This window comes from Acinetobacter sp. Brlt_5, assembly GCF_051949055.1.
Lineage (GTDB): Bacteria > Pseudomonadota > Gammaproteobacteria > Pseudomonadales > Moraxellaceae > Acinetobacter > Acinetobacter indicus.
In genome coordinates this window covers 1-115343 of record NZ_JAYJLP010000003.1, presented here as the reverse complement: position 1 = coordinate 115343, position 115343 = coordinate 1, and the positions used below count along the sequence as shown (strand labels likewise).

105 protein-coding genes, 1 other RNA gene and 4 pseudogenes (1 of these 110 running past the window's edge) are annotated in these 115343 nt (G+C 43.1%); 67 read left to right on the top strand and 43 right to left on the bottom strand.

What is annotated here, in order from left to right; translation table 11 throughout:
- The 10 genes from VF685_RS03730 to VF685_RS03685 form a co-directional block, all read left to right on the top strand.
- A protein-coding gene (locus tag VF685_RS03730) for an OmpA family protein (RefSeq protein WP_075168088.1) crosses the window boundary here: on the top strand, positions 1–523 show its 3' portion. The gene continues 128 nt to the left of window position 1, outside the view; 523 of the gene's 651 nt are visible here — the last part of the coding sequence; its start codon lies beyond the left edge, outside the window; it ends in the stop codon at positions 521–523.
- Positions 524–649: 126 nt separating this feature from the next.
- A complete protein-coding gene (locus tag VF685_RS03725; protein WP_005179787.1) occupies positions 650–2689 on the top strand; it encodes a UvrD-helicase domain-containing protein in 2040 nt (679 codons plus the stop codon).
- 30 nt (positions 2690–2719) lie between these two features.
- A complete protein-coding gene (gene dut, locus VF685_RS03720) occupies positions 2720–3172 on the top strand; it encodes a dUTP diphosphatase (protein ID WP_005179786.1) in 453 nt (150 codons plus the stop codon).
- 193 nt (positions 3173–3365) lie between these two features.
- A complete protein-coding gene (locus tag VF685_RS03715) occupies positions 3366–4790 on the top strand; it encodes a phosphomannomutase/phosphoglucomutase (protein WP_127801487.1) in 1425 nt (474 codons plus the stop codon).
- 10 nt (positions 4791–4800) lie between these two features.
- Positions 4801–5703, top strand: a complete 903-nt coding sequence (gene argB / locus VF685_RS03710; protein ID WP_016659457.1) for an acetylglutamate kinase — start codon at positions 4801–4803, stop codon at positions 5701–5703.
- 114 nt (positions 5704–5817) lie between these two features.
- The gene (locus VF685_RS03705) at positions 5818–6630 is read left to right on the top strand and encodes a GNAT family N-acetyltransferase (protein WP_127801488.1); all 813 of its coding nucleotides are present in this window, start codon (positions 5818–5820) and stop codon (positions 6628–6630) included.
- Positions 6631–6716: 86 nt separating this feature from the next.
- Entirely contained in the window at positions 6717–7565 is an 849-nt protein-coding gene (locus VF685_RS03700) for a class II glutamine amidotransferase (protein WP_075168090.1), read from the top strand.
- A gap of 256 nt (positions 7566–7821) precedes the next feature.
- Positions 7822–8277, top strand: coding sequence for a bacteriohemerythrin (locus VF685_RS03695; RefSeq protein ID WP_005179777.1), 456 nt, complete (start codon positions 7822–7824; stop codon positions 8275–8277).
- A gap of 166 nt (positions 8278–8443) precedes the next feature.
- The gene (locus VF685_RS03690; protein ID WP_104488137.1) at positions 8444–9526 is read left to right on the top strand and encodes a hypothetical protein; all 1083 of its coding nucleotides are present in this window, start codon (positions 8444–8446) and stop codon (positions 9524–9526) included.
- Entirely contained in the window at positions 9526–9849 is a 324-nt protein-coding gene (locus tag VF685_RS03685) for an RnfH family protein (protein WP_005179774.1), read from the top strand. The genes VF685_RS03690 and VF685_RS03685 overlap by 1 nt, the downstream gene beginning before the upstream one ends.
- A 42-nt stretch (positions 9850–9891) precedes the next feature.
- On the opposite strand, the gene VF685_RS03680 is transcribed toward VF685_RS03685, so the two are convergent.
- Entirely contained in the window at positions 9892–10290 is a 399-nt protein-coding gene (locus VF685_RS03680) for an outer membrane protein assembly factor BamE (protein ID WP_005179773.1), read from the bottom strand.
- 112 nt (positions 10291–10402) lie between these two features.
- Between VF685_RS03680 and fur the strand changes: the two genes are divergently transcribed.
- Complete coding sequence (fur, locus tag VF685_RS03675; RefSeq protein ID WP_005179771.1) at positions 10403–10840, top strand: ferric iron uptake transcriptional regulator; 438 nt, start codon at positions 10403–10405, stop codon at positions 10838–10840.
- 72 nt (positions 10841–10912) lie between these two features.
- Here the strand turns inward: fur and VF685_RS03670 are convergent, their stop codons facing one another.
- Together VF685_RS03670 and VF685_RS03665 are read right to left on the bottom strand one after the other, a co-directional pair.
- Entirely contained in the window at positions 10913–12031 is a 1119-nt protein-coding gene (locus VF685_RS03670) for a PilT/PilU family type 4a pilus ATPase (RefSeq protein ID WP_005179770.1), read from the bottom strand.
- 27 nt (positions 12032–12058) lie between these two features.
- A complete protein-coding gene (locus VF685_RS03665) occupies positions 12059–13096 on the bottom strand; it encodes a type IV pilus twitching motility protein PilT (RefSeq protein WP_005179768.1) in 1038 nt (345 codons plus the stop codon).
- A gap of 123 nt (positions 13097–13219) precedes the next feature.
- Between VF685_RS03665 and VF685_RS03660 the strand changes: the two genes are divergently transcribed.
- Positions 13220–13906, top strand: coding sequence for a YggS family pyridoxal phosphate-dependent enzyme (locus VF685_RS03660; protein WP_286385460.1), 687 nt, complete (start codon positions 13220–13222; stop codon positions 13904–13906).
- A 45-nt stretch (positions 13907–13951) separates the two neighbouring features.
- Here VF685_RS03660 and VF685_RS03655 read toward each other — a convergent pair whose 3' ends face one another.
- From VF685_RS03655 to VF685_RS03645, 3 genes are read right to left on the bottom strand one after another with little or no spacing between them, the layout of a single operon-like run.
- On the bottom strand, positions 13952–15049 hold the full coding sequence (locus VF685_RS03655; RefSeq protein ID WP_104489467.1) for an acyltransferase family protein: 1098 nt from the start codon (positions 15047–15049) through the stop codon (positions 13952–13954).
- Between the two features lie 3 nt (positions 15050–15052).
- Positions 15053–18658 (bottom strand): AAA family ATPase, encoded by a 3606-nt coding sequence (locus VF685_RS03650; protein ID WP_286385459.1) that lies wholly within the window; start codon positions 18656–18658, stop codon positions 15053–15055.
- A gap of 9 nt (positions 18659–18667) precedes the next feature.
- Complete coding sequence (locus tag VF685_RS03645) at positions 18668–19918, bottom strand: exonuclease SbcCD subunit D C-terminal domain-containing protein (protein ID WP_286385457.1); 1251 nt, start codon at positions 19916–19918, stop codon at positions 18668–18670.
- Positions 19919–20325: 407 nt separating this feature from the next.
- Here VF685_RS03645 and VF685_RS03640 point away from each other — a divergent pair, with 407 nt between their 5' ends.
- Positions 20326–20775 (top strand): ABZJ_00895 family protein, encoded by a 450-nt coding sequence (locus tag VF685_RS03640; RefSeq protein ID WP_034598225.1) that lies wholly within the window; start codon positions 20326–20328, stop codon positions 20773–20775.
- A gap of 67 nt (positions 20776–20842) precedes the next feature.
- On the opposite strand, the gene thiO is transcribed toward VF685_RS03640, so the two are convergent.
- Both thiO and hemB read right to left on the bottom strand, forming a co-directional pair.
- Positions 20843–21967, bottom strand: coding sequence for a glycine oxidase ThiO (thiO, locus tag VF685_RS03635; RefSeq protein ID WP_180192405.1), 1125 nt, complete (start codon positions 21965–21967; stop codon positions 20843–20845).
- A gap of 16 nt (positions 21968–21983) precedes the next feature.
- The gene (gene hemB / locus VF685_RS03630) at positions 21984–22997 is read right to left on the bottom strand and encodes a porphobilinogen synthase (protein ID WP_180192406.1); all 1014 of its coding nucleotides are present in this window, start codon (positions 22995–22997) and stop codon (positions 21984–21986) included.
- 108 nt (positions 22998–23105) lie between these two features.
- Here hemB and VF685_RS03625 point away from each other — a divergent pair, with 108 nt between their 5' ends.
- Positions 23106–23603, top strand: coding sequence for a thioesterase family protein (locus tag VF685_RS03625; protein ID WP_034597877.1), 498 nt, complete (start codon positions 23106–23108; stop codon positions 23601–23603).
- Positions 23604–23726: 123 nt separating this feature from the next.
- Here the strand turns inward: VF685_RS03625 and glpK are convergent, their stop codons facing one another.
- Positions 23727–25211 carry a glycerol kinase GlpK gene (glpK, locus tag VF685_RS03620; protein ID WP_127800529.1) on the bottom strand — a complete coding sequence of 495 codons (1485 nt, stop codon included), beginning with the start codon at positions 25209–25211 and terminating at the stop codon, positions 23727–23729.
- A 132-nt stretch (positions 25212–25343) separates the two neighbouring features.
- Between glpK and ssrA the strand changes: the two genes are divergently transcribed.
- The 16 genes from ssrA to VF685_RS03540 all read left to right on the top strand — a co-directional run bounded on the left by ssrA (position 25344) and on the right by VF685_RS03540 (position 44010).
- Positions 25344–25703: a transfer-messenger RNA gene (gene ssrA / locus VF685_RS03615) on the top strand.
- 184 nt (positions 25704–25887) lie between these two features.
- Positions 25888–27024, top strand: a complete 1137-nt coding sequence (locus tag VF685_RS03610; protein WP_163170358.1) for a tyrosine-type recombinase/integrase — start codon at positions 25888–25890, stop codon at positions 27022–27024.
- Between the two features lie 253 nt (positions 27025–27277).
- Positions 27278–29731 (top strand): hypothetical protein, encoded by a 2454-nt coding sequence (locus VF685_RS03605; RefSeq protein WP_440203553.1) that lies wholly within the window; start codon positions 27278–27280, stop codon positions 29729–29731.
- Positions 29732–30202: 471 nt separating this feature from the next.
- Positions 30203–31072: a YagK/YfjJ domain-containing protein gene (locus VF685_RS03600; RefSeq protein ID WP_163170356.1), complete on the top strand. Its 870-nt coding sequence runs from the start codon at positions 30203–30205 to the stop codon at positions 31070–31072.
- Positions 31073–31176: 104 nt separating this feature from the next.
- Complete coding sequence (locus tag VF685_RS03595) at positions 31177–31455, top strand: hypothetical protein (RefSeq protein ID WP_180048202.1); 279 nt, start codon at positions 31177–31179, stop codon at positions 31453–31455.
- 22 nt (positions 31456–31477) lie between these two features.
- Positions 31478–32509, top strand: coding sequence for a DUF932 domain-containing protein (locus VF685_RS03590; RefSeq protein WP_163170354.1), 1032 nt, complete (start codon positions 31478–31480; stop codon positions 32507–32509).
- A gap of 174 nt (positions 32510–32683) precedes the next feature.
- Positions 32684–33742 (top strand): YqaJ viral recombinase family protein, encoded by a 1059-nt coding sequence (locus VF685_RS03585; RefSeq protein ID WP_440203552.1) that lies wholly within the window; start codon positions 32684–32686, stop codon positions 33740–33742.
- Positions 33743–33937: 195 nt separating this feature from the next.
- Entirely contained in the window at positions 33938–34822 is an 885-nt protein-coding gene (locus tag VF685_RS03580; RefSeq protein ID WP_440203551.1) for a recombination directionality factor, read from the top strand.
- A 79-nt stretch (positions 34823–34901) separates the two neighbouring features.
- Entirely contained in the window at positions 34902–35132 is a 231-nt protein-coding gene (locus tag VF685_RS03575) for a helix-turn-helix transcriptional regulator (RefSeq protein WP_005027433.1), read from the top strand.
- A 72-nt stretch (positions 35133–35204) separates the two neighbouring features.
- On the top strand, positions 35205–35789 hold the full coding sequence (locus VF685_RS03570) for a class I SAM-dependent methyltransferase (RefSeq protein ID WP_180048198.1): 585 nt from the start codon (positions 35205–35207) through the stop codon (positions 35787–35789).
- Positions 35782–36789, top strand: a complete 1008-nt coding sequence (locus VF685_RS03565) for an HNH endonuclease (protein ID WP_440203550.1) — start codon at positions 35782–35784, stop codon at positions 36787–36789. Before VF685_RS03570 ends, VF685_RS03565 begins: the two co-directional genes overlap by 8 nt.
- A gap of 79 nt (positions 36790–36868) precedes the next feature.
- The gene (locus VF685_RS03560; protein WP_440203549.1) at positions 36869–39634 is read left to right on the top strand and encodes a class I SAM-dependent DNA methyltransferase; all 2766 of its coding nucleotides are present in this window, start codon (positions 36869–36871) and stop codon (positions 39632–39634) included.
- On the top strand, positions 39631–41784 hold the full coding sequence (locus VF685_RS03555; RefSeq protein WP_440203548.1) for a DEAD/DEAH box helicase: 2154 nt from the start codon (positions 39631–39633) through the stop codon (positions 41782–41784). The genes VF685_RS03560 and VF685_RS03555 overlap by 4 nt, the downstream gene beginning before the upstream one ends.
- Positions 41785–41799: 15 nt before the next feature.
- Positions 41800–42072 (top strand): hypothetical protein, encoded by a 273-nt coding sequence (locus VF685_RS03550; RefSeq protein ID WP_005027423.1) that lies wholly within the window; start codon positions 41800–41802, stop codon positions 42070–42072.
- Positions 42073–42085: 13 nt separating this feature from the next.
- The gene (locus VF685_RS03545; RefSeq protein ID WP_127801797.1) at positions 42086–43288 is read left to right on the top strand and encodes a GIY-YIG nuclease family protein; all 1203 of its coding nucleotides are present in this window, start codon (positions 42086–42088) and stop codon (positions 43286–43288) included.
- A gap of 401 nt (positions 43289–43689) precedes the next feature.
- On the top strand, positions 43690–44010 hold the full coding sequence (locus VF685_RS03540) for a LysR substrate-binding domain-containing protein (RefSeq protein WP_228278786.1): 321 nt from the start codon (positions 43690–43692) through the stop codon (positions 44008–44010).
- A 117-nt stretch (positions 44011–44127) separates the two neighbouring features.
- Here VF685_RS03540 and VF685_RS03535 read toward each other — a convergent pair whose 3' ends face one another.
- The gene (locus VF685_RS03535; protein ID WP_168370067.1) at positions 44128–44859 is read right to left on the bottom strand and encodes a Fic family protein; all 732 of its coding nucleotides are present in this window, start codon (positions 44857–44859) and stop codon (positions 44128–44130) included.
- 393 nt (positions 44860–45252) lie between these two features.
- Here VF685_RS03535 and VF685_RS03530 point away from each other — a divergent pair, with 393 nt between their 5' ends.
- The 7 genes and pseudogenes from VF685_RS03530 (at position 45253) to VF685_RS03500 (ending at position 54216) form a co-directional block, all read left to right on the top strand.
- Positions 45253–45609, top strand: a complete 357-nt coding sequence (locus tag VF685_RS03530) for a cation efflux protein, CzcI-like (RefSeq protein ID WP_114541535.1) — start codon at positions 45253–45255, stop codon at positions 45607–45609.
- A gap of 48 nt (positions 45610–45657) precedes the next feature.
- The gene (locus VF685_RS03525) at positions 45658–46986 is read left to right on the top strand and encodes a TolC family protein (protein ID WP_163170346.1); all 1329 of its coding nucleotides are present in this window, start codon (positions 45658–45660) and stop codon (positions 46984–46986) included.
- Positions 46970–48220, top strand: a complete 1251-nt coding sequence (locus VF685_RS03520; RefSeq protein ID WP_440203547.1) for an efflux RND transporter periplasmic adaptor subunit — start codon at positions 46970–46972, stop codon at positions 48218–48220. The genes VF685_RS03525 and VF685_RS03520 overlap by 17 nt, the downstream gene beginning before the upstream one ends.
- On the top strand, positions 48210–51374 hold the full coding sequence (locus VF685_RS03515) for an efflux RND transporter permease subunit (RefSeq protein WP_163170344.1): 3165 nt from the start codon (positions 48210–48212) through the stop codon (positions 51372–51374). The genes VF685_RS03520 and VF685_RS03515 overlap by 11 nt, the downstream gene beginning before the upstream one ends.
- Before the next feature lie 63 nt (positions 51375–51437).
- Positions 51438–52340: a cation diffusion facilitator family transporter gene (locus VF685_RS03510; protein WP_114541532.1), complete on the top strand. Its 903-nt coding sequence runs from the start codon at positions 51438–51440 to the stop codon at positions 52338–52340.
- A 138-nt stretch (positions 52341–52478) separates the two neighbouring features.
- Positions 52479–52701: pseudogene (locus VF685_RS03505) on the top strand (Fic family protein); the annotation flags it as partial.
- 543 nt (positions 52702–53244) lie between these two features.
- Positions 53245–54216 (top strand): IS481 family transposase, encoded by a 972-nt coding sequence (locus VF685_RS03500; protein ID WP_127799757.1) that lies wholly within the window; start codon positions 53245–53247, stop codon positions 54214–54216.
- 90 nt (positions 54217–54306) lie between these two features.
- On the opposite strand, the gene VF685_RS03495 is transcribed toward VF685_RS03500, so the two are convergent.
- From VF685_RS03495 to VF685_RS03485, 3 genes are all read right to left on the bottom strand, one after another.
- Entirely contained in the window at positions 54307–55575 is a 1269-nt protein-coding gene (locus VF685_RS03495; RefSeq protein WP_286385327.1) for an OprD family outer membrane porin, read from the bottom strand.
- Between the two features lie 71 nt (positions 55576–55646).
- On the bottom strand, positions 55647–56996 hold the full coding sequence (locus tag VF685_RS03490) for an MFS transporter (protein ID WP_286381407.1): 1350 nt from the start codon (positions 56994–56996) through the stop codon (positions 55647–55649).
- 412 nt (positions 56997–57408) lie between these two features.
- On the bottom strand, positions 57409–58218 hold the full coding sequence (locus tag VF685_RS03485) for an IclR family transcriptional regulator domain-containing protein (protein ID WP_286385329.1): 810 nt from the start codon (positions 58216–58218) through the stop codon (positions 57409–57411).
- Positions 58219–58372: 154 nt separating this feature from the next.
- Between VF685_RS03485 and pobA the strand changes: the two genes are divergently transcribed.
- Positions 58373–59566, top strand: a complete 1194-nt coding sequence (gene pobA, locus VF685_RS03480; protein WP_127801128.1) for a 4-hydroxybenzoate 3-monooxygenase — start codon at positions 58373–58375, stop codon at positions 59564–59566.
- Positions 59567–59701: 135 nt separating this feature from the next.
- Here the strand turns inward: pobA and pcaU are convergent, their stop codons facing one another.
- Positions 59702–60526, bottom strand: a complete 825-nt coding sequence (pcaU, locus tag VF685_RS03475; RefSeq protein WP_127801129.1) for an IclR family transcriptional regulator PcaU — start codon at positions 60524–60526, stop codon at positions 59702–59704.
- Between the two features lie 284 nt (positions 60527–60810).
- On the opposite strand from pcaU, the gene VF685_RS03470 reads away from it, so the two are divergent.
- The 8 genes from VF685_RS03470 (at position 60811) to pcaG (ending at position 67566) form a co-directional block, all read left to right on the top strand.
- Complete coding sequence (locus VF685_RS03470; protein ID WP_075168032.1) at positions 60811–61482, top strand: 3-oxoacid CoA-transferase subunit A; 672 nt, start codon at positions 60811–60813, stop codon at positions 61480–61482.
- A 21-nt stretch (positions 61483–61503) separates the two neighbouring features.
- On the top strand, positions 61504–62157 hold the full coding sequence (locus VF685_RS03465; RefSeq protein WP_075168031.1) for a 3-oxoacid CoA-transferase subunit B: 654 nt from the start codon (positions 61504–61506) through the stop codon (positions 62155–62157).
- Between the two features lie 96 nt (positions 62158–62253).
- Positions 62254–63459, top strand: coding sequence for a 3-oxoadipyl-CoA thiolase (pcaF, locus tag VF685_RS03460; RefSeq protein ID WP_075168030.1), 1206 nt, complete (start codon positions 62254–62256; stop codon positions 63457–63459).
- Between the two features lie 78 nt (positions 63460–63537).
- Positions 63538–64890, top strand: coding sequence for a 3-carboxy-cis,cis-muconate cycloisomerase (locus tag VF685_RS03455; protein WP_127801130.1), 1353 nt, complete (start codon positions 63538–63540; stop codon positions 64888–64890).
- A gap of 5 nt (positions 64891–64895) precedes the next feature.
- Positions 64896–65678 carry an alpha/beta fold hydrolase gene (locus tag VF685_RS03450; protein WP_127801131.1) on the top strand — a complete coding sequence of 261 codons (783 nt, stop codon included), beginning with the start codon at positions 64896–64898 and terminating at the stop codon, positions 65676–65678.
- Positions 65679–65761: 83 nt separating this feature from the next.
- Positions 65762–66160: a 4-carboxymuconolactone decarboxylase gene (pcaC, locus tag VF685_RS03445; protein ID WP_004892353.1), complete on the top strand. Its 399-nt coding sequence runs from the start codon at positions 65762–65764 to the stop codon at positions 66158–66160.
- Positions 66161–66196: 36 nt separating this feature from the next.
- Complete coding sequence (gene pcaH / locus VF685_RS03440; protein WP_119879474.1) at positions 66197–66922, top strand: protocatechuate 3,4-dioxygenase subunit beta; 726 nt, start codon at positions 66197–66199, stop codon at positions 66920–66922.
- 14 nt (positions 66923–66936) lie between these two features.
- Positions 66937–67566: a protocatechuate 3,4-dioxygenase subunit alpha gene (gene pcaG, locus VF685_RS03435; RefSeq protein ID WP_075168027.1), complete on the top strand. Its 630-nt coding sequence runs from the start codon at positions 66937–66939 to the stop codon at positions 67564–67566.
- 125 nt (positions 67567–67691) lie between these two features.
- On the opposite strand, the gene VF685_RS03430 is transcribed toward pcaG, so the two are convergent.
- Positions 67692–68171, bottom strand: coding sequence for a MarR family winged helix-turn-helix transcriptional regulator (locus VF685_RS03430; RefSeq protein WP_075168026.1), 480 nt, complete (start codon positions 68169–68171; stop codon positions 67692–67694).
- Between the two features lie 207 nt (positions 68172–68378).
- Between VF685_RS03430 and VF685_RS03425 the strand changes: the two genes are divergently transcribed.
- The gene (locus VF685_RS03425; RefSeq protein ID WP_075168025.1) at positions 68379–69437 is read left to right on the top strand and encodes an aromatic ring-hydroxylating dioxygenase subunit alpha; all 1059 of its coding nucleotides are present in this window, start codon (positions 68379–68381) and stop codon (positions 69435–69437) included.
- Positions 69438–69578: 141 nt separating this feature from the next.
- Here the strand turns inward: VF685_RS03425 and VF685_RS03420 are convergent, their stop codons facing one another.
- The 7 genes from VF685_RS03420 to VF685_RS03390 all read right to left on the bottom strand — a co-directional run bounded on the left by VF685_RS03420 (position 69579) and on the right by VF685_RS03390 (position 77424).
- The gene (locus tag VF685_RS03420) at positions 69579–69968 is read right to left on the bottom strand and encodes a PaaI family thioesterase (protein ID WP_075168024.1); all 390 of its coding nucleotides are present in this window, start codon (positions 69966–69968) and stop codon (positions 69579–69581) included.
- A gap of 47 nt (positions 69969–70015) precedes the next feature.
- The gene (locus VF685_RS03415; RefSeq protein WP_180192295.1) at positions 70016–70552 is read right to left on the bottom strand and encodes a DUF3237 domain-containing protein; all 537 of its coding nucleotides are present in this window, start codon (positions 70550–70552) and stop codon (positions 70016–70018) included.
- A 52-nt stretch (positions 70553–70604) separates the two neighbouring features.
- Positions 70605–71858: an OprD family porin gene (locus tag VF685_RS03410; protein ID WP_171521976.1), complete on the bottom strand. Its 1254-nt coding sequence runs from the start codon at positions 71856–71858 to the stop codon at positions 70605–70607.
- A 54-nt stretch (positions 71859–71912) separates the two neighbouring features.
- Entirely contained in the window at positions 71913–73052 is a 1140-nt protein-coding gene (locus VF685_RS03405) for an acyl-CoA dehydrogenase family protein (RefSeq protein WP_286385332.1), read from the bottom strand.
- Between the two features lie 73 nt (positions 73053–73125).
- The gene (locus VF685_RS03400) at positions 73126–75012 is read right to left on the bottom strand and encodes a feruloyl-CoA synthase (RefSeq protein WP_127801137.1); all 1887 of its coding nucleotides are present in this window, start codon (positions 75010–75012) and stop codon (positions 73126–73128) included.
- Between the two features lie 76 nt (positions 75013–75088).
- Complete coding sequence (locus tag VF685_RS03395; protein ID WP_163170341.1) at positions 75089–76540, bottom strand: aldehyde dehydrogenase; 1452 nt, start codon at positions 76538–76540, stop codon at positions 75089–75091.
- Between the two features lie 50 nt (positions 76541–76590).
- Entirely contained in the window at positions 76591–77424 is an 834-nt protein-coding gene (locus VF685_RS03390) for a p-hydroxycinnamoyl CoA hydratase/lyase (protein WP_004892382.1), read from the bottom strand.
- A gap of 262 nt (positions 77425–77686) precedes the next feature.
- Here VF685_RS03390 and mhpT point away from each other — a divergent pair, with 262 nt between their 5' ends.
- From mhpT to VF685_RS03375, 3 genes are all read left to right on the top strand, one after another.
- A complete protein-coding gene (gene mhpT, locus VF685_RS03385) occupies positions 77687–78925 on the top strand; it encodes a 3-(3-hydroxy-phenyl)propionate transporter MhpT (protein ID WP_114541911.1) in 1239 nt (412 codons plus the stop codon).
- 71 nt (positions 78926–78996) lie between these two features.
- Complete coding sequence (locus VF685_RS03380) at positions 78997–79443, top strand: MarR family winged helix-turn-helix transcriptional regulator (RefSeq protein ID WP_075168018.1); 447 nt, start codon at positions 78997–78999, stop codon at positions 79441–79443.
- A 164-nt stretch (positions 79444–79607) separates the two neighbouring features.
- On the top strand, positions 79608–80297 hold the full coding sequence (locus VF685_RS03375) for a GntR family transcriptional regulator (RefSeq protein WP_004892390.1): 690 nt from the start codon (positions 79608–79610) through the stop codon (positions 80295–80297).
- 108 nt (positions 80298–80405) lie between these two features.
- Here the strand turns inward: VF685_RS03375 and VF685_RS03370 are convergent, their stop codons facing one another.
- Together VF685_RS03370 and VF685_RS03365 are read right to left on the bottom strand one after the other, a co-directional pair.
- Positions 80406–81347: a PDR/VanB family oxidoreductase gene (locus tag VF685_RS03370; protein ID WP_004892393.1), complete on the bottom strand. Its 942-nt coding sequence runs from the start codon at positions 81345–81347 to the stop codon at positions 80406–80408.
- Between the two features lie 57 nt (positions 81348–81404).
- On the bottom strand, positions 81405–82478 hold the full coding sequence (locus VF685_RS03365) for an aromatic ring-hydroxylating dioxygenase subunit alpha (protein ID WP_075168017.1): 1074 nt from the start codon (positions 82476–82478) through the stop codon (positions 81405–81407).
- Positions 82479–82674: 196 nt separating this feature from the next.
- On the opposite strand from VF685_RS03365, the gene VF685_RS03360 reads away from it, so the two are divergent.
- Both VF685_RS03360 and VF685_RS03355 read left to right on the top strand, forming a co-directional pair.
- Positions 82675–83607 carry an IS5-like element IS17 family transposase gene (locus VF685_RS03360; RefSeq protein WP_152342438.1) on the top strand — a complete coding sequence of 311 codons (933 nt, stop codon included), beginning with the start codon at positions 82675–82677 and terminating at the stop codon, positions 83605–83607.
- A 53-nt stretch (positions 83608–83660) separates the two neighbouring features.
- Positions 83661–83918, top strand: a pseudogene (locus tag VF685_RS03355) (IS982 family transposase); the annotation flags it as partial.
- A gap of 11 nt (positions 83919–83929) precedes the next feature.
- Here the strand turns inward: VF685_RS03355 and VF685_RS03350 are convergent.
- Positions 83930–84127, bottom strand: a pseudogene (locus VF685_RS03350) (transposase); the annotation flags it as partial.
- Between the two features lie 189 nt (positions 84128–84316).
- On the opposite strand from VF685_RS03350, the gene VF685_RS03345 reads away from it, so the two are divergent.
- The gene (locus VF685_RS03345; RefSeq protein ID WP_005179737.1) at positions 84317–84427 is read left to right on the top strand and encodes a hypothetical protein; all 111 of its coding nucleotides are present in this window, start codon (positions 84317–84319) and stop codon (positions 84425–84427) included.
- Positions 84428–84565: 138 nt separating this feature from the next.
- Here VF685_RS03345 and tehB read toward each other — a convergent pair whose 3' ends face one another.
- Positions 84566–85432, bottom strand: a complete 867-nt coding sequence (gene tehB, locus VF685_RS03340) for an SAM-dependent methyltransferase TehB (RefSeq protein WP_127798690.1) — start codon at positions 85430–85432, stop codon at positions 84566–84568.
- Between the two features lie 576 nt (positions 85433–86008).
- On the opposite strand from tehB, the gene pgaB reads away from it, so the two are divergent.
- Genes pgaB through pgaD form a run of 3 tightly spaced genes read left to right on the top strand, consistent with a single transcriptional unit; the run spans position 86009 to position 89681 of the window.
- Positions 86009–87934, top strand: coding sequence for a poly-beta-1,6-N-acetyl-D-glucosamine N-deacetylase PgaB (pgaB, locus tag VF685_RS03335; protein WP_286385336.1), 1926 nt, complete (start codon positions 86009–86011; stop codon positions 87932–87934).
- A gap of 17 nt (positions 87935–87951) precedes the next feature.
- Positions 87952–89211 carry a poly-beta-1,6-N-acetyl-D-glucosamine synthase gene (gene pgaC / locus VF685_RS03330; RefSeq protein ID WP_127798686.1) on the top strand — a complete coding sequence of 420 codons (1260 nt, stop codon included), beginning with the start codon at positions 87952–87954 and terminating at the stop codon, positions 89209–89211.
- A gap of 32 nt (positions 89212–89243) precedes the next feature.
- Positions 89244–89681: a poly-beta-1,6-N-acetyl-D-glucosamine biosynthesis protein PgaD gene (gene pgaD, locus VF685_RS03325; protein WP_127798684.1), complete on the top strand. Its 438-nt coding sequence runs from the start codon at positions 89244–89246 to the stop codon at positions 89679–89681.
- 104 nt (positions 89682–89785) lie between these two features.
- On the opposite strand, the gene VF685_RS03320 is transcribed toward pgaD, so the two are convergent.
- Positions 89786–89983 carry a hypothetical protein gene (locus tag VF685_RS03320; RefSeq protein ID WP_127798682.1) on the bottom strand — a complete coding sequence of 66 codons (198 nt, stop codon included), beginning with the start codon at positions 89981–89983 and terminating at the stop codon, positions 89786–89788.
- A 375-nt stretch (positions 89984–90358) separates the two neighbouring features.
- Between VF685_RS03320 and sbmA the strand changes: the two genes are divergently transcribed.
- The 3 genes from sbmA (at position 90359) to VF685_RS03305 (ending at position 93381) form a co-directional block, all read left to right on the top strand.
- Entirely contained in the window at positions 90359–91555 is a 1197-nt protein-coding gene (gene sbmA / locus VF685_RS03315; RefSeq protein WP_104472676.1) for a peptide antibiotic transporter SbmA, read from the top strand.
- 230 nt (positions 91556–91785) lie between these two features.
- Positions 91786–92751, top strand: a complete 966-nt coding sequence (locus VF685_RS03310; protein WP_104499288.1) for a hypothetical protein — start codon at positions 91786–91788, stop codon at positions 92749–92751.
- A 135-nt stretch (positions 92752–92886) separates the two neighbouring features.
- Positions 92887–93381: a hypothetical protein gene (locus tag VF685_RS03305; protein ID WP_286385339.1), complete on the top strand. Its 495-nt coding sequence runs from the start codon at positions 92887–92889 to the stop codon at positions 93379–93381.
- Positions 93382–93554: 173 nt separating this feature from the next.
- Here VF685_RS03305 and VF685_RS03300 read toward each other — a convergent pair whose 3' ends face one another.
- The 7 genes from VF685_RS03300 to gatC form a co-directional block, all read right to left on the bottom strand.
- A complete protein-coding gene (locus VF685_RS03300) occupies positions 93555–94133 on the bottom strand; it encodes a DJ-1/PfpI family protein (RefSeq protein WP_127798678.1) in 579 nt (192 codons plus the stop codon).
- Positions 94134–94356: 223 nt separating this feature from the next.
- Complete coding sequence (locus VF685_RS03295) at positions 94357–94830, bottom strand: hypothetical protein (protein WP_127798676.1); 474 nt, start codon at positions 94828–94830, stop codon at positions 94357–94359.
- Between the two features lie 228 nt (positions 94831–95058).
- Entirely contained in the window at positions 95059–95643 is a 585-nt protein-coding gene (locus tag VF685_RS03290) for a HEPN domain-containing protein (protein ID WP_164844934.1), read from the bottom strand.
- A gap of 249 nt (positions 95644–95892) precedes the next feature.
- Complete coding sequence (locus VF685_RS03285; RefSeq protein ID WP_286385340.1) at positions 95893–96363, bottom strand: hypothetical protein; 471 nt, start codon at positions 96361–96363, stop codon at positions 95893–95895.
- A 62-nt stretch (positions 96364–96425) separates the two neighbouring features.
- Positions 96426–97901, bottom strand: a complete 1476-nt coding sequence (gatB, locus tag VF685_RS03280; protein WP_163145525.1) for an Asp-tRNA(Asn)/Glu-tRNA(Gln) amidotransferase subunit GatB — start codon at positions 97899–97901, stop codon at positions 96426–96428.
- On the bottom strand, positions 97901–99379 hold the full coding sequence (gatA, locus tag VF685_RS03275; RefSeq protein ID WP_104470939.1) for an Asp-tRNA(Asn)/Glu-tRNA(Gln) amidotransferase subunit GatA: 1479 nt from the start codon (positions 99377–99379) through the stop codon (positions 97901–97903). Before gatA ends, gatB begins: the two co-directional genes overlap by 1 nt.
- Positions 99380–99428: 49 nt before the next feature.
- A complete protein-coding gene (gene gatC, locus VF685_RS03270; RefSeq protein ID WP_045796270.1) occupies positions 99429–99743 on the bottom strand; it encodes an Asp-tRNA(Asn)/Glu-tRNA(Gln) amidotransferase subunit GatC in 315 nt (104 codons plus the stop codon).
- A 132-nt stretch (positions 99744–99875) separates the two neighbouring features.
- Between gatC and VF685_RS03265 the strand changes: the two genes are divergently transcribed.
- The 6 genes from VF685_RS03265 to VF685_RS03240 all read left to right on the top strand — a co-directional run bounded on the left by VF685_RS03265 (position 99876) and on the right by VF685_RS03240 (position 104632).
- Complete coding sequence (locus VF685_RS03265) at positions 99876–100922, top strand: rod shape-determining protein (protein ID WP_005179708.1); 1047 nt, start codon at positions 99876–99878, stop codon at positions 100920–100922.
- Positions 100923–100938: 16 nt separating this feature from the next.
- Positions 100939–101796: a rod shape-determining protein MreC gene (gene mreC / locus VF685_RS03260; protein WP_005179707.1), complete on the top strand. Its 858-nt coding sequence runs from the start codon at positions 100939–100941 to the stop codon at positions 101794–101796.
- Entirely contained in the window at positions 101783–102277 is a 495-nt protein-coding gene (gene mreD, locus VF685_RS03255; protein ID WP_016659382.1) for a rod shape-determining protein MreD, read from the top strand. The genes mreC and mreD overlap by 14 nt, the downstream gene beginning before the upstream one ends.
- The gene (locus VF685_RS03250; RefSeq protein ID WP_286385341.1) at positions 102262–102831 is read left to right on the top strand and encodes a Maf family nucleotide pyrophosphatase; all 570 of its coding nucleotides are present in this window, start codon (positions 102262–102264) and stop codon (positions 102829–102831) included. Before mreD ends, VF685_RS03250 begins: the two co-directional genes overlap by 16 nt.
- Before the next feature lie 40 nt (positions 102832–102871).
- Entirely contained in the window at positions 102872–104326 is a 1455-nt protein-coding gene (gene rng / locus VF685_RS03245) for a ribonuclease G (protein WP_286385342.1), read from the top strand.
- 132 nt (positions 104327–104458) lie between these two features.
- Positions 104459–104632 (top strand): PA1571 family protein, encoded by a 174-nt coding sequence (locus VF685_RS03240; protein WP_005179698.1) that lies wholly within the window; start codon positions 104459–104461, stop codon positions 104630–104632.
- 109 nt (positions 104633–104741) lie between these two features.
- Here the strand turns inward: VF685_RS03240 and VF685_RS03235 are convergent, their stop codons facing one another.
- Together VF685_RS03235 and VF685_RS03230 are read right to left on the bottom strand one after the other, a co-directional pair.
- A complete protein-coding gene (locus VF685_RS03235) occupies positions 104742–106133 on the bottom strand; it encodes a WS/DGAT/MGAT family O-acyltransferase (RefSeq protein ID WP_005179696.1) in 1392 nt (463 codons plus the stop codon).
- A gap of 163 nt (positions 106134–106296) precedes the next feature.
- Positions 106297–107031 (bottom strand): phosphoadenylyl-sulfate reductase, encoded by a 735-nt coding sequence (locus VF685_RS03230; RefSeq protein ID WP_016659380.1) that lies wholly within the window; start codon positions 107029–107031, stop codon positions 106297–106299.
- A gap of 202 nt (positions 107032–107233) precedes the next feature.
- On the opposite strand from VF685_RS03230, the gene thrH reads away from it, so the two are divergent.
- Entirely contained in the window at positions 107234–107851 is a 618-nt protein-coding gene (thrH, locus tag VF685_RS03225; RefSeq protein WP_286385343.1) for a bifunctional phosphoserine phosphatase/homoserine phosphotransferase ThrH, read from the top strand.
- A 62-nt stretch (positions 107852–107913) separates the two neighbouring features.
- On the opposite strand, the gene VF685_RS03220 is transcribed toward thrH, so the two are convergent.
- The 7 genes from VF685_RS03220 to fahA all read right to left on the bottom strand — a co-directional run bounded on the left by VF685_RS03220 (position 107914) and on the right by fahA (position 114929).
- Positions 107914–109050 carry an OmpP1/FadL family transporter gene (locus tag VF685_RS03220; RefSeq protein ID WP_168383534.1) on the bottom strand — a complete coding sequence of 379 codons (1137 nt, stop codon included), beginning with the start codon at positions 109048–109050 and terminating at the stop codon, positions 107914–107916.
- 311 nt (positions 109051–109361) lie between these two features.
- A complete protein-coding gene (locus VF685_RS03215) occupies positions 109362–110570 on the bottom strand; it encodes an OmpP1/FadL family transporter (RefSeq protein WP_163141370.1) in 1209 nt (402 codons plus the stop codon).
- A gap of 451 nt (positions 110571–111021) precedes the next feature.
- Positions 111022–111669 carry a 3-oxoacid CoA-transferase subunit B gene (locus tag VF685_RS03210; protein WP_286385344.1) on the bottom strand — a complete coding sequence of 216 codons (648 nt, stop codon included), beginning with the start codon at positions 111667–111669 and terminating at the stop codon, positions 111022–111024.
- A 3-nt stretch (positions 111670–111672) separates the two neighbouring features.
- On the bottom strand, positions 111673–112374 hold the full coding sequence (locus tag VF685_RS03205; protein WP_104489353.1) for a CoA transferase subunit A: 702 nt from the start codon (positions 112372–112374) through the stop codon (positions 111673–111675).
- A gap of 18 nt (positions 112375–112392) precedes the next feature.
- Complete coding sequence (locus tag VF685_RS03200) at positions 112393–112968, bottom strand: VOC family protein (protein WP_005179677.1); 576 nt, start codon at positions 112966–112968, stop codon at positions 112393–112395.
- Positions 112969–112993: 25 nt separating this feature from the next.
- Positions 112994–113632, bottom strand: coding sequence for a maleylacetoacetate isomerase (gene maiA, locus VF685_RS03195; protein ID WP_163141376.1), 639 nt, complete (start codon positions 113630–113632; stop codon positions 112994–112996).
- Complete coding sequence (gene fahA / locus VF685_RS03190) at positions 113619–114929, bottom strand: fumarylacetoacetase (protein ID WP_180192012.1); 1311 nt, start codon at positions 114927–114929, stop codon at positions 113619–113621. The genes maiA and fahA overlap by 14 nt, the downstream gene beginning before the upstream one ends.
- 294 nt (positions 114930–115223) lie before the next feature.
- On the opposite strand from fahA, the pseudogene VF685_RS03185 reads away from it, so the two are divergent.
- A pseudogene (locus VF685_RS03185) lies at positions 115224–115343 on the top strand (RNA-guided endonuclease TnpB family protein); the annotation flags it as partial.

Genomic DNA, 115343 nt, shown 5'->3' with positions numbered 1-115343 from the left:
AGGTTATGGTATTTCTAAAGGGAATGCCAATACCAGCGCACAAAACAACCGTGCAGCAGCAATTGGTGCAATTGTAGGTGGTGCTGCTGGTGTTTATCTTGACAATAAAGAGAAAAAATTACGTCAGGCTACTGCGGGTACAGGCGTAGACGTTAACCGTAATCCAGATGGTTCAATCAACCTGGTAATGCCTGGTGCGATTACATTTGACACTAACAAGTCAAACATCAAACCAAACTTCTATGCAACATTGAACAAAGTTGCTCAAGTTCTGACTGAAGACAGCCAAAGCGGTATTTTGGTAACTGGTTATACAGATAGCACTGGTAATGACTCAATCAACATTCCATTGTCTCAAGCACGTGCACAATCTGTTGCGAACTACCTTGCTGGTCAAGGCGTAGCACGTACTCGTATTAATGCACAAGGTCTTGGTTCAGCGAACCCGATCGCAGACAACTCAACTGCGGCTGGTAAAGAACAAAACCGTCGTGTTGAAATCGCAGTATATGCCGTTCAGTAATCACTGATTTTGCAGAAAAACCACCTTCGGGTGGTTTTTTTTATGACCAGAAAAGCAGCATTTTAGATTAGGCAACTGTGGTGGAGATGACTATAATCGAGCTCGAACCGAAATAGAGGAAACACTATGTCACTGGCAAGTCAACTCAATGACAAGCAACTTGAAGCCATGAAATATACTCAAGGACCCTTGTTAGTGCTTGCAGGTGCAGGTTCAGGTAAAACCTCGGTGATTACCCGGAAAATTGCCTATCTGGTGCAGCAATGCCGTATTCCGGCACACCGGATTACCGCCATGACCTTTACCAACAAGGCCGCGCGTGAAATGAAAGAGCGGGTTGGTAAACTGCTGTCGCGTGAAGAAGCCAAAGGTCTTTCGGTCTCGACCTTCCATACGTTCGGTTTAAATTTACTGCGTTTAGAGCTGAAACATACCCCGCTTAAAGCCAACTTTTCAATTCTGGATGCCGACGACTGCAAACGCATTCTGATGGATCTGATGCATCGCGACAATTTATCGGGTGCAGAAAGCAAAGAGCTGATTGCGCGGGCCATGAAAATGATTTCGGACTGGAAAAATGACCTGATTCCACCGGAGCAGGCACATACAACCTGTGAAACGCCAGAAGATATCCAGATGGCGCATTTATATCAGCTGTATGAGCGTAATTTACGTGCCTATAACGCAGTCGATTTTGATGACCTGATTGTGATGCCAACCCGGTTATTGCAGGAAAATGCTGAAGTCCGCGATAAATGGCAAAACCGGGTGCGTTATTTGCTAGTCGATGAGTATCAGGACACCAACACCGCGCAGTATATTCTGGTCAAACTTCTGGTCGGGGTAATGGGACAGTTCACCGCCGTAGGGGATGATGACCAGTCCATTTACGCCTGGCGCGGCGCCAAACCGGAAAATATGGCGCTCTTAAAAGAAGATTTCCCAAATTTAAAAGTGATCAAGCTGGAGCAGAACTACCGCTCCACCAGCCGGATTCTAAAAGCGGCCAATACTGTAATTGGCAATAACCCGCATATTTTTGACAAAAAACTCTGGTCGGACAAAGGCCATGGTGAAGTCATCCGGGTGATTACCTGCCGCAATGATGATGATGAAGCAGAGCGCGTGGTCAAAGACCTGATCACGCATAAACTGATGAACGGTAAAAACTGGAAAGATTATGCGATTTTGTATCGCGGTAACTTCCAGGCGCGTATTCTGGAAACCCAGCTGCGCCAGATGCAGATTCCGTACAAGCTGTCAGGAGGTCAGTCTTTCTTCGCCCGGGCAGAAATTAAAGATGTGATGAGCTATTTACGGCTGATTATTAACCCGGAAGATGACAGTGCTTTCCTGCGCATTATCAACACGCCAAAACGTGCCATCGGCCCGGTGACCTTGGAAAAACTGGGCTTATTTGCACAGGAAAACCATCTGTCCTTGCTGGCGGCAGCAGGTGATCAGCGTTTGACCATGGCCATTCCGAAAAAAGCCACGACTCAGCTGGCCGAGTTTGCCGACTTTATCCAGAACTTTACCCGTGAATTGCTGGAAGATGATGAACCGGTGCCAATCATCCGCCAGATGATGAACGAAGCTGGTTATATCGACTACGTCAAAGAAAGCGCCGCCACGCCTGCGCAGGAAAAAACCAAGCTGGACAATATTGAAGTGCTGTACAGCAGTATTCAAAGCCTGATTAACCGCGCTGAAGATGTGGACGAAAAAAATATTGAAAGCGTGATCCGTAAAATGGTGCTGCTGGATATGCTGGAGCAGCAACAGGAGGAAGAAGACACTGACAAGGTCAACTTATTAACCTTGCATGCCTCCAAAGGTCTGGAATTTCCGTATGTCTATTTAATTGGACTGGAAGAGGAAATTCTGCCGCATAAAAACTCGATTGTGGCTGAGACGGTCGAAGAAGAACGCCGTTTGATGTACGTGGGCATTACCCGTGCGCGTCAAGGCCTCACCATTACCCTGGCCGAGCAGCGTAAGGCTGGCGGGCAGATGAAACAGATGACCCCAAGCCGCTTCCTGGATGAAATGCCACAAGATGAGCTGGAATGGCTGGGTCGCAAGAAAAAGCTGGCTGGCGATATCGATCCGAAACTGCAGGCCCAGCATTATCTGGAAAATTTACGTGCGTTAATTAAACGCTAAACCATTCATTGATATAAACAGGAATTACTGATGAAAGTTCAGGTAAAAGTGCTTGATGCACGTTTGGGCCAAGAATGGCCAATGCCAACCTATGCCACCTCTGGTTCGGCAGGTTTGGATTTGCGTGCCTGCGTGCATGAGACCACTGTCATTGAGCCGGGTCAAACCGTATTGGTGAAAACCGGTCTGGCGATTTATATTGAAGATCCGCATTTTGCCGGTTTAATTCTGCCGCGTTCGGGTCTGGGCCATAAACACGGTATTGTGCTCGGCAACCTGGTTGGCCTGATTGATTCTGACTATCAGGGAGAGCTGATGGTGTCGGTATGGAACCGTGGTCAGACTGCATTTAGCCTGGAACCAGGTGAGCGTCTGGCGCAATATGTGCTGGTGCCGGTGGTACAAGCCCAGTTTGATCTGGTTGAGGAATTTGAAGCCACCGAACGTGGTGCTGGCGGTTTTGGCCATACCGGTAAAGCTTAAAATCTGCTTGAATGATAAAGCCTAAACATTAGGCTTTATCACAACACGCTAGAAAGTAACGCAACAAACACTTAAAATTACATTTTGTAGCGTGAATTCTGTTTTCGGCCGCATAGAATCAGTTCTTATATTAACTTATATTAAAAAGCCTAAAACAATCATTCTCCCTATTCATATATAAAGTAGTTCTGCCATGGATATTCAACAGTCCAGTTTCCCTTTTCAGGTTTTCCGTGCTTACGACATTCGTGGCAAGGTGACTTTGCTGACGCCTGAACTGGTGCAAGCGGTGGCGTTGGGTTTGGCCGTACAAATTAAAAACACGGGCAGCACACGTGTGGTGATTGGTTATGATGCCCGTCTCAGCAGTCCGGCCTATGCCGATCTGATCATGCAGGTGCTCCAGCAGCAGGGCTTAAGCCCGACCTTAATGGGCTGCTGTTCCAGTCCGATGCTGTATTACATCGCCCGCCAGTTTGATGGCAATGGCATTATGGTCACGGCCAGTCACAATGCCAAATCTGACAATGGTATTAAATGGATTCTGGGTGGAGAACCACCGACGCCAGACAAAATCCAGCAGGTGGCGGCCCATGCCAGCAACTATTTTCTGGCGCATCGCCAGCAGCCTGTGGCTGAACAGCCGCATCAGATTTATTCGGAATTTTGCCTGCAATATCAGCAGGCGCTACTCGATGATATTCAATTACAGCGCCGTTTTAAGGTGGTGCTCGATGGTCTGCATGGTTCAGCGGGTCGCTGCGCTGCGCTGGTCTTGCAAAAACTGGGCTGCGAGCTGATCACAATCCGCTGTGAGGCCAATGGGCATTTCCCCGATCATGCCCCAGATCCCTCTCAGGAAAAACATTTAAGCAAGCTGAAACAGGCGGTACAGCAGCATCAGGCAGATTTAGGCATTGCACTGGATGGCGATGGCGACCGTCTGGTTCTGGTCGATGAACAGGCCAAAGTGATTGGTGCAGACCGTTTGCTGGCGCTGTTTGCCGAAATGTGTTTACAGCAGCATCCACAGCATGAAGTGGTGTTTGATGTGAAGTGTTCGACCATGGTGCGTAATACGGTACGCGCGCTGGGTGGCCATCCGGTAATGATTCGTACCGGCAGCACCTTCCTGCGTCAGTATCTGGCGCAATCAAAGGGAAACGCGGTGTTTGGCGGTGAATATGCCGGGCACTATGTCTTTAATGACGGGCGTGGCTTTGGTTATGATGATGGCCTGTATGCTGCGCTGCGGGTAATGGAATATTTAAGCCAGCGCCCGGAGCGAAGCCTGTCTGAACTGCTGGCCAAATATCCTGAACGCTGCTGTACTGAAGATACTTATATCAGCACCCACAACATTGCTTCAGCGCATGTTTTACATGAGCTTGAAACCTTAAGTCAGCCATTGGCCGCACAATTAAGTAAAATTGATGGCGTTCGACTTGATTTTGAAGATGGTTTTGGCATTATTCGAGCATCGAATACGGGCGAATATTTTACAGTACGTTTTGATGCCGATAATCCGGCACGATTAGCGGATATTCGTCATACCTTTGTTTCCATGCTGAGCAACCGTTATCCGCAGATTGCTCAAGACATTTTAGATGCTCAATAAGGAGAGGCGCATGCCACAGCAACAGACTGGCATCGACAAAGCACAGATTCTGACAGAAGCTTTGCCGTATATTCAACGTTTTATGGGTAAAACGCTGGTCGTGAAATATGGTGGCAATGCCATGACCGATCCTGAGCTGGAAAGTTCATTTGCACGTGACATTGTGCTGCTTAAAACGGTCGGTTTAAACCCGATTGTGGTGCATGGCGGTGGTCCACAGGTCGATTCCTTCCTGAAACAGCTGGGCCGCGAATCTGACCGTATTGATGGCATGCGCGTGACTGATCCGGCGACCATGGAAGTGGTGGAAATGGTGCTTGGCGGTAGCGTGAATAAATCTATCGTCAATTTAATTAACCAGCATGGCGGCCGTGCCATTGGTTTGACCGGTAAAGATGGCAACCTGATTCGGGCCAAAAAACTGCTGATGGAAAAAACCGCAGAAGATGGTTCAGTACAGAAAATTGACTTAGGCTTGGTCGGCGAAGTGGTCGGCGTGAAAACCGACGTACTGGAAATGTTTACCCAAAGCGATTTTATTCCGGTGATTGCGCCGTTAGGCGTCGACGAAGACGGTAATACCTATAATATTAATGCCGATCTGGTCGCTGGTAAGGTGGCTGAAGCTTTGGGCGCAGAAAAACTGATTCTGTTGACCAACATTACGGGTGTACTGGATGCCAACAAGAATCTGCTGACCGGTTTAACCACTCAGGAAGTCGATCAGTTAATTGAAACCGGCGTAATTTATGGCGGTATGATTCCGAAAGTAGGCTGTGCGCTGGATGCCGTCAAAAATGGCGTGGTCAGTGCGCATATTGTCGATGGCCGTGTGCCACATGCCTCTTTGCTGGAAGTCTTTACTGACCATGGAGTGGGCACTTTAATTACCAACCGTGCCGCCAAACACTAAGAGTTAAAACAACTCAAGGTCTCTAAGGAGGCCTTTTTTTATGGCTGATTTTTGGTCATTGAATTGTCATCTGCATCGCCTAGTGTATAGGCAGAACATTAGGAGTGCTGATCGATGTTAGCCAAACTCAATCAATATCGACAAAATTTGAGTTTTCCTTTAAGCAAAAAAAATCATGCCAAATATGATTTTAAAACCACAACAAAAACAGAATATAGCTTTGAATGGGTTGAAAATTTAAAACAGTTAAAAGAAGTACAGCAATTCCGCGCCGAGCAGTTTGCAAACCAGTTCGGTTTGCAGTTTGAGCATGGACTGGATCAGGATGTTTACGATTTTGGCTGCGAACATGCCGTATTAAGGGATAAGGCCAGTGGGGAAATTGTGGCCTATACCCGATTAAAACTGTTTCAGGGGTATGAACTGGCGCAAAGTTATAGTGCCAGCGAATTTGCCATTGAAGAGCAATTAAAGCATCTCAACAATATTGTGGAAATTGGCCGTACCTGCGTGCATCCACGGCATCGGGCCGGTAAAGCTCTATCCATTTTATGGCTGAATCTGGTGCCCAAAGTACTGTGGAGCATGAAAGCCCGCTATTTGATTGGCTGTGTTAGTGTGCGTTTAGAAGGCAATGAAGCGCGTGCCTATCATACCCATCAGTATATCCAGCAGTTAAGCGAACAGCAGCGCTGTAGCATTGCCTCGAAACAGGCGTATATTCCGCAGGCCTCTGAAATGACTTCGCTGAAACAGGGCCGGATTCCCAAGCTGTTTGATATTTACCTGAAAATGCAGGGCAAGCTGTCCACCGAAGCCTATTATGATCAGGAGTTTAACTGTCTGGATTATTTTGTCTTTGTCGAAATGAACCAGGTGCTAAAAAAGATGGTACTCAAGAAAAATACCCGCCACATTGTGGAATAAATAAAACTTTGCAGCGATTGTGATTTGCATGGCCTGACAGAGTCATGCACAATAAATGCAGTTTTAATCAGATGTTGAAGTCTTGTATGTGCCAGTTACTCGGAATGAATTGTGCAACACCTACTGATATTACCTTTTCATTTCGTGGTTTTTCACAACGTGCTGGCATAACTTCCGACCATAGTGATGGCTTTGGCATCGCCTTTTTTGAAGACAAGGCCTGCCGCTTATTTGTCGATAACCAGTCGGCAGTGGAATCACCGATTGCCGAGCTGGTACGCAACTATCCAATTAAATCACGCAATGTGATTGCGCATATTCGCAAAGCCACGCAAGGCAAAATTACCCTGGAAAATTCCCATCCCTTTATTCGGGAGCTGTGGGGACGCCACTGGATTTTTGCCCATAATGGCGATTTACACCATTTTGATCCAGCCTTAAGCGGTCATTTTACCCCGGTGGGCAATACCGATAGCGAGCGGGCATTCTGTTATTTGCTCGATCAGATGGTACTGAAATTCGGTTTTGTGGAACCGTCTTTAGAGCAGCTCTTTGAACTGCTGACCGAAATTTCCCCGAAAATTGCCGAGCATGGCACCTTTAACTTCTGTCTGTCTAATGGTCAGGCGCTGTTTAGCTATGCCACCACCAAACTGCACTGGCTGGTGCGTGAATACCCGTTTAAACCGGCACAATTAATTGATATTGATGTCGAGGTCGATTTTAGCCAGGTTACCACACCGGAAGATCGGGTGGCGGTGATTACCACTGAACCGTTGACTCAAAATGAAACCTGGCAGGCTTTTAGCCCCGGCGAAATGATTTTATTCCAGCAGGGACAGCCGATCAGAAAACAGCTGACTTATATTGAACGTTTGGAAAAAGAACGTCTGAATCCGGAATTAAAACGGATTACCCGCGCCGATCAATATTAATCTACTGTTGTATATTTTATTTTAAATAGTGCCGTATTTTATTTAAGTCTAAAAATACGGCAGAAAATAATAAAACGGTTAAATAATAACTGACTCTTTTGCTCAGGTTAAAATAATATAAACATTATAAAACAAGGATTTGTGTGAATTTGTTGGCAGAAACAGGAATCCCAAGTAAATCACTTCATTTTTATTTTAAATTAAATATGGCTACTATGCTCAAAGCTTATAAATCATTTGATTCAGGGGTGGTCGTATGAAAATGAAGTGGATTCCAGAATATAATACTGGCATCGATGTGATTGATGACCAACATAAACGTATTCTTGATTATATTAACGAAATTGTCGAGATTGGTGAAAATACCGATCGTGCCCGTATTAAACAGATTCTCGATAATATTATTGACTATACCCAGTCTCATTTTACCTTTGAAGAATCTTTACAAGAAGAAGCCGGTTATAAATACCGCGTACCACATAAACGCGTACATGACTTATTTATTAAAAAAATCGAGTCGTATCGTGAACGCTTTGAAATGGGGCATTCCATTGAAGGAGAACTGCACGAAGTGTTGTCAAAATGGTTAATTAACCATATTCAGCATGATGATGCAGATTATGTTGGCGCTGTAAAAGAAAATATGATGGGTATTATTCAGGAAAAAGAAAAGAAAAAAGGTAAAAACTGGTTTGCCCGTTTCTTCTCATAAACAGAATAAATTACTGCACAATTAATAAAACCAGAGAACAACAATATTGGACTAAAAACTAGCGCAGCAAACCATTGATGGCAATGGTTTGCTTTTTCTTTTTTAGTTTTTGATTTTCCCGGGTGACAAGGGCAAAATAGCGATAGATTTTTATTAGGAAAGCATCATGCAGGACAATGCTATGTCACGATGGTTATCGCCGCTGATGGCATTTTGTTTATCATTTATTCTGATTGCCACACTGGCACCGGTCACTGGCATTCAGCTGGAACGTCAACTGGACTTCTGGCTGCTGTGGTTAGGTACCATGCTGGTGCTGGCCTTGCCATTGACCTATATGGAAATTGCGCTGGCCAAGCGCTCAAAAACTACAGCCTTGCAGGCTCTATCCAGTTTGACCCGTGATGCCGATGCCTCTGCACAGTGGCGTCTGGTGGGCTGGCTGGCCGCGGTGTTTATTCCATTTTTAGCAGGCGCGATGCTGTTTAATGTCAGCCAAATGCTGACCCAGCTGGCACTGCCAACGATTCTACCGTTGTGGATTTTTATTGGCTTGGCACTGGTTGCCATGGCATTGTCTTTTATTTCGCGTCTGCTGCTGCTTGGCCTGACTGCGGTCGGTGTGATTGCTGCCTTTATTCTGGCGCAAGTGATGGGTGCTCCGGTTGCTGAATGGCAAATGACCGCGCTTGAGTTTGGCGAGTGGGGCAATGCTACGGTCTTGGCGTTGGTGGCCAGTGGCCTAGGTCTGGGGCTGTACTGGCAAACCAGTTTGCCGGCGGTACAACAGCAACAGGTGGCGACCAAAACCGTGTTCCCGATCTGGCTGGCGCAATTACTGGCCGTGGTTGCCTTTGCTTTCTTTGCCGCGACTGCTCAGCTACCCGCTTTTGCGCTGGCTTTTGCTGTGGTGATGGCTGCTGCGCTCATCCTGCAACTGGCACGTGAACAGTTGGCACAGCGTCAGATTGCAGTGGCAATTCAATGGATCATTCTGCTGGCAGCCACGTTGATCTGGGCCATTCCAGGTCTGGCCAGTGTGTTAAATCCGCTGCTGATGATCTGGGGCCTGGTGATTTGTCTGATTTATGCGATTTTCGCCGGTTGGATCATGAAAATCAGTCATTTGCGTAAATCCATGAACTTCAGCAGTGAAGCCTTTTATAACCTGTGGCGTATTGCCATCCGTATTGTCTTGCCACTGGCAATTATTGCTGCGCTGCTGGCCGTGATTGGACAAATGTTCTGATGACTGCGCAGTATGTCTGGGTGGCTTTTGCCTCAGCCGAACAGCAGTTTCATCTGGCAGTGCCGTATCAAAATGGCATGACTGCGCTGGATGCGATTCAGCAGAGCGGGATTAGCGAACAGGTCAGTTTGCCTGAACCGCTGCAACTGGGAATTTTTGGTAGCCGTTTAACCGATGCGCAGCAGCCACTGCAACCGGGTGACCGGGTCGAGATTTACCGGCCGCTGACCATTAATCCGAAAGATATCCGCCGCAAACGAGCAGCGAAAAACCCGGTGGGCCGCTATGCCAAAGGCAATCGCTTTAAGCAATTGAGTTCATAAGAAAAACCCCTCACTGAGGGGTTTCTTTTTATCTGAAAGGGGCTATAGTGGGGGCGCGGTTAAAATTGCTTCTTTTGAACCCGGTAAGCCTGGTTGCTGTTCAGGAATGGTTTCTAAACCTTCAATTTTCTGCACAATACCGGTTTGATCGAAGTAGATTTTTAAGTGTTGACCTTGTGCAGCGGGAATCTTGGCTTTTTTAGCATAGGTTCCTGGGATATAATGGTAAATATAGTCCCAACGTAAAGGATTCATTGGATCTGAAATGGTTGGGCTACCAAGCAAAAAGCGGACCTGTTGGTGGCTCATGCCGACCTGAATTTTTGCAGCTTGTGCTTGGGTTAAGGGGGTGCCTTGAGGAATATCTACTTTATAAACGCCCAAGGTCGAACAACCCATGAGCAATGAAGTGACGAATAACGTCAACATGACTTTTTGCATTTTGCTACACTATCCCAATTAATTATTGATGCATTCGATCCAAGCATAGATCATACTGCATCTTAACTTTGTTGCATATTCCAACTTTAATTTTGTTGAGAGACCTTTTTTCATGCCTATTTCAAATCAAGATCTACGCAAAGCTGGCCTTAAAGTTACACTTCCACGAATTAAAATATTGGAATTATTAGAAAATTCAAGACAACATCACTTAAGCGCGGAAGATATTTACAAGACTTTACTCGAACAGGGTGAAGATGTGGGTTTAGCAACTGTGTATCGCGTGTTAACACAGTTTGAAGCCGCGGGGATTATCGAGCGTCATAATTTTGAAAATAATCATTCGGTTTTTGAAATTATGCAGGAAGATCACCACGACCACCTGGTATGCCAGAACTGTAATAAAGTGGTGGAATTTACCAACGACGTGATTGAACACGAACAGCATGAAGTGGCGAAAAAGTTTGGTTTTGAACTGACCGGTCACTCACTGAATTTATATGGCTACTGCGATGCGCCGGAATGCCGCGAAGCGTTCCGTAAAAAATAAGCGCAAAACTGCCCATCAATAAATCAACCCATAAAAACAGGCTGAAGATCAGCCTGTTTTTTTTGCCTAAAATTATTGCCCGTCGAAGGTAATATTCGAAGTGGCATGCATTAAACGCTCGCCGCCTTCTTCCGACAGCTTGATTTGCAGACGCAAATCGTTTGGTGAGTCAGCATGTTTCAGGGCATCTTTGTAGCTGATCTGCTTGGCTTTATACAGGTCATACAGGGCCTGGTCAAAGGTTTGCATACCCAACTCACGTGAACGCTTCATCAGGTCTTTAATTTCGTGCACATCGCCTTTACGGATTAAATCGGACACCAGTGGCGAGTTAATCAGCAGTTCAATCGCGGCACGACGTGAGTTGCCATCAATAGTAGGAATCAGCTGCTGTGCCACAATGGCTTTCAGGTTCAGTGATAAATCCATAAACAGCTGGCCATGACGGTCAGCCTCAAAGAAATGGATAATCCGGTCAATGGCTTGGTTGGCGTTGTTGGCGTGCAGGGTGGCAAATACCAGGTGACCGGTTTCGGCAAAGGCAATTGCATAATCCATGGTTTCACGTGAACGGATCTCACCAATCAGGATCACATCTGGGGCCTGACGCAAGGTGTTTTTCAGTGCCACTTCAAACGAATCGGTATCAATGCCTACTTCACGCTGGGTAATAATACAGCCGGCGTGTTCGTGCACAAATTCAATCGGGTCTTCAATGGTGATGATATGACCTTTGGAATTCTGGTTACGATAACCAATAATTGACGCCAAAGAGGTCGATTTACCGGTACCGGTTGCCCCGACAAAGATGATGATGCCACGTTTGGTCATGGCCAGATCTTTTAAAATTGGCGGCAGTTTCAGTTCTTCCATGGTCGGAATTTTGGTTTCAATCCGACGCAGCACCATGCCCGGTTCATCACGCTGCTGAAAAGCGCTGACACGGAAACGTGCGCTTTTATCACGGTTGGTGATGGCAAAGTTACATTCACGGGTATCGGCAAATTCCTTGCGCTGCTTGTCGGTCATAATCGAGTTGAGCAGCTGGCCGACAATTTCCCCGGTCAGTTTGGATTTGGCCACTGGCACAATCTGGCCGTTAATTTTCATGGAAGGCTCAACATCGGCCGTAATAAACAGGTCCGATGCTTTTTGCTGAATCATTAAATTCAATAAATCATTAAAGTCCATAGCGCTGTCCTGGCTTCCTGCACACGATTAGAGGAACGATTCTGGCTGTTTCGCCACAGTACGCGCGGTCTGTGGACTGATCACGCCACGGCTGACCAGGGCTTTCAGACTCTGGTCCAGCGTACTCATGCCGTAGTTGGCACCGGTTTGAATGGCTGAGTACATCTGCGCAACCTTGTTTTCACGAATCAGGTTACGGATGGCCGGAATCCCGATCATGATTTCATGCGCCGCCACACGGCCACCGCCATTTTTCTTGAGCAGGGTTTGTGAAATGACCGCCTGTAAAGATTCAGACAGCATGGCACGCACCATATCTTTTTCTTCGGCCGGAAAGACGTCAATCACACGGTCAATGGTTTTTGCCGCCGAGGTGGTATGCAGGGTACCAAAGACCAGGTGACCGGTTTCTGCCGCGGTAAGTGCCAAACGGATGGTTTCCAGGTCACGCATCTCACCGACCAGAATAATATCCGGGTCTTCACGCAGCGCCGAACGTAGTGCTTCATTAAAGCCATGAGTATCACGATGTACTTCACGCTGGTTGACCAGACATTTTTTAGACTGATGCACAAATTCAATCGGGTCTTCCACGGTCAAAATGTGGTCATAGCGATTGTCATTGATATAGTCAATCATCGCCGCCAGGGTGGTCGATTTACCCGAACCGGTCGGCCCCGTGACCAGCACTAGACCACGTGGATAGTCACAGATATCTCTAAAGATTTGACCCATTCCCAAATCTTCAATGGTCAGCACTTTAGAGGGAATGGTACGAAACACCGCGCCTGCACCGCGGTTCTGGTTAAATGCGTTAACACGGAAACGCGCCACGCCCGGGACTTCAAACGAGAAGTCGGTTTCCAGGTTATCTTCATAATCACGGCGCTGTTTGTCGTTCATGATGTCATAGACCAGCTTGTGGACTTCTTTATGTTCCAAGGCGGGCAAATTGATGCGGCGTACTTCACCATCCACACGAATCAGTGGCGGCATGCCTGCCGACAGGTGTAAATCCGATGCCCCATTTTTTGCCGAAAAGGCCAATAGTTCTGTAATATCCATAAGTTCCCCGAGATCATATAAATCTTAATTATTTTGTTAGAATAATACGGCTTTCCCTCAGCTTAACCAACACCTAGCACGAGGGCAAAGTAAAAAAGATGAATGAAAATGAGAACCGCATCAATGAATAGCCTGCAAAAATCGCGTCAACATGTGTTAGAACAAATTCAGCATGCCTGTCAGCAGGCGCAGCGTGACCCGGCAGAGGTCCAGCTGCTGGCGGTTTCCAAAACCCATCCGAGTGCTGTGTTGCAGGAAATGTACCAGACCGGACAGCGAGCCTTTGGCGAAAACTATTTGCAGGAAGCGCTGGAAAAAATTGAGGCGCTGCAGGATTTAGAGATTGAGTGGCATTTTATTGGCCATGTGCAGCGCAACAAAACCAAACATCTGGCTGAAAAATTTGCCTGGGTGCATGGGGTAGACCGGCTGATTATTGCTGAGCGCTTGTCCAATCAGCGCAGCGATCAGCAGCCGCCACTGAATATCTGCCTGCAGGTCAATATTGATGGACAGGATAGCAAAGATGGCTGTAGCCCTGGCGAAGTACCGGCGCTGGTCGAGCAGATCAGTCGTTTACCGAATTTACGTTTACGTGGCCTGATGGTAATTCCTGCACCAAATAACACTGCCGCCTTTCAGGAGGCCAAACAACTGTTTGATACGGTCAAAGCACAACATGCACAGCCTGCAGATTGGGATACGTTAAGCATGGGCATGTCCGGTGATTTAAATGCAGCAATTGCCGCAGGTTCGACCATGGTGCGGATTGGTACGGCATTATTTGGTGCGCGTGATTATTCGCAATAACGCTGCATTACAATATTCAGCTTATTGTTTGACATCACAGTCCGCTTAGGATAAGTGCCGTTCAATCCGGCGTGGTGGCTCCAGTTTTTGCGCCACCAGCCAGGCAAAACCAATCAGCACCGCCATTGTGATAATCAGGCTGAGCAGAGCTACTCCTAAACCGTGCTGCAGCGTAAACGGAAAACAGCCCAGGATAAAAATCAGCAACGGGAAATGGGTGATATACAGGGTATAGGAAAACTGCGCGGAAGCCGGCCAGATCACCTGAATCTGCCGTTCACCACGCGCCAGTTGTAGCAGCCAGCAGGCCGCTGCAATCCCGATACACAGGTTAAACAGCCTGAAATTTTCGCCAGTATAGTACTGCGCCAGATAAATGGAGTGAAACTGGTAGGCATCAAACAGGGCAATCAGCACCGCCAAGAGCAGAAAACCGGATTTAAAATAGTGCAGTTGGGCGGCTGGAATCTGTTTGCTCCATGCCGGACTGGCAAAAGCAAAAGCCAACAACCAGACCAGAAAATAAATCAGGAACTGGATATTGAGCAGGCTTAAGCCAAGCAGCAGGGTTAAAAACAGCAGGATGCTCCCAGGTCTGAATGTCACCAGACAACCGGCCAGAACATAAAACCAGACTTCATAACTCAGGCTCCAGAGGGCAGCATTGGCCGATACGGTCGGCGTTACAAAACCATTGACGAAAAACAGTGAACCGAGAAAATCGGCTGCACTAATGTCATAGCTGTGCCGGATCATAAAGCTTTGGCTCGCCTCAATGTTATGGGAGCCGGATGCAAAGAAATAGGGCGCCAGTGCATACAATAACAAGGTCAGCAACATGGCAAATAAAAATGGTCCCAGAATACGCTGGCAGCGTTGCCGGCTATAGGCCAAGCCTGAAAACTGTCGATGGCGATGGATATTGTGACGGATGGAATGTCCAATCAGATAGCCGCTTAGAACAAAGAACATCATCACTGCGGCTTGTCCGAGCAGACGCACACCCGAATAGAGGGTTTGATCCAGTGGACCAATAAAGGCCTGAAAACAGTGGCTGAACAGCACCAGAATGGCACTCCATCCGCGCAGGCTTTCCAGCTGCAGGCTGAGCTGCGGCGAGAGCGGACGATAGTGCCAGAACATGGTCTAGCCTACGATCTGCAGGGTACTGGCCCCAGCACCAATTGGTTTGACCTGAATTTGGACCGGAATCCGTTCGTGAATTTCCTGAATATGGGAAATCAGCACCACTTTACGGCCCTGGCTTTGCAGCCGGTCGAGCGCATTCATGACCATATGTAGCGAGGCCGGATCGAGCGTCCCAAAGCCTTCATCAATAAACAGCGATTCCAGTTTCATGGAGCCGGAGGCCATATTGGCAATGGCCAGTGCCAGCGCCAGTGATACCAGGAAGGTTTCACCCCCCGATAAAGACAGTACCGGCCGGATTTCGCCATTCATGTCATGATCCAGAATCGCGAGGCCCAGACTGTTGGGAATACGTTGTAGCTGATAACGCGGCGCCAGTGGCTGCAGTTGCTGGTTGGCATGTTCCACCAGAATATCCAGATGATGTTCCTGGGCAATTTTCTGGAATTTGGTGCCTTCCTTGCTGCCAATTAAATCGGCAATCCGGCCCCAGCGATATTCTTCAGCCTGAATTTTTTCAATCTGGCTCTGGAATTTGGACAGTTGTGCCTGCGCCTGTTGCTGCATGCGTAACTGGGTTTCCAGCTGGTTAAACTGCTCCTGCAAGCTGTTTTTTTCTTGTTCCAGCTGTTCCAGTTGGGTAGTCACCTCATCATAGCTGGCAGTTGGTTGCTGGGCCTGATGCTGCTGGAATTGCTCCTGCAATACATCCAGCGCACTTTGTGCACTGAGCATGGCTTGCTGCTGTTGCTGGATGGCCTGACGCATGGCCTGCCAGCTGGCCAGATCAATACCCAGACACTGCTCAATCTTCTCGGCAGTGAATTGTGGATGCTGGCTTTGCCACTGCTGAATGTTGTGCTGTAGCTGCTGTACACTTTCCAGAAGCTGCTGCTGGCGTGTATGCAGGTCTTGCTGTTTCAGCTGCGCCTGCTGGAATTGCTGTTCCAGCTGACGGCAGTGCAGGTGTTGCTGTTCTACCTGCTGCTGGAGTTGTTGCTGCTGCTCTCGTAACAGCTGCTGCCAGGCTTTGCCGGTATCCAGCACCTGTCCAGCATGTTGCTGGCTGAGATCACGTACCTGCTGGCGCAACTGGCTGCCTTGAGTTTGTGCATGGGTAAGGTCATTGCTCAGCTGTTGCTGTTGCTGCTGATAGAACTGTAGTTGCTGTTCGCCGTCTTTGATCTGGCGCTGTAATTCCTGCTGCTGTTGCAGGCATTGCTCGCGCTGTTGCAGGTATTGAGTCCGGCTGCTCAGCAGGGCAATAAGAGTCTGACACATCTCGGCCTGGTTCGCCCATTGCGCTTGCTGGGCCGGTTCCAGTGCCTGGGTAACCGGTTCAATCAGTTGTTCCAGCTGCTGGAATTGCTGACAGAGTAACTGCAGGGACTGAATCTGTTGCTGCAAATGTTGCAGCTGCTGGGTCTGGCTTTTCAGCTGTTGCTGGCGAGTTTTTAGCTGCTGTAACTGCTGTTGCTGCTGATTTAGCTTGTGTTGCAGTGTGGTCTGCAAGGCGGTCAGATCGTGTGCTGTATCATCCAGCTGTGTGCTTGGGCTGAGCTTTTGAACCTGCTGCAGTTTCTGTTGCACACTGTCTTGAAGCTGGCTAGAGCGTAGCTGTTTCTGTTCCAGCAGGGTTTGCTGTTTGGAATGTTGCAATTGTAATTGCTGGAGCTGCTGCTGGCACTGCTGTTCCTGCTGCTGGGCCTGTTGTAACTGGGTGTCCTGCACCGACTGCAGTGCAGATTCCAGCAAATCCTGATGACTGACAAATGGATGCTCAGTACTACCGCAGACCATACACGGCTGTTCTGCTTGCAGCTGCTGACGCAACTCCTGCACACTTTGTGCCTGCAATAAACGCTGCTGGGCAAAAATCTGTTCCAGCTGTTCACGTGCCGTCTGGGCATTCCGGTAGTGCTGCTGTGCTTCAGTTTGCGCCTGTTGCAAGCTGCTTAGCTCGGCCTGAAGCTGGGTCATGTGCTGCTGTAATTGCTGCTGTTCCTGCTGCTCGTTCAGCATGTGTTGTAACAGGAACAGGGCTTGTTCCAGCTGTTGGCTGTGTTGCTGGTGCTGTACCTGCTGCTGTTCCAGTTCTGTTGCTTGCTGTTCCAGTTCAGCCAGTGAGCCGGCCTGCTGGAGCGCATCGGCCTGTTGCTGTTTTACATCATCTAGCTGCTGTTGCAGTTGAGCCAGTGAACTGTGTGCATGTACCGGCGCCTGCTGCTGTAGCTGTTGTTGCAGTTTCTGGAATTGCTGCAAGCGTTGCAGAATACTGTGTGGCTCACGGTCAAATACTGCCAGAAAGGCATGCTGGGCCGATTGCTGTTCCAGATGTTCTAATTGCGTATGCAACTGCTGTAAGTGCTGTTGCTGGCCGTGCTGCTGGGTGGTTAGTGGTGTAATTTTTTCATGTTGAATCTGTTTCAGCTGGGCATCGGCTTCTTTATAGCGCTGAATCAGATGCTCAATCTGGCCATCCAGCTGTAGTGCCTGTTCTAACACGGGTTGTAACTGTAGCTGTTCTTTCTGCTGTTGTTGCGCGCTGTGCTGCAATTGTTCCAGCTGCTGCTGTGCCTGCTGATGCTGCTGTTCACAGTGTTGAAATTCCGGCTGGAATTGCTCAAGTTGCTGCGCTAGTTGTTGCTGTTGCAACTGTTGCTGGCGCTGCTGCAGATACTGTTCACGGATTTCCTGAAACTGGTCCAGCTGCGCCAGCAGGTCACGCTGCGGCTGCATTTTCTGGTTGGCATCGACCTGCACCAGATAAAATTCTTTTTTGGCCTGAATTTCACTGTGCAGACGATGTTGCTGCTTGTACCAGCTTAAATCATTCAACAGCAGTTTTTCGCTTTGCAGTTTTTCATGCAGACTCAGTTTGCTCTGGGCATGCTGCTGTTGCACGGTTTGTAGCTGCTCATCACTAAGCAACTCAATATGCCCCATCAGTTGTTGTAACTGTTCTTTTTCGCTGCGAATCTGGCGGATTTTTTCAAAGGCTTTCTGACTGACCAGACTGAAAATATGGGAATTGGTCAGATATTCCAGCAAGTCGGCGCGGTCCTGATCTTTGGCCTTTAAAAACGCACCCACTTCAGACTGGGCCAGCAAGACGGCGCGGGTAAACTGCTCAAAACTCAGGCCAATCAGCTTTTCAACGGTCGGGGTGCATTCCGAAATTTTTTGGGTCAGCACGCGCTGATCTTCCACAGCAGTAATCGCGCGTTCGACTTTTAAATTGCCATCGACCTTGTTACGGGCGCGGCGCACTTCCCAGCGTGCCAGATAACGCTTTTGATCCAGCGCAATAAATTCCAGTTCGGCAAAGCCTTGGGTACAGCCCCGGCGCAGAATATTTTTAGAATCTTTAATCGAGATGCCCTGACCGCTGGCATCTTTAAGCGCCCCGGCAGCGCCGTTTAAGCGCGGAATCTGGTCATACAGCGCCAGACACATGGCATCGAGCAGGGTCGATTTCCCGGCCCCAGTTTTTCCGGTAATCGCAATCAGGCCGGCATGAGCCAGCGGTGCGCTTTCAAAGTTGATGTCCTGGGTGCCGGCAATAGAAGCCAGATTATTCAGACTTAAACGTAAAATTTTCATGTCTGATCCTTATGGCTGTTCTTGTTCAAGGCTATGCTGCGCTTCAATCAGCAGCTGCATAAAATCTCGCTCGACCGAGGCATCCGGCTGATAGCCCATTTTGCTCCACAACTGTTTGAATAAGCTGTCCGGTGTGGGCGGGGCCAGATCAATTTTGGACTGATCTGCGGCCTGATCTTCCTGTGGGGTGTAGACCCGGCAAATGCGTAACAGGCGATAGCGCTGTTCCGGTAAGGTTTGTTCAATCTGCTGGCGTAAATCGACCGGTGGTGGTACATCGGTGCTGTATTCAATTTCCAGATAATCACGCTGGCAGATGCGTTCCACCGTACCTTGCGGGAGGGCTTTCAGTTGCTGAAACACTTCATCCAGACTGCCGCGAATACGGTGCAGCTGTACACTGCGCGGAATCAGCAGTGAGTCCAGTTGCAGGCGCTGTTCGGGCGCAACCTGCGGGTCAATCTTGACCTCGAGCACCTGATGCTTGTACTGGATTTCACTAAAAGACAGCGGAATTGGCGAGCCGCTATAGCGGATATGTGAATGCTGGACTTTTTGTGGTTTATGCAGATGGCCCAGCGCGACGTAGTCAATCACATCATCAAACAGGGCAGTGGAAAGTGCTTCTTCATGACCAATAATGATCGGCCGTTCTGAATCTGAAGTTTCGCCGCCTTGCATATGCGCATGTGACATCAGGATTAATGCCTGATCTTCCGTTTTACGCCGTTTGGCTTCGGCAATCAGCTGCTGATGCAAATAGGCAATCGCATTCTGGGCGTTCTGGGTCTGCTCATTCAGTCCGGTAATTTCTGCGGTGCGCAAAAATGGCAGAGTCAGACACCAGGCAATAACTTTGTTTTCGGCATCATAAATTGGCACCAGTAAACGGTGGAGATCCAGCTGGTTGTCGGCATTGCGCTGAATCACCCCAACCGCCTTGGCCTTAAACTTGGCCAGCAACGGTTCCACCTGTTCAATGCGGTAGCCGGAGTCATGGTTGCCGGCAATCATCAGGGTCTGCATGTGCGGTGCAATGGCGTGGGCATCGGCCAGAAACTGGTACAGCTGGCGCTGCGCGCTGGAGGCCGGGTTAATCACATCAAAAATATCCCCGGCAATAAACAGGGCATTCGGCTGTTTTTCCTGGATTTGTTCTAATAACCAGTCTAAAAACTGTGCATGTTCATATTCACGATCGTGGTTATGGAAAAATTGCCCCAAATGCCAATCTGACGTATGAAAAAAATGCACTGCCATGTCATCAACCTGTTTTGCTTTAGGCAAGCATACTATAGCTGAGGGCGAAATTTAAAATTCTGTACCGATAGAAAACGCTAAGGTTTAATCTTTATTGTCCTGAAGATGAGTGCTGCTCACCAGCAAAGGCCAGACAAATAAAAGCCGACGATTCGAGTGATGATAAATCGTCGGCCAAATAAAAAGTGCGATGAACAAAGCATTTGGCTGCTATACAAAAACTTGATTCACATTCGCTTATTGCTTTAGCAAAGCTTCCCGAAAAATTTGTGGATGCCGTTACAAATTCGCCGGAGATGAAGCTTGTGCCCTATATAACGCCTGTTCGGGCACAACGGTTGACAGGATCATGCAAAAAAAATCAATTTTTTTTATACTAGTTGCTTATGGCTCAGGTAGACAGTTTAATGATTTCTCTAACACGTTATTTTCTCTGGTTTTTATTTTTCTGTCTGATCTTTACCTGTATCTGCGGGGTACTGGCTGCATTGTTACCGGCAGGTGTGGGCGGCATTTTAACCGCAGTGCCTTACTTGGTTGCCATGATCTGGGTGCTGTTTAAATTTTTAAAACAGCAGCAGCGCGCACCGTCTCAGGCCGAGCGTAAAAAGCTGACCTTGGGTTTTAGCCTGATTTTCTGGGGCTATAATCTGGCCTTTTTATTACTCGGCATCTGGATTTTTTCCCGTCAGAATCCAACCATCTGGCAGGATTTTCTGCTGTATTTACAGCAGCCGCAATTTTTAAGCGTGGTGGTGATTATGTGGTTATTAATTGCCATTCCGCTGTATCTGCTGACGTACTGGTTTTATGGCAAACAGGCGCAGCGGATGGCGGCGAAAATGTTTGGTTCATAGCATCAGGGCTAAATCATCTGACGTATTTTCCCTTCGCCTCATCTCGGGTAGGGGAATTGTTCCAATCTTAACTGGCCAGTGCAGCATGCTGTAAACGGGCCGGACTATAAGCCTCAGGAGATACATCCGGAGTCTGGCCCAATAGCAGTTGACGCAGCAAACGCGCAGAGGCTGGTGCCATACATAGACCATTACGGAAATGGCCAAAATTGGCCCACAGATTGTCAAACTCCGGCATTAAGCCAATATAGGGAATACCGCCGTCTGGTGAGCCCGGGCGTAAACCGGCCCATTGCTTGATAATAGGCAGGTCTTTTAAGGCCGGCACCATGGCATAACTGGCCTCCAGAATATGGGCCGTGGTATCGGCATTCAAACGGGTATCAAAGCCCTGTTCTGCCATACTGGAACCACAGACAATATGGCCGTCCTGACGCGGAATCAGATACATGACTTGATTCATGCACATGGTGGGCAGCCAGTTTTCTGGAGTTTTGAATAGCACCATCTGTCCATGCACCGGACGTACCGGAATCTGTACATCAAGCTGCTCGGCCCAGCGCGCTGACCAGGCCCCGGTGGTCAAGACATAGTCATCGGCCTGATAACGCTGTCCGGCCTGATCGACAATAGCGCATACCTGCTGACCGTGCAGCTCTAGGCGTTCAATCGGGCAGTGTTCAAACAGCTGCACCCGTGGATGCTGCTTTAAATAGCACAGAATTGACTGTAATAAACGCGGATTACGCACATTGGCCAGCTGCGGGAAATAGATGGCCTGCTGGAACTGTGCGGAAATATGCGGATTCAGCTGATGCAGTTCGGTACTGTGCAGATGCTCTGCCTGCTGCATCGGTTGCTGAAACAGCTCGGCGAAATTCAGACCGATGTCAAAATCGCTTTCATCAAAAATCAGCATACCGGTTTCATGGATCTGAAAATCAATACCGGTGTCAGGCTGAAGTTTAGCATTCCAGCGCAGATATTCAGTTTTGGCCGATTGCGCCAGCACATTTACCGCAGCCGGATAACGCCACGGATACATTGGAGAGAGAATACCACCACCGGCCCAGGAGGCTGCCTGACCGGATTGCTGCTGATCAAAAATACTGACCGAGCAGCCCTGTTCCAATAGCTCCAGCGCCGACATCAGTCCACTAATGCCGGCGCCAATCATGGCAATGTGCTTCATTGCAGTGGCAATATCCTTATTTCATGTCTTTGAGGTTGAGTGCGGCTTCTTCTGCAAAGTAGGTCCAAATGCCATCGGCACCGGCACGGCGGCAGCTCATCAGCGATTCAATGATCACGCTGTCGGATAACCAGCCATTTTGAATGGCAGCAGCCAGCATCGCGTATTCGCCACTGACCTGATAGACAAAAGTCGGCACAGCGAAGGTATCTTTGACTTCACGGACAATATCCAGATACGGCATACCCGGTTTGACAATCACCATGTCGGCGCCTTCCTGAATATCCAGCGCGATTTCATGCAGCGCTTCTGCACGGTTGCCAATATCCATCTGGTAATTGTATTTATTGCCGCCTTTTAAATTGCTGGCCGAGCCGACGGCATCCCGGAACGGGCCATAAAAGCTGGAAGCATATTTGGCCGAGTAAGCCATGATGTTGGTATAGATATGACCTTGTGCTTCCAGTGCCTGACGGATAGCACCAATACGGCCATCCATCATGTCACTTGGTGCCACCACATCGGCACCGGCTTCGGCATGGCTTAAGCATTGCTTGATTAAGGCTGCTACGGTTTCATCATTTAGCACATAACCGCTGTCATCAATAATGCCGTCTTGACCATGGGTGGTGTATGGATCGAGGGCGCCATCGGTAATCAGCACCATCTCCGGGAGTTCTTTTTTCAGTAAACGGACCGTGCTTTGTACCAGGCCATCTTCACGCCAGGCAGCTTCGGCGGTCAGGCTTTTATCTTCTTGTGGGGTGACCGGGAAAAGCGCCAGTTTAGACACACCCAGTTCCAGCAGGTGTTCGGCTTTTTTCAGCAGCAGATCAGCCGACAGGCGCTGAATATTAGGCATGCTCGGAATATCTTGGGTCTGGTTCTGACCGGGTAAAACAAATACTGGATAAATGAGATGATCAACCGTGAGCTGGGTTTCTCGCACCATGGCACGTAGCTGGTCATTTTTACGGATACGACGCATACGAGTGGCAGGAAATGCGGGACGATTGAACGTATAAGTCATAACAATCTCACTGATCAGTATTAAACTAGGCAATATTGTAGACCCATAAACAGGATTGTGGGGCAAAATACATGCGTTTTTTCTCAATTTAAGGTAATTGGCCAATTTATGAGCGATATGGCAAAAAAGTGGACCGGAGGCATTCATTTGGGTTCGAAAGTAGATATTGATGTCGTCTTACAGCAATTGTGTCAGGCCTTTAACAGTTCACCATTTTTCAAGCATAACGGTATGCAGATGCGCGTGGTGGATCAGCAGATTGAAGCCTATATCGAGATGCAGCCGCAGCTGATTGGCAATGTGGCTTTCCAGATTTTACATGGCGGGGTTGCTGCGACAATTCTGGACAGTGTGGGCGGGATTGTGGCGATGGGCGAGCTGTATAAGCGCACCGAGCCGGAGCAGTTGCCTGATACCATCAAGAAAGTGACCCGATTGGCCACGGTGGATATGCGGGTGGATTATCTGGCGCCGGGGCGAGGCAAATATTTTACGGCCCGTGCTGAAACCCTGCGTTTGGGCCGTAAAGGCTGTACCATGCGCATGACTCTGGTCAATGATGAACATAAAGCCATTGCCACCGCAATTGCGTCTTATGCCTATTAATCCAAATGGATTGATTGGCAGATAAAAAAAACAGGCTCAATCGGGCCTGTTTTTTTTATTTGGATCAGTCGCGGTGAATAGCGTAAAAATCAAGCTTGAGCGATTTCGCAGGGCGTGTGCCGTTTAAAGATCGGAACGGGCACGTTTTAGCGCCTGTTGCCATTTTTGCAAATGTGCCTGACGCTGATCTTCTCCCATGCCGGGTTCAAACGCGCGTTCCAGCTGCCAGTTATCAGCAATATCATTCAGGCTGTTAAACACCCCGGATTTAAGCCCGGCCATTGCCGCTGCGCCCCAGGCGGTGGATTCTCGCATTTGCGGCCTTAACACTGGCACATTGAGCAGATCGGCCTGAAACTGCATTAGCATATCATTACAGCTGGCGCCGCCATCGACCCGTAATTCTTTGAGCGGTTGCTGAATATCTGACTGCATCGCGCTGAGAACATCGGCCACCTGAAAGGCAATTGCTTCAAGCGCTGCCCGGGCGATATGGGCTTTGTGAGTGCCACGCGACATACCGCAGAGCAGGGCACGTGCATCACTGTCCCAATGCGGCGCACCTAGACCGGTAAAAGCCGGTACCAGCACCACGCCATCGGTATCGCGGACCTGACTGGCCAGCTGTTCGACCTCGGCACTCTGTTGAATGATGCCCAAACCATCGCGTAGCCATTGCACAATCGCACCAGCCATAAACACACTGCCTTCAAGCGCATAATGGGTCTGGTTCTGGCATTGCCAGGCCAAGGTGCTGAGCAGTTTATTCTGGCTGTATTGCAGTGTCGAACCGGTATTAAACAGCATAAAGCAGCCGGTGCCATAGGTGTTTTTGGCCATGCCCGGCTCAAAGCAGGACTGGCCGAACAGGGCAGATTGCTGATCGCCCAGAATGCCGCTGATTGGAAGTCGGGCGCCGAGTAAGCCGGCAGCGGTATCGGCCACATAATGGTCGGAACTGATGATTTTTGGTAAGACCGAAGCGGGAATCTGAAAAAGTTGCAGCAGCTCTTCATCCCAGCTTTGGGTCTGTAAATTCATGAGCATGGTGCGTGAGGCATTGCTGACTTCAATTACATGCTCGGCGCCTTGGGTCAGGTTCCAGATTAGCCAGCTATCGACGGTACCAAAGGCAACATGACCTTGCGCTGCCAGTTCGGCCAGACCGGGAATATGCTTAAGCAACCAGACCAGTTTGCCGGCACTAAAATAAGGGTCAATTAATAATCCGGTGGTCTGCTGTATTTTTTGTTGCAGTCCCTGTTGCAGCAGCTGATTACACCAGTCGGCTGCGCGCCGGTCTTGCCAGATGATGGCCGGCGCCAAGGGCTGGCCATTGCGTTTGTCCCAGACGATGGTGGTTTCCCGCTGGTTAGTGAGGCCAATGGCATGAATATCTTTGGCCAGAATCCGTGCGGACGCCAGCGCCTGTTGCACCACAGCCATCTGGCTGCTCCAGATTTCCTGGGCATCCTGTTCCACCCAGCCGGATTGCGGGGTGTTGATTTGGGTTTCGCGTTGCGCGCTAGCCTGAACCTGTCCATGTTCATTAAAAATAATCGCGCGACTTGAGGTCGTGCCCTGATCCAGGGCGAGTAAATAAGTCATAATTTATACTGTTATCTGACTTGAAATTTAAAATATTAGCGCAATTATGTTATTAAGCGCAGATCTTGCGGTGAATAGTTGTGAAATGATCTCGTAATTTTCAACTTTTATGCTATGATGGTGCTGTAGTCTGGGGGTGTTATTGGCTTCGACGCTGATGATGAAACTCATAGATGCATGCCGAGAGCGCATTTTCTCTCGTAAATCAAATTTGCATTTAAATAGTCGCAAACGACGAAACTTACGCTCTAGCTGCCTAAGGGCCGCTTGTCCGCTTCACTGAATACTTGTGGTCAGTGAACCCGACCGAAGCGAACGCACACAAGTCCGTATAGAGCCAAGCCTCGGGGCTTTATACCAAATTTAGAGGATCGCACTTTGAACCCTGTTCGTCGGGTCTTAAAGTGTTAAAACAATAGACGATATCTAAGCATGTAGTATTCTCGAGCGTAGTGTTGGCGGACGCGGGTTCAACTCCCGCCACCTCCACCAAAATTCTTTCCGAAGTAATCCATCGGAATCTAAAAAAGCCTTTAAACTCAATGTTTAAAGGCTTTTTTTATTGGCTATATTGTCCGACCCCGTCCTAAGCTGTTTGACCCTATTTTTGCTTTCTGGGGGTCAAAATTGGGACAATTTGACCCACTAAATAAGTTTAATTATGTGGGACAAAGATATGTCGCTTACTGATGTGCTGTGTAAAAAAGCATTACCGAAGGAAAAACAGTACCGCCTTTCTGATAGTAACGGTCTGTCTTTACGAATCGATCCGAATGGCAAAAAATATTGGTCTATCCGATATACGGAGAATGGACAAAGGAAGTCCAAAGCATTAGGTGTATATCCTGAGCTGAGTTTAAAGCGTGCAAGAGAGATAGCGCTTGATCTGAGGTATAAACTTAAGAATACAGTTGAGGTCGAAGAAGAGCAGCCTTGCTTTAAGGAGGTCGCAGAGGATTGGTTTAATAATCAAAAAGAAACCTGGTCATCTAAGCATATTAGTAATGTTAGAGCTTCATTGGATGAGCTTTATATTGCTCTTGCTAATAAGCGTATTAACCAGATTCAGGCTCCTGAGATTCTGCAAATCATTAAGAAGATTGAGGCAAGAGGTTCGCTTGAAATTGCAAAACGTACCTTGTCTCGCTGTGGTATGGTCATGAAGTATGCCATTGCCCATGGATACCGCTATGATAATCCGGCAAGTGATTTAGTCTATGCCCTCAAGAATAAAAGAATTAAAAACCTGGCTTCGCTTTCTGCCTCTGAGATGCCTGAATTTCTTAGACGTATTAAGGCTTATCCTGCCGATGCTCAAACACACCATGCCATTGTCCTGATTATGCTGACAGGCGTTCGGGTCAGTGAGTTACTGCAAGCACGTTGGGAAGAGTTTGATTTGGAGGGGCGTAAGTGGGATATTCCTGAAGAGCGAATGAAGAACCGACTTCCACATCGTGTACCGTTGACGGACATGATGATTACTGAGTTAAAGGCTTTGAGGCTTACTCATAATCAGGAACTGCTATTTCCACATCGTTTAAACAATAGAGAACCGATGCGTAGCGAGTCTATTTTGGCTGTGATCAAACGTTCGGGCTATGCCGGTCGGATGACCACACATGGTTTTAGATCTCTATTCAGTACAGTTGTAAATGAATCTAATTTATTCAATCCAGATGCAATCGAACGTCAGTTAGCTCATGTACCACAGAACCGTATTCGCTCTGCATATAACCGAGCGCAATATTGGGATGAGCGGGTGAGATTGATGGAGTGGTATGAGGGGGAAGTGAAGGATTGGCTGAATTAAATGACTAAAAAAAACACAAAAACCACGCTAAAAAGCGTGGTTTTTTTTCATCGTTATAGCTGAAACCTAAGTACATAAAACGTCTTAATAGTTTCTAAATAGGGGTTTAATTTTTAAAATATAGGGTTTAAAAGTAGGTGAATAGGGTATAACAGTTTTTACTTTATTTAGATTGGAGAAAGAAAGCTTGAAAAATAAGGGTTAGAAGTGTTAATTTTTAACTATTATCTAAAAATACTAGAAGATTCTAATCATGAGTGAATCAGACTTTCAATTTTTTAGGGAGCTTCCTGAAATTGGGCAACTAGAAAAACTGAGTGATAAAGAAATTTTTGGATTTTTGAAACGTTACTATACGGATAGCTATCGGCATTCAATTACTCAAAATAGGAAAATTCATAAAGGCATATTTCGGGAAACTATCGAAACTTTAGAAAGACTGTATGAGCGTTTAGAGTTAGTTGAAAAATTTATTGGTTATCAAAAAGTAGATTGGGAAGATGCCTGCCTTTCAAAAAATGAGTTGAGAAAAAAGCAGATAGTTGATTTTTATAATGGTCTAGTAGTAGATGTTGCACTTATGAAATTAGCAACTCCATACTACAAGTTGCCAGAAAAAATTTATGCTTTCATTAATTTTTTAGATAAAGAAGGATCATGTATCTTCAGAAGTGAGATTCAATCTGACAAGTGGAAAGTTGAAGACTTTCCTCATGAGGACGCCTTTGAAACGATTGATCAATATAAGCAGTATTTAAAAAAGCAAAAAAACTACAAATTTAATTTCGATCAAGATAAAGGCGATGAGATTGCGCGTGAAATTTTGGATGTGCTACATGGCGCTAAGAAGATTAGACAAGCGCTTGTGCTGGTAAAATTTCAGGTACAAGATTTCTCTGATAACGAGATTAAAAATCTAACTCAAACTAGTCAAGTAGATCATAGATTAGCTACAACTTCGGTCGAAAGAAAAACACACTTGTTAGTAAATGAGTTAAATTATCTTGAGCTAGGAACCCATTTACCTTGGTTATCTATCCTTAAAAAAGGTGAGATAGAGCTTAATGGTGAAGTTCGATTAATGTTTGGATTTATTCTAGACAGTTCGACACATCAAATAGATACCAATCAAATCAAGGAATCATTACATCGTGAGTTAGATAAATTTTTTTATGGTAGTAAGATTGCTGCTTTTGTTCGGTCGGAAATTATTGCTATTGATCAAATTCTTGATCACTTAGGTGTAAAAGAAATAAAAGAATTCAAACTCCCTAATCGAAAAAAATTAGCTCTTATGTTGAAGTGGTTTGTGGGATTGTTTTATGGAATGGAAAAGATTATTAGTCCTGATAATTACACGTTCGAGAGTGAATTAGTTGATACGCCTATAAGTCTAATTACAAGAAAAGCTGATTGTCGTTTAAAAGATCGAAATGATAAGAGAAAGTCAAAAAGACAAGAAAAGGATGATCTAGAGAAAAAACCATATGATTTTAATTCAATCTGGGATGATGCCAGTTTAGTTAAACGTGCTCCAGAATATGCGAAGTCTATACACAAATTTTATGAGATGCTGAAATATTTTGATGAGTTGGATGCACAGCAAATAAAACTATTGCAAAGGGTTAATTTGTTCCTGGCCTATTTGGAGCATACATATATTGACAGTTTATCAACTTCTCTATCGATCAACCAAGATCCCTCTAAATGGCCCTGTGCAGCTAGGATGTATTTAGCCTTATTGGATAACGAAATTGATATTAATTTTTCTATATGGGCATCTAATTGGACTCTCTACAATACTTTTTCGCTTCCGTTAAGTTTAAATAATTCATCATTAACGTATGACTTACACGATATAAATCTGGCGGAAGTAACAAATCTAATAGCGCCAGAGCTAAAGCTAATCAAACAGCGCCATATCTCAATTCCCCGAAGCAGATTAGCTTATATGGAAATGCTAGTGCAAAAAAACACGAGATCAGCACAGTGTTATTTAGAGACAAGTTTTAAAGAGAACACGATTTTATTACGCTTTAAAATTGATAATAGCCAGAGTCGATTAGATATCAATACCTTGAAGACAATTGTTACTCAATTTTTTAAGAAAGCGAAACGTGCACCAAAGAGTATAGGGGCATATTTAGACGCTTATATCGGATATTTTGTTTTTAAACATGGCAGCTATTCTATTGACTGTACAGCTATTTGTTACCTTCGTTCGGACGTTGTTCCTGATGAGGTAAAATTAAAATTTAAGGATTATTGGGGTGAATTTACTAAGAGGTACAATGCCAAAAAGATAATTGATAGAAATTTGCCGGACTTGAACATAATCCCTACATTATGGTTTAAAGAAGGTGAATCGGACTATTTAGTTGTGAATAAAGAAGATAAACGGCTTATTTCCCAGGTGAGAAATGATCTAGTGAACTTCTATACTACGTATGAATATTTCCATAAATATAAAAGCACAAGCCATCGCAATCAAAAAAGACCAGAGCTATTTTTGAGGGGTAGAATTAAAGAAGCTATACCTAAAAAAACAGATGAAAAGAATACTCCACAAGATGAAGTGAGTACGCCTGAAAATGAAAAAAGCGTAAATGAAATCAATGAAAATTCATCTCAAGAGGGGGCGAATATGCGGGCTGATATTCAAGAGAGTAGGGGAGAAAGACTAGCACGGTTACTACTACCTCTATAGTAAGTTAGTCTGATAAATACCTGATATCACGCCTGCTTTTAGACAAAAAAGTCATTGCTTCACCATCTGATGAGAAAATCTATATACGAATTAGGAACATATCTGCGAAGTACTATTCAGTTAAATTTCTGCGTTTGTCTTCCTAACTACTTACCGCATAACTTTTTTTTATCCAAAGATATCAGTAATGGATTAATAATTAATAGATTTAGCAAATTTGATCATTGGAGACTACTCAATTAGGTGAGTATCAGAAGGGAAATCTATAGGCCATAGCTCAATCTTTGCAGGTTAATTAAGATTATTAAATACAATTAAATACAACTAATTAAATACAACTAAATATATCTATATGGAGACTAATCATTAGACTATTCATAGAGTTGTATACCTGACTAGATTCAACCTAAAAATTATATTCATACAGTTTAACCCTCTCATATGGAGCTATTTCCAGATTGAGTATTGAACATGAGTAAGCCAATTAATGAATCTAAACTAACCATCCAACTTGAAGTCGTCACTGAGCTATGGATTAGAGCTCATCGTAGACCGCATGATTTCTATTTAGAATTTGCTGAGCTTCTGACGGAATTAGATCAAGTGTACATACGGTCTTACGACTACTTCGGATATATCAATGCATGGTGTAATTGGTTGGAAGAGAATGACATTGCGGGTCTAAGGTTAGATGAACTCATTGAAGAGCTTAAAAGAAAATCATTTGCTGAGTATCAGCGATATTTTAAGAGTTATCAATCTGAACATCGAAGAGCTTTAAGACGTCATCGTGAAAATGAGACACGGAATATTCGATCACTAGAAAGGAAAGCTAGGAATGCTGTAGAGCGTTATTCAAAGACCGAGGTTGTTCGTATTGATTTGGGATACATTAAAAAATATCAACACTTGATCAATATTGCTGATTTTTATGAGGATATGAAAGAGCTAAGAGCACAGATGAGCAAGCGGGAAAAGCCATTTAATGACCTGATAGATTTTGGTTGGGCCTTAGAGCAAGGAGTAGATAAGGGTTATCATTGTCATTTGGTACTGTTTTTTAATGGGCACGTTAAGCAGGATGGATGGGGTATTGCTCATCAAGTCGGAAAGGAATGGAAGAAAATCACAGGCAAGTTAGGATCATTTTTTAACTGTCATGATCCTGAACAGATCCAAGAGTACACAGAGTTGGGTATTTTAGGTATTGGTCGAATTCACAGAAATAATCCTACTGAAGTGGAAAAGATGATTAATGCTGTACGCTATTTAGTACGGCCTGAAAAAGATGCGCAACATCTGCGTGTGAAATGCAAAGCAAAGATGCGGACATTTCAATGATTTGAAAATAATCTCAGATATACATTATCTAGATGAAAACGAGTTTTTTAACTTTGCAAGGCTTGCCAATCGGTGAGCCTTTGTCATTTCTAGAGGTATATATTATGAGTTTAAATTGTCCTTATTGTTTTTCGGATCAGGTTATTCAAGTGGTTAATCAGCAGGTGAGTGGATCTGATTCTACAGGTATAGCAGCATCTGCTTCGTTTGCCACCATCGGTGCATCTATTTCAAAGGGTTTGCCATTGCCTGTATCCCCATTCATTGGTGGTATCGCTGGTGCAGTCATTGGCGGCTTATTTAGCAGCGTGTTTGATGAGCCTAAAAAGCCGATCACTATGACCTATTACCATTGCAACCACTGTCAGCAGAACTTTCGTTGAATCATCATAGGAGATAAGAACGATGGCACATCAAATCGAACAAATCGCCTATGTTGGCGAAACCCCTTGGCATGGTCTGGGTAATCAGCTGAGTCCGAATCAACCACTCGAAGTTTGGGCACAGCAAGCTGGGATGGACTGGCGGATTGAATCCTCGAACGTCAGCTATATGGCACAGAATGAGCGTGGTCAGAGCATCATCATGCCATTTGAAGAGCAGCGTGTCTTGTATCGTTCAGATACCCATGCACCTTTATCTGTAGTCAGTCAGCGTTATCAGGAAGTTCAGCCTAAAGAGATTCTGGAGTTCTACCGGGATCTGACTGAGCAATCTGGCTTTGAGTTAGAAACCGCAGGGGTTTTGAAAGGCGGGAAGAAGTTCTGGGCTTTGGCACGTACAGGTCAAAGTTCCGCTTTAAAGTCTAAGGATGTCAGTAATGGTTATATCCTGCTGGCTACTGCGTGTGATGGCACCTTGGCAACGACAGCACAGTTCACCAGTATCCGGGTGGTCTGTAACAACACTTTAGCTATTGCGCTACGTGGGCAGAGCAGTAGTGCTGGAGTGGTGAAGGTCCCACATAGTACCAAGTTTGACGCAGAGAAAGTGAAACAGCAATTGGGTATTTCAGTGCGTGCATGGGATGAGCACATGTATGAGATGAAACAGCTCACGCAGCGTAAGGTGAGTCAACAGGAAGCCAAGGCTTACTTTGATGCCGTGTTCAATAACAGCACCATGTCAATTTCTGATCCTGAAGAAAACATCATTCAGTTCTATCGTAATGTCGCACAGCAAGTTCAGGAGAAAAAGCCTGAACCGAATGGTCGCGCCATGAATAAAGCTTTGGAGATGTTCAATGGTCAAGGTCGTGGTGCTGAATTGTCATCAGCTAAAGATACGGCTTATGGTTTACTGTGTTCGATTACAGAATTTGTGGATCATGAACGACGTGCCATGAGTACAGATCACCGTCTTGATTCAGCCTGGTTCGGTGCAGGTGCAGGTGTGAAGCAACGAGGATTGGAGCAAGCACTTGCTTTGATCGCCTGAAATTAATTGACTCACTTATGTCGAAATCAAGTTACCCCAAACAAATGCTAGTCAGAGCACTCATGTAACCCTCTCAATTAAAACAGCAAGCAAATCGCCATACCCGACCTCGTGTCGGGTATGGCTTTTTTATGCATTTCTTTTACAGAGATCAGAACTTATAAGGATAATTCCATGAATCAAATTGTATCTATTTCCCATCAGCCTACGACTGTAGGATCAAAGATCGTAGTCAATCCAACTATCACCACTAAACGCTCAACAGTAGCCAAGCGACTGGTCAACACCAAAGGGATGGAATATCAGGATTGGCTTGAAGTTCGTAAACAAGGCATTGGCAGCAGTGATGCAGCAACAGCATGTGGCTTAAATCCCTACATGTCCATGTTAGAGCTTTGGCTGATCAAAACAGGTCGTCAGACTCAATCTATTGAAGATGAAAGTTCAGGTGTGGCACCGTTGTATTGGGGTAAGCAGCTGGAACCTTTGGTGGCAGAGTTCTATAGCATGCACACCCATAACAAGGTGCGACGGATCAATGCAGTACTTCAGCATCCTGATCCCGATAAACACTTTATGTTAGCCAATCTGGATTACAGCGTGGTCGGCAGTGATGACGTTCAGATCCTGGAATGTAAAACAGCAGGTGAGCATGGAGCAAAATTGTGGCGTGATGGTGTGCCTTTATATGTGCTTTGTCAGGTACAACATCAACTGGCAGTGACTGGTAAACAGGCAGCGCATGTTTGTGTCTTGATCTGTGGGCATGAAACCAAGATCTTCAAAGTGACACGATCAGAATCCGTGATTGAACATATTGTTCAAGCAGAACGATATTTCTGGGAATGCGTGGAAAAGGATACACCACCATCAGTCGATGCAAGTGAATCCGCAGCTAAAGCGATTCAACAACTTTATCCAGCGCATGTACCTTTAACCGTAGAGGATCTCTCGCAAAATGAAAATGCCAATTTGATTTTCGACCAGCTCATCAAAATGAAGGAAGAGATTCAGCATCAGCAGGAACGCTTTGACCAGCTTAAACATGAAATCCAGATGATGATGCAAGACAAGGAAAGGGCAGTCTTTGCAAATGGCTCAGTAGTCTGGAAGAAAACTAAGGACTCTATCAGCCTCAATACCAAAGCATTGCTTCAGCACCAGCCTGAACTCATCGAGCTTTATCCACTTGAAAAGCAGGGCAGTCGTCGATTTAACATCTATACCGACTAAGTCCTATCTACAGCACCAAATCAAAAATTCACAAAAATCGCTCCCCGCTCTCTACCCTTCGGTAGAGAGCAAATCGGTCGCGATCTCTGTAGCACTTTATCTGGCTCTACATTCTTTGGGTAACTTATTTGGTCCTTGTTCCGACCTACATACATAGACTCAAATTTGTAAGGTAATACATTAAGGAATATCAACATGATTAAAGGTTTAGCAATTACCCCACCAATCCTGGGACGGATCAGTATCGGTCGTATGATCGAAAAGAATGGCAAGCGATTGCCTGAAAAAGATGATCAATTCACCATTACGTCCCAGATTCAAAGCAAAGAAGGCTGGGTTAAACATCCACTGGATGATCAGCTTCGAGCGAATACGCCTAATCAAAAGTTGCGCTCCATCCCTGTTCGCATGATCTTCAATGATCCTGACTTAAACCTACGTGCAGAATACACCTTATTTGACCGTCAGACCGGTCGTCCCGTCTGTGTCGGTAATGGGGAAACCTGCCAACGTTTAACCAATCAAGGCGTGGAGCAACATCCCTGTCCATCCCCTGATTTATGTCCATTGGCTCAAGGGGGGAACTGCAAGCCCTACGGGCGTTTGCATGTGAACTTAGATGAATCGGATGAGTTTGGCACCTTCATCTTTAGAACTACAGGCTTTAATAGTATTCGAACTTTGGCTGCACGGCTCAGTTATTACCATGCGGCCTCAAATGGCTTGTTGTCATGTCTACCCTTGCAATTGATATTGCGGGGCAAGAGTACGACACAGAGTTATCGTCAGCCGGTGTATTACGTGGATTTAACTTTAAGGGAAGGGATTAGCTTGAATGAAGCGATTATTCAGGCGAAGCAAATTGATGAGCAGAGTAAGCAGGCAGGGTTTTATCAGGAAGCTTTAGACTTTACCGCAAGGAAGGGTTTTGGGAATGGAAGAATGGAGGTCGATATGGAAGAAGGTTTGGATGTGGTTGAGGAGTTTTATCAGCCTGTCGGAGACCAGCAGATCGAGGAGACTCAGACTGCATTTGATATCCAACAGGGATTGAAAGGATCTGTGACGGCTTTGAATTAAATCAGACAAGGTAAAACCTTACGAGATTGCCGTATCTCATGAGCGAGTTGCTCGAAATCATGAGATAGGAGTAAACATCATGAATGCATTTGTAGGTCAAACTTTTCAAATGAATCAACTGATCAGTATCAAGCAAGTCATGGAATTTGTTGGAGTGGGGCGTTCTACTATCTATGAGATGATGGATGAAAACTCACCTTATTACGATCCTTCATTCCCAAAGAAAGTTAAAATTACTCAAAATCGTATCGGCTGGTCAGCTTATGAGATCCATCAATGGATTGAAAGTAAGTTGGCGAATCGAGAGTAAGGGACGCTCTTAGCTCCCTTATTTTTTTGTTTTCTTGTAGACTGAAAGTGTCTTTTAGCCTAAGTGTCCGTAATGAAAACAATAGAATACTACAATAAGCATGCAGAAGAATTTACAGCTTCAACGTTTGAAGTTGATATGGAAAGCCTATACCAGCCTTTTTTAGTATTTTTACCTGAATCAGCGAAAATCTTAGATGTAGGTTGCGGGACAGGGCGCGATACTTTAGCTTTTAAGAATAAAGGCTATCACGTTGATGCAATCGACTACTCAGAAGAACTTGTTAAAAAGGCGGCGGAACTTACTGGTATTCAAGTGAAGTACCAAAGCTTTTATGACTTAAGTGAAGTGGCTGTTTATGACGGTATTTGGGCATGCGCGTCTCTGCTTCATTGTGAGCGCAATCGATTAGCTGAAGTTCTTCAAAAAACGCTTCGAGCGTTAAAGCCTCATGGCGTAATCTATATGTCATTTAAATATGGGGATTCAGACCGAGAGAAAGATGGTCGAGAGTTTACCGATTTGAATGAATGCCAAGCGGAAGAGTTACTCGAAAAATTTTCTCATGTCAGTTTGGTTCATCAGTGGATCACGGTTGATAAAAGACCTGAGCGAGAAGAGCAGTGGTTAAACCTGCTTTGGAAGAAAAATGATTAATTGCAGTCCGACAGCTCAAGAGCAACTTAAATTCCTTAAAAATATCCAACTGATTTTGCAGTCAGGTAGCTTTAGCAGTACCTATAAGTTTGCCTTGCTGATAAGCCTTAGTCGATTGGCGATTGAAAAAGGTGAGAATAGTGGCGAGCAATTGGTGCTTGAGTACATTGACATTGCTGAGACGTTTATCGAACTGTATTGGAAACAGGCTGTGCCATATACTTTCAATGACGAAGGGCAACTGATCTTAAATCAAAATAATGGTAAGCAAGCAGCAATCGTCAATCAAATTATTGAGCTAAGACAGATTTATTCATCTCTTGGATTATTGAGGCGAAATTCCGTTGTTTGGTCCAAGTTGGTTAAAGATGTGGCTCGTACCGTAAAAGAGATGCCGGTACGTTATCTGCAAAACATCAATGGGCAAAATTTCGAGTTTTTATATCAATTTGAGCAATCTAAGCAACAGCTGACTTTACTACCCCAAGCCATGTTTTGTTTACGCCAGTTTAGCGAGATTATTGAAGAGCTATGTCAAAAGCGATGGATTGATTACATTCGAAAAAACAGTAGTAATGCACCCATCTTAAATAAACTCCCAAACCTTGAACAGTTTATGTTTGAGCCAACTCGAAATCAATTGAATGCTGTGGCAAATATCTTGGTCGAATTGCAAGAATATAAATGCTTCTACTGTAATAAGGTAATGAAAAAAGGCAATTATGCAGTCGATCATTTTATTCCTTGGTCAATATACCCATCTGATACAGGGCATAACTTTGTGTTAGCAGATTCAAGTTGTAATTCTAAGAAAAGTAATTTGCTTGCATCAAATGAGTTCCTGCATAAGTGGCAAGAACGGAATGAAGAACATAATTTGATTATTGTGGATCAGATATCTGTACTAGGTTTTTTGACGGATAAAGAGAGGTCGCATAAGGTGGCGGAATGGGCTTATGAGCAGGGCAAAGCGAACAATTATTTAATGTGGAATGGATAATTTATCAAGGTGTGATTTTTTTTATTACTGATGGTTGATAGACTGCATCTCATATTGAATTTATTTACATTGTATTATCATGAACGCAGTTGAAATTGAAGCAGCCGTATCCGAGCTCGCAGAAAAACCTTTTGATGCTCAAGAGTTTGCTTTTGATTTTTTAAGAGCATTTGGTAATAAAGAAACAACAATAAAAAAACTTCGAGCAGGTCAAAGCAACTCATCAGATATTCAAAATGGTGTATTGCAGCGTAACCATATTCATATTGCCGTATGCGACCAAGACAAAGTATCTGAAGTCTTCAAGAGTTTACGAGAAAGTAAGGCAACAGAGAAAGCAAAAGCCAAGTTCATTCTTGCTACTGATGGTTTGAATTTACAAGCTGAAGACCTGATCTCTGGTGAGACTATTAGTTCAGCATTCCATGCTTTTGCAGAACATTTTGGTTTTTTCTTACCTCTGGCTGGTATTGCTACTATTCGAGAGATTAAAGATAACCCGATTGATGTACGTGCAACAGGCCGATTAAATAAGCTTTATATTGAGCTTTTAAAAGAGAATCCCGATTGGGCAACTGAAGAACGTCGCCAAGACATGAATCATTTCATGGCACGTTTAATTTTTTGTTTCTTTGCAGAAGATACAGAAATATTTCAGCCAGGTGGTATCTTCACGCAAACAATTGAGCAAATGTCAGAGCGTGATTCAAGTAATACCCATGAAGTCATCAGCACTCTGTTTCATGCAATGAATGTAGATCATTCAGCGCGTGATACTACTAAATTACCTGTATGGGCGAAAAAATTCCCGTATGTAAATGGCGGTTTATTCTCTGGTAGTACTGAGGTTCCTAAATTTTCGAAGATTGCCCGTACTTATTTACTACATGCTGGTGAGTTGAATTGGCAAAAGATTAATCCCGATATTTTTGGTTCAATGATTCAGGCTGTTACCAATGATGACGAGCGTGGTTCTTTGGGCATGCATTACACCAGTGTGCCAAACATCTTAAAGGTTTTAAATCCTTTATTTTTAGATGATTTAAATGAACAATTAGAAGCATCAAAGGAAAGTCCTTTAAAACTGCTCAATTTACGTAAACGTATTGCACGTATTCGTGTTTTTGACCCTGCATGTGGCTCGGGAAATTTCCTTGTTATTGCGTACAAAGAGCTACGTAAAATTGAGGCTCAAATTAATGAGCTTCGCAATGAAGGTGGACGTGCGACTGATATTCCATTAACGAATTTCCGTGGTATTGAGATTAATAGTTTTCCTGCTGAAATTGCACGTTTAGCATTGGTGATTGCTGAGTATCAATCAAATGTTCAGTACTGTGGACAGATTGAGGCACTACAAACAGTGTTGCCACTTTCTAAAGAGAATTGGATTATTTGTGGGAATGCTTTACGTTTGGATTGGTTAAGTATTTGTCCGCCAACAGGTAACACTGTGAAAGTTGTTGCCGATGATTTATTTGAAACTCCATTAGAGCAGACTGAAATTGACTTTGAGAATGAAGGTGGGGAAACCTATATTTGTGGTAATCCACCTTATTTAGGCTCAACTTGGCAAAGTAAAGATCAAAAAGATGATCTTGAAAAATTATTCAAAGATCATACCAAAAATTGGAAGCTTCTAGACTATGTATCTGGATGGTTCTTTAAAGCTGGCTATTATTGTAAACAAGGTAAAGCAAGCTTTGCTTTTGTAACGACCAATTCAATTAACCAAGGCCAAATAGTACCAATCCTTTGGCCAATTTTGTTTAATTTAGAATTGGAAATTATTTTTGCTTATGACTCTTTTAAATGGGCTAATTTAGCTAGCCATAATGCTGGAGTTATTGTCTCTATCTTAGGTGTCAGTAAAAAAACTAGCTCATTTAAAAAAATTTATACTTTAGATTCAAATAACGAGTTTGAAGTCAAACAGGTTAAAAATATTAATGCTTATTTAGTTGGTTCTGAAAATGTAATTGTAGAGAAAAGATCTAAACCATTTAGTCTTCTTCCTGATATGACTTTTGGTAATAAGCCTGTAGATTCAGGTTACTTATTCATGAGCTATTCAGAGATACAAGATTTAATCATGCAAAATCATCAATCAAAAAAATATATCCGAAAGTTTTATGGTTCAGCTGAATATATAAAAGGATTAGGCCGTTACTGCTTATGGATTGATGATCATAATGTAGTTGATGCTAAAGAGATTGATTTTATTTCTGAAAGATTGAAACGAGTTCGTAAATTTAGGTTGGAAAGCACTAAGCAACAGACTGTTGAGTCAGCTGAATTTGCCCATAAGTTTGGTGAGGTGAGGCAAAAAGGTAATGAATCAATATTAATTATTCCTCGTGTTTCCTCTGAAAATAGAAATTATCTACCTATAGGTTTTTTGGAGAAAGGAACAATTGTTGGTGATTCTGCATTTGCTCTTTTTAATGCTCCACTATGGACATTAAGTTTAATTGCATCTTTACTTCATTTAGTTTGGATTAAAACTGTGTGTGGTAAATTAAAAACAGACTTTAGATACTCTAATACAATGGGATGGAATACTTTCCCCATACCAAAATTAACTGAAAAAAATAAAGCAGATTTAACACGCTGTGCTGAAAATATTTTATTGGCTCGGGAAGCGCATTTCCCTGCAACAATTGCGGATCTCTATGATCCAGAAAAAATGCCAGAGAACCTACGTCAAGCACATGAAGAAAATGATGAGGTGCTAGAGCGTATCTATATAGGTCGTCGCTTTAAAAATGACACAGAGCGCTTAGAAAAACTATTTTCAATGTATACAGAAATGACTTCAAAACAAGCTGGGAAGAAAAAAGCATGACAACTTCAGAAAATCCAACCAATCAACGAACTGTCCCTGCTGTTTCTATTAAAACGGCTTGTACAGGAGCATCAAATAAAGCCAATGAACTCGGCATGCGTCCAATGCAGGAACGTGCTTATGATAAACGTGGTGAACAATACCTACTAATTAAATCACCACCAGCGTCAGGTAAATCACGAGCATTGATGTTTATTGCTTTAGATAAATTAGCCAATCAAGGGATTCAGCAAGCACTTATTGTGGTGCCTGAGCGTTCTATTGGCAGTAGCTTTGCAGATGAAGAATTAACGAAGTATGGCTTCTGGGCAGATTGGAAAGTACAACCGCATTGGAACCTATGTAATGCTCCAAATGCTGACGATGAAAAAGTTGCAAAGTCAAAAGTAAAAGCAGTAGGTGAATTCTTAGCAGGTGAAGACAAAGTATTGGTGTGTACGCATGCAACATTCCGCTTTGCAGTAGAAGAACTTGGTGTTGAAGCATTTGATAATCGACTGATTGCAATTGATGAATTTCATCATGTAAGTAGTAATCCAGATAATAAATTAGGTGCTCAACTCAGTCAGTTTATGGAACGAGACAAAGCGCATATTGTCGCAATGACAGGCTCATACTTCCGTGGCGATTCTGAAGCAGTTTTATCACCAACCGATGAAAATAAGTTTGAGACTGTTACTTATACTTATTACGAGCAATTGAACGGTTATACCTATTTAAAAGCATTAGATATTGGATATTTTTTCTATACTGGGAAATACACTGATGCTGTTATGAAAGTCTTAGATCCTGACCTTAAGACCATTATACATATTCCTAATGTGAATTCTCGAGAAAGCACCAAAATTGGTAAACATCTTGAAGTTGAACATATCATGGATGCAATGGGGACTTGGAAAGGCGTTGATGATGAAACAGGTTTCCATTTAATCGAAATCACAACTGAGATGGGCAATAAGCGTATTTTAAAAGTCGCTGATCTTGTTGATGATAGTGATGCTGCAAAACGCTCTAAAGTACTGACAGCACTGAAAGATCCCACACAACGATTTAACCGTGATCATGTTGATATCATCATTGCATTAGGCATGGCGAAAGAGGGCTTTGACTGGATTTGGTGTGAGCATGCTTTAACGATTGGTTATCGTAGTAGCTTAACTGAGATTGTTCAGATCATTGGTCGTGCTACTCGAGATGCTGAAGGAAAACACCGTGCCAAATTTACTAACTTAATTGCTGAACCAGACGCTTCTGAAAAACTCGTTGTCGAAGCTGTCAATGATATGCTGAAAGCCATTGCTGCCAGTTTGTTGATGGAGCAAGTCTTAGCGCCTCGTTTTGAATTTACGCCTAAAGATCAGGGTGCATTAGATGGCTTTGATTATGGCAAAGATGGTTATCAAAAAGGTAAAACAAACGTTGGTATTAATGATAAGACAGGACAAGTCCATGTCGAAATTAATGGCCTAAAAAAACCAGAATCTGAAGAAGCTAATCGTATTTGTAAAGAAGATTTGAACGAAATTATTACGGCTTTTGTTCAAAATAAATCTGCTATTGAACGTGGCCTCTTTGACCAAGAAAATGTCGTACCTGAAGAATTAACGCAGTTAGCACTGGGTAAAATTGTTCAGGAAAAATATCCAGAATTAGAGCCTGAAGATCAAGAAGCAGTAAGACAGCATGCAATTGCAGCATTCAACTTGATTCAACAAGCGAAAAAAGAACTTGAACAAGCTCAACAAACGCTTGGAGGTACAACAGCTGGCTCTGGCGGAGCTGGAAATCCAGATGATAAACCTGAATCTAATATAGCGTTTATTCAGGGTGTTAAACGCTTTATGAATGTACGTGATTTGGATATTGATTTGATTGATCACATTAATCCATTTGAATCAGCTTATGCCGTACTTTCTAAAGCCATGGATGAAGCGATCTTAAGACAAGTCCAAGCGCATATTTCAGCTAAACGTATCAACCTAAGCCCTGAAGAGGCAAAAGAATTAGCAATCCGAGCTGTGCAGTTTAAAAAAGAGCGAGGCCGTTTGCCTGATATTAACTCTCAAGATGCTTGGGAAAAACGTATGGCTGAAGGTGTTGCAGCCTTTGCTCGATTCAAGGCACAAGAAAAAGCAAAAGCTAGTTCTTAATCAGGAAAATGAGTGATGGAAAGACTGACAGATGATCAAATTCTAGATGAACTCGAAATTCAACTTGAGTTAAAATCCTCAAAGATCTTAACACCTTTACAGGAACGTGTGATTTCTGGATTTGAAGAAATTAATCACTTCTTTGAAACTCATCAGCGAGTTCCATCACATCATGCTGATGCAGATATTTTTGAAAAATTATGTGCATCTCGATTAGATAAAATCAAACAGAATTCTGATATGAAATCTGTTGTTTTATTTTTAGATAAATTCAATCTCTTAGGTTAAACAAGGTAAATTTATGGCTGATTTTTCTGATGACGAGTTATTGTCAGAGTTGGGAATTGATCTAGCACCAGTTAAATCAGTGACCTATACAGCTAAAGAAGAACGTTTAATCTCTGGCTTTGAAGAAATCATTCATTTCTATGAAGAGCATAAAAGAGTTCCATCAAACTCTATTGATACAGATATTTTTGAACGTATCTACGCTGTGAGATTAGGTCAGCTAAAGCAATCGGATGAAGCAAAGAAGCTTTTAGCAGCTTTTGATCATCTTAATTTATTATCTGACTCTGATAATGAAGAGGCCGATTTAGCTAGTTTAGAAGATGATGATTTGCTTGCTGAACTAGGGATTGAACTGGAAGATGAAGAAAATATTTTTGTCTTACAGAATGTAAGAACGCAAAAAGAACGTGAAGCTAATGAATTAACCGCTACAAGAAAAGTATGTGAAGACTTTGAAATATTTAAAGAACTATTTGAGCAAATAGCTAAGGAGCTTGAGTTAGGACTTCGAATCACTAAGCCTTTTGGAAAAGATGCTAGTATTGAATTGCATGATTGGTTCATTCTAGATGGTCAAATAGTATATGTATCTGAAATAGGCGAATATTTTAAAGCTCCGAATGGTGAAAATGATGCTCGTCTAAGGGTGATTTATTCCAATGGAACGGAAAGTGATTTATTGATGCGTTCTCTTAAAAAGGCATTAAATAACGATAAAGCAAGTCGTCGAATTTTAGTTGCAAACAATGTAGGGCCTCTATTTTCTTCATTTAAGTCTAATGATCACTCAAATGAACTTGAGATAAAAAGTGGCACAATCTATATTTTACGTAGTTTGTCAGACAATCCCTTTATTAAGAAACACAAAGATATTATTCATAAAATTGGCGTGACTACGGGGAAAGTGAATAAGCGAATTACTGATGCTAAGAATGATGCAACTTATTTACTTGCGGATGTGGAGCTTGTTGCTGCCTATGGATTGCCTGAAAATGTAGTGCCTCATAAGCTAGAAAAGCTTATACATAAAGTTTTCCAGGCTGCTCAGCTAGATATCAGTATTGACGATAGATTTGGTATTCCCGTTCAACCTAAAGAATGGTTCTTAGTTCCAATTGATGTAATCAATGAGGTGATCGAACATATCAAAAATGGAACGATTGAAAACGTCATTTATGATCCAGAGCAATCTAAGCTAGTGGGTAATCAGTGATTTAAAATACAATAAAAGAGACCATGGCATTTGCCATGGTCTCTTTTATTTAATGGGTAAATTGGGGTAAATCATTTTTTAAAAAATAAACATAATTTAGATGTTTAAGTACTTAGTTAAACTGTCACCATCTCAGAAATCACTTTAAATTCAATTAATCAGCTATATCTATTTAAAGACAAACTTACCTTTAATTTATAAAAAGAAAATACTAGAAAATTATTTACAGGTCCAAAAATGGCAACCGTGCTACCATTTTTGAGAAATCTAATTACTTAAATGTCACAGATTTTTGAACACTACGATCTATGAAGCTACACCTTCTAAGTTAATTGATTTGATTCTGTTGGTAAAAGAGCCACTATTTTTAATAGCATCGGCTCAATCTATGTTTCAGTAAAATGAAGTCCTTTAACTTAAAAAAAATAGAAGCATTTCCGTTAATTTTACCTTTTCACCCTAATCGATTGTGCTCTTTGATTGAGCAGGCTTATAAGCAAAATGGATCTAACTTAAAGATCTATGCTGAAACTAATGATTTGAATATACAAAAAAAGCTAGTTATCCAGGACTTTGGTTATACAATCTTACCCCTAGTTTCTGTAGTAAATGAGTTTAGGGCAGGATTAATTAAAGTTACTTTAATTTTAGCTCCCGCATTTTCTCGTGTGACTACTTACTTTAGCAATGCACTCTACAAGAAATATTCCCAAGCATATTAGGATCATTTCACTCGAAATTATTGGTTATGTTGAGCAATCTATCGATGAGAAAAAATGGCCGAATGCTCAATGGATATATGAAAGTTAGTATTTAAATTTTATTAATATAATTGTAAGTTAAAGACCTAAAACCACCTGATACGGTTTAAATCCTTCGATCACCGCTTTAGAAACCAACTGGATAAATGCTTCAGTTTTTCCATAAGCCATCCACTGATCTAGGGCTTCATAGTAGGCTAATCGATTTTCAACTGTTATTACACAAGGTGGATAACCAGCTTTAAGCAATTCGAGATTCATCAATAGACGTGATGTACGTCCATTGCCATCAATGAATGGATGGATGCCTACAAAATCTGCATGTACTTTAGCTGCACGTTCAATGGGATGAAGCTTATGTGCCTCTGAATTGTACCAATCGACTAGCTGAGTCATTTTGTCATTGAGCAATGTATAGTCCGGTGGTGTAGTTGTAGCACCTGAAATCAATACGTTTTGCTGGCGATATCGGCCAGCATTATCATCGTCAATATTCTTTAAAATGAGTTGATGGATATTGCGAATTTGCCATTCAGAAAAAGGTTCTTCCTTTCTAATAATGTCTTCAACGTAATAAATGGCATTTCTATGGTTAATTGCTTCGAAGTGCTCTCGTAAAGCTTTTCCACCGACAGTTATGCCTTCTAACACAACTTTGGTTTCTAATAGAGTAAGTGTATTGCCTTCAATAGCATTGGAATGATAAGTCCATCGTACAATAAGGTCTTCTTGTAAATTTTTTACTATTGCAGGTGATAGGGGGCGATGCTGATCTAATTTATTTTTTAAATCATCAATAATTTCAAACATTACCTTGTCCCTGAATATATCTAAAAGAATGATACATCAAAAAAGAAAATCAAAGAAATGATATGTTATAGTATATCATTTTATAGTGTGCTCGATGTTGGTATAATCAGTATGCCACTTCAAATCCTGAATTCGGATTTGAACAAGATTTTAAAGTGAATTCAATGCACTAAATCTAAATTGGGGTCAATAAATTTTTTTTATTTAATAAAATAGCTTTAGAATGAATAAGTTAGGATTTGAGTTCAATTGATGCCACCTAAAATTATTAGGATTAATGAAAAAACAATTATTGACCTTAGAGTTACTCCCAGGGTTATAATGCTATAAAAATTTATTACTTATCCTCATATGCGTTCAATGACATGGATCACAGTCTTAGTGGGATTGTTCATGTTCCAAAGCCTTTGGAATGTGGCGGCTGCTTTTTGTGTCCATGAAGAAAGCATTTCCGTGGTTCAAAACTATCACTTTGGACATCATACAAATGCTTTATGTGTGAGCGAGACCCAAAAACATGGTCATCAAGCACCTGAAAAACAGAATAATGATTTAGACTGGGTAGAGAATCACCAGGATCATCTTCCATCGATGATCCAATTGATTTTAGAACAACGTCAAGTTTCTTTTATACAAACACTGTTTTCATATACTGTTAGACCAGAGTATTTTTGGAATAATGATTACAGTTCGCCTGACTTAAGTTCAAAAAGCCCGCCTCCCGAACTTTCCCCGCTAATGGTGGGGTAGCCTTAAATATTCCCACCACTTTCAAATTTAATTTAGTGGGAAACATCTATGTCTTTTCAAAATATGACTTTTACAAGTCAATGCGTAGCGATTGGGCTCTTGCTGTTTGGCATTCAAAATACTAGCGCATCTGCAAATGAAATCTCGAATTTTCAAGATGCTCTAGCCAAAGTTCAGCAATATCAATCACAATTCGAACTTCAGCAACAGCGTCAGCAACTTGCGATATTAAATACTCAAAACAGCAGTCTTTGGCAAAATCCAACTTTCTCGATTGAACAAAACGGTTTTAGTTCTAGTCAGGAACAAGAACTGAGTGTTGGTATCAGTCAACCACTTGATCTCTTTGGTCAACGTAAGTTAAACCAAGAAATAGCATCAATTTCAAAACAGCAGCTTCAACTTAAAGAGCAACTCTGGCAAGCACAGAGTGAAATGGTGGTGAAGTATGCTTGGGCACAATATCTGTTATCTGAAACTGAAACATCCATTTTTGCTAAGCAGATGAAAGTGAGTCAAGCGAATCTAGACAGCGCTAACAAACGTTATCAAGCGGGCAGTATTGCATTAGTAGATTATGAACGTGCTCAGATTGACCATTTAGAAATTCAAAGACAATATCAACAAGCTTTACTTGCGCTGCAAGCATCGCAACGACAATTGTCTAATTTATGGGGAGAGTCCCAACCTTCCTTAAGTGTTCAATCAAACAAAGTGGTTTGGCCAAGCGAGATTGAGCGTTCAGTTGAAAAAAATATCCAACACGGTTGGCTCGAAAAACTGTATGCCTTGAATATGCAACAATCTCAGCAAAAGGTAGAAAGTCTAAAGATAAAAAACCGTCCTCAACCCACGTTGAATCTTGGCATGACTCAGACTAAGTCATCTCAATCTTCGGATGAAACTACTTTAGTATTAGGGGTGGAAGTTCCTTTAAATATTTTTAATCGTCAACAATATGTTATTCCCATGGCTGAGCGCCAACAGCAGTTATTGACTCAAATTCAACAAAGAGAGTTAAAACAACAAATTCTTGATATTGCAAACCGTTTGAATGAGTTGAAAGGCTTGCGTCAGCAATATGACGCTATTAATACGCAAATACAGCTTTCTGAAAAAGTCCAGTCTCGAACTTTACAGGGTTTTCAGGCAGGTAAATTCTCTGTCACGGATATGCAACAGATATCTTTACAGTTGCAAAATTTACGTGTGGCACAACTGCAAATACTCAAACAAGCTTGGCAGATCGGTCTCAGTGTTGAGGCTTTAAGTTTAGGCACAAGTTATGAAGAGATCAGCCAATCCAATGCTTATAGCCAACTCAATAAAAAAGCCTTTGTAGAAACTCAAAATCTGCTGAATGGGCAGGGAGAATAAAGTGAAAAAATATCAATTTGGAAAAATCTCTCAACCCATTTTAATCAGTGTATTGATCGGCTTAACGGCTTTAATCAGCGTATGGATCTGGTTGGGTAATCAAAATGAAAAAAATGATGAGCATGGGCATGATGGTGAAGATGAACAGCATGATGATCATGCTAAAGAAAGTAAAGAAGATCAGCATAGTGAAGAAGGCGAAATAGAGCTTACAGCGCAACAGATGGTGGAACATGGCCTTAAAGTTGAAACAGTCACACAGGGGGAGGTAAACAGCTTTGTAACACTCCCTGGAAAATTGGTGGTGAATACGGATCAACAAGCGCATATTTCACCGAATTTTAGTGGTCATGTTGAGCAAGTTAATGTGGCACTTGGTCAGTATGTGGAACGTGGTCAAACGCTTGCAGTACTTTCCGTCCCTGAATTAATTGATCAACAAGCGAGTTTGAGCATTGCGCAGTTAAGTTTGCGTTTGGCACAGCAAGAATACGAACGAGAACGACAGTTATGGTCACAAGGTATTTCGGCAAAGCAAGATTTGCAGCGTGCTGAAAATGCCTATCGCCAAGCCCAAATTACAGTGCAATCTCAGCAAGCCCGTCTACACGCTCTAGGTTCAACTGGGCAAAATGGACGTTTTGTTATTCGCGCACCCATTCCAGGCATGATCAGTCAAAAAGACATTGTGGTAGGTGAAAATGTCCAACTGGCGGATCAGCTTTTTGTGATTGAAAATCTAAAAGACCTTTGGTTGGAATTTAATCTACCAAATACCTCAAATATTCAGCTTCAAGCGGGGCAAATTTTAAATTTTAAAACTAATGGTTCTGATCAAAATTACCAAGCAAAAGTGCAAACGCTGAATTCACAGGCAGATTTACAAACTGGACGTTTACAAGTGCGTGCCAAAGTCACCACACAAGCGGATGTACTGCGTCCAAATGTTTTGGTAAATGTTTTTGTGACTGATGCACAAGCAAAAACAGCGTTAAGAGTTCAGAAAAAAGCCTTACAGCAGGTTGAAGGAAAACCTGTGGTATTTGTGATTGAGTCTGAAGAAAAGGGACAGGTTCATCTTAAAGCACAGCTAATAGAAGTGGGCGTGAGCAGTCAGGATGGGCAATGGCTAGAAGTCATTTCTGGATTAACTGAAGGGCAGAAATACATTGCTGATGGCAGTTTTTTATTAAAGTCTGAATTAGAAAAAGATGAGGCCGGTCATGAGCATTAATCAAGATTTACCTCATCCTGAAGGATTATTTGAGCGCATTATTCAGTTTGCAATTCAAAATGCTATTTGGGTGATGCTGTTTGTCTGCACATGGATTGCGGTGGGTATTTATAGTTATCAGAAGTTGCCAATTGATGCTGTTCCTGACATTACCAATACCCAAGTACAGATCAATACCCAAGCCAATGGTTTTACAGCACTTGAAGTAGAACAACGGATTACCTATCCGATTGAAAATGCCATGGCGGGTATTCCAGATTTGGAGCTAACACGTTCAATCTCCCGCTATGGATTATCCCAAGTCACTGTTGTATTTAAAGATGGAACCGATATCTATTGGGCACGTCAACAAATTAACCAGCGTGTGCAAGAGGTACAGGCAGAACTACCCAATCAAGTTTCACCTACTATGTCACCTGTATCGACTGGTTTAGGGGAAATCTATCAATGGGTCGTTAAAGCTGAACCAAATGCAAAAAAAGCAGATGGTTCTACTTATACAGCGATGGATTTAAGAGAAATTCAGGATTGGATTGTTCGACCGCAACTGCAACGAGTTAAAGGTGTTGCTGAGGTTAATAGTATTGGTGGCTATAATAAAACCTATCTCGTTTCGCCCGATCTAAGTCGTATGCAGCAGTTGAATGTTGGTTTAGATCAATTACAGCAAGCCTTGACACTGAATAATGAAAATCGTGGTGCAGGGTTCATTGAGGAAAATGGTCAGCAACTCACGGTTCGTGTGCCGGGTACCTTGAATAATATCAGTGATATTGAAAACACCATGATTGCAAGTCCGAACGGTAGTCCAATCCGTGTGGGTGATATTGCTCAAGTCTCCATTGGTCATGACTTAAGAACAGGTGGTGCTACCTATAACGGTGTGGAAACGGTACTTGGGATTGCCATGATGGCGATGGGCGAAAATAGCCGTACGGTATCAAAATCGGTAGATGCTAAGATCCAAGAGGTTCAGAAAAGCTTACCCAAAGGGGTTAAAATTGAAACTGTTTATGACCGCACCAGCTTGGTCGAAAAGGCGATTAAAACGGTACAAAAAAACCTGATTGAAGGCGCCATTTTGGTCATCGTCATTCTTTTTTTATTTCTCGGGAATATGCGTGCAGCCTTAATTACAGCCTGTGTGATCCCATTGTCGATGCTATTCACACTCACAGGCATGGCGCAAAAAAATATCAGTGCCAATCTCATGAGTTTAGGTGCTTTAGATTTTGGGATTATTGTCGATGGGGCGGTGGTGATTGTTGAAAACTGTATTCGTCGTTTGGCGCATACTCAGCAACAGTTAAAGCGACAATTAACTCAACAAGAGCGTTTTAAAGAGGTCTTTTTAGCCGCACGCCAAGCTCGACGTCCCTTGATTTTTGGGCAATTGATCATTTTAGTGGTGTATTTTCCGATTTTTGCTTTAAGTGGTGTGGAAGCAAAAATGTTCCATCCGATGGCACTGACAGTGGTACTCGCCCTTGTTGCAGCCATTATTTTATCGATCACATTTGTGCCTGCTGCGGTGGCATTGTGGGTCAAAGGCGATATTCAAGAAAAAGAAAGTCGTTGGATGTTATGGCTAAAAGCTAAATATCAGCAAACTCTTGATATTGCGTACCAATACAAAGCAGTTGTGCTGACTTTTGCACTGTGTTTATTAGTGATTACAGGATTCATCAGTACCAAACTCGGCAGTGAATTTGCACCACAGCTCAGTGAAGGAGACTTTGCGGTACAACAGTTGCGTTCACCAAGTACAGGCTTAGAAGAGTCTTTACGTATTCAGGAGAATACTGAAAAGCTTCTTTTAAAGAGTTTCCCTGAAATTAAGGCAGTATTTGCCAGAACGGGTACAGCCGAGGTTGCAACAGATGTCATGCCACCCAATATTTCAGATGGCTATATCATGTTAAAGCCTCGTTCAGAATGGCCAAATCCTAAAGAAAGTTTAGATGAATTACGTGGCCGTATGGTGACGTATTTAGCCACGATTCCAGGCAATAATAGTGAATTTTCACAACCGATTGAACTCCGATTTAATGAATTGATCTCAGGTGTGCGTAGTGATGTTGGTGTGAAAATCTTCGGTGATGATATGGATGTCCTCAATACTGAAGCGACTAAAATCTCCAAAATCATTCAGCAAATATCGGGTAGCAGTGCCGTGAAAGTCGAGCAGACCTCAGGTTTGCCATTACTAAATGTCGAGGTAAATAAAGCTTTGGCTGCGCAATATGGGCTAAGTGTGCGTTCAATTCAAGACCTTGTGGCAACCAGTATTGGTGGTCAAAATGTGGGTGAAATCTTAGAAGGTGATCGACGTTTTGATTTTGAAATTAGATTAACTGATCAAGATCGAAATACATCAACAGTTGCTCAGTTGCCGATTCAGCTTCCTAGTGGAGGGCAAATTGTCTTAGCCGATGTTGCGACAGTCAGTCTAATTGAAGGGGTGAACCAAGTCAGCCGTGAAAATGGTAAACGTCGTATTGTCGTGACAACTAATGTTGAAGGGCGTGATCTGGGTTCTTATGTTTCTGAACTGCAAAAGCAGTTAAAAGACTATGATCTGCCAAGTGGGTACTGGATTGAATATGGTGGCCAATTTGAAAATTTAGCTTCAGCTCAATCACGTATGCAAATTGTGATTCCACTGGCCTTATTGACTATCTTTATTTTGCTCATGGCAGTATTTCATAATGTTAAAGAGAGTCTTTTGGTATTTACAGGCGTACCGTTTGCTTTAACGGGTGGTGTTTTATTCCTTTGGCTACGTGGTATTCCCTTATCCATGTCAGCGGGGATTGGCTTTATTGCACTATCAGGTGTTGCTGTCTTGAATGGCCTGGTGATGCTGACATTTATCAAAGAGCTTCGAAATCAATACAGCTTAGATGAAGCAGTATGGAGAGGAGCAATTTTACGTTTACGTCCTGTATTGATGACAGCTTGTGTCGCCTCACTAGGTTTTGTGCCCATGGCACTTGCCACTGGAACAGGTGCAGAAGTACAACGACCTTTAGCGACGGTAGTGATTGGAGGCATTATTTCATCCACCATGCTCACCCTTGTATTACTTCCTATTTTATATCGCTGGATCAATACTGATCAGGACAATAAGCTACTACAAACGGAAACCTATTAAGTATAAATATATTCAAGGTAATGCTTCGGCTTACCTTGAATAATCAATAATAAGGAGAGCACTATGAGTAGCTCAAATCAACATGACCACAGTCATTTTGAAGCATCGGAAAAAAATGCCAAAAAACTCTATTTCGCTTTAGCATTAACCACCACATTTTTGATTATTGAAGTCATCGCTGCGTTTATGACGCAAAGTTTGGCGCTGTTATCCGATGCTGCGCACATGCTGACAGATGCTGCTGCACTTGCGATTGCATTAGTGGCAATTAAAATCGGACAAAAACCTGCAGATGATAAGCGTACATTTGGTTATCAACGCTTTGAAATTCTGGCTGCATTATTTAATGCACTGATGTTATTTGTTGTTGCTCTCTATATTTTATTTGAAGCCTATCAGCGCTTTGAGAATCCACCTGAAATTCAAAGTATCGGGATGTTGGTTGTGGCAATACTCGGACTGATCATCAATCTCATCTCAATGAAAATCTTGCTCTCGAGTAGCAAAGAGAGTCTCAATATTAAAGGTGCTTATTTAGAGGTGCTTAGTGATGCTTTAGGTTCAGTCGGGGTCATCATTGGTGCACTAATCATCTATTTCACGGGATGGATGTGGATTGATACGCTGATTGCAGTGTTGATTGGGTTTTGGGTACTTCCAAGAACTTGGATATTATTGAAACAAAGTATCCATATATTGTTAGAAGGTGTTCCTGAAGAAATTGATATTGAGAAGTTAAGATCAGATTTATTAATGTTAGAAGGGGTTCAAAGTATTCATGAGTTAAAAGTTTGGGCGATTACGTCAAGAAAGGTGGTTTTGACCGTGCATTTGGTTGCACCTGATGTGGATCAAAAAAAATTATACGATCAGGCTTTTCATATACTTCATGAACGGCATCATATCAGTGATATGACACTACAAATTGAAGATAATAATTGGCATAAGCACCAGCATGCTAAGTAACAAAAACGTAGTCGTAATTACAAAGGTAATTGATAATATAGGTCAATTTTGTAAAAACAATGTAGCGATGATTTTTTGTATAGCTAAGTTGAAGGATTTTTTGAACCATTTAGTGGAAAAAATTTTGCTAGTGATTAAGCTACCGCTCAAGTCAGCGATCAAGTTAAGCGCCTAATTGAAACGATGGAACACAAGGAATAGAGCCTTAGCGAACTTATGTCATTATTAGCTTTATCGCATCTTGCAACGTTCAAAAAAAATATTTAAGTCCTGCATTAGAGGCTAGATTAATTGAACGAATAATTCCTGATAAACCAAGAGCTCTAAGCAGAAATACAAATTGAAAAAAGATGGCCTATAGAAAAATTCTGAATAGTAAATAAAAGCAATGTTATAACATTGCTTTTGATCTTCAGTCTTTACGTGTTAAAATGTGTACACCAGTTCTAATCCTGAATTTGGATTTGAACAAGATTTTAAAGTGATTCAATACACTAAATCTAATTTGGGTCAAAATTGGGTCAGTGAATTTTCTTATTCAATAAAATTACTTTAGAATTAATAGGTTAGGATTTGAGTTCAATTGACGCCACCTCCACCAAAATTCTTTCCGAAGTAATCCATCGGAATCTAAAAAAGCCTTTAAACTCAATGTTTAAAGGCTTTTTTTATGCCTGTTTGTCCGATATTGTCTGATCCTATTTGACCCCATATTTGCTCTTTGCGGGTAAATATTGGGAAAATTTACCCAGAAATTAATACATCAATTATGGGTAATCGACATGCCACTTACAGATACTGAATGCAGAAAAGCACAGCCGAAAGATAAACAGTATCGTCTTTCGGATTTACATGGTTTATCCCTGTGTGATTCATAGACATCATTTCAATATAATTGGTGTCTATGAACAGAGAAATTCAACAAAGACTCGTATGGGTTAAATTATTTGAAGAGACCAATGATGCTGGCCTAGTCTGTCGGAGATGTGGCATTTCTAGACCAACATTACGCAAGTGGTGGAAACGATATTCTGAGCAAGGTATTGATGGATTAAATAGTCAGAGTAAACGCCCATTAAAATCTCCAAATACTAAAATCAATGCTGAGCTAGAAGCCTTAATATTGGAAATGCGCTCGGCTAGAAATCTGGGTGCTCGACGTTTGCAAACAGAATTGATGAGGCTGCACGGAGTCTCGTTGTCCTTAGCGACTATCCATAAAGTACTATCCACCCATCAAGTCAAACCGATTAAAAAATTCCGTCGTAAAGTAGATTTCATTCGTTATGAACGCCCATTACCAGGCGATAGGATTCAAATGGATACTTGTAAATTGGGTCCTGGGCTATATCAGTACACATCTATCGATGACTGCACACGATATCGCGTTTTAAGGATATATAAACGCCGAACAGCAGCGAATACGCTCGACTTTTTAGACTGCGTAATTGAAGAAATGCCTTTTCCCATACAGCGAATACAGACCGATCGAGGGCGGGAATTTTTTGCTGAAAAAGTACAGAAAAAATTGATGCAGCATGGAATCAAATTTAGGCCAAATAAACCAGGTTCACCTCATTTGAATGGCAAGGTAGAGCGCTCTCAAAAGACTGATAAATCTGAGTTCTACGCTACTGTCGATATTAATTCTGAAGATATTCAAGACAAGCTAGCCGAATGGCAGCATTACTATAACTGGATGAGACCACATTCAGCTTTGAAAGGTAAAACACCGATGGAAAGGTACTTTGAATTATGTGAAGAAACCCCTTTCTCTGATGAGGTCCAGAAGCAATACAACCCATCCAATGAACGGATTCAACATGCCAATTACAAGATGGATTTAGAGATCGCTAAATTGAAACGATCTCTATGAATCACACAAATAAAAGTAAACTAGGATCTGACACTACTCTTTTGAGTAGTGTCAGATCAAGACCTTTTATTTTTCAAAATCAATTAAGATTTATTTAAATTTCCAAGTGTAATCAATATTTACACGAGTTTCATTATCAGAGCGGAAAGCCATACCTGGTGCAGGCATATCATTACGATAATGACTGTAACGCGCGCGCAAGTTTAAGCCTTCAAGCTTACCTGTTGGAATGCGATAGCTTAAATCGAAATCTAGTGCATCTTGTTCAAATTCTTCGCCCGGTAGATTTCTAATTTCAATATCCACTCCTTTACTATAACGGGTCATAAATTTAAGACCATTAAGTGTCGTGTCTTTAAAATCGTAGTCATAACGGACGTGGTAGACTTTTTCATTAATATTCGTAAAGTCAGCACTCATACTGTCTAGGAATACTGCAGGCTCAGCCCCTGCTAATGTAGGTAGGGCAGTATCACCAAACGATTGCATATAGCCAAGACTAAAGGTGTGATTGCTACGATTCAAACCGAAGATCCCGCTGAAGTGCTGGTTCTCGATATCACCTGCAAGGGCATCACCTGAATCTTCACTCACGAACAAACGTAAATCAGATAGGAAATTACCGATGCCAATATCATGTTTGGTTTTTAGACCCAAGAAACTTTGTTGATATACATCATGTAAGTCTGCATGAAAAATTTGTGTCGCAATCTGATCATTTACCTTATATTCAGCTCCTAACATATGCAGGCCAGAAGATTCAGCAGCAGTGTTGAATCGTCCATTAGGATTACCTACTCGAATTTTTTCATAGTTAGTAGAATCTCGCTGGTTGACACGGTCTGTATAAAGGGCGTGAACCTTTAAATTTTCTATTTCATTAAATTGGAGATGAGCACCACGATAGTTCTGCTGAAATAGACGGGCAGGGCTGGAAAATAATACAGGGAACATCGGTGTTAATGTCCCTACATGTAAAGTCGAGTCCTGTACTTTAGCCTTGGCGGTCCAACGGATTTCACCATATTGGTCAGCACGCTTTCTGTCTTTGCCTACAGGTAATAAACCTGAAGCAGCATACTCATTGACACTATCACCCAATAAGTTAAAACCTGCCAGGCCTAGAATATCTACACCAAATCCGACTACCCCTGGCGTATAACCAGAATTTGCCTTTAAGATAAAACCCTGTGCCCAGTCACGTGCTGCTGGAAAATCATCTCCGCGCTTATAATCCCGGTCAAAATAGAAATTACGTGCTGTCAATGTGACCTGTGAATCATCAGTAAAACTGTTTGCAAACGCAGGAGCTAAAACTACAGGCGAAAGTATCCCTAAAAAGATTGCAGAAAATCTCATAATATTGTCCCTATATATTTAAATAGAGCTGAACGTCATGTTCAGCTCATCATAATGAAGCGATAGAAGTGTTATGAACTTACAGTTGAGCTTTGGAAATTCAGTTGAGCTGCGTGTTTATTTTGTAATTTTGACAGGCTAAGAACAGTCATAATCGCAAGAACAAAAGCACCCGCATAATAGCCATACAGGGTAAGGGAAGAAATACCGCCGTCTAAGAATGCACCAGCAACCAATGGCGATAAAATTCCACCAATACGACCAAAACCAATTGCAGAACCTACACCGGTAGCACGAACATCTGCTTCATAAATTGATGGGGACATAGCATAAAGACCTGCCACACAGCCATTTGACAATACGCCCAGAAAAACAGATAGGATAAAGGCAATGGTAAGTGTGCTAGTACTATTCACAAAGAGCAGAATTAAAATAGCTGTTAATGCCAGGAAGGCAGCTTGCACATAGAATATACGTACACGTGCACTGATGAGACCAATCAGGGCTGCACCAAACATCCCTCCCGCACTGATCAGTACACCTGCAGTCACCCCTTGTTCAGTCGTCATGCCATTTGCAGTCAAGATTTTTGGTGTCCAGCTCATTACGAAGTAGAAGCCAAACATCACGAAGAAGAAACTTAACCAAAGAAAAATAGTTTGTAAGCCAAGACCAGTAGTGAATAATTTGGCAATTCCTATTTTAGGCTGTGCTGTATTATGGATAACTTCAGGAAGCTGAGGAATACGAGTTAAACCAATACGTTGGCAGAGATGATTAATACGATCCAAAGCATTTTTTGGCTGTTTGACCAGCAGGTAGTCAAGTGATTCAGGTAAAGTGAAGTATGCCACCACCAGCATTAACATGGTCGTTAAGCCACCTGCAAGGAACACAGAACGCCAGCCGAAATGGCTGATCAAAGCAATTGCGATCATACCACCAATAGTTGCACCAATTGCATATCCAGTGGACTGCAAACTTACTGCCAGGCTTCTCCAGCGTAAAGATGCATATTCACTGGCAATCACATTACTGCTCGCTAAAATACCACCAATCCCCAGACCAGTAATAAAACGCAGAATACCGAGTTGAGTTGCATTCTGTACTAGTGAAGCAGCAATCATGCTGACACCACTAATTAGTAGACAAAGCAGGATTAACGGGCGACGACCAATTTTGTCTGCCCAAGGTGCCAGAAATAAAGAACCAGCGCCCATACCAAATAGACCAGCACTTAATAAAGCACCTAATTGCGCACCTGTAAGTCCCCATTCAGCTGATACCGATGATGCAGTGAATGCCATCACCAGCACATCGAAGCCATCGATGACATTTAAAAGAACACAGATACCGATAACAAACCACTGATATCTATTCATGGTTTTGTTATTCATTTCCTCACGAGGGTTCTGAACCATTTACTTTCTCCATGGAATCAGACACGTAAACCAGCTTATACATCTACTAATAAACGTGATTAGTTTATTAGTCTTGCATAATTTTTCTGGTTAAAAGGTGTCATCCTAGTAATGTTTAAGATGTCCATCGCAGATCAGAACCCGTCCATGTTCTGTTACTGAAGATTTATTCAGCTTATTTGCGATTTGCTGAATTTATCATTATTGGATCCAAATTCAAGCATAAAATAAATTTTTTAATCATTTTTATGGATTAATTGGATCCACATAACCTAGGAAATCATTGAATAATCGAGTGAAATACTAGGAATTAAAAAGTATGAATACAGGCGTTCATTTTGTAAAAAACAATATACATGATCAATTACTTAGCATATAAAACATAAATGAGTATAGAAATCATGCAATATCATCAAAGTATGGCACGCAAGTCATGAGCAGTTTGTTTGAGCAATGGAAGGATATTTTGTATTAAATAATTGGCATCAATCCGATTGCTTGAGCCAATACAGTTTAGCGCAGCTATAGTATCTCCCTGCATATTTAAAATCGGTACGGCCATCGCAGTGATTCCTAATTCATGTTCTTCTGTAGAAATACAGTAATCAAGCTGACCCACTTCCTGCAATATTTTTAAAAATACCTGAGGATCCGTAATCGTGTAAGGAGTAAGTCTTTTCAGGTTAAATTTATCTAGCCATTGCTGTTGGGCTTCAAAACTTAAACGTGAAAGCAGTATTTTACCTGTTGATGTGGCATAAGCAGGCAGGCGATTCCCCAGATGCACACCAAGCGGACTAAGTTTGCTGGTATCAATTTGGGGAGCAATACTTTTTGCGACAGGTACGACTTCATGCTCATCCAGCACTGCCACCGAATAGCTTAAAGCAGTTTTTATGCTTAAAAGATTAAGCATAGGCTGGGCAACTTTCGGTAAATATGCAGAACTGAGATAAGCACTGGAAAAGCGTAGCACCTTATAGGTTAGCCAGTAAAAATGTTCATCTGTATCGAGATAACCCAGAAATTTGAGTGTACGGACATAGCGTCGTGCCGCAGTACGGCTTAGTCCGGTACGTTCAGCAATCTGAGTAACATTGAGCTTTTGACGTTCAATGCCGAAGCATTCTAGCAAACTTAAACCTTTTGCTAGACCTGCAATGTAATCATCATATTGAATAGACTCATTATTATTCTCACTAAAAATTAAATCCTTGCGCAATTATATATCCCTCATTAGTTATTTTCTTAAATATCTTGTCCGATCATCGGACAAAAGTCACCTATTTCGGTAGGGATTGAGGCTAAAGTCTAGGCAGAAACATAAAAATTTCTTAGCTTGTAAAAAAGGATGGCTATTAAGGAATTGTCAGCATATGGAAATTTTAAATACTAAAGTCGCAATTATTGGTTCAGGTCCAGCAGGATTATTGCTTGGACAATTACTCTATAAAGCCGGTATTGATCATATTTTAATTGAGCAGCGTAGTGCTGAGTATGTAGCAAGCCGTATCCGTGCTGGTATTCTCGAGCAGGTATCTGTTGACCTTTTAGCTGAAGCCGGTGTAGATGCTCAACTCAGAGAAAAGGGCTTACCACATAACGGTATTGAAATTCTAACCAATGGTGAGAAACACCGTGTGGATCTAACCCAACTCACCGGAGGTAAGCAGGTCACTGTTTATGGTCAAACTGAAGTAACCAAAGACCTGATGCAAGCACGTACTGAAGCGCAATTAACGTCTTTCTACGAAGCAAGTAATGTACAAGTTCATGAATTTTATGGTGAGCAACCTTCGGTGACATTTGAACATGACGGCCGTCAGGTCACAGTTCAATGTGATTTTATCGCAGGTTGTGATGGCTACCATGGTGTATGCCGTGCAAGTGTTCCTGAAGATAAAATCAAGACCTTTGAAAAAGTGTACCCATTTGGCTGGTTGGGTGTACTTGCAGATGTACCACCAGTAGCAGATGAGTTGATTTATGTACAATCTGAACGTGGTTTTGCATTATGCAGTATGCGTTCAAATACACGTAGCCGCTACTATTTACAGGTCCCATTAACAGACAAAGTTGAAAACTGGTCAGATGACCAATTCTGGGAAGAGTTGAAAAACCGTCTTGATCCTGAAAGCCGTGAAAAGTTAATTACAGGTCCTTCAATTGAAAAGAGTATTGCACCATTACGTAGCTTTGTAACAGAGCCAATGCGTTTCGGCAAATTATTCTTAGCAGGGGATGCAGCGCATATTGTTCCGCCAACAGGTGCCAAAGGTCTGAATCTTGCAGCATCAGATATCGCATTCTTGTCTAAAGCCTTGATTGAATACTATGACAATGGGTCAGAAGCGGGCATTGATAGCTATTCAGAAAACTGTTTAAAACGGGTGTGGAAAGCAGAACGTTTTTCTTGGTGGATGACACATTTACTTCATCGTTTTGAAACAGAAACTGAATTTGAACATAAAATCAAACAAGCGGAATTGAGTTATATTTTAAGTTCAGAAGCAGGTCAGACGACACTTGCTGAAAATTATGTTGGTCTACCGCTACAAAAAGCGAGCTAAGCGCTGTTTTTAAAAATATCTTCATTTAAACCCAAGGTTGTTTGGAACACATTGAGTTCATTTGAATCCGATGTGTTTTTTATTTTCGAGCATGAATTCTTATTAAAAACATGCGCATTATACGTAGAAAATTACTTAAACAAATTGACGGAATTCACGCGATGTTTGTTGCAGTAAAGGCAAAATATGCTGTTGTAAATATTCTTTACTGGTACGTCCAGTAGGAGATACGATATTTAAAGCAGCAACCACATCGGCACGGTGATTATAAATTGGAACTGCGAGCGCATGAACACCAAGTTCATGCTCTTCTGCTGAATAGCAAAATTCATCAGCACGAATTTGCTGTAATAGAGCTAAAAATGCCTGATTATCTGTATAGGTGTATTTGGTCAGTGATTTTAAAGGATATTGCTCAAGCCATTCTTGCTGTGACTCAGGACCTAAATAACTCAATAAAACTTTTCCTGCTGAAGTAGCATGCGCGGGTAACCGATTACCGAGATGTAAGCCATAAGGATTGACTCGATCAGTTTGTTGATGGGCGGCACTACGCGCGATGGTAATCGCCTCAAAACCATCCAAGACCATCACAGAGTAAATTAATGAAGTTTGCTGGGTCAGTAAATTAAGAAGTGGTTGAGCAATCTTGGGTAACTGTGCTCCACTCAGATAAGCCCCTGAAAATTTAAGTACTTTGGGACTCAAAGAATAAAAATGTCCATCAAAATCTAAATAACCAAGATATTCCAGTGTCAATAAATGACGACGTGCAGCAGCTCGTGTAAGTCCTGTCTTTTCAGCTGCCATACTAACGTTTAAACGATATCGATCATTGGCAAAGCAATCCAGAATCGCCAGCCCCTTACTTACTCCAGCAATAAAATCTTCATGACGAATTATTTTTTTATTTTCAGGATTCTGGATCAGCTGATCGCGGGCACCGTTATTGATTGTCATGTCAATTCCTTAATCTTCATATATTAATTCACTCACTATTTTTACAGTTGCTTTATTCAATTCTGAGAATTAATAAAATTTTTGTTCGATCATCGTGCAATGATTATGTAAACCGTACAAAACTATTTTTAAACCGTAGTCGAAAGCTTGGAATTTATCAAGAATAGATCACACAGAATCCTAAGGATTTTGGTTGGAATTTGTTCTCCGTCCAGAATGTGTTCAAACCAGAACCTTAGGTTCTCAAAATTTTTGTACTGAGTGGCAATACATGGAGTTATTTGATGATCGATAAAAGTTCTGCCTCACTGGTCGAAGCACTTTCACAAATCAAAGACGGATCTACCATCATGATCGGTGGATTTGGTACAGCGGGGCAGCCTGCTGAACTGATCGACGGTCTGATTGAACTGGGGATCAAAGATCTGGTGATCGTCAATAACAATGCCGGTAATGGCGACTACGGTCTGGCTAAATTACTCAAAGCTGGTGCAGTGCGTAAAATCATCTGCTCATTCCCGCGTCAGTCTGATTCCTGGGTATTTGACGAATTGTACCGTGCAGGAAAAATCGAATTAGAACTGGTTCCTCAAGGTAACCTGGCATGCCGTATTCAGGCTGCAGGTATGGGCTTGGGTCCAATCTACACCCCGACTGGTTTTGGTACATTGCTGGCAGAAGGCAAACCAACCATGAACTATGAAGGCAAAGACTACGTTTTAGAAAACCCAATTAAAGCTGACTTTGCTTTAATCAAAGCACAGCAAGGCGACCGTTGGGGTAACCTGGTTTACCGCAAATCTGCACGTAACTTTGGCCCAATCATGGCGATGGCTGCCGATGTCACGATTGCACAAGTCTCTGAAGTGGTTGAGTTAGGTGCTTTAGACCCTGAACACATCATCACCCCGGGTATTTTTGTACAACATGTTGTACGAGTGAAACCTGCACAGTAATCACGGATTAGGAGAAAAGAAATGAGCTATAGCAAACTGACCCGTGACCAAATTGCTGAACGTGTTGCACAAGACATTCCAGATGGTGCTTATGTCAACCTGGGCATTGGCTTGCCAACCAAAATTTCGAACTACCTGCCTTCAGACAAAGACGTGTTCTTGCACTCTGAAAATGGCTTATTGGCTTTCGGTCCGCCACCTGCAAAAGGTGAAGAAGATCCTGAGCTGATCAACGCAGGTAAAGAATATGTGACCTTGCTGGAAGGCGGTGCTTACTTCCATCACGGTGATTCATTCGCGATGATGCGTGGCGGTCACTTAGACATCGCGGTACTGGGTGCATTCCAAGTGGCTGAAAATGGCAACCTGGCTAACTGGCATACTGGCGCACCGGATGCGATTCCTGCGGTAGGTGGTGCAATGGACTTGGCCGTAGGTGCGAAAAAAGTCTTTATTACGACCGATCACGTGACTAAAAAAGGCGAACCGAAGATTGTCGCTGAATTGACTTATCCTGCAACAGGCTTGAAATGTGTAGACCGTATTTATACCGACCTGTGCGTGATTGATGTGACAGATGAAGGCATGAAAGTGATTGAGAAAGTCGAAGGGCTGTCATTTGAAGAATTGCAGTCGATGACGGGTGCAAAACTAGTTGATGCGACTCAAGGTTAAAAAATCCCTCCTGATCTTCCTTTGAGAAAGGGAGGAAAAGTCCTCCTTTATTAAAGGGGGATTTAGGGGGATTAAAAGAATCAAAGGATTAAATAAATGAAAAACGCATACATCATTGATGCCATCCGTACCCCATTCGGCCGTTATGCCGGTGGACTGGCAGCTGTCCGTGCAGATGACCTGGGTGCGCTGCCAATTAAAGCCTTGATGGAACGTAATCCAGCGGTGAACTGGGAACAGGTTGATGACGTGATCTATGGCTGTGCCAATCAGGCTGGTGAAGACAACCGTAACGTCGGTCGTATGTCTTCTCTGCTTGCAGGCCTGCCTTATCAGGTACCAGCAACGACAGTAAACCGTCTGTGTGGTTCATCAATGGATGCAATCGCAATGGCAGCACGTGCGATTAAAGCTGGTGAAGCCCATCTGATTATTGCCGGCGGTGTAGAAAGCATGTCGCGTGCCCCATTTGTCATGGGTAAATCTGAATCTGCTTATGGCCGCAGCCAGAAGATTGAAGACACCACCATGGGCTGGCGTTTCATTAACCCGAAACTGAAAGAAATGTACGGCGTGGACACCATGCCGCAAACCGCTGAAAACTTAGCGGAACAGTTCAAAATCAACCGTGAAGATCAGGACAAGTTTGCCCTGACCAGCCAGAAACGTACTGCTGCTGCGCAAGCACGTGGTTTCTTTGATAAAGAAATCATTGCTGTGGAAATTCCACAACGTAAAGGCGAACCTGTGGTTGTTGCTAAAGATGAACATCCACGTGCATCGACTACTACAGAAGCTTTGGCAAAACTGAAACCTGTGGTGAAAGCTGACGGTACGGTGACTGCAGGTAATGCTTCCGGGATTAACGATGGTGCGGCTGCTCTTTTGATCGCATCTGATGAAGCGGTGACTAAACACGGCTTAAAACCACGTGCCAAAATTATTGGTTCAACGGTTGTTGGTGTTGAACCACGTATCATGGGCTTTGGTCCTGCGCCTGCCATCCAGAAATTACTGGCTCAAACAGGTTTGTCTTTAGAGCAGATGGATGTGATTGAGCTGAATGAAGCTTTTGCTGCTCAAGCTTTGGCATGTACACGTGACTTGGGTATAGAGGACGGTTCAGAGAAAGTCAATCCAAATGGCGGTGCGATTGCATTGGGTCACCCACTGGGTGCTTCAGGTGCGCGTTTGGTGACAACTGCACTGAACCAGCTGGAACAGACTGGTGGCAAATATGCACTATGCTCAATGTGTATTGGTGTCGGTCAAGGCATCGCTTTGATTATTGAACGTGTATAAATTTAAATACCTTTCATTTTTTGCTTAAAAACAAAACAATGAAAGGTATTTAAAACGAGTTAGAAAAAGGATATTCAAATGAGCCAATTGTACGCAAGTCTATTTTACCAAACTGAGATTACTGCAATATTTAGTGATGAAGGGGTAGTGCGTTATATGTTGCAAGCAGAAGCAGCATTGGCTCAAGCTCAGGCAAAAGTGGGTGTGATTCCTGCTTCAGCGGCAGCAAATATTGTATACGTTGCCCAACAACGGGTGAATGAGATCATTGACTTTACTGCGCTTGCAAGTGCATCAGGACTTGCTGGAAACATTGCGATTCCCTTTGTGAGACAATTGACGGCTGCGGTTAAAAAAGTCGATGAAGATGCTTCGCGCTATGTACATTGGGGGGCGACAAGCCAAGACATTATTGATACTGCATGTATTTTGCAGTGTCGTGATGGCTTAAATTTAATTGAGGCTAAACTCATCCAGGCGATAGCAGCAACTCGAAACTTGACCGAACGCTATCGTGACCAAGTCATGATTGGTCGGACATGGTTACAACAAGGCCTACCACTAACCTTTGGTCATAAAACTGCCCGCTGGTTAGCAAGTTTGCAACGTGATCTTGAACGTGTACAAGCACTTAAAAATTCTACACTCACTGCACAATTGGGTGGAGCCGTTGGCACACTTGCGTCACTTATTGATCAAGGCAGTGCAGTTGTAAAGGCGTTTGCAACAGAACTTCAACTCAATGTCCCGGATTGTACTTGGCATGGCGAACGTGATCGTATTGTGGAAATTGCCCATGTGCTTGCCACAATTACAGGGAACTTGGGCAAGATGGCACGCGATTGGTCACTGATGATGCAAACCGAAATTGCAGAAGTGTTTGAACCCAGCGGAGCAGGACGTGGCGGATCATCGACGATGCCGCATAAACGTAATCCTGTTGCAGCAGCCTCAATTCTGGCAGCAGCCAATCGTGTCCCTGCACTCATGTCGAGTATCTATCAAAGTATGGTTCAGGAACATGAACGTAGTTTGGGGGCCTGGCATGCTGAGTGGCTGGCACTGCCTGAAATCTTCCAATTGTGTGCTGGTAGCCTGCAACGCGCGATAGAAGTTTTTGAGGGCCTGGAAGTACAGAAGGACAATATGTGCCGCAATCTAGAATGTACTCAGGGCTTAATTATGGCAGAAGCCCTCATGATGTCTTTGGCACCAAAGTTAGGCCGACTCAATGCCCATCATGTGGTTGAAGCCGCATGTAAACAGGCAGTTGCTGAACAGCGTCATTTATTAGATGTAGCACAAAATCATCCTGAAATTTTAGCTGTATTTAATTCGGAACAATTAAGCCAGATTTTTAATCCACAAAATTATTTAGGTAATACCCAGCATCAGATCGATGCAGTATTGCAACGTGTTCAAGGAAAATAGTCATCATGACACTTATCAATAATCGTAATGGCCAACAATTGGCAGTTTACACTTTTGGTGATACCGCTCATCCAGCTCTTATTTTTTCGAACTCATTGGGTACAGATCACGGCATGTGGCAGGCTCAAGTTGCTGCATTTGCTGAAGACTACTTTGTGATCTGTTATGACACTTGCGGTCATGGTAAAAGTGCGGTCATTGAAAATATCACGCTGAGCGACTTAGCTAATGATGTCATTGATATTCTTGATCACTTCAAAGTTGAAAAAGCGCATTTTTGTGGTATTTCGATGGGCGGAATCACTGGTCTGCAATTGGGTTTAATCGCGCCACAGCGTTTCCTGAGTATTACCATTGCCAATTCAGCGGCGAAGATTGGACAAGCTGAAGCATGGTTATCACGTGCAGATGCGGTCGAAGAACAGGGATTGGCCGATATTGTCAGCACAACACACACCCGGTGGTTCAGCAACAAATTTGATTATATCCACGATCGCCTTGCACAGCAGACCATTCAAAGTTTGTCGGTGACACCGCCGAAAGGCTATGCAGCATCGTGCCGCGCGCTTGCAAACGCAGACTTACGTGACCAAATTGCCAACATTGAAGTGCCATGTTTAGCACTATGTGGTGGCTTAGATCCGGTCACGACCGTGGCAGATGGCGAATTTATGCAAGCGCATATACCGAACTGTGAGATTGCGGTGCTAGATGCTTCACATTTATCAAATATTGAGGTACCACAACAATTTAACCAAGTCCTTGCCGCGTTTATTGCAAAGCATTGATTTGAATTCAGCGTCATTATGGAATGAAGGTGTTCCTCAGACATTTTCACTCCGCCTTATCAGCGTTAAAGAGTGTATTGATCATGAATGATGAAGAACGTTACAAACAAGGAATAGAAGTGCGCACGGAAGTGTTAGGTGAAGCACATGTCGGACGCTCTTTGGAAAATTTAAATGACTTTAATGAAGACTTCCAAAACTTCATCAGTCGTTTTGCTTGGGGAGAAGTATGGTCACGTCCAGGTTTACCACGTCATACCCGTAGTCTGGTAACTATCGGTATTTTGCTCGCATTGGGTCGTGAAGCTGAGTTACGTATGCATATTCGTGCATGTTTTAACAATGGCGTGACCAAAGATGAGCTTAAAGAGCTGTTTTTACATGCTTCTTTATATGCAGGTTTACCCGCTGCAAACGCTGCGATGCATATGGCAGAGGAAGTTTTTGTAGAACTTGGTATTGCACCGACAAAACTTAAATAACGGACGATTTTTTTAGGATTGAACAAGGAGAGATTCATGATTCAGAATCAACTAGGCGCTTATGCGCAACGTAATACGGATGATCATCCACCGGCCTACGCACCGGGTTATAAAACCAGTGTGCTTCGTTCGCCGAAAAATGCACTCATTTCAATTGCGCAAACACTGACTGAAGTAACGGCACCACATTTCACTTCAGAACTTTTAGGGCCTAAAGACAATGACTTGATTTTGAACTATGCCAAAGATGGTTTACCTGTTGGTGAACGTGTCATTATTCATGGTTACTTGCGTGACCAATTTGGTCGCCCGGTTAAAAATGCCTTGATTGAAGTCTGGCAGGCAAATGCTTCTGGTCGTTATCGTCATCCAAATGACCAATATATTGGTGCAATGGATCCTAACTTTGGTGGTTGTGGTCGTATGCTGACGGATGAAAATGGTTTTTTCATTTTCCGTACCATTAAACCGGGTCCATATCCATGGCGTAACCGAATTAATGAATGGCGTCCTGCACATATTCACTTCTCGGTAATGGCAGATGGCTGGGCACAACGTCTCATTTCGCAATTTTATTTTGAAGGTGATACCTTAATTGACAGCTGCCCAATTCTAAAAACGGTTCCTTCAGAACAGCAACGCCGTGCTTTGATTGCCTTGGAAGACAAGAGTAATTTCATTGAGGCTGACAGCCGTTGCTATCGCTTCGACATTACTTTACGTGGTCGCCGCGGAACTTATTTTGAAAATGAATTAACGTGATAAGGAGCATCATGATGAACGGTTGGAATTTCCAGGAATTACATGAAACACCATCTCAAACAGGTGGTCCATACGTCCATATTGGCCTGATGCCCAATCAGGCAGGCATTGAAGTATTTGAGCATAGTTTTAATAATCAATTGGTTAAAGCTGAAACTCAAGGTGAACGTATTCGCCTTGAAGGTCAGGTATTTGATGGCCTCGGTCTACCTTTACGTGATGTATTGGTTGAAATCTGGCAGGCAGATACAAATGGCGTCTATCCAAGTAAGGCAGATATTCAGGGTAAACAGGCTGATCCACATTTCTTTGGTTGGGGCCGTGCGGCTGCAAACTTTGAAACGGGATTATGGAGCTTTGATACCATCAAGCCAGGCGCTGTACCGGGGCGTAAAGGTGCCCGTCAGGCACCGCATATTGCTTTAGTCATTTTTGCACGTGGTATTAACTTAGGTTTACATACCCGTATTTACTTTGATGATGAGGCAGAAGCCAATGCTAAAGATCCCTTGCTGAATGGAATTGAATGGGCGCCACGTCGTCAGACTTTAATTGCCAAACGTGAAGAATGTAATGGTGAAGTGGTTTATCGTTTTGATGTACGTATCCAGGGTGATAATGAAACGGTATTCCTAGATATCTAAGCATTCGATAGAAAGTGCTAAAATGACAAAAGGTCAGCATTTGCTGACCTTTTTAGCGAGAGATATTTCAAGATAAATAACTTATGAAATGTCAACAGACCCTATTTAAATCATAAGGTTGATAGTTATTTTTGAATATATTTTTCTATAAAAAATTCATTAATATCATTAATTTCACAATTTAAAATATTTAAGATCCGAATTAAATGCTCTTGATCTTCGTCAGAAAGTACCTCTAAAATTTTTTCTTCTCGCTCTTTGGCTACTTGATACATTTTTTCATACATGATTAGACCAGCAGATGTGAGCGTATTTTTTTTCACACGAGAATCTTTTTTATCTACTGTCATTTTAATATAACCACGTTCTTGGAGTTTTGCCAAAGAGCGACTCACAGCGCTCTTATCCAGTCCAATAACATGACAAATTCTACTTGCAGGAATATTCTCTTCAACCGCTAAAAGAGAAAGAATGCGCCAATCTGTGACTCCCATATCAAATAAAAAAGCATACAGTTGTGATGCACCATTCGACATCTTATTTGAAAAAAAGTTAATTAAAGCAGGAATATATCGATCTAATTGAAGTTTAAGTGAAGTATCCATACAGCGTGTATCAAAAAGTCTTTAAACCACTTTAACATGGATTGTTAATATTTTGTTGTCATGTCAACCAATTGGTTGACATGACAACTAATTTCTCCTATTTTTATTCATGTAGATCTTATTCTGTTTTAAAAAACTCGTAATTTTTCTTCAGGATAATTGTGTTTAAGGAAAGCATCAGAATCATTATAAAAAGGATGTAGTGCTATGAATAGTGGTCGTCAAATTAAGCTGGTAGATCAAGAAATCTCAACAAGAAGCCCTTTCCCAAAAGATCAGTGGTATATCATCGCACTCTCTAAAGAGCTACGAGATAATTTACTTGGGCGTAAAATTTTAAATATTCCAATGGTTATGTTTAGAGATAAAGAAGGCACAGCTGTTGCACTAGAGGACCGCTGCTGCCATAGGGGTATGCCGTTATCCCAAGGACTTTTGGAGCAGGGTAAAATTCGCTGTAGCTACCATGGATTGCTATATGATGAAAATGGACACTGTGTAGAGGTTCCAGGGCAAAATAGAATCCCTTCAAAAGCGAAAATCAAATCATTTTATCTTGAAGAAAAACAAGGTTTGATTTGGTTGTGGTATGGAAAAGAAGAAAGTGTACCTCTCATAGAAGCACCAGACTACCCATATCATGATGATCCAGATTACTTATATGATGGAGACCGATATCATTATCAGGCACCTTACCAGCTCATTCATGATAATTTAATGGACTTAAGTCATTTAGCCTATGTTCATTTAAAAACTATTGGTGGTAATGCAAAAGCTCATATGAATGCGACCATGAAAACCAAAGTGATAGGTAATCAAGTCATAGTCACACGGCATATGCTCGAATCGGACCCACCGCCAACCTACAGTATGGCTTATCCGTTTAAAAATAAAATAGACCGTTGGCAAGAAATTGATTTTCGAGTTTCTCATATCCGTATTTGGACAGGAGCCATAGAAGCAGGTGATGACTCCTTGGAAAATCCAGATCGTAAAGGATTTCATATGAGAGGGTTTCATGCAATTACGCCTGAAACAGAGAATTCTTGTCATTATTTTTGGACCATGTCGACTAATCCTAAACATGACCGCGAACATATTGCAAAGTTAGTCATTGATCAGACAAAACAGACTTTTGATGAAGATAAAGAAGTGATAGAAAACCAGTACAAGAACCTAGATGATTTTAATCATCCTGAGATGATCGGTATACATATTGATGTGGGTCTGACCCATGCCCGACGAATCATTCAGTCTTTAATTTAAACGTTAAAATAATAAGCTTTATCTATTTATGCTAATTGCAACAGTAGGTTATTTAGTTTCTAGCCTACTGTTGCAAATAACCCATTAACCATTTGAATTAGATAAAATAGCTATGATGATCAGCTAAATTTAAGGGTTAATTTAAGAAAGAATAATAAAAGAGGCACTGGTTTTTGCAACCAGTTTATTATGTTGCCATGCTTCACTTTCGATACTTAGAATTGTTTTTCCTTCTTTAACAAACCAGGCTTTTGCTTGTACCTCACCCACCTCGCAGGGTCTAAAAAAATCCATCGATAAATTAATCGTCGCGGCAGGTTTTGCAGTCTGATTCAGTGCTGCCAAAATACCCATTGCATCGTCAAGCATGGCACAAATCATACCGCCTTCTACACTACCACGCGGATTGGTAAAGCTCTCGAGTGCAGTATAACTCACGGCTATTTCACGCTTTTCTCTATCCCACTGAATATTATGCCCCCCCAATAAATGATGAATTGGTGGGAGATGTTCCAGAATCTTGTTTTCCATAGTGATTAATCCTTCAATTTTTATAAATACTAATTTTTCTAATTCTTTTATTTTAAGGTGAATGCATCATAAATCACCGCCTTACCTAAACGCATTGCACTGCCTACAGCTACGGTTTGGTTTAACCAGGCATATTGGGGTGCACTGGTCTCGAATTGCATAGTCAACTTGAAATAATACTGACTTGGATCGACATCTTTACCTGTACTTAACTGTTTTAAAATTTCAGGTGAAGCATGTCGGTAACCTTTAGTCTGTAAATAAATCAATGCGCCGTCATCAGTTTTCAAAAGATATCGTGTATCGATAATCGCTAGGCCTTTGCTATCTACGATTTGCCAGTCTGCGCCATTGTTGAGAATACGTCCTCTAAATGAAGGACCTTCAAAAGTGCCGCCAGTAATCGGAATAATCCGTCTTTGTCTCATATCTGCCGTTTTGCCTAACTCCCAAACTGGAGCATTTAATTCAACCTTGAAAGTGGCCAAGGGTTCAAGTTTAAGTGGTGGAGGGGAAAACTGTGTATCTGCATAACTGAGTACAGATAGATTTAGGCCGATCCAAATGCCAAATAAATATTTCATTTATCATCCTTTAAAATAAAAAAGGCCCTAAAAACTAGAGCCTTTGAAGGTATTATTTAAATTTCCATGTGTAATCAATATTAATACGGGTTTCATTAGCCGGTTTAATGTTGGCAGTAATTGGCATATCATTATCATAAATTGCATAACGTGCACGTAGCCCAAGGTTTTTCAGTGGGCCATTTTGCACGGTATAACCTATGTCAAAGTCGAGTTCATCTTCCTCAAAATCGGTCCCTCCGAGTTGCGGCGCATAAATATTGCTACCATGGGTATAACGAGTCATAAAACGTAAACCCGGAACATAATCTTTAAAGTCATATTCATAACGGGCACTATAAACACGTTCTTTGGCATTTAAGAATTCGCCGGTCCATGTATCGATGGTTAAGCCTGTTTCACCGCCAGTTAGATAAGGAAAGGCCGTGTCACCTAGATGATGGAAAGTCGAAAGAATAAATTTATGGTTTTGATGCTTTAGCTCTGAGTGGCTATGGATTAGATTATTATCTACTTTACCTGCTTTGGCAGCACCATCAGCATCACTCATATAATAACGTAGCTGGCTGGTCAGTGCGGTATCGTCATTAAAGGCATGCTTGTAGGTGACGCCCAATAATGATTGATGATACAGATCTTCGACATCCATATGGAAGGCTGTCAGTTTTAGCGGATAATTGTTGAGATTATAATGGCCACCAAGATAGTACAAATGATCTGTTTCAACCGATCTATAACGGCCGTTTACCCCAGAGATTTTAATGTTTTCATAATTGGTCGAATCACGGTGATTGACCTTGTCAATATAGGATGCTTGTAAATCGAGACCCTGCACATCTTTAGACTGAACTGCAACCCCGCGATAGGTTTGAGGTAACAGGCGCGCAGGGGAACCGACAAGTACTGGTGTCATCGGTTGTAATGTACCGATGCGGACTTCAGTTTGAGCAACTTTGGCTTTAGCTGTGATCCCAATTTCCCCATATTGATCTGCTGGCTCATTCGTTCGGGCATTACGTGGTAGGTTTCCTGTACCACCATACTTTGCATCGCCATCCAGCTTAAACCCGGCAGTGGCCAAAATGTCGATGCCAAATCCAATAGGACCTTCGGTATAACCTGACTGAGCTTTGAAAATAAAACCTTGACTCCAGTCCCGGAGTGCCGGATAACGGTTTTCAACCTGGAAATCGCGATCAAAGTAGAAGTTGCGAGCCGTTAAATCCACTTTACTTTGCTCAATAAAACTATTGGCAAAAGCAGGTGTAGTTAAAAGAAAAAACGGTGTGATCCATAAATTTTTCATCATTATTTCATCCTGAAACATTATTGAAAATATTGTTTTTAAGTCATGCGTGTTTTATTTCCCCAAGAGTTCGCGTGCTACGATCTCCTTCATAATTTCATTGGTTCCCCCATAAATTTTTTGCACACGCGCATCGACAAAGAAGCGCGAAATTGGATATTCCTGCATATAGCCGTAGCCCCCAAACAGTTGCAGGAGCTGGTCAATGACTTCGCATTGGGTGTCAGTAATAAAACATTTCAATGCGGCCACTTCAGTCACACTTAGGACATCTTTGCTATATAGGTCTTTACAGCGTTCTACAAATGCTTCAGCTGCAAGTGCTTTAATTTGCGCTTGAGCAAGCACAAAACGTGTATTCTGTAATTGCGATAAAGCTTGACCAAAGGCTTTACGTTCAAGTACATACTCTTTGGTAATGTCAATGGCACCTTGGATTGCTCCAAGTGCCATGAGTGAAATGCTGAGACGTTCGCGTGGGAGTTCTTGCATCAGATAGCTAAAACCATGGCCTTCTTGACCCAAAAGTTGATTTTTAGGTACATGAACTTGGTCGAAAAACAGTTCAGCAGTGTCTTGGGCATGTAGTCCAATTTTTTTCAGGCTGCGTCCTTTTTTCACTCCATCTAAATGAGCATCAACGAGTAAAATGGAGATACCTTTGGCTCGTGCTTGCGGGTCAGTTTTTGCAACCAGTACGATTAAGTCGGCATGATGTCCGTTGGAAATAAAGGTTTTAGAACCGTCTACCACATAATGATCGCCATCTAAAATGGCCTGGGTACGAATTGCTTGTAAATCTGAACCAGCATTGGCTTCGGTCATCGCGATCGCGGTCACTACCTCACCCGAGACCATCTTGGGTAACCAATATTGTTTTTGTTCTTCGCTACCAATATTTTGGATATAAGGGGAGACAAGTTCACTTTGCCCTCCAATACCGACTGCCAAGGCAGTAAAACCAGCTTTGGCTGTTTCCTGGACCAACATTTGTGAATAGTGAATCGGTGCACCAAAGCCCCCGTATTCTTCAGGGACATCAACACATAAAAAGCCGTTTTCCCCAAGCTTGTGCCATAATTCACGTGGGATTAAGCCTTGTTCTTCCCAAGTTTCATAAAATGGTGCAACATGTTCTGCTAAAAAACGTTGATAATTATCACGAAATAGCTCGAAATCACTATCTTTTTGCATAGAATTATCCTTGATTTGGATGCAACTGCCCAAGCAGCGCTATAAAAAGCACTGCTAAATTCAGGGTAAGGGCTTATTGTTTAAGGGTTGGAATACGAATAATCAGTGGATTATTAACGTGTTTTTCATAAAGCTCCTGCACCATGGCAGCACGACGTTTTAAAATGCCACTCTGATTTAAGTTGCCTTTGTCAGTGGTTTCTCCGGCATCCAGCTGTGGAGCTTCTATCATTAAATACAGCATTGATACGGTATTTGAACTGCCAGTGGCGTCTTTATTGAAGTCCACCAGAAATTGTTTAAACCATTGCTGCACTTTAGGGTGGCTCAACACTTCTTGGGCCGTCGTGTGTTTAAGATCTAAACCGGCATGTTCAGCACAAGCTGAAAGTTTCGGAAAAATCAGAAAACCAATCGCATTCAGGTTAGAACCGGTAATGCAGACATCTTGAATCAGTAGATTGCCATTAATCAGGACTTTATTCCGTAAGGTGCCCACATTAACAAAGGTGCCGGTATTGAGTTTAAAGTCTTCGGCAATACGTCCGTCATACATAAGGCCTTGGCTTGGGTCGTTTGGATCAACAAGTTTTACAGCATCGCCGGTACGGTAAAACCCTTCTTCATCGAAAATATCAGCTTGTTGTTCTTGAGGCAGACGCCAATAATGTCTCATGACATTTTTGCCACGAACACAAAATTCAAGTTTATCGCCACATGGTGCCAGTTTGACTTCACAGCCCGGCGCTGGATAGCCAATAAAGCCTGCCATGACTTTAGGACCTGTAGTAAATACACAAGATGGCGCGGTTTCTGTCATGCCTAAGCCACTCATAATACGGATGCGTTCACCGCAATGGGCTTGTGCAATCTGATCTAGACGGTTCCAACCTGCTTCAGATAGTGCAGCTCCAGCAAAAAACAATACTTTGACACGGCTAAAGAATTTTTCACGGAGTTCAGCATCCTGTTCAAGTGCTACCGTGATTTCTTCCCAACCTTTCGGTACATTTAAATATACCGTTGGTGAAATTTCTTTCAGGTTACGAATAGTTTCATCCATTTTCCCTGGCACCGGTTTGCCATCATCAATATAAATCGTACCGCCATTATAGAGCGCAATTCCGACATTATGGCTCCCCCCGAAGGTATGATGCCATGCCAACCAATCGACCAAAATCGGTGGTGTTTCCTCAAATTCAGGGAAAGTTTGCAGCAACATTTGCTGATTAGTGCAGAGCATCAAATGTGTGGTCGGTACTGCCTTTGGCATTTTGGTCGAGCCAGAGGTAAATAAAAATTTGGCAATTTGATGTTCATCAATCGTTTCGTAGTGCGCTTTAATATCTGTAATTTCAGACTCAAGAAGCGTAGAGAAAGCAATACAAGTTTTTCCACCGAGTTTGCCAGAGTTTGTAACGACTTCAATATCATCAGCATTACGGCAGTGCTCAATGGCAGTAGCAAAATCCTCCCCATCATTGGCAAAAACTAAACCTGGCGTGAGGACATCAAAGACATGTTTGAGTTTGCCAAAATCTTTGGAAATTAAAGAATAAGCAGGGGAAATAGCTGAAAATGGGATCCCTGCAAGCATTGCGCCCATGGATAAGGTGAGGTGTTCGAGATCGTTACCAGACAAAATAACAATGGGACGTTCGGTCGATAAATGCGGATATTGTTTTAAGCTTTGGGCGATACGCCATGCACGATTCGCAGTTTCTGCATATGTCAGTTCAATCCATTGACCTGAACTATCACGTTTAGCAGCGAAGACACGGTTTGGGTATGTTTCTGCGTACTGTAATAAACGATCGGTCAATTTTTGCGGATAAGGCTTAAGTTGTTCTTTGGGAGAAATGTATAAGACGTCATTCTTATATTCAACATGTGTTTCATGACTGCCTAATTTAACAAATCGTTCAGGATGCTTATGTGATTGAACTGTCATGTGTGCCATTGTTATTACTCCATGTATTTTTATCTATTCTTTTTCAACGAAAAGAGTTGACTTCATGTCAACTCTCTTACTTTCGTTAAATTGGGTAGTGGCGTGGGCTGGTTTGTATGGTCACCCAACGTAATTCAGTAAACTCAGCCACAGAAACTTTACTGCCAAATCGTCCATAACCACTTTGTTTGACACCACCAAATGGCATTTGTGCCTCATCATGTACAGTGGCACCATTGATATGGCAGATACCGGATTCAATCCGTTTTGCTACGGCAAGCGCCTGTGCTAAATCTTGGCTAAACACGGCTGCTGACAAACCAAATTCAGAATCATTTGCCAATTCTACGGCGTCATCAACTGTTTTAAAGCGTTGTACTGTGCAGACAGGACCGAACGATTCTTCGGCATAAATCTGCATTTCTTTGGTGACATCAACCACTATTGTAGGTTGCATAATAGCACCTTCGATGTCCAAACCAAGTGGTAAATTTGCACCTTTTTCACGTGCATCTTCAATTAACTTCCCAATACGTTCAGCTGCTTTTAAGCTTTCCAGTACACCAAGTGGGGCATCACTCTCAAGTGGATTGCCAGCGCGAATAGTTTTGACCTTCGCCACGAGTTTTTCGATAAAGGAATCAGCAATTTTTTCATCAACAAGAACACGTTCTGTCGACATACAGATTTGACCCTGGTTAAAAAATGCACCGAAGGTCACGGCATTGACCGCTTCATCGATGTCAGCTTGATCAAGCACAATTACAGGTGCTTTTCCACCAAGTTCGAGCAGGACCGGTTTTAAATATTTTGCCGCTGTTTCAGCAATAATTCGGCCCACATGGGTTGAACCGGTAAAATTAATACGCTTGGTTAGTGGGTGGCTAATTAAGCGTTCTACAATTTGAGGAGCATCTTGGGCCGCATGGGTGATGACATTGACTACCCCATCTCCAATCCCTGCTTCATGTAACACTTCACCAATCAGACGATGTGTTGCAGGACATGCTTCAGAGGCTTTAAGAACCACAGTGTTACCGCAGGCAAGAGGCATTGCTAAAGCACGTGTGGCAAGAATCACAGGGGCATTCCATGGTGCCATCCCGACGATAACACCACAAGGTACGCGAATGCCCATCGCCATATTGCCCGGTACATCTGATGGAATAATACTGCCATCAATTTGTGTGGTCATAGCTGCAGCTTCGCGTAGCATATTGGCTGCAAGGTGAACATTAAAACCATACCACGTTGCAGTTGAACCTATTTCATGAATCGCACTCTGAATAAATTGTTCAGTTTTTTGATCCATCAGGTCGGCCGCTTTAAGCAGTTTTAAACGACGGTCTGTTGGAGAAAGGGCAGACCATGTTTTAAATGCCTCGTGTGCGGATTCGATCGCACGATCAACATCCGATAAAGTTGCAGCAGCACTAATTGAAGCAACTGAGCCATCGATCGGACTGATTCTTTCAAAAGTTTGTCCTGAACTTGCTGCAACGGATTGACCGTGAATAAGTAACTGTACGTTTTGCATGGCAAATGTTTCCTTACATGTCCATCATGACGAATGTGAATTGATACTGCTTAAGCAGGGCGTTTGTAAGCTTGAAGACCTGGCTTAATTGACTTGTCATCAAGGAATTGCTTCAGACCTTGTTCACGACCACCTTCATCATCACGATGATTACATTGATCCAGTTTTGCGTATAAATAATCTTCGTTTTGTTCCCAAGTCAGTTCACGGCAACGTTTGAAACCATTTTTCGCAGTACGCAGTACAACTGGATTTTTCTCAAGTAAGTTGTTGGCAAGTTCAGTTACTTCAGCACGAAGTTGAGCAAGTGGAACACTTTTATTGACTAAGCCCATATTGGCAGCTTCAACACCTGAGAAGGTCTTGCCAGTCATGATGTAGTACATCGCAGTACGGTGGCCAACTGTATCCGCCATTGCTTTGCTTACAAGGTTACCTGGTGGGATGCCCCAGTTAATTTCAGATAAACCAAAAGTAGCTTCGTCTGCAGCAATGGCAAGATCACAGGCAACCAGAGGAGAGAAGCCACCACCAAAACACCAACCGTTTACCATCGCAATTGTTGGTTTTGAATAGAAACGAAGTAAATGCCATTGCCAGCGAGATGCATCACGGCGAATACGTTCTTGGAAGATCTCCGGTTGGTTATCAACTTCGCGGAAATATTCTTTCAAATCCATACCCGCTGTCCATGAATCACCAGCGCCAGTCAAAACAAGTACTTTCGCTGCAGGGTCAAGTTCTAAGGTTTCAAGTACATCTATCATTTCTTTATTGAGTGTTGGACTCATTGCATTTTTCTTTTCTGGGCGATTTAAAGTAACCCATGCAATACCTGCATCAACTTGTACATCAACGGTTTCCCAGCGGTTTTGATAAGACATGTGTTGCTCCTTAATGTTCGTTTTATGTCCTGATAGGATTTAATTTAATATCAGTTAAACTTACATTCAAGTCTTATTTTGCATTTTTTAAAAATAATTTATAAGCCCATGTAATTTAATAAAATAAATATTTAATTGAAAAAAATATAAAAATACATATTGATTAAATTGTAAGTTTAGGTGATATTTTTTGAATTGCTTAGGACGGAAAGCAATACATGGGAAGTGTATGAATTAAAAAATTCTAAAAGGACAATAACGAATGGAAAATAGTGTAAGTAGCAAAGGTAAAGCTACGCTTACACTCGTATTGTGTTTTGCAATTGCAGTGTTTGAGGGTTTTGATCTTCAATCGATGGGCGTTGCAGCACCACGGATGCGAGCGGAGTTTGGCCTGGACAATGCCCAAATGGCATGGGCATTCAGTGCAGCAATTTTGGGAACCTTACCAGGCGCAATCATTGGTGGACGGTTTGCAGACAAAATCGGGCGTAAAGCAGTTTTGTTAACAAGTATTTTAGTTTTTGGTGTTATGTCGGTGTTAACCGCCTATGCAGCAGACTATACCTTGTTACTGATTATTCGTTTCTTGACCGGTCTTGGGATGGGCGGTGCATTGCCAATGATGATTATTATGGCATCGGAAGCTGTGTCGGAGAAACATAAAGGGATTGCTGTCAGTATTATGTACAGTGGTATTCCATTTGGCGGTATGTTGACCTCATTTGTCGCGATGGCACTTGCAGGTGATGCGCAGTGGCGGCATATCTTCTATGTCGGTGGTTTTGCCCCGATTTTATTAATTCCTTTATTAATTAAATTTTTACCTGAATCGAAAGACTATTTGACAGCAGCGAAGCAAAAAACTTCGACACCATTCTTTGAAGTGCTGTTTGCCAAAGAACGTCGTTTCTCTACCATTCAGATCTGGGTCAGTTTCTTCTTTACCCTTGTGGTGCTGTACTTCCTGCTCAACTGGTTACCTCTGTTAATGGGTGCACAAGGCCTAGGTAAGACGGAAGCAAACTATGTTCAGATTGGCTACAATATTGGCGGTATATTTGGTTCGATTTTAATGGGCGTCTTGCTAGATAAAATTCGAATGAGTACTACGGTCAAACTGATTTACATTGGTATTCTAGTCTCGCTGTGTTGTCTGGCTATTTCACCAACCGTGGCATTACTTGTATTATCTGCTGTCGGATGTGGTCTATTTATTGTCGGTGGTCAGTCTGCATTGTATGGTCTTGCAGCCATGTTCTACCCAACTGAAATGCGTGGAACAGGGGTTGGTGCAGCAGTTGCAGTTGGTCGAATTGGTTCTTTTGCCGGGCCTCTTTTCGCAGGTATGCTGTTATCGCTCGGTTCAAGTTCAGCGATGGTCATTGGTGCAAGTATTCCACTGATTTTAATGGCAATGATCGCAGCGTTACTTTTGGTCCGTAAATCAAAAGTTTCACGGCAGGTCCCTGTATTAAATACGTCAACTCAAACTCAGTAATGTGATGACTTAAGTATGGCCAATTTGGCCATACTTTTTAATGGTTAGAATTTAAGGTTGAATTAAGTATTATGGAACATCAGTTAAATCAACTGCCAACCCTGAGCTATATGATAGCTCGTGTTGATCGTATTATCAGTAAATTACTGAATGAACGCCTAAAGCCTTTAGATATTACTTTGCCTCAGTTCACAGCATTGTCAGTACTCGCGGCAAAAGGAAATCTCTCCAATGCCAAACTGGCGGAGCGTTCTTTTATCAAACCCCAATCAACTAATAAAATTCTACAGGATTTATTAAGTAGCGGCTGGATTAGTAAGGAATCGGACCCCTCTCATGGTCGTCGTATTCTTGTCAATGTCACTCAAGCAGGATTAAATAAATTAAGTGAGTGTCGGGCAGTCGTTCAGGAACTGGAACAAACGATGCTAAAAGGCGTGGATATTAATCTGGCCTTTTTGATCAGGAATAATCTTGAAATCATGGCCACTAATTTACAGCATTTTCAAGAAGAATAATTTTTTACATCATCAGGTCGGATTTGAGTTCGTCTAGCTAATTTTCAATGTCTATTCTTGAGGAAGCAACAACTTAATAAGCTGAATAGGATCTTCATGACTTCTGTTGAATTATTTTCATGCACCCGGTAGCATCAGCACACATATTATAAATGAGTAAGTCCATGTCATCAGGTCAGCAAGTACTGATTGAACTTAGAAAAATGATTATTTCAGGTGAAATTCCGGGCGGTGCTCGCATGGCTGAAATTCCAACAGCAGAAATGCTTGGAGTTTCACGTCAACCGGTGCGTATGGCATTTAAACTGCTTGAGCAAGAAGGATTATTATTAAAAAATCCAACCCGCGGCTATACAGTTAGAGAAATTTCTCCCAAGTTGATTCAGGATGCACTTGAGGTGCGAGGAGTGCTTGAAGGCCTGGCAGCAAAAAAACTGGCAGAAAAAGGGCTAAGCACGCAGCAAAAAGATCAGCTAATGCAGTGCATTACTCAAATAGAGCCAATATTTAAAAAAACTGAACTAAGTAATGAGGATATTGAAATCTATCATTATTACAATACCATTTTTCATAATACGATTATTCAAGGCTCAGATAATATCGCTATTGTGCAGGCTCTAAGTAAGAATAATCAGCTACCCATGGCTTCTGCCCAAGCCTTAACTTATGATAAAAATAATCCGCTCTCAGAAATTCGCCGTCTGCATCATGCCCATATTCAACACTGTGCCATTTTCAATGCTTTAAAAAATCGTGATTCAGCACGAGCAGAGAGTCTGATGCGTGAACATAGCCATGTAGTCACTCTGGGCGATATGATGCGTTCTATTTTTAATTCACATGCGCATTCCTAAGGTTAAGCCTTTTCTTTAAATAAAAAAATCCCTTCTGAGGGTGCAGAAGGGTGGAAAGTGGAGAAAGATTAAACTGCTATCTCATTAGAACTAGCAGTTTTTTATTTTTTAAAGATCAATAACTAGCATTTTAGATTTTGCACGCGAGCAGCATGGAGTAAATTGATCTTGTGCCGCCTGTTCTTCTTCAGTTAAATACATATCCCGGTGGTCAATTTCACCCTCTACTACCTTCACTAAGCAGGTACCACAAATACCCTGTTCGCAAGAAACAGGAATACTTACCCCAGCAGCTTCAAGTGCTTGTACAGCTGTTTGGTCTTGTGCAACATGGATCAGTTGGCCGGTTTTTTTAACTTTAATATTGAAACTACCATCTTCACTGGTATCAATTGCTGGAGCACTAAAGTGTTCTTTATGAATATGCGTCTCAGGCCAGGATTGCTGTTGGGCAGTCTGGATCACGAAATCCATAAAACCTTGTGGACCACATACATAAACATGATGTGCTAAGTCAGACTGAGCAAGCGCACTTAGTAAGTTGCAATGTGTGGCGGCTTCATCATCAATGTGCAGATGAACTGAATCACCTAGAAGATTGAGATCCTCATGAAAAGCCACTGCCGAACGGGTTTTAACAAAGTAAAACAGCTTGAAAGATTTTTTCAGTCGTTTTAACTCTTTGGCCATTGCCAGAATTGGTGTAATCCCAATCCCGCCTGCACATAGGACTGCATGTTCAAGCTCTGTATTCAGCTCAAACAGGTTACGGGGTTCACTAATCTGAATGCGTTGCCCCACCTGTAACTGTTCATGCATAAAGCGTGAGCCACCACGTGAGTTTGGATCATTCAGTACACCAATTACATAGCGGTGCTGTTCACTGCTGCAATTCGCCAAGGAATATTGGCGTATTAAGCCTTCGCCCATATATACATCAATATGAGCACCTGCTTTAAAAGGAGGTAGAGGCTCCCCATTACAACTCATGAGCTCAAATGAATTTATTTGAGAATTGTGTTGATGGATCTGATGAATGGTCACTTCCATGTGAGTGCCGCTCCTAAAATTTAAAAAATCAAAATACTGTTCTAAAACTTTAACTATTTAACCAAGCGTGACTGACGGAATCTGCTCTTTGCCTGCAATCTCGTTAACCTGTTCTTGGCTAATCAGACGATCAATCACTTTGCGTGCTTGCACTCCGCCTGCATCAATATTCAGCATCAGCAACTTGCGGTCAGGATAGCGGAGCAGGTTTTGTTGTTGCTGTTCCAGCATGTCCAGATCTTCAGAGAAAATCTTGCCTTGTCCTTCACGGATCTGATCTGTCAGTTCCGCATTCTCTGGCTGGAAGTGACGGGCCATACCCCAGAAATACCAGTGAGAGGTTTCTGTTTCAGGCGTAATAAAGTCCACCACAATAGAAGATACTTTATGCTCGGCAGCTGCCTGATAGCCACCTTTACCTGCATGTGCTACGCCAACTTCAATATGAACATTACTTGGCGCAAAGAAATGACAGATCTGCCAGCGGTCTACCGGAACATCATCAGCCAGATTGTTGCCTCTTAATGCCATTTGCCAGAATGGAGGTGCATAGATATTTTCCATATGGCGTTCTGTAATGACATGATCCCCATCTATACGAGTAGTAGGTGCTGCTTCATCAATTTCTTTTTGTCCAATACTGGCTGAGTGAACATAAGTTTCATGAGTAAGATCCATTAGATTGTCAATCATCAGACGATAATCGCAATTGATGTGGAACAATCCACCACCATATGCCCATTCAGGATTATCTGCCCATTCAAGTTCAGGTAACTGATCTTCACTTGCAAGTGACTGGTCACCTGGCCATACCCAGATAAAACCGAATTTCTCTACAACACTGAAACTCTTGTTACATGGAAAACCACGAACACGCTGTCCAGGCATAGCAACTGTCTTGCCATCACAGCCCATAACTAAGCCGTGATAACCACAAACTAGATTGCCATCCTCTACAAAGCCTAAAGAGAGTGGAGCACCGCGATGTGGGCAGAAGTCTTCTACTGCATAGACCTTATTTTCTTTACCACGATAAAACACCATCTTTTCACCACAGATCTGACGACCTAATGGCTTTTCGATAACTTCTTCAGGACGCGCTGCCACATACCAAGCATTTTTAATGAACATATTCTGATCTCCTTATCAATTGGATCCAATTTATGACTATTGATGCGAATAGTCAATATAAAATGTACAATAAAAGTATAAATTGGATCCATTTATAATAGTGAGGGGTAAAATCTGCTTTTATGATTTACTGATGCGTAACGGCTTTGTTGCACAAACCTATCTGTAAAGGCTTTTTCAGCGATATAATTTTCAAATGAAGAAGCCTACACACAAAATCTACCGCACAACCAATTGGCTCGCATATAACCGAGCACTCATTAATCGCGGAAATATTGCCATTTGGTTTGATCCTGCTACGCAATGGTATGCTCCATCAAAAGGCAAACAAGGGCGAAATCAAACCTACTCCGACGCAGCTATCCAATGCTGCTTAATGATTAAATCCTTATTCCGTCTATCTTTACGTATGGTCACTGGCTTTGTGCAAAGTCTGATTAAACTTTGCGGATTAAATTGGACCGCACCAGATTACAGTACGCTTTGTAGAAGACAAAAGCATATTGATATTGCAATCAGCTACCAAAAAAGTAGCGATGGGCTGCATCTACTCGTAGACTCTACAGGGATGAAGTTTCTAGGTGAGGGCGAATGGAAACGCAAGAAACATGGAGCTGAATATCGTCGCCAATGGCGTAAACTACATATTGGTATAGATGCCAAAACCCTACAAATACGCGCTATTCAGCTCACAACCAATAATGTCAGTGATTCACAGGTGCTTGGTGATTTACTTAATCAGATTCCACAAGATGAGCAGATTGACTCTGTTTATACCGATGGAGCTTATGACACCAAGCAATGCCGTCAGGTCATTGCAGATCGGCAAGCACATGCGGTGATTCCACCTAGAAAAAATGCGAAACCATGGAAAGATACAAAGAGTAGCTCGCTAGAGCGAAATGAATTACTTCGAACAGTTAAACGTTTAGGCAGGACATTATGGAAAAAATGGTCAGGCTATCATCGCCGCAGTTTGGTGGAAACCAAGATGCATTGCATCAAATTATTAGGCGATAAATTAATGGCAAGAAGCTTTCCTAGTCAGGTGAATGAAATTCATGCACGTGTAGCAGTCCTCAACAGATTTACGGAATTAGGTCGACCACTTACCCAAGTTACGCCTTAAATTTGGCTCAATTAGGGGCGCTTTGCATTTCAAATCTTTGTGCAACAAAGCCAGATCAAGGTATTGATTTGATTACTTATCATCGAAAGAATATGCGGGCTATTCAACTCTGTGCATCAGATGAATATCACCTAAGACAACGCAATAAGATAGAAACATTATTCAGTTTATTGAAGGGGCAATACAATTTAGTGACGAGTCAAGCACGTAGTCTTCATGGATTTCTGAGTGGAATTTACGCCTCACTATGTGCATATCAATTAACCCATCAAAATAAGCCAACAATTCAAATTAAGGAATCATCGGCTTAAGCAGGATCCGGGTTAGAATAACCATTGCGTGAATTTGAGCCAGATTTACGGGCATTTTTTTCATGTCCGAGATGTTCGGTAAGTTCGGCATTAAGAGCCGTTTCAACAGTGAGTTTGGTCAACAATCGGGTGAATTGGTTGAGATCGTCTTCTGTTTTGATTCCTTTAGTAAATTCTGCTGCAAGGTCTTTTAGTTGTTGTTCGTTCATCATATTGCCTGACTCCGTTGTGAATATGAACATAGCAAATTCAGGCAATTACACAATTTAATTTACAGTCTCGAGTGATGAGTAATTGCACTTCTGGATTTTTTAGTCAGCACGATAAGGTCCAGTTTCTCTTTAAAAATCCTCAAATTGGGGTAAGATGTGACAACAGATTTTACCGTTGAGATCACAATGAGCTTTTTAAAAAAGAAAAATAGCGCGAGTTTTGTCTTCTTTATTATTACGCTGTACTCATTGATTGGTTTTGGTCTAGGCTATGTGATCTGGGAATATCTGCTGTAACGTTTTCTTAGTCGCTTTATCCAATAATTATTGAATCATCAGCAAGTTATTAAACTTGCTGACTATCACTGTTTTGTATTCTTCCTCTAAAGCCGACCCTCATCCAGACGATCAGCTTTTATATGTAAGGATAAATTTTTACGCTATTTTCTGTGCCAATAACGTCGCAAAACGCTGTTGAATACGCTTGCCCTGTTCATCGACACGGTGCAGTTCACCGATATTTTCATTGTATTTCAGCAAATTCCAGCCCTCATAATAAGCCTTTAACTCTCCGGCTTTAAAGCTAAAAGGGAAGTCCGGTTGAACCGGATAATCTTCACTATCCATTGCACAAACAATCAGATTAAGGCCGCCAGCTTTGGTGGCCTGCTGCATCTGCCGAATTAGGGTTGGGATGGTGTCGGGTTGTAAAAACATCATCACCACCGTGCAATACACAAAATCGTATTGGCCCTGAATCTGTGGATTAATATTTAAATCCCGCAGTGCGGTGTGAATGTTCTGAATCTGTTCCTGCTGAATCATCTCGTTCAGGCGCTCCAGACTTTGGGCATTGACATCCCAGGCATCGACCTGAAAACCGTGCTGACTTAAAAACAGCGCATTACGACCACTGCCACAGCCAACATCCAGCGCCGTGTTGCCCTGTAAAGATGGCTGTGCGGCCAGAATTTCTGAATGGGTCGGGGTCAGTTTATATTTTTTGGCAAAGTAGTCATTGGCTGTGCAATAAAAGCTGAGCTGACATTCGACATCGGCACTGGCCGAAACAATCTTGTGCCACACTTGCGGCTCAAGCATGGGCGGTTGCTGTTCCGGGCTAAACAGATGTTCAGACAACAGCGTGCCTGCTTCATCGAGCAAGGCAAAATGCAATTCACCTTTTAAAACCTTCAGTTGGGCCCAAGTGCCGGCTTTGGTATTGTGCTGGCGTAAAAAGCCAGGCGGGATAGTGTCTTGTGTCCAGATCGGTAGCTGTTTATAGCATACGAGCGTTTGCATCTTTTCTCCATGTGCACTTGGGGTAAATGTCATTAAACCCTAAGCCTGCACAATATGCCAGAGAAGGAAGGGGAAAGGGCATGATTTCATCGGCCCACTTCCAATTATCTAGATGACTCAATCCATACTATTTTAGCGGTGAATCTTCAGCTCAAAATGATCTCCACATTTCCATTTTTGCAGATGTATTAGCGTTTTGAAAAATACTTCAGTATCAAATGGTGAGAATTTAAAATTGAAAACCAGATCACATTTTGGGCTTATAAAAGCGTCTACCCTTTAGAAAATTATCAACTGACCCGTTGGCGGGTGGCTAAAAAATAAGTAAAACTAAGTGAGTGATATAAAATCATAAATATTTTATTGCTTTATTTTGAAAGCAAGGGCAAAAAGAAAAAAAACGGGATTAATTAACAAATGTATACACAAATAATAATAAAATAATGGTTGAATCTGCGCAATTGCTCGAATGTAGCATCGTATCTTCTTGTCTGTACCATGAATTCCGCGCGCCTTATGTCTCCTCTATTTCAGTTTATTAAAGCGGTCCAGATTTTTGTTTTCTTTCTTTGTAGTATGCTCATAGGTTGGGCACAGGCGGGAAATGAAATGAAAAACTTGACGATCCTTGCCTACCACGAAGTCACTTCTGAACCACAACCGTTAATGCCTGAATATGCGATTGAGCCTAAACAATTGCAGCAGCATCTGGACTGGCTGGTACAAAATGGCTTTCAGTTTATTGGCAGTCAGCAACTGTTAGAGGCGCAGCAACACAACAAGGCGCTACCGGAAAAATCAGTCTTGCTCAGTTTTGATGATGGCTATCAAAGTTTTTATCAGCATGTCTATCCTGTTTTAAAACAGCGGAATATTCCGGCCGTGTTGTCGGTGGTTGGGCGCTGGTTAGAACGAGCAGAACAGCAACAGGTTAATTTTGGCGGGCAACTGGTGTCACGCCAGCATTTTTTAAGCTGGGCACAGTTAAAAGAATTACAGGCCAGCGGTCTGGTGGAAATTGCCAGCCACAGTTATGACCTGCATAAAGGCATTGTGGCCAATCCGCAGGGCAATGAATTGCCAGCCACCGTAGCACGTGCCTATTTTCCGCAGCAGCAGCGTTATGAAGATGACAACGCTTATCAGAAACGTATTCAGCAGGACTTAAAAGCCAATCAGCGCCTATTGCAAAAACATGGCTTGAAAGCGCCAAAAATTATGGTTTGGCCCTATGGTCGCTATAACTTGCATACGGTAAAAATTGCCGAAAAACTGAAGATGCCAATCAGCCTGACGCTGGATGATGCCGAGAATCAACCTGTAAACAGTTTTTCCAGATTGCCGCGAATCCTGATTCAAAAACACATGGATGCAGCGCTACTGGCCAAAGAAATCCAGAAACATCAGCAGCAGCGCACGGACAATGATCGTCCGCAAAAGATCATGCATGTCGATATCGACTATATTTATGATCCGGACCCGCAGCAGCAGGAACGTAATTTAGGCTTATTGCTGGACCGGATTCAGCAGATTGGCGTCAATACCGTATATTTGCAGGCATTTTCTGATCCGGATGGCAATGGCTCGGCCGATCTGGTCTATTTCCCGAACCGTTATATTCCAATGCGTGCCGACCTGTTTAACCGTGTGGCCTGGCAAATCCAGACCCGGACTCAGGTACGTCGTGTCTATGCCTGGATGCCGGTATTTGCCTGGGAATTACCGGTCTCGAATCCGGTGGCCCAAGATCTGGTGCAAACCGAGCAGCCGCATAGCGGTAAGCATCTGAACATGGGCTATCACCGTTTAAGCCCATTTTCGCCGCGCGCCCGCAACACCATTAAAGGCATTTATGAAGATCTAGCCAAATCGGCACAGTTCAACGGCATTATTTTCCATGATGATGCCACCTTGTCCGATTATGAAGATGCCAGCAGCTGGGCTAAAAAGGCCTATCAGCAGCAGGGCTTAGCCACCGATCTGGCACAACTGCGTGCTGATGATGCCGCCTTACAGAAATGGACAGCTTATAAAGTCAAAGTGATTGATGATTTTGCCATGGAGCTGGCCGAGACCGTGCGGCAGTATCAGCCTTATTTGCAGACCTCGCGTAACCTGTATGCGCAGGTGGCGCTGTCGGCCTATTCAGAAAACTGGTATGCCCAGTCGCTGGAACAGTCGCTAAACCGTTATGACTTCACCGCGATTATGGCCATGCCATATATGGAACAGGTCGATGATCCGGCGCAGTTTTATCAGCAGCTATTGAGTCGGGTGCAGCAGTATCCGCAAGGGCTGCGTAAAACGGTGTTTGAATTGCAGGCCGTCGACTGGCGTAATGGCAATAAAATTCCCTCTGTGGAAATTGCGGAAACAATTCAAACACTCTATCAGGCCGGTGTGAAGCACATTGCCTATTATCCGGATGATCCAATCCAGAATCATCCCGATCCGACTGTGCTGCGTCAAGCTTTCCAGCCTCAGCCAATATCAGCACCGTAACCGGCTAGAGAACAACCATGTTGCAAGAACTCTGGCAATCGGTGCTGAACTTTGTGTTTTATTATCCGCTGTTCATGTCCTATTTATGGATGATGGGGGCGCTGATTTTCTATGTCAAAGAACGCAAAGATCCGGTCTTTACCCAGCCACCGGTTTTACAGGAATATCCTTTGGTGGCGGTGCTCATTCCGTGTTTTAACGAAGGCGATAATGCCGAGGAAACCATCACCCAGGCACTGGCATTAAAGTATCCCAACTTTGAAGTCATCGCGATTAATGATGGCAGCTCGGACAATACTGGCGAGGTACTGAACCGTCTGGCGGCCCAGCATCCACGGTTAAGGGTGGTGCATCTGGCAGAAAATCAGGGCAAGGCCATGGGCCTGCAAGCCGGCAGTCTGGTTACCGATGCCGAATACCTGCTTGGAATTGATGGCGATGCCTTGCTCGATCCGCATGCCGCCAGCTGGATGCTGCGCCATTTCCAGCGTGATCCGGCGGTGGCCGCCGTTACGGGCAATCCGCGAATTCGCAATCGCTCGACCTTATTGGGCCGGGTCCAGGTCGGAGAATTCTCCTCGATTATTGGCATGATTAAACGTGCCCAGCGCACCTATGGCCGTATTTTTACTGTTTCAGGGGCGATTACCGCCTTTCGTAAAAGCGCGGTGCACCAGGTCGGTTACTGGTCGCATGACATGCTGACCGAAGATATTGATATTTCCTGGAAGCTACAGCGTGCCGGCTGGAAAATTGAATTTGAACCGAATGCGCTGGTGTGGGTATTAATGCCGGAAACCCTGCAAGGCTTATGGAAACAGCGTTTGCGCTGGGCCATGGGCGGTGCGCAGGTGTTAAATAAAAATATTGATGTAATTTTTAAGCCCAAGCTGAACTATTTGTGGCCGCTGATTCTGGAAATGATGCTGACTCTGGTCTGGTCATATCTGCTGCTGTTGCTGTGTCTGCTCTGGATATTAAGTTTCTGCCTGCCTATTTTACCGTTGCCGGAACTGCAATCGCCGTTTTTACCGCAAGGGGTGGGTATTGTGCTGGGCGCGACCTGTTTGTTCCAGTTTATGGTCAGCAAATGGATGGACAGCCGCTATGAAAAAAATCTGGCCAGAAACTATTTCTGGATGATCTGGTATCCGTTCATGTTCTGGCTGATTACCGTATCGGCCAGTATTGTGGCGTTTCCGAAAATGCTGCTGCGTGGGGAAGGGAAACGTGCACGCTGGATCAGTCCCGATCGTGGAATTAAACGTGACAGCTAACTGTCGCGATGTGATGTGTTGAGAGTAAAGTTGTGAAAGCCAATACTTTAATTATTGATTATCGCTATGAATTGCCGTGGCAAAAGCGTTATGCCTCGAACGTGTGTACCGCCGGCTTATGGCTGACCTGGGGCCTGTTGTGGCAGCCAGTTTTAAGCAGTCTGGGCTTGCTGGATTTGGAACGGGATGCACTGATTCAGCAAGTGGCCCAGTTGATGCTAAGTATTCTGCAAAATGGTTTTAGTGCGCTGGTGGCTTGTGGCTTGAGTTTATGGCTGTGGACCAACTATATTCCGGCGCACTCCATCCAGACCATGCAACCGGCACCGCTAAACCAGTTTGCCGAGCATTTTCAGCTGGAACCGGTCATGTTAACGCAATCCCGTCAGGCTAAAATTGTCACGGTCTATCATGATCAGGAGGGTAAGATTGTCGATTTACAGGCACATTCCCAGCACGTTGCCTCTTAAAGGTCGGCTGGAATTCGGCTGCTCTGGTTTTATATCTGCAAAAAAAAAACAGGCAGCCTGAAAAGCTGCCTGAATGGAGATAAGAATCGCGCTTGGAATGAGGACTAAAGCTTGCGCCAGACCTTGTGTTCATCTTGAAATGAAATGGTGAAATTAAATTCCGTGCCGGCCGTGACCAGATAAGCTGTTGGCGTGGTCATCAGGACTTTTAAGATAGTGCCTGTCTCAAAATGGATAGGTGGGCAGTTCTCTTTCTCAAGTACCAGAGGCTGAATAAGTTCAACAGCTTTCACTTCCATCATGATTTCCCTCAAAAATGTATTATGTATCACATATTTATCTTAGCATTGTCTGGTCGGGAATATGTGTTTTATTCGTCAGATTATAAATAAGTAATTGATATTTTAAAAAATAAAGTTAAATTTTTAGTCTAAAAATTGGTATTTTAAGCTCTTGATTTTTCATTGTTTTACTGAAAATAGTCAGGGGGAGTATCGGGGTTTTATATTGCTTTAAATACCGGTCAGCGGAAAAAACGGTATTGAAAAGTACATGCGCTGTCCGGGAAATCTTGTATATTGCTCATGTTGAAGTCATCGCGTGGCGCATTGCACGCTGCAATGTTATAAACGCTGCTTTTCAACGTCTTGAAAAGAATAAAGGAAATAGAACACTGCATGTTTAAGTCATTTTTTCCACATCCGAAATGGTTTTTTAGTTCGCTGTTACTCTGGTTCGTTCTTAATCTGGTGCTGTGGTATTCTGGTGGACAAGGCTGGGGCACCATCATCGGTTTGCCCGAAGGCTATCATGAAGCAGAACTCCCGATTGGGGTCAGCCGTTTCTGGTCACCGGCATTTCTCTGGTTCTATCTCTGGTATTTTCTGGCCACAGCCATTTTTGCAATTTTCTGGCGGATTCAATCGGATAATCCCTGGCAGCGCTGGTCAGTGTGGGGCTCATCTTTCATTCTGTTTAATATCTGGTTCTGGGTGCAGGTGAGCGTGGTCATTAACGCCTGGTACAGCCCGTTTTATGACCTGATCCAGCAAATGCTGAGTAATGGCGGCGGTGATGTGAATAATCTCTATGCCGAGATCATGACCTTTTTGTATGTGGCAATTGTGGCGGTCACGGTTTCGGTATTTAACCTGTTCTTTGTCAGCCACTATGTGTTCCGCTGGCGAACGGCAATGAACAATTATTACACCGCCTACTGGGACCGGTTACGTCATATTGAAGGGGCATCGCAGCGTATTCAGGAAGATACCATGCGCTTTGCCCGTACCACCGAAGGTCTGGGCGTCAGTCTGATTGAAGCACTCATTACCCTGATTGCCTTTTTACCGGTTTTGGTAACGCTATCGAGCCATGTGAAAACCCTGCCAATTCTGGGCGAAATTCCTTATGCGCTGGTGTGGGCGGCAATTGGTTGGGCGGTGTTTGGTACCGTACTGCTGATGGTGGTCGGTTATAAACTGCCGGGACTGGAATTTAATAACCAGAAGGTGGAAGCGGCTTATCGTAAAGAGCTGGTCTATGGTGAAGATCATGCCGAGCGTGCCGATCCGCTGACTTTAAAAGAGCTGTTTAGCAAGGTTCGTCTGAATTATTTCCGCCTGTATTTCCATTATGCCTATTTTAACCTGGTACGAATCTGGTACATGCAGCTGGACAATATTTACGGTCTGTTTGTGCTGTTCCCAAGTATTGCTGCGGGAGCGATTACCCTTGGCCTGATGATGCAGATTGGTAACGTGTTCGGTAAGGTACGTGAATCGTTCCAGTATTTAATTGCCTCCTGGCCAACCATTATTGAACTGCTGTCGATTTATAAACGTTTAAAAGCCTTTGAATCGACCCTGGATGATTAAGTCATTCCCAACTGACCCGCTGTTAAGGCGGGTTTTTTAATGATCGGATGAAAGTGTTAAGGCGTTCAGGTTTCGTTGTTAAAACTCTGGATATTTTGCATTTATCAGATGATAGTGCGGGGCAGTAGTAATAAATAAACGAGAAATATCAAGTAAAATCAATTGGCTAGATTTGTTATTTGCGCCTATTTGAGCTATGTTTTGAGTGGGGAAAAATAGAGAATAAAGACGTGAATGTCAAAACCTTCATGATGTTGGCTGGGGTCGGTGTCGTCTTTTCGGGCTGTGTCAGTGTAGAGAGTTTTAGTCCAGATGCCTTGAAGCACTTTGCTTCGCCACAAGAGCTGATTGCGAAAAAAAATCTGAATCAGGCCAATGGTTCAGCCAAAGCCTATGTATATGACTGGGGACCACAGCGTAAAGAGCTGGCGGCAGAATCGCTGATTCCTCGCAAATATATGGGCAGCTATTGTCAGTCGCAGCAAGGACATTTAAAACTGGCCTATAAAAGTACGATGTCGATGCTGAAAAACAGTTGGTCCAAAAAACTGTTGGCGACTTATCGCGATGTTAATCAGGGCATTGGTGCCTATCGCTGTGTCAGAAAAAATGGCCCCGACTGGATTGTTTCAATCGAGCCGGTCAGCGAGCGTAAACGCGATGGTCAGGGTGAGGTGCGCATTGTGCATTTACTTACTCAAGTCATGACGGAAGATGAAGCACGGCGTTTTTATCGTTCGGCATCTTCCAGCAGCAAGAAGGCTAATACGAATACCAATCGGAATAATAAAAACACTAAAGCTGTTGCCAAAGAGCCCGAACCAAAAGAAACACCGGAACTTCCAGCCGAGAAAACCCCGGCACCCGTAAAAGCGGCGCCTGTGGTGGCTGCGACCCCACAACAGCAGCAGATGAAATATTATGTCGCTGCACGCCGTGATTTAAACAGCGGCCGCAATGAGTTAAATGCCTGTAACAGCGCACAGCGGGCCTATAATTATGGCCGGTTGCAGGGCACCAATGCGCGGAATGTCTATGCTGAATCGGGGATTTTGCTGGCGCGTTGCTTAAGCGCTGTGCCGAGTTTTAGTAACCGTTTTTCCCAGCCCAAAGCCCGGGCCAAACGGATTTTGCAGGAGCTGGCCAACCAGCATAATCATGCCGGTGCCAAGCGTATGCTCAGGCAAATGAAATAGTCAGTATAAGTAACCAGGAGAAGCACATCACTTCTCCTTTTTTATACGCGTTACACAGTCATAACAGGTGAGATTGCTGCTGGCATGCTACAAATAGGCTATTTCTGGTATGAGCCGATGTTGGCGAGGTATAACATGATGCAGTTGAGTCTAAAGCAGCTACGAGGATGGAGTCTAGCGATTGCGCTATTGGGTTGCTCACAAGTGAGTACGGCTGGTCCGGCCGTTGATCAGTTGAGTGACTGTCTGGTGAAGTCGACCACGGCAACCGATAAAACTGCGGTATTACAGTGGACCTTTGTTGCGCTATCTGCACATCCGGATTTGAAACACTTGAGTCAGGTAATGCCAGAACAAAAACAGGCTTTAGATCAAAAGCTGGCAACCGTTTTACAACGTATTTTGGTAGAGCAATGTTCAGCTCAGACTAAAGCAGTGATTCAAGCTGAAGGTATACAAGCGGTTGGAGACAGTTTTCAGGAGCTTGGACAGATTACGGGTGAGGAAATTTTAAAGAACCCTGAAGTGAAAGGGCAGTTGCAAGGCGTACTGCGTTATGTGGATTTGAATAAATTGGTCACGACTTTTTTAACCCCAGAGATTTGGAATAAGTTGGGTGTAACGAGGTAGTTCGGCCTTTGAAGATTATGAATAGTGAGAGCGATTTATAAACTGAATCGAAAGCATTAATGTTATAAAAAAAGCCATTAAAAAAGCTCCTTGAATCAAAGGAGCTTTTTTTATTTTTGAATCTAAAGGCTGATAGGTCATCTCATAAAAGATTCACTTGAGGAACAACACAATTAAACCGTCACAGTCGCCCCTAAAGCTTGAATAAACTGTGCCATCCAAGCAGGGTGTGCAGGCCAAGCCGGCGCTGTGATCAAGTGTCCATCAGTTACAGCTTCAGTTACTTCAATGTCTGCGTAAGTTCCGCCTGCAAGTTTCACCTCGGCTGCACAGGCAGGGTAAGCGGAACAAGTACGACCTTTGAGTACATCGGCTGCCGCAAGAATTTGTGCACCATGACAAACTGCTGCAATTGGTTTTTTCGCAGCATCAAACTCACGCACAATCTCAAGGATACGTTCATTCATGCGTAAATATTCGGGCGCACGTCCACCGGGAATGACTAAACCGACATAGTCCGCAGTGTGTACCGCTTCAAAGTTGTAGTTGATGGCAAAGTTATGACCGCGTTTTTCACTATAGGTTTGCTCGCCTTCAAAGTCATGAATAGCTGTAGCGATGCTTTCACCTTCATTTTTATCGGGGCAGACCGCATGTACGGTATAACCGAGACCTGTTAAAAACTGAAAAGGCACCATGGTTTCATAGTCTTCAGCATAGTCACCAACGAGCATTAAAATTTGTTTTGACATCTTTAAACCCTCTTAATTGTTTGTGCATATTTATGTTCAATTTTGATCTAAATTAGCACAGTTCAGATGTCATTTTTAAGTCATTCAGTGCTCTTTAGTCGTATAGCTGAGGTTGTTTATATAAAAAAGCCCCAAGTAATTGAGGCGTTTTAACTGTCTGTATAAGCGTGTTAAATCAATCAGTTTATATATTCATGGATATGAAATTTACTATGCTGAGGTGTTAATAGTCTAATGTGCAAGCTTTGCCCTGATATTCATAACGGTTGACATCATATTTTTGACCATTCCAACGGTAAACTGCAAAACAAAATCCGGGGCCACCATTTTCAATATCTGGCCAGCCGTATTTTCCTTTGGTTTTTAGAAAAGTAGGGATGCCCATGTTTTCAAAAATAAGTTTCCAATTTCCAGTTTTTTGCTGAGCAACGATATGGTAGCTGACACCTGTGTTGCCATAGCACATGGTGCTGTAGTCTGAAATGACTGCGTCTTTTAGACCGTCACCATTGAGGTCTTTGTATGTGGTGATTTCACCTGTGTCGCAGCTGCCTTCCCAGCCATGTTTGGTTTTTGAAAAGCCTGCGGCTTTAAATATTTGGCTGGCTTCTTTAGCAGGAACAGTGGGTTTGGTTTCTGCAAAGATGGTAGTGCTGAAGAAGGCAAGGCTAGAAAGTGTGAGGATGGCTATTTTCATTTTTGTCCTTTGATTTTTTGCAACTAATTGATTTTTAAAGAAATAAGATGTGGTTAATGTGGTGGGTTTTTAGGAGTTAGCTAGGTAGTTTTATCTCTCTATTAATGCTCCTTCTCTCAATGAGAGAGGGCTGGAGTGTAGTAATTTAGCAGTCACGTATAAAAAGACTTTGAAAGTTGGATGTGTCTTAAGACTTCGAATTTGGTGATTGATATGTTTTGTTTATAGTTAACTAAACTTCAAATCTTCTAAATATTGGTATAAATCTTTATTACTATTGATAGTATTTTCTTGAATTAACCGAATTATAGCTTTGATTGATGATGATAAATAAAATCGTAATTGATCGAGATCAATTTTTTCAGTGCTTATGTTTCCACCATGTGCAATGCCACTTCTATGACTATATAGTTTTGCCATTTGAGAACAGATATGTTTTCTACTGTTTTTATCTTTGTTGGCAATCAAGAATGCTGTGTTCTCCGATAATACTTTGGTTATTGCATCTCTGCCATTAGTCAGTAAGGCTTCCATACCTATAGCACAAAATAAAAAGCCTTCTTTAGTACTATTGGTTTTAAAAGAAGATGCATACCAATCAATAGCAGTGCGTAGTTTTTCAAGAATATCATTAGTGTAATTTTGATCAAAAAGAGGGAATGCTAAGTCTCGAAATGGAATTGCAATATTTGTATCAGGATGTACTGTATTGTCAAAATTAAGATAGCTTTTATAGATTATTTCTTGACTTGGATAAGATATTAGTTTGTCGTCGTAATTTACTAATAATGGTTGTAGATTATAGGTAGTCATATCAATATTTAATTCTATTTTAAACCCTATATTTCTACATAGACTACGTAAAAATATTAGTTCATTAATGAAATGTTCAGCGTCTTTAACGCTTTTTTGTTCAGCAATATGTTTGTCACCAAAATTTTCAATTTCTAAAATAGTCTGACCTTTGAATTTATCAATTTCTTTTAAAATTTTGTCATAAAAAATATCATTTTCTATATAAGTTCCATTGTTTTTTTTGAAGGAGGTTATTTCTTGATTATTTCAGTGAATCTTTTCTGAAAAGGATAAATTGGTTTGCTCACATTTTTGTTCAAACAATCCTATTTTTATATTGGAAAATTTATAAATTTTATTTGTTACCAAACGAGAAACGATAAAATAATGAAAATTTCGATTGGTTTTATATTTGAATAATTCATCAATTTTAATTAAAAAATCTTGAGCTTGAATTGGATTTCCAATTAAAAAAATTTCCAAAAAGGGTTTTAGTAAATCGTTAGCTGTTTTTAAAGAAACATAGTCTTCTAGTTGTTTGATTTGTAATATTTTTAGTAAAAACTCGTCCCAATAAATTTGAGCTTCTCTTGTGAAAAGATATGAAGCAATAGATCCAAAAATTAACTGACCGCTTCTTTGTCCATACATTTTCGGCTCATCAATAAGGTTTGTTAATTTTTTAAAAACTTCATCTAAGTGTCGTTGTTTACCAAGTTTAAAATTTTTTAAGTCCATTGAATAAAAAACCCCGCATTAAGCGAGGTTTTATCTCATGAAAACAACTGATTAGTCAATTATCAACCAATCAATTTCTTCATCAATTCATTTACTTGCGCAGGGTTGGCTTTACCTTTCGCTGCTTTCATCACTTGACCGACTAGACCGTTAAAAGCTTTCTCTTTACCAGATTTATACTCTTCAACCATCTTTTCGTTGGCAGCAAGTACGTCCTTAATAATTGCTTCAATTGCGCCTGTATCAGTTTCCTGTTTCAAGCCTTTTTCCGCAATAATTTCGTCCGCAGTTTTGCCTTCTTCCCACATAAAGCCAAATACTTGCTTCGCAATCTTACCGTTAATGGTGTTGTCCACAATACGTGCAATCATGCCACCCAGTTTCTCACTCGACACAGGAGAATCAGCAAGGTCTAGGCCAGCTTTGTTTAAAGCACCAGAGAATTCACCCATCACCCAGTTCGCCGCAATTTTACCTTGTGCAGCGCCACCAGCAGCCTTAACGACTTCTTCATAAAATTCAGACATTTCACGCGTCAGTGTAAGCACGTGAGCATCGTACTCAGTCACACCAAAGTCCGCCACGAAACGCGCACGACGTGCAGCAGGCAGCTCAGGCATGGTCGCCTTAATCGCTTCGATCTGTTCGTCAGCAATGATCACAGGCAACAGGTCTGGGTCAGGGAAGTAGCGGTAATCGTTCGCTTCTTCTTTCGAACGCATCGAACGTGTTTCCATTTTCACCGGGTCGAACAAACGTGTTTCTTGGTCGATGGTGCCATCCCATTCCAGAATTTCCATTTGACGTTCAATCTCAACATTGATCGCTTGTTCAATGAAACGGAATGAGTTCAGGTTTTTGAGTTCACAACGTGTACCGAACGGTTGACCCGGACGACGTAAAGACACGTTACAGTCAGCACGGAATGAACCTTCGGCCATGTTACCGTCAGAGATCCCTAACCAACGCACCAAAGTATGAATCGCTTTAATGTAGGCAACCGCTTCTTCAACAGAGCGCATATCGGGTTCAGATACGATTTCTAAAAGTGGTGTACCTGCACGGTTTAAGTCGATGCCTGACATGCCTTCAAATTGATCATGAATCGATTTACCTGCATCTTCCTCAAGGTGCGCACGGGTTACGCCAATGCGTTTGGTGGTGCCATCTTCAAGCTGGATGTCAATATGACCGAGGCCCACAATCGGGTTGTCCATTTGGCTGATTTGGTAGCCTTTTGGAGAATCAGGGTAGAAGTAGTTTTTACGTGCAAATACAGACGCTTGGTCGATATAAGCATCAATACCCAAACCAAAGCGAATTGCCAGATCAACCACTTCTTTGTTCAGTACAGGCAGTACACCTGGCATGGCTAAATCTACCAGGCTGGCCTGAGTATTTGGATCATTACCAAACTCGGTTGATGAACCGGAGAAGATTTTAGAGTTGGTCGCAAGCTGGGTGTGAATCTCGATCCCAATGACAACTTCCCAGCCATCAATCAGGTTAGATTTTGGTTTCGCGTTATTCTTCGCCATTATGCGTTCTCCTCAGCAATTGCCGCACGTTGTGTATGCCAATTGGTGGCTTGTTGGTACTGGTGCACCACAGACAACAATTGAGATTCTGACCAGTAATTACCAATCAGCTGTAAGCCAACTGGCAGGTTGTTCTGGTCAAAACCAACAGGGGCATTAATGGCAGGCAGACCGGCCAGGTTCACCGCAAGGGTGTAAATATCACCCAGATACATTTCTACCGGAGTCAGGTCAGCACCCACTTTATAGGCGGTAGTCGGTGCAGATGGCGCAGCAATCACATCCACCTGTTCAAAGGCTTTCAGGAAGTCTTGCTGAATTAAACGACGGACTTTCTGCGCTTTTACATAGTAGGCATCGTAATAACCGGCAGACAGGGCATAGGTACCAATCAGGATACGGCGCTGAACTTCAGCACCGAAACCTTCTGAACGAGAACGTTTGTACAGGTCCAGAATATCTTTTGGATCTTCACAGCGATAGCCATAACGTACGCCGTCATAACGTGACAGGTTTGAAGATGCTTCTGCTGGTGCAATCAGGTAATAGGTTGGTACATAGGCTTCAGTCATGTTGAGATCAACCTCAACCAGAATGGCACCCATCTCTGCTAATTTTTTCAGCGATTCTTCAACGCGTGCTTTTACATCTGCGGCCAGACCGGCAACGTTAAAGTACTGTTTTGGAATACCAATACGTAAACCTTTTAACGATGTACCATTCAGGTTCGCCACGTAATCATCGACATCTTTCTCGACCGACGTTGAATCTTTGGCATCATGACCCGCCATCACGTTCATCAGATACGCACAGTCTTCCGCAGAACGCGCCATAGGACCGCCTTGGTCTAAAGATGATGCGTATGCGATCATACCGAAACGTGAAACACGGCCATAGGTTGGTTTCAGACCGGTCAAACCACAGAAAGAAGCTGGCTGACGAATCGAACCACCGGTATCGGTACCGGTTGCAAATGGCGCCAGATCAGCCGCGACCACCGCAGCCGAACCACCTGAAGAACCACCCGGTACACGATCCAGTGCCCACGGGTTTTTGGTTGCGCCAAAGTATGAGCTTTCCGAGGTCGAACCCATTGCGAATTCGTCCATGTTCACTTTACCTAAAGTGACTAAGCCAGCAGTTTTACCTTTGGCAACCACCGTAGCATCGTAAGGCGAGATAAAGTTATCCAGCATTTTAGAACCAGCGGTGGTTTTAATGCCTTGGGTACAGAAAATATCTTTATGCGCAATAGGCACACCGGTCAGCACACCAGCGCCGCCAGCTTGACGCAACGCATCGGCAGCATCGGCTTGGGCCAGCGCCTGTTCCGCAGTTACGGTGACATAGGCATTGACCTGGGCATCAATTTTTTCGATGCGTTTTAAATAATGTTCGGTCAATTCGCGAGCAGAGAATTTTGCATTGGCTAAACCCTCAGTCAGTTCACGAATGGATAAGCGATGTAAATCTGTCATGAGAAATATTCTTTACCTGAATTCAACAAAAAGATGAGCGCTGAAAAAATTATTCAATTACGCGTGGTACCAGATACAAACCGTCCTGCACGGCAGGTGCAACGGCCTGATATTCCTCACGATGGTTATCTTCAGACACCACATCTTCACGTAGCGGTTGAGGGTGGTCAAATGGGCTTTTGAGTGGCTCAACGCCATCGGTATTGATGCCTTTTAAGGTTTCCATCATGCCTAAAATTTTATTTAGACTTTGAGCATATTCAGCAGATTGCGTATCATTGAGCGACAACCGAGCAAGATTGGCGATTGCTGAAACTGTTTGTGCATTTAAATCTGCAGAATGCTGTGCATCCGATGTAGACATAACATCACCTAATCAGTATTAAAAATTTTCAAAATATCGTGCGTTATAATAAGCGATTGACTTGTCCAAAGCATCACATTTAGTTAAAGTTGCCAACTTGCGTCCACATAAAGTTTAATCGAGAACGACTCCGTGATTCTAAAACGACTAATTGGCTTGTTTTCACCAGATCTAGCCATTGATTTAGGTACAGCAAATACACTTATTTATGCGCCAGGACGAGGCATTATATTAAATGAACCGACGGTTGTGGCAATTCGTCACAGCGGTTCACAGAAAATCGTTGCCGCAGTCGGTCTGGATGCTAAACAGATGCTGGGTCGTACACCTGCCAATATTTCTGCCATTCGTCCCATGAAAGACGGCGTCATTGCCGACTTTGAAGTGACTGAAACCATGCTGAACCAGTTCATCAGTAAAGTGCATGAAAAGCGCCTGTTTCCGCCTGCACCGCGTGTGGTGGTCTGTGTGCCATGCAAATCGACGCTGGTTGAACGTCGCGCCATTCGTGAGGCAGTGTTTAATGCCGGTGCGCGTGATGTCCGTTTAATTGAAGAACCGATGGCTGCAGCAATTGGTGCCGGTATGCCGGTTGAGCAGGCGTGTGGTTCGATGGTGGTCGATGTGGGCGGTGGTACAACTGAAATTGCGATTATTTCGCTACAAGGTTGTGTCTATGCAGATTCACTGCGTATTGGTGGTGATGTGTTTGATGAGCAGATCATCAACTATGTCCGTAAAGCGCATGGCTGTGTGATTGGTGAAACCACAGCAGAAACCATCAAGAAAGAAGTGGGCATGGCAGTTCCTGAAGAGGGTGCGAAACCACTGGAAATTGAAGTGCGTGGCCGTAACCTGGCCGAAGGGGTACCTCGTGCCATTACCGTGACTTCTGATGAAATTACTCAGGCGATTTCTGATCCGCTACAAAATATTGTTTCGGCAGTAAAATCGGCGCTGGAACAAACACCACCAGAATTGTCTTCCGATATCGCTGAGCGCGGTATTGTCCTGACCGGTGGTGGTGCCTTGCTGCGTAATCTGGACAAGCTGCTGGCCAAAGAAACCGGCTTGCCAGTGGTTGTGGCTGAAGAGCCTTTAACCTGTGTCACCCGTGGTGGTGGCAAGGTGCTGGAATTCTTTGATAATCCAAACCATGACATGTTATTTGTAGGCTAATCAAAAGGACCCGGCGGTGCAATCACATCTGTTTTCCAGACAACCGCCATCTTTTCGCTCCTTTATTATTGCGGTCATTACATGCCTGGTGGTGCTGTTTTTTAACTGGCGCATGCCGCATGTAATTCAACCGGCAAGGGATCTCTTGTACGCGGCATATAATCCGATTTATGCGCTGGCAAGTTATCCGGTGTTGTCGCGAGAATGGCTAAGTCAACAAAGTAAATCTGAAGCCCAGTTGCGTCGTGAAAATACCGCGATGCAGGCTGAGCTGCTTCAGGCACAGGTACGCCTGCAAAAACTCTCCGAACTGTCTGCCGAAAATACCCGTTTACGTGGCCTGCTCGATACGCCACTGATCATTGACGGACGCATGGAAATTGCCGAAGTGATTGGGACCGATGCCGATCCGCTACGACATATTATTGTGATTAACCGCGGCGCCAACCGTCAGCTCAAAGTCGGGCAAACCGTGCTGGATGATCGTGGTATTATGGGCCAGATTGTTGATGTCTATCCGCACAGTAGCCGGGTGATGCTGCTGTCTGATAAAGAACATTCGCTGTCGGTACGTCTGGAACATACCGGTATGCGCGCGATTGTTTCGGGTACGGGTGACTTAGGTCGTTTAAAAATGGAATATGTGCCGACCAGCGCCAATATCAAAGTCGGTGAAAAAGTCTATAGCTCCGGACTCGGTGAACATTTCCCGGCAGGTTATCTGGTCGGAACTATTTCCAAGGTCAGCCGGCATAACTCGGGCGAGTTTGCGCAAATTGATGTGATTCCTGCTGCACAGCTGGCCGGTGGACATCATGTGGTGGTGTTATTCTCTGAATCCTTATCGCGGGAGCAGCCACATGCCAATCGCTAAAATGGGCCAGCGCAAACCCAAAGATCCTTTATTCCCGATTATTTTTTCGGTCATTATTGCCTCGGTGCTGCTGGTTTATCCTTTGTCTTATGGCTTATCGGGCTGGCGTCCGGTATTTATGATGATGGTGATGCTGTTCTGGGTCATGAGCCAGCCGACCTGGTGCGGCGTCTGGTTTGCCTTTGGCACCGGCCTGTTTGCAGATTTGCTGCTGGATGCACCGCTGGGCATGAATGCCTTAAGTTTTGTATTAATTACTTTTGTGGCGCGATTCTTGACCCGTGAACGCCGGGTGATGACTTTTGCCAATTTATGGGTGATTGCCAGTATTGCCATTGTGGTCCATCTGGCGCTGATCTGGCTGTTACAGGTTATGGCTGGTATTGAATTTCCATTTGCCCGTCACTGGCAACCGGTGCTGTCCAGCATTCTGGTCTGGCCGGTGCTGTATTATCTGCTACGAAAATGGCGCAGCGTATAATTCTGGCCTCCAGCTCACCTAGACGCCGTGAGCTGCTTACACAGTTGGGGCTGCAATTTGAGATTTACAGCCCGGACATCGACGAGTCTATTTTGCCAGATGAGCCAGTTGAGCAGTATGTTGAGCGGCTGGCCTGTGCCAAAGCTGATGCTGTGTTGGCACGTTTTCCAGAGGCGATTGTGATTGCCGCTGATACCAGTTTGGGCGTTGATGGGCAGATTTTAGGAAAACCAGAATCTAAGGCGCATGCCTTTGCCATGTGGCAGCAGATTTCCGGTCGAAAACATGATGTATTTTCAGGTGTTTGCGTACGCACAAAAGCAGAAAAATACAGTATAGTGGTACGTACCCAGGTTGAATTTCAAGCGCTGAGTCTGAGTGACATGGAGTGTTATTGGGCCAGTGGAGAGCCGCTGGGCAAGGCGGGAGCCTATGCCATACAGGGCATTGCAGCACGTTATATCCCGCGTATTGAAGGCAGTTATAGCAACGTGGTGGGATTGCCGCTGCATGAAACCGTACAGTTATTACAGACAGTTAAGGCACTAAATTAACTGCTGCTAGAAGAATTTTTATAAGGCTTTGAGTTGTATTATGTCTGACGAGTTGTTGATTAACGTCACGCCTATGGAATGTCGTGTCGCGTTAATTCAAAACGGCACGGTCAATGAATTATTTGTTGAACGTACCGCCAAACGTGGTTTAGTAGGAAATATTTATAAAGGTAAAGTGGTACGGGTGCTGCCAGGCATGCAGGCCGCTTTCGTCGATATTGGGCTGTCACGTACCGCTTTTTTACATATCAATGACATGGTCTGGCCGCGTAGCCAGCCAACGCCAAATGTCTTCGAGCTGTTACAGCCGGGGCAAATCCTTACCGTGCAGGTCATGAAAGACATGCTCGGTACCAAAGGTGCGCGTCTGTCGACCGATCTGTCAATTCCTTCGCGTTATCTGGTTTTGATGCCGTTTGGCAGCCATATTGGGGTATCACAGCGGATTGAATCGGATGAAGAGCGTGACCGTTTACGCTCGATGATTGAACGGATTCAGAAACAGCATAAACTGCCGGGCTCGGTGATTGTTCGTACCGCTGCAGAAGGGGTGGAAGAAGCCGCCATTGCCCAGGATATGGCCTATCTGGCCAAGCTGTGGGAGCATATTCAGCGTAAACAGAAAATTATTGCGGTGCCGTCTTTAATTTTTGAAGAGCTACCTTTACCGCAGCGTGTGATTCGCGATCTGGCCAATGAAGAAACCGCCAAAATTTATGTCGATTCACGTGAAATCTATGCCAAGCTGAAAGAGTTTGTCGATGAGTTTGTGCCGAATATGCAAAACCGCTTGTTGCATTATCCGGGCGAACGGCCGCTGTTTGATTTATACAATGTCGAAGAAGATATTCAGAAGGCGCTTCAAACCCGCGTCGCGCTGAAATCGGGTGGCTATCTGATGATTGATCAGACCGAAGCCATGACCACCATTGATATCAATACCGGTTCTTATGTCGGCGGGCGTAGTCTGGAAGACACGGTCTTTAAAACCAATATGGAAGCCACACAGGTGATTGCACGTCAGTTGCGACTGCGTAATCTGGGCGGGATTATCATCATTGATTTTATTGACATGCAGGAAGCGCAGCATCGTGAAGAAGTGATGGGCCAGTTCGAGAAAATGCTGGAACGCGATCATGCTAAAACCAAAATTACCCAGGTGTCTGAACTGGGTCTGGTGGAAATGACCCGTAAGCGTACCCGTGAATCTCTGGAACATTTGCTGTGTGAGTCTTGTCCAACCTGTCAGGGCCGCGGTTATGTGAAAACAGCCGAGTCAGTGTGTTACGAGATTTTTCGAGAAATTATGCGCTATGCACGTGCCTTTGAATCTCAGCGTGGCTTTACTGTCGTTGCCCATCCATCGGTGATTGACCGGCTGTTAACCGCAGAAGCACCAGCCGTCGCGGATCTGGAGCATTTCGTGAATCGTGTCATAAAATTCCAGGTTGAAAATTTATACACGCAAGAGCAATACGATATCATTTTAAGCTGAAATTGTAACAGGATATCGTTAAACAGTTGTTACATCTGAAATTTTACTTTTTTAGGTAGATTCACAATACTAAGCATACACCAAAGCCAAAGCCGTAATCTCCCTTACGGTTTCAGCAAAATGAGGTCTATCATGGGTATGAGCGAAGTCGTGATTAATAAAAGTCTTAAAGTTTTAGAACCAAAAACTGTACACAGTGCGGCGTATATCGTAGATGAGCAAGGTAAAGAAGTACAAATTACCACCGCCATGATTCGCACCGTCTGTCAGCAATTATTAAAACAATGTCGAACCATTAAAAGTTAAGGGGCCTTTTGAAAGCCCCTTAATTTTTTCTCTTATCATTACAATTTTAAAAAAGAGATTCATACTTTTCGTCTGAATCTCGATGTTCTTCCGGCCTGGGTCGAGTCTTTTAACTGACTTTTTGTTCCACCTCGTCCAAGGTCACATCTACCGTTTCAATAATCCGTTCGAAACGCTGAATTTCATCTTCCAGATGCTGTAATAGGTTCTGCATTTTTGGCAGGGCATTGCGGCAGGCTGTTAAACCGACTTCCAGCTTGTCCTGATAACTGGTCATAGTAATGTTCAGCGCCTGGCCATCCAGCACAATTGAAGCCGGATACAGTGCTTCGAGTTTGGCACCATTCCAGTACAGCGCTTCACGCGGTCCCGGTACATTGGAAATGACCAGGTTAAAGGCCTGACGTTTTGGCATTAAACCAGACACAATGTTTAGGCCGGCGGCGCTATAAACAAAGGCGCTATAGTTGAGAATCTGGTTGGCATTCATGCGTTTAAAGCGTTCTTTGGCATTTAGTACGCTGCGGCGAATAATGCTGAGACGTTCCAGCGGATTGTCCTTATGCGTCGCCAGATTGGCCAGAATCATGGTAATCCGGTTGGATACATCGGAATCATCGCTACGGACTGAGGCGGGCACCATGGCAATTAGTGGTTTTCTTGGCAGGGCATTCTGGCTGAGTAAATATTCACGTAAGGCACCTGAACAGATGGCCAGCACAATGTCATTAATCGTAACGCCTAGGGCCTTGGCAATTTTATGCAGACGGGCAAACTCATAGGACTGTGCAGCAAAGCGGCGTGAAGAACTGACGCGCTGATTCAGAATTGAACTTGGCGCCTGGAAGCTGGATACATAATCCGGATTACGGCCCATATCTTTCATTACGGTTTGTGATAACTCGTACATGACTCGCGGTGTGGCTTCCAGCTGGCTTTTCAGGCCTGCTGCAATATTTTTAAAGCGGCTGGCTTTTGGCTCTTTCAGGCGTTTGGCGCGGCGGCCTTCTACACACCAAGGCGGTACAATACTTTTGGCATCCGGATCGTGTGAGAGCGATTTTTCCAGTAAGCGCATGCCGGCAATGCCATCAACCATGGCATGATGGATTTTGAAGTACATGGCAAAGCGGTTGCCTTCAATCCCTTCAATAATATGACAAGTCCATAGCGGTTTGGCGCGGTCAATCAGCGCGCTGTGTTCTTGAGAAATATAGGTCAGTAATTCACGGATTCGTCCCGGATGAGGCAGGGCGATATGACGGAAATGATGGTCCAGATCAAATTCAGGATCTTCATCCCAGAATAGTCCATTTAATTTATTGTTAAATGGTGGAATCGGCATCGATTGAGAATTACGGATGTCTTCGACCAGATCTTGAATAAAGGTTTCAGGTGCGTTCTCTGGAATCTGAAATAGAAATAACCCCCCAACATGCATTGGTTGCTGGCGTTTTTCTAAAGACAGAAAGATAAAATCAATCGGATGTAATGGACGCATAGCGTTAATTGCCTCACTGCAATATGACCGACCCTCATTGGAACGGCTTTTTAGAATTATAGGTGAACTGACTTAGTATATAGTGTTTATCATATAAACGCGGAACTTTGTTTATTCTGTTGCGTAAAAAAATAAACCACTGCTGGGCAGTGGTCTAGCGCATTTATTTTTTCAGATTTCCGGCGTGAAGTCCACATTCTTTATGGGTTGCATCTTCCCACCACCAGCGGCCTTCGCGTTCATGCTGGTTTGGTAGCACCGCACGGGTACACGGTTCACAGCCAATCGAAATAAAACCTTTTTCATGTAATGGATTATATGGAATTTCCATTAAACGGATGTAATTCCAGACATCGCTACTGGACCAGTTGGCCAAAGGATTATACTTGATCAGCTGTTTGCCAGGACCAGAAAAACCCGGGTCAGCCTGAACCACTGGAATTTCATTGCGCGTGCCCGGACTCTGGTCTTTACGCTGACCGGTAATCCAGCCATCTAGCGTGGCCAGCTTTTTACGCAGCGGCTGAACTTTACGGATGCCGCAGCATTCCTGATGACCATCGGCGTAGAAACTGAATAAGCCTTTTTCATTAACCAGTTGCTGAATCGCTTCAGTTTCGGGGAAACAGATTTCAATTGGAATATTATAGTGCTTGCGAACGGTTTCAATAAATTGATAGGTTTCACCATGCAAACGGCCGGTATCCAGGCTAAAGACACGAAAAGGCAGACCTAAATTGGCTGCCATATCAATCAGCACCACATCTTCAGCGCCTGAAAAGGAAATCGCAATTTCACCTGGCTGGCTGAGTGCCAGTTTTAGAATTTCACTTGGAGATTTATCTGCATATTCGGCGGCAAGCGCGTCAACGAGATCAATAGTGGGAATGGTAGTCATAATATTCCTGGCTATAGGCTTGGAGATGACAAAACCTATATTAATTTATTTCGGCTGTATTTTAATAGAAATGCCAAAACCGACTTATCACTAAAAAATCAATGCTTATGAAAAAAATAGATTTAAAAAAGAACAAGTCAAAAGCACGATCTTGGTCTATGATAGAGCAAATTTTTTTCAATGACAGATATGGGGAGCATTCATGGAAGTTGTATGTCTTGATCTTGAAGGTGTGTTGGTTCCAGAAATTTGGATTAACTTTGCAAAAAAAACTGGGATTAAAGAGCTAGAAGCGACAACCCGTGATATTCCTGACTATGATGTATTAATGACACAGCGTTTGAATATCTTAAAACAGCATGGTTTAGGTTTAAATGATATTCAGGAAGTGATTGCCGATATGGGCCCATTTTCGGGTGCTAAAGAATTTGTGGAATGGCTACGTACGCATTTCCAGCTGATTATTTTATCTGATACCTTCTATGAGTTTGCCCACCCATTAATGAAGCAACTGGGCTGGCCAACCATTTTCTGCCATAAACTGGAAACTGATGAAAATGGCATGATCACCGCGTACAAGCTGCGTCAACCTGACCAGAAGCGTCAGGCGGTAAAAGCATTACATGGTTTGAATTTCCGTGTAATTGCTGCAGGTGATTCGTATAACGATACAACGATGTTGGGTGAAGCGGACAAAGGTTTCTTATTTGATGCACCTGAAAATGTGATTGCAGAATTCCCACAGTTCCCTGCAATTAACGGTTATGCAGCATTAAAAGAAGCAATTCGTGGTGCTTCGGTACGAGATATTCCTGCTTAATTTAAGCTGAATACAACAAAGGGCATCATTTGATGCCCTTTGTTATACTTGGTTTTGAAAATTTAGAAGCGGTAGCCAATTTTTAAGCCATAACCTAATGCGTAGTTGTCGGTAAACTCACCCACAATATTGCCACCCGTTTGAGCATGAGCATCACCCAACCAGAAGTATTTTACGCCTGCTTGAATAAAGTAGTTTTCTGCAGGGCTGTATTGACCACCTAAGCCAACACTCCAATAACCTTCTGTTGGACCTAAAGTGGTGACAGGATTGCCCGCACCAGAGTCATAACCTACAGAAGCAGAACCAGACCATTGATTGTTAAATTTACGTCCTACGCCGACGGTTGCAGACCATTGATCATCTGAATAGTCAATAAGGTTATTGCCGGAAGCTGCATTTAAAAACTTTGGTGTGACCGCAAATTGATCCCAATGTACCCAACGGATATTGGCAAAAGCTAAAGTGTTGGCTGCAACACCTGTTTGAAAATCAATATTTACTGATTGCGGAGTTATGACATCAAGTTGTGATTCAACATTTAACATTGGCATTAACTTGTGTGTTTCTACCGATTTAGCTTTATGCTTGATTTCGGAGCGATAAGTTACTGATGTTTTAAGTGCGATTTCGGGGATTTGATAAGCAAAGCCTGCGAGCCAACCAAAAGCCTCTTCTTCATGTATTTTAATGTCATAGCCACTTAAAACTTTAGTTGGGTCTTTAGGTGATATATAGGCTTGACCACGCAGGGAGACATCTGCTTCAACAGTTTGCCAAACAGGACCCGCGTAGAAATTCCAGTTTTCTGTAGGTTGGTAACCAATTAAAGCCGTGAGATTGTGTGTTTCAACTTCTACTTGGGTTTCTTCACCATTCGCGGCAAAAACTGGATTATTTGAAGGGTAGAGAGATTCGGCGCCAAAAGGTTGGTCATATAAAAGACCTATAGAAATGTGTTCAGTTGCTTGTACTTTAATCGCAGCAGAAGGGAAATAATAATCTTCTGCCATATCCTTTACTTTCAATTGATTAGATTGAACTTTGGGATCTAAAATTGAAATACCTGCTTCTGCATAATTACCCGGTTGTAAAAATGCAGCAATAGATTGACCAGAACGGTCTAAACCAGCAGCAAGCGCAGGTGTAAGTGGGAGAGTGCTAAGTAAAATAGCCGAATAGATTTTATTGAGCTTCATGGTCGTTCCCTGATGCTTTATGTAACAAAAAGTGCAGGAAAAGTAACATATTTGAAAAAAGAGTAAATGCTCAACTTCGCAGAATAAATGAACTGAATAAGTTATAAATAGCAGTTGATTAGAGTGAAAGTACTATTATTAGGTCTTAAGTAAATGAATTTTATTAAATAATTTTTTAGGGTGGTATTTGGGTAAATATGTGTTTAATTGTTTTAAATTTGAACATTTAGTTAACACTTGTATAAAAAAAGAGGAGTTTTAAGTGCAAAAAAAGCCACCTCGAAGGGTGGCTCTTTTGAAAAATATTGGAATTAGAAGCGGTAACCGATTTTTAAGCCGTAGCCCCAAGCATCGTTATCTTCAAATTCACCTACATTCGGGTTGGCTGCTGTTAGGGCATCTGCATCACCTAACCAGAAGTATTTAACACCACCGGCAATAAAGTAATTTGCTGCTGGGCTATATTGTAAACCTAAACCAAGGTTCCAGTAACCTTCAGTTGGACCAAGGGTGGTGACAGGGTTGCCTGCACCAGAGTCCCAGCCTACAGACACATTACCAGCCCATTTTTCATTAAATTTACGGCCTACGCCTGCGGTAGCAGACCATTGATCTTCATTGTATTCAACTAAGTTACCGCCTGGTACTAATGCGTCAATGACATAACCAAAGTCATTTGGTCGGATGGAGAAACCATCCCAATTTACCCAACGGACATTAAGAAAACCTACAGTATTGGCCATGATGCCAGATTGTAAATCTAAGTTAACAGATTGAGGAGTTGTAACTGCAGTTTTGCCAGGTTGGTATTGTGCAAGAGGATTCATGGCCCCAACCATATTTGCACCACTTAGTTCGCCTGCAAGAGGGTGAGTTATATTTTCAGTAGCTTGCAACTCATGTTTGATCTCGGAGCGATAAGTTACAGAAGCTTTAAGAGCAATTTCAGGAATTTGGTAAGCTAAACCTGCAATCCATCCTAGCTCACTATCTTCTTTCATATTGGCATTATAGCTTAATTGTCCAAAAGGACCATAAGCTTCACCACGAAGAGCTACATTACCTTTTGCAGTTTGATATACAGGACCTGCGTAGATATTCCAGTTTTGAGTAGGTTGGAAACCAAATAAGAAGGTTAAGTTTTCAGTTTCAACTTCTGCTGCTGTACCATCATTACCTGTAGGATTGAAAGCAATTGATTGAGCTGTATATTCAGCTTTAGCACCAAATGGCTGGTCATAAATAACGCCAAAAGAGAAGTTATCTGTGAGCTGAAGTTTTAATGCAGCTGATGGGAAATAATAGTCACTTGCCATATCACCAGTGGCTTGCCCACCTAATTCTGCAGAAGTGGTACCAGATACATCCGGATCTAATACAGATAGTCCTGCTTCAAAATAGTTGCCTGGTTGCAAAAAAGCTGCAATAGATTGGCCAGAACGATCCATTGCTGCGGCAAAAGCACCCGTCATTGGTACTGTCGCCAAAATCATTGCTGCGCTAAGCGTTTTTAATTTCATTCTTCATTTTCCCTTGATGCACAAAGTTTTAACAAAATTTTCTGATGCTTGTTTGTTTGTTGACTCTGGAGAGATCAGTGTTTTATCACTGAAATCCTTTGTTACTCCATGTGACAAAAATAGCACAATTAAAATAAGAGTAAATGCTCTACATGAACTATTGAGTATAAAATCCAACCTCATTAGAGCTTAAACTCTAAATTAATCTTATTTTTTTATTGTTATTTATTGATAAATAATAAGAAAATTATAAAAAGAGATGTTTTTTTAATATTTTCAACTGATTGAAATTTGATCAATTTTAATGGCTGAAAATTTGAGGCTTATTTATTTGAAACTATAATTTTTGAGATTTAATTCAAAATTTTAGAGACGGGCATGCTCTCAAAAATCAGGTGATTAGTGGGTTAAAAACAGAAGCAGCTATATCGCTGCTCCTGATCTGTGGAATTTAAGCTACATCTAGCCCTGTTGTGATTAGCTTAGCCCCTGTAGCAGCCTGAATTTGTGCAAGGGTCACATCTTTGGCCAGTTCTACGAGCTTTAAGCCCTGTTCAGTCACATCAATCACGCCGAGATCATTAATAATCCGGTTGACGACACCTTGACCGGTCAGAGGCAGGCTACATTCGGAAAGCAGTTTTGGACTGCCATCTTTGGCACAGTGTTCCATGAGCACCACGACTTTCTGTACCCCAACCACCAGATCCATGGCGCCGCCCATGCCTTTGACTTTTTTACCTGGAATCATCCAGTTAGCCAAATCGCCATGTTCCGACACTTCCATGGCACCTAAAATGGCAATGTTGACATGTCCGCCACGAATCATGGCGAAGGACTCTGCGCTCGAGAAAAATGATGCCCCTGCTTGTGCAGTTACCGTCTGTTTCCCGGCATTAATCAGGTCAGGATCAACCGTGTCCTGAGTTGGAAACTCACCAATGCCCAGCAGGCCGTTTTCAGACTGTAGCCAGACGTTGATATGTTCTGGAATATAGTTAGCAACCAGGGTGGGCAGGCCAATCCCTAAATTAACATAAAAGCCATCTTGCAGCTCAAGCGCAGCACGCTGGGCCATTTCATTTCGCGTCCATGCCATGGTTTAAGCCTCCGCCTTTAAGGTCATCTGTTCAATCCGTTTTTCGGGTGTGCTGTTCAGTACCACACGGTTGATATAAATTCCAGGCAGATGGATCTCGTCCGGGTCCAGCTCGCCGATTTCCACAATCTGCTCGACTTCCGCAATGGTAAATTTGCCGGCCATGGCACATTCAGGATTAAAGTTACGGGCAGTTTTGCGGAATATTAAATTTCCGGCTTTATCTGCCTTGTAAGCTTTAATTAATGCAACATCGGCAGTTAAGGCGTGTTCCAGAATATAGGATTTTCCTTCAAATTCACGAACTTCTTTGCCTTCGGCAATCAGCGTGCCGACCCCGGTTTGTGTATAAAATGCCGGAATCCCCGCGCCGCCAGCACGTAATTTTTCTGCCAGTGTGCCTTGAGGGGTTAGTTCCACTTCCAGTTCACCACTTAAATACTGGCGTTCAAATTCCTTATTTTCACCAACATAGGAGGAGACCATCTTTTTAATCTGTTTGGTCTGTAGCAGTTTGCCCAAACCAAAATCATCGACCCCAGCATTGTTGGAAATACAGGTCAGTCCAGTCACTCCGGTATTTTTTAGCGCTTCAATTAAGGCTTCAGGAATGCCACAGAGGCCAAAACCACCTACCGCGAGCGTTTGATGATCGGCCACCACATCGGCCAACGCCAGCTCAGCAGTTGCTACTACTTTATTCATCTGTTTTAACCTGCTTGTTTAGCTGTCGACTTTGGCACTGCCAGCGTTGTTGTCTAACTCGGAGGCATGCAGGAAATGGGTATGATGCGGCGCGCGTTTGGTTTTGCTCCATTGCTCCAGCATTTCATGCTTCATGTCTTCGGTAATCAGGGCGATTTTTTCTGGCGCAGCTTCATCATCGTAGGCCAGTTCCAGACGATGGCCATTCGGATCAAAAAAGTAAATTGAATGGAAAATGCCATGATTGGTCACGCCTAAAACCTCGACACCATTGGCTTCCAGATGCGCTTTGGCTTCGAGCAGTGCAGCACGGTCTTTGACTTTCAGGGCAATATGCTGCACCCATTTCGGGGTGTTTTCATCACGGCCCATTTCTGGCTGGGTCGGCAGTTCAAAAAAGGCCAGTACATTGCCATTGCCGGCATCCAGGAATAAATGCATGTATGGGTCAAAGGCTTTGGTCGACGGTACATAGTCTTCGGCAAAAGCCAGAATAAAGTCCATATTCAGGTTTTTTTTGTACCACTCGACGGTTTCTTTGGCATCTTTACAGCGATAGGCAACGTGGTGAATTTTTTCAATTTGAATGGTCATGGTTCAATATCCTTATTGATGAATCTTAGGCGGCATCTGCCTGTGCTTCGGGTGCGGCCTGTTGAAATGCAGGCAGGGTGAGACAATGGCTATAAATCGCGGCAATTTTTGGGAAGTCGGTTAAATCGACATGAAAGCGCTGGGCGTTATAGACCTGTGGAATCAGGCAGCAGTCTGCAAAAGTGGGCTGGTCGCCAAAACAGAAACGGCCATTGGAATCGGTCAATTGTGCTTCCAGACTCTGAAAGCCCAAAGTCACCCAATGCTGATACCACGCTGTTTTCTGTTCATCGCTGAGTTGCAGCGTGCCGCTTAAATATTGCAGCACACGCAGGTTGTTAATCGGATGAATATCGCAGGCAATGCTCTGGCAAAAAGCACGGATTTTGGCGCGTTGCTGTAGATCGGCCGGTAACAGGGCTGGCTGCGGATATTTTTCTTGCAGATATTCCAGAATGCTCAGCGACTGGCTCAGCTGAAAATCATCCTCCACCCAGGCCGGAATCAGGCCGCTTGGGTTGATTTGACGATAGGCAGGCTGATGCTGTTCACCGCCATTGTTTAGCAAATGTACCGGAATAATCTCAGCTTTTAATCCCTTCAAGTTCAGCGCAATCCGCACCCGGTAAGCAGCTGAACTGCGAAAATAACTATACAGTTTCATGGGCAGCATCCTGCACTTCATCTGTGGCAAAGTTAAATTGCACTGCAGGCAAGACGGTGCCGCTGACTTCACCAAAGCCAATACGCAGGCCATCTTTTTCACAGTAACCTTTCATGATCAGCGTGTCGCCATCTTCCAGGAAGCCGCGCTGTTGACCGTTGGCCAAAATTAACGGTTTGCTGGTGTTCCAGGTCAGTTCCAGCAAGGAGCCATAAGAATCCGGCGTTGGACCAGAAATGGTGCCGGAACCCATTAAATCGCCAACCTGAACATTACAGCCTGAAACAGTGTGATGGGTCAGTTGCTGTGCCATCGACCAGTACATATATTTAAAGTTGGTCTGGCAGATCACATCGCTCTGTTCCGATTGTGCGGCTTTGAGCTCAACCGACAAATGGATGTCATAGCTGTTATCGACCTGTTCTTCACGTAAATAGGCCAGGGGACGTGGCTCTTGCACCGGGGTACGGGTTTTAAACGGTTCCAGCGCCTCCATGGTCACAATCCATGGTGAAATGGATGAAGCAAAGGTCTTGGCATTAAACGGCCCTAAAGGCACATATTCCCATTGCTGGATATCACGTGCTGACCAGTCATTGAACAGCACCATGCCAAAAATATGCTCCCAAGCATTCTCAATCGAGATGGGTTCACCCAGTTTGTTGGGTTTGCCAACAATAAAGCCGGTTTCCAGTTCAAAATCGAGTTTACGGCAAGCCGAGAAAATTGGACGTTCGGCATTCGGTAACTTGATCTGGCCGGATGGACGTACCACCGGTGTACCACTCACCACCACAGAACTGGCGCGGCCGTTATAACCGACCGGTAATTCTGACCAGTTTGGTAGCAGGGCATTCTTCGGATCACGGAACATGCAGCCGACATTGGTGGCATGTTCTTTAGATGAATAGAAATCGGTGTAGCCCGGAATATGTACCGGCAGATGCATATGCACTTCTGCCTGAGCGAAGAAAGCCTGTGCACGTAAACTGTCATTGTCACGTAATGTCGGGTTGTCGGCAGACAGCAGGCTTTGTAATTCCTGACGGATTTTGCGCCAGTTGTGTTGACCCGATTCAATAAATTTATTCAAGGTCGGCTGATTAAAATAACTTTCGCCGGCCTGAATGCTGAGAAAACCGTTCGCTTCCAGCATGGCCAAATCCACCACCCATTCACCTAAGGCTACACCAATACGGCGATGGCCCGTTGGGCTTTCGCTAAATACGCCATACGGCAGGTTCTGAATCGGGAAATCTGAATGTGCTGCAACGTCTACAAATGCTTGCTGAGTCATATGGGGTTCCTGCATATCTCGATGAAAACGGTCCAGTGTTTTCGATCTGGGAGTGATCTGGATCACTTGATTTTTGTCATAAATCTCATCATACTCATTTTTATTAATTACTCAATAGTTAATTAAATTACGAATATCGTAAAAATGTAAATAAAAGAATTCTGCAGAGATGTATTTATCAAGTGGAGCGTAAAACTCTGTCTTTCAGGTCAGAGATATAAGCGACACGACATGAAATGTCGTTTAATTGCTAAAAACCAATATTTCAAGCCTGATATGAGCTAACATAAGCCCATGAAAACACTTAAATTACGTATAAAAGACAGTCACACAAAGGTGCTAGACCAATTGGCATCTGAAGTTAATTTTGTCTGGAACTATGTCAATATTTGTGTTGCAAACACCTACAGCGCA

What these genes read in the sequence shown, in the direction of transcription:
- VF685_RS03410 (WP_171521976.1), bottom strand. Translation starts at nt 71,858, where the DNA reads ATGAAAAATTTATGGATCACACCGTTTTTTCTTTTAACTACACCTGCT.
- VF685_RS03660 (WP_286385460.1), top strand. Translation starts at nt 13,220, where the DNA reads ATGAATAGCCTGCAAAAATCGCGTCAACATGTGTTAGAACAAATTCAG.
- VF685_RS03455 (WP_127801130.1), top strand. Translation starts at nt 63,538, where the DNA reads ATGAGCCAATTGTACGCAAGTCTATTTTACCAAACTGAGATTACTGCA.
- VF685_RS03600 (WP_163170356.1), top strand. Translation starts at nt 30,203, where the DNA reads ATGAGTAAGCCAATTAATGAATCTAAACTAACCATCCAACTTGAAGTC.
- VF685_RS03725 (WP_005179787.1), top strand. Translation starts at nt 650, where the DNA reads ATGTCACTGGCAAGTCAACTCAATGACAAGCAACTTGAAGCCATGAAA.
- hemB (WP_180192406.1), bottom strand. Translation starts at nt 22,997, where the DNA reads ATGACTTATACGTTCAATCGTCCCGCATTTCCTGCCACTCGTATGCGT.
- VF685_RS03580 (WP_440203551.1), top strand. Translation starts at nt 33,938, where the DNA reads ATGATTAAAGGTTTAGCAATTACCCCACCAATCCTGGGACGGATCAGT.
- VF685_RS03345 (WP_005179737.1), top strand. Translation starts at nt 84,317, where the DNA reads ATGAGCTTTTTAAAAAAGAAAAATAGCGCGAGTTTTGTCTTCTTTATT.
- VF685_RS03520 (WP_440203547.1), top strand. Translation starts at nt 46,970, where the DNA reads ATGGGCAGGGAGAATAAAGTGAAAAAATATCAATTTGGAAAAATCTCT.
- pcaH (WP_119879474.1), top strand. Translation starts at nt 66,197, where the DNA reads ATGATTCAGAATCAACTAGGCGCTTATGCGCAACGTAATACGGATGAT.
- VF685_RS03560 (WP_440203549.1), top strand. Translation starts at nt 36,869, where the DNA reads ATGAACGCAGTTGAAATTGAAGCAGCCGTATCCGAGCTCGCAGAAAAA.
- pcaG (WP_075168027.1), top strand. Translation starts at nt 66,937, where the DNA reads ATGAACGGTTGGAATTTCCAGGAATTACATGAAACACCATCTCAAACA.
- VF685_RS03450 (WP_127801131.1), top strand. Translation starts at nt 64,896, where the DNA reads ATGACACTTATCAATAATCGTAATGGCCAACAATTGGCAGTTTACACT.
- VF685_RS03305 (WP_286385339.1), top strand. Translation starts at nt 92,887, where the DNA reads ATGATGCAGTTGAGTCTAAAGCAGCTACGAGGATGGAGTCTAGCGATT.
- VF685_RS03590 (WP_163170354.1), top strand. Translation starts at nt 31,478, where the DNA reads ATGGCACATCAAATCGAACAAATCGCCTATGTTGGCGAAACCCCTTGG.
- fahA (WP_180192012.1), bottom strand. Translation starts at nt 114,929, where the DNA reads ATGACTCAGCAAGCATTTGTAGACGTTGCAGCACATTCAGATTTCCCG.
- VF685_RS03700 (WP_075168090.1), top strand. Translation starts at nt 6,717, where the DNA reads ATGTGCCAGTTACTCGGAATGAATTGTGCAACACCTACTGATATTACC.
- VF685_RS03585 (WP_440203552.1), top strand. Translation starts at nt 32,684, where the DNA reads ATGAATCAAATTGTATCTATTTCCCATCAGCCTACGACTGTAGGATCA.
- VF685_RS03405 (WP_286385332.1), bottom strand. Translation starts at nt 73,052, where the DNA reads ATGCAAAAAGATAGTGATTTCGAGCTATTTCGTGATAATTATCAACGT.
- VF685_RS03215 (WP_163141370.1), bottom strand. Translation starts at nt 110,570, where the DNA reads ATGAAATTAAAAACGCTTAGCGCAGCAATGATTTTGGCGACAGTACCA.
- glpK (WP_127800529.1), bottom strand. Translation starts at nt 25,211, where the DNA reads ATGACTTATTTACTCGCCCTGGATCAGGGCACGACCTCAAGTCGCGCG.
- VF685_RS03525 (WP_163170346.1), top strand. Translation starts at nt 45,658, where the DNA reads ATGTCTTTTCAAAATATGACTTTTACAAGTCAATGCGTAGCGATTGGG.
- VF685_RS03640 (WP_034598225.1), top strand. Translation starts at nt 20,326, where the DNA reads ATGATTTCTCTAACACGTTATTTTCTCTGGTTTTTATTTTTCTGTCTG.
- rng (WP_286385342.1), top strand. Translation starts at nt 102,872, where the DNA reads ATGTCTGACGAGTTGTTGATTAACGTCACGCCTATGGAATGTCGTGTC.
- VF685_RS03665 (WP_005179768.1), bottom strand. Translation starts at nt 13,096, where the DNA reads ATGGATATTACAGAACTATTGGCCTTTTCGGCAAAAAATGGGGCATCG.
- VF685_RS03285 (WP_286385340.1), bottom strand. Translation starts at nt 96,363, where the DNA reads ATGGACTTAAAAAATTTTAAACTTGGTAAACAACGACACTTAGATGAA.
- VF685_RS03365 (WP_075168017.1), bottom strand. Translation starts at nt 82,478, where the DNA reads ATGTTCATTAAAAATGCTTGGTATGTGGCAGCGCGTCCTGAAGAAGTT.
- VF685_RS03495 (WP_286385327.1), bottom strand. Translation starts at nt 55,575, where the DNA reads ATGAGATTTTCTGCAATCTTTTTAGGGATACTTTCGCCTGTAGTTTTA.
- VF685_RS03625 (WP_034597877.1), top strand. Translation starts at nt 23,106, where the DNA reads ATGAGCGATATGGCAAAAAAGTGGACCGGAGGCATTCATTTGGGTTCG.
- VF685_RS03565 (WP_440203550.1), top strand. Translation starts at nt 35,782, where the DNA reads ATGATTAATTGCAGTCCGACAGCTCAAGAGCAACTTAAATTCCTTAAA.
- VF685_RS03240 (WP_005179698.1), top strand. Translation starts at nt 104,459, where the DNA reads ATGGGTATGAGCGAAGTCGTGATTAATAAAAGTCTTAAAGTTTTAGAA.
- pcaF (WP_075168030.1), top strand. Translation starts at nt 62,254, where the DNA reads ATGAAAAACGCATACATCATTGATGCCATCCGTACCCCATTCGGCCGT.
- argB (WP_016659457.1), top strand. Translation starts at nt 4,801, where the DNA reads ATGCCACAGCAACAGACTGGCATCGACAAAGCACAGATTCTGACAGAA.
- mhpT (WP_114541911.1), top strand. Translation starts at nt 77,687, where the DNA reads ATGGAAAATAGTGTAAGTAGCAAAGGTAAAGCTACGCTTACACTCGTA.
- VF685_RS03595 (WP_180048202.1), top strand. Translation starts at nt 31,177, where the DNA reads ATGAGTTTAAATTGTCCTTATTGTTTTTCGGATCAGGTTATTCAAGTG.
- tehB (WP_127798690.1), bottom strand. Translation starts at nt 85,432, where the DNA reads ATGCAAACGCTCGTATGCTATAAACAGCTACCGATCTGGACACAAGAC.
- VF685_RS03390 (WP_004892382.1), bottom strand. Translation starts at nt 77,424, where the DNA reads ATGTCTTATCAAAACCGCTGGGAAACCGTTGATGTACAAGTTGATGCA.
- pobA (WP_127801128.1), top strand. Translation starts at nt 58,373, where the DNA reads ATGGAAATTTTAAATACTAAAGTCGCAATTATTGGTTCAGGTCCAGCA.
- VF685_RS03690 (WP_104488137.1), top strand. Translation starts at nt 8,444, where the DNA reads ATGCAGGACAATGCTATGTCACGATGGTTATCGCCGCTGATGGCATTT.
- VF685_RS03360 (WP_152342438.1), top strand. Translation starts at nt 82,675, where the DNA reads ATGAAGAAGCCTACACACAAAATCTACCGCACAACCAATTGGCTCGCA.
- sbmA (WP_104472676.1), top strand. Translation starts at nt 90,359, where the DNA reads ATGTTTAAGTCATTTTTTCCACATCCGAAATGGTTTTTTAGTTCGCTG.
- VF685_RS03575 (WP_005027433.1), top strand. Translation starts at nt 34,902, where the DNA reads ATGAATGCATTTGTAGGTCAAACTTTTCAAATGAATCAACTGATCAGT.
- VF685_RS03605 (WP_440203553.1), top strand. Translation starts at nt 27,278, where the DNA reads ATGAGTGAATCAGACTTTCAATTTTTTAGGGAGCTTCCTGAAATTGGG.
- VF685_RS03510 (WP_114541532.1), top strand. Translation starts at nt 51,438, where the DNA reads ATGAGTAGCTCAAATCAACATGACCACAGTCATTTTGAAGCATCGGAA.
- gatB (WP_163145525.1), bottom strand. Translation starts at nt 97,901, where the DNA reads ATGGCGAAGAATAACGCGAAACCAAAATCTAACCTGATTGATGGCTGG.
- pgaC (WP_127798686.1), top strand. Translation starts at nt 87,952, where the DNA reads ATGTTGCAAGAACTCTGGCAATCGGTGCTGAACTTTGTGTTTTATTAT.
- dut (WP_005179786.1), top strand. Translation starts at nt 2,720, where the DNA reads ATGAAAGTTCAGGTAAAAGTGCTTGATGCACGTTTGGGCCAAGAATGG.
- VF685_RS03290 (WP_164844934.1), bottom strand. Translation starts at nt 95,643, where the DNA reads ATGACTACCTATAATCTACAACCATTATTAGTAAATTACGACGACAAA.
- VF685_RS03490 (WP_286381407.1), bottom strand. Translation starts at nt 56,996, where the DNA reads ATGGTTCAGAACCCTCGTGAGGAAATGAATAACAAAACCATGAATAGA.
- pcaC (WP_004892353.1), top strand. Translation starts at nt 65,762, where the DNA reads ATGAATGATGAAGAACGTTACAAACAAGGAATAGAAGTGCGCACGGAA.
- VF685_RS03685 (WP_005179774.1), top strand. Translation starts at nt 9,526, where the DNA reads ATGACTGCGCAGTATGTCTGGGTGGCTTTTGCCTCAGCCGAACAGCAG.
- VF685_RS03545 (WP_127801797.1), top strand. Translation starts at nt 42,086, where the DNA reads ATGGCTGATTTTTCTGATGACGAGTTATTGTCAGAGTTGGGAATTGAT.
- pgaB (WP_286385336.1), top strand. Translation starts at nt 86,009, where the DNA reads ATGCTCATAGGTTGGGCACAGGCGGGAAATGAAATGAAAAACTTGACG.
- VF685_RS03530 (WP_114541535.1), top strand. Translation starts at nt 45,253, where the DNA reads ATGTTCCAAAGCCTTTGGAATGTGGCGGCTGCTTTTTGTGTCCATGAA.
- VF685_RS03235 (WP_005179696.1), bottom strand. Translation starts at nt 106,133, where the DNA reads ATGCGTCCATTACATCCGATTGATTTTATCTTTCTGTCTTTAGAAAAA.
- VF685_RS03320 (WP_127798682.1), bottom strand. Translation starts at nt 89,983, where the DNA reads ATGATGGAAGTGAAAGCTGTTGAACTTATTCAGCCTCTGGTACTTGAG.
- VF685_RS03295 (WP_127798676.1), bottom strand. Translation starts at nt 94,830, where the DNA reads ATGAAAATAGCCATCCTCACACTTTCTAGCCTTGCCTTCTTCAGCACT.
- VF685_RS03680 (WP_005179773.1), bottom strand. Translation starts at nt 10,290, where the DNA reads ATGCAAAAAGTCATGTTGACGTTATTCGTCACTTCATTGCTCATGGGT.
- VF685_RS03220 (WP_168383534.1), bottom strand. Translation starts at nt 109,050, where the DNA reads ATGAAGCTCAATAAAATCTATTCGGCTATTTTACTTAGCACTCTCCCA.
- VF685_RS03610 (WP_163170358.1), top strand. Translation starts at nt 25,888, where the DNA reads ATGTCGCTTACTGATGTGCTGTGTAAAAAAGCATTACCGAAGGAAAAA.
- VF685_RS03415 (WP_180192295.1), bottom strand. Translation starts at nt 70,552, where the DNA reads ATGAAATATTTATTTGGCATTTGGATCGGCCTAAATCTATCTGTACTC.
- VF685_RS03380 (WP_075168018.1), top strand. Translation starts at nt 78,997, where the DNA reads ATGGAACATCAGTTAAATCAACTGCCAACCCTGAGCTATATGATAGCT.
- VF685_RS03230 (WP_016659380.1), bottom strand. Translation starts at nt 107,031, where the DNA reads ATGACTACCATTCCCACTATTGATCTCGTTGACGCGCTTGCCGCCGAA.
- thiO (WP_180192405.1), bottom strand. Translation starts at nt 21,967, where the DNA reads ATGAAGCACATTGCCATGATTGGCGCCGGCATTAGTGGACTGATGTCG.
- VF685_RS03430 (WP_075168026.1), bottom strand. Translation starts at nt 68,171, where the DNA reads ATGGATACTTCACTTAAACTTCAATTAGATCGATATATTCCTGCTTTA.
- VF685_RS03205 (WP_104489353.1), bottom strand. Translation starts at nt 112,374, where the DNA reads ATGAATAAAGTAGTAGCAACTGCTGAGCTGGCGTTGGCCGATGTGGTG.
- VF685_RS03555 (WP_440203548.1), top strand. Translation starts at nt 39,631, where the DNA reads ATGACAACTTCAGAAAATCCAACCAATCAACGAACTGTCCCTGCTGTT.
- VF685_RS03370 (WP_004892393.1), bottom strand. Translation starts at nt 81,347, where the DNA reads ATGGAAGTGACCATTCATCAGATCCATCAACACAATTCTCAAATAAAT.
- maiA (WP_163141376.1), bottom strand. Translation starts at nt 113,632, where the DNA reads ATGAAACTGTATAGTTATTTTCGCAGTTCAGCTGCTTACCGGGTGCGG.
- VF685_RS03535 (WP_168370067.1), bottom strand. Translation starts at nt 44,859, where the DNA reads ATGTTTGAAATTATTGATGATTTAAAAAATAAATTAGATCAGCATCGC.
- VF685_RS03670 (WP_005179770.1), bottom strand. Translation starts at nt 12,031, where the DNA reads ATGGACTTTAATGATTTATTGAATTTAATGATTCAGCAAAAAGCATCG.
- VF685_RS03250 (WP_286385341.1), top strand. Translation starts at nt 102,262, where the DNA reads ATGGCGCAGCGTATAATTCTGGCCTCCAGCTCACCTAGACGCCGTGAG.
- VF685_RS03200 (WP_005179677.1), bottom strand. Translation starts at nt 112,968, where the DNA reads ATGACCATTCAAATTGAAAAAATTCACCACGTTGCCTATCGCTGTAAA.
- VF685_RS03395 (WP_163170341.1), bottom strand. Translation starts at nt 76,540, where the DNA reads ATGCAAAACGTACAGTTACTTATTCACGGTCAATCCGTTGCAGCAAGT.
- mreD (WP_016659382.1), top strand. Translation starts at nt 101,783, where the DNA reads ATGCCAATCGCTAAAATGGGCCAGCGCAAACCCAAAGATCCTTTATTC.
- VF685_RS03655 (WP_104489467.1), bottom strand. Translation starts at nt 15,049, where the DNA reads ATGTTCTGGCACTATCGTCCGCTCTCGCCGCAGCTCAGCCTGCAGCTG.
- VF685_RS03500 (WP_127799757.1), top strand. Translation starts at nt 53,245, where the DNA reads ATGAACAGAGAAATTCAACAAAGACTCGTATGGGTTAAATTATTTGAA.
- VF685_RS03650 (WP_286385459.1), bottom strand. Translation starts at nt 18,658, where the DNA reads ATGAAAATTTTACGTTTAAGTCTGAATAATCTGGCTTCTATTGCCGGC.
- VF685_RS03300 (WP_127798678.1), bottom strand. Translation starts at nt 94,133, where the DNA reads ATGTCAAAACAAATTTTAATGCTCGTTGGTGACTATGCTGAAGACTAT.
- thrH (WP_286385343.1), top strand. Translation starts at nt 107,234, where the DNA reads ATGGAAGTTGTATGTCTTGATCTTGAAGGTGTGTTGGTTCCAGAAATT.
- VF685_RS03570 (WP_180048198.1), top strand. Translation starts at nt 35,205, where the DNA reads ATGAAAACAATAGAATACTACAATAAGCATGCAGAAGAATTTACAGCT.
- VF685_RS03645 (WP_286385457.1), bottom strand. Translation starts at nt 19,918, where the DNA reads ATGGCAGTGCATTTTTTTCATACGTCAGATTGGCATTTGGGGCAATTT.
- VF685_RS03540 (WP_228278786.1), top strand. Translation starts at nt 43,690, where the DNA reads ATGAAGTCCTTTAACTTAAAAAAAATAGAAGCATTTCCGTTAATTTTA.
- VF685_RS03705 (WP_127801488.1), top strand. Translation starts at nt 5,818, where the DNA reads ATGTTAGCCAAACTCAATCAATATCGACAAAATTTGAGTTTTCCTTTA.
- VF685_RS03695 (WP_005179777.1), top strand. Translation starts at nt 7,822, where the DNA reads ATGAAAATGAAGTGGATTCCAGAATATAATACTGGCATCGATGTGATT.
- VF685_RS03420 (WP_075168024.1), bottom strand. Translation starts at nt 69,968, where the DNA reads ATGGAAAACAAGATTCTGGAACATCTCCCACCAATTCATCATTTATTG.
- fur (WP_005179771.1), top strand. Translation starts at nt 10,403, where the DNA reads ATGCCTATTTCAAATCAAGATCTACGCAAAGCTGGCCTTAAAGTTACA.
- VF685_RS03715 (WP_127801487.1), top strand. Translation starts at nt 3,366, where the DNA reads ATGGATATTCAACAGTCCAGTTTCCCTTTTCAGGTTTTCCGTGCTTAC.
- VF685_RS03470 (WP_075168032.1), top strand. Translation starts at nt 60,811, where the DNA reads ATGATCGATAAAAGTTCTGCCTCACTGGTCGAAGCACTTTCACAAATC.
- pcaU (WP_127801129.1), bottom strand. Translation starts at nt 60,526, where the DNA reads ATGACAATCAATAACGGTGCCCGCGATCAGCTGATCCAGAATCCTGAA.
- gatC (WP_045796270.1), bottom strand. Translation starts at nt 99,743, where the DNA reads ATGTCTACATCGGATGCACAGCATTCTGCAGATTTAAATGCACAAACA.
- gatA (WP_104470939.1), bottom strand. Translation starts at nt 99,379, where the DNA reads ATGACAGATTTACATCGCTTATCCATTCGTGAACTGACTGAGGGTTTA.
- VF685_RS03550 (WP_005027423.1), top strand. Translation starts at nt 41,800, where the DNA reads ATGGAAAGACTGACAGATGATCAAATTCTAGATGAACTCGAAATTCAA.
- VF685_RS03465 (WP_075168031.1), top strand. Translation starts at nt 61,504, where the DNA reads ATGAGCTATAGCAAACTGACCCGTGACCAAATTGCTGAACGTGTTGCA.
- VF685_RS03210 (WP_286385344.1), bottom strand. Translation starts at nt 111,669, where the DNA reads ATGGCATGGACGCGAAATGAAATGGCCCAGCGTGCTGCGCTTGAGCTG.
- VF685_RS03515 (WP_163170344.1), top strand. Translation starts at nt 48,210, where the DNA reads ATGAGCATTAATCAAGATTTACCTCATCCTGAAGGATTATTTGAGCGC.
- VF685_RS03425 (WP_075168025.1), top strand. Translation starts at nt 68,379, where the DNA reads ATGAATAGTGGTCGTCAAATTAAGCTGGTAGATCAAGAAATCTCAACA.
- VF685_RS03400 (WP_127801137.1), bottom strand. Translation starts at nt 75,012, where the DNA reads ATGGCACACATGACAGTTCAATCACATAAGCATCCTGAACGATTTGTT.
- VF685_RS03375 (WP_004892390.1), top strand. Translation starts at nt 79,608, where the DNA reads ATGTCATCAGGTCAGCAAGTACTGATTGAACTTAGAAAAATGATTATT.